Source organism: Achromobacter mucicolens, from assembly GCF_029866465.1.
GTDB lineage: Bacteria > Pseudomonadota > Gammaproteobacteria > Burkholderiales > Burkholderiaceae_B > Achromobacter > Achromobacter mucicolens.
Genome location: NZ_CP123364.1, coordinates 2,663,258 through 2,776,649, shown reverse-complemented (window position 1 = coordinate 2,776,649; position 113,392 = coordinate 2,663,258). Strand labels below are relative to the sequence as shown.

Annotated in this window: 103 protein-coding genes and 1 other annotated feature (2 of these 104 cut by a window edge); of the genes, 61 read left to right on the top strand and 42 right to left on the bottom strand. The window is 66.9% G+C overall.

The annotated features are described in order from the left end of the window. Both QEP15_RS12700 and poxB read right to left on the bottom strand, forming a co-directional pair. A protein-coding gene (locus QEP15_RS12700; protein ID WP_175155475.1) for a DNA-binding protein crosses the window boundary here: on the bottom strand, positions 1–1,030 show its 5' portion. The gene continues 14 nt to the left of window position 1, outside the view; 1,030 of the gene's 1,044 nt are visible here — the first part of the coding sequence; the start codon lies at positions 1,028–1,030; the stop codon falls past the left edge of the window. 139 nt (positions 1,031–1,169) lie between these two features. Then, positions 1,170–2,897, bottom strand: coding sequence for a ubiquinone-dependent pyruvate dehydrogenase (poxB, locus tag QEP15_RS12695; protein ID WP_280148849.1), 1,728 nt, complete (start codon positions 2,895–2,897; stop codon positions 1,170–1,172). Positions 2,898–3,102: 205 nt separating this feature from the next. Here poxB and QEP15_RS12690 point away from each other — a divergent pair, with 205 nt between their 5' ends. The 3 genes from QEP15_RS12690 to QEP15_RS12680 all read left to right on the top strand — a co-directional run bounded on the left by QEP15_RS12690 (position 3,103) and on the right by QEP15_RS12680 (position 7,877). Continuing rightward, a complete protein-coding gene (locus tag QEP15_RS12690) occupies positions 3,103–4,221 on the top strand; it encodes a site-specific integrase (protein WP_175155473.1) in 1,119 nt (372 codons plus the stop codon). A 114-nt stretch (positions 4,222–4,335) separates the two neighbouring features. Next, a complete protein-coding gene (locus tag QEP15_RS12685; RefSeq protein ID WP_217617998.1) occupies positions 4,336–5,886 on the top strand; it encodes a sensor domain-containing diguanylate cyclase in 1,551 nt (516 codons plus the stop codon). A 236-nt stretch (positions 5,887–6,122) separates the two neighbouring features. Next, positions 6,123–7,877, top strand: a complete 1,755-nt coding sequence (locus QEP15_RS12680; RefSeq protein WP_280148848.1) for a GGDEF domain-containing protein — start codon at positions 6,123–6,125, stop codon at positions 7,875–7,877. A gap of 23 nt (positions 7,878–7,900) precedes the next feature. Here QEP15_RS12680 and QEP15_RS12675 read toward each other — a convergent pair whose 3' ends face one another. Continuing rightward, positions 7,901–8,053, bottom strand: a complete 153-nt coding sequence (locus tag QEP15_RS12675; RefSeq protein ID WP_174245449.1) for a hypothetical protein — start codon at positions 8,051–8,053, stop codon at positions 7,901–7,903. 315 nt (positions 8,054–8,368) lie between these two features. Here QEP15_RS12675 and QEP15_RS12670 point away from each other — a divergent pair, with 315 nt between their 5' ends. The 4 genes from QEP15_RS12670 to QEP15_RS12655 all read left to right on the top strand — a co-directional run bounded on the left by QEP15_RS12670 (position 8,369) and on the right by QEP15_RS12655 (position 11,754). Continuing rightward, positions 8,369–8,959, top strand: a complete 591-nt coding sequence (locus tag QEP15_RS12670) for a TetR/AcrR family transcriptional regulator (protein WP_280148847.1) — start codon at positions 8,369–8,371, stop codon at positions 8,957–8,959. A gap of 55 nt (positions 8,960–9,014) precedes the next feature. Continuing rightward, the gene (locus tag QEP15_RS12665; protein ID WP_152384443.1) at positions 9,015–9,494 is read left to right on the top strand and encodes a nuclear transport factor 2 family protein; all 480 of its coding nucleotides are present in this window, start codon (positions 9,015–9,017) and stop codon (positions 9,492–9,494) included. A 259-nt stretch (positions 9,495–9,753) separates the two neighbouring features. Then, positions 9,754–10,224 carry a tripartite tricarboxylate transporter TctB family protein gene (locus QEP15_RS12660; RefSeq protein WP_056317818.1) on the top strand — a complete coding sequence of 157 codons (471 nt, stop codon included), beginning with the start codon at positions 9,754–9,756 and terminating at the stop codon, positions 10,222–10,224. Between the two features lie 3 nt (positions 10,225–10,227). Further along, the gene (locus QEP15_RS12655; RefSeq protein WP_180098787.1) at positions 10,228–11,754 is read left to right on the top strand and encodes a tripartite tricarboxylate transporter permease; all 1,527 of its coding nucleotides are present in this window, start codon (positions 10,228–10,230) and stop codon (positions 11,752–11,754) included. 102 nt (positions 11,755–11,856) lie between these two features. Here QEP15_RS12655 and QEP15_RS12650 read toward each other — a convergent pair whose 3' ends face one another. After that, on the bottom strand, positions 11,857–12,165 hold the full coding sequence (locus QEP15_RS12650; protein WP_217618001.1) for an Rdx family protein: 309 nt from the start codon (positions 12,163–12,165) through the stop codon (positions 11,857–11,859). A gap of 87 nt (positions 12,166–12,252) precedes the next feature. Between QEP15_RS12650 and QEP15_RS12645 the strand changes: the two genes are divergently transcribed. After that, positions 12,253–13,455, top strand: a complete 1,203-nt coding sequence (locus QEP15_RS12645; protein WP_217618002.1) for a multidrug effflux MFS transporter — start codon at positions 12,253–12,255, stop codon at positions 13,453–13,455. A gap of 54 nt (positions 13,456–13,509) precedes the next feature. Next, positions 13,510–14,304, top strand: coding sequence for an enoyl-CoA hydratase (locus tag QEP15_RS12640; RefSeq protein ID WP_217618003.1), 795 nt, complete (start codon positions 13,510–13,512; stop codon positions 14,302–14,304). Positions 14,305–14,331: 27 nt separating this feature from the next. On the opposite strand, the gene chrA is transcribed toward QEP15_RS12640, so the two are convergent. Further along, a complete protein-coding gene (chrA, locus tag QEP15_RS12635; RefSeq protein ID WP_280148846.1) occupies positions 14,332–15,588 on the bottom strand; it encodes a chromate efflux transporter in 1,257 nt (418 codons plus the stop codon). A gap of 242 nt (positions 15,589–15,830) precedes the next feature. Between chrA and QEP15_RS12630 the strand changes: the two genes are divergently transcribed. After that, on the top strand, positions 15,831–16,310 hold the full coding sequence (locus QEP15_RS12630) for a carboxymuconolactone decarboxylase family protein (protein WP_062839496.1): 480 nt from the start codon (positions 15,831–15,833) through the stop codon (positions 16,308–16,310). Positions 16,311–16,331: 21 nt separating this feature from the next. Here QEP15_RS12630 and pdxR read toward each other — a convergent pair whose 3' ends face one another. Next, the gene (pdxR, locus tag QEP15_RS12625) at positions 16,332–17,756 is read right to left on the bottom strand and encodes a MocR-like pyridoxine biosynthesis transcription factor PdxR (protein WP_280148845.1); all 1,425 of its coding nucleotides are present in this window, start codon (positions 17,754–17,756) and stop codon (positions 16,332–16,334) included. Positions 17,757–17,868: 112 nt separating this feature from the next. Here pdxR and QEP15_RS12620 point away from each other — a divergent pair, with 112 nt between their 5' ends. The 3 genes from QEP15_RS12620 (at position 17,869) to QEP15_RS12610 (ending at position 19,646) form a co-directional block, all read left to right on the top strand. After that, on the top strand, positions 17,869–18,324 hold the full coding sequence (locus QEP15_RS12620) for a GNAT family N-acetyltransferase (RefSeq protein WP_280148844.1): 456 nt from the start codon (positions 17,869–17,871) through the stop codon (positions 18,322–18,324). Further along, positions 18,321–19,037 (top strand): FMN-dependent NADH-azoreductase, encoded by a 717-nt coding sequence (locus QEP15_RS12615; protein ID WP_280148843.1) that lies wholly within the window; start codon positions 18,321–18,323, stop codon positions 19,035–19,037. Before QEP15_RS12620 ends, QEP15_RS12615 begins: the two co-directional genes overlap by 4 nt. Before the next feature lie 126 nt (positions 19,038–19,163). Continuing rightward, positions 19,164–19,646: a hypothetical protein gene (locus QEP15_RS12610; RefSeq protein WP_152384435.1), complete on the top strand. Its 483-nt coding sequence runs from the start codon at positions 19,164–19,166 to the stop codon at positions 19,644–19,646. A gap of 24 nt (positions 19,647–19,670) precedes the next feature. Here the strand turns inward: QEP15_RS12610 and QEP15_RS12605 are convergent, their stop codons facing one another. Next, entirely contained in the window at positions 19,671–21,248 is a 1,578-nt protein-coding gene (locus QEP15_RS12605) for a TerC family protein (RefSeq protein ID WP_280148842.1), read from the bottom strand. A 395-nt stretch (positions 21,249–21,643) separates the two neighbouring features. Beyond that, positions 21,644–22,051, bottom strand: a complete 408-nt coding sequence (locus QEP15_RS12600) for a hypothetical protein (protein WP_280148841.1) — start codon at positions 22,049–22,051, stop codon at positions 21,644–21,646. A gap of 114 nt (positions 22,052–22,165) precedes the next feature. Here QEP15_RS12600 and QEP15_RS12595 point away from each other — a divergent pair, with 114 nt between their 5' ends. The 9 genes from QEP15_RS12595 to QEP15_RS12555 all read left to right on the top strand — a co-directional run bounded on the left by QEP15_RS12595 (position 22,166) and on the right by QEP15_RS12555 (position 32,299). After that, positions 22,166–22,924 (top strand): gluconate 2-dehydrogenase subunit 3 family protein, encoded by a 759-nt coding sequence (locus QEP15_RS12595; protein WP_152384432.1) that lies wholly within the window; start codon positions 22,166–22,168, stop codon positions 22,922–22,924. Further along, positions 22,917–24,689, top strand: coding sequence for a GMC family oxidoreductase (locus tag QEP15_RS12590; protein WP_280148840.1), 1,773 nt, complete (start codon positions 22,917–22,919; stop codon positions 24,687–24,689). The genes QEP15_RS12595 and QEP15_RS12590 overlap by 8 nt, the downstream gene beginning before the upstream one ends. Next, positions 24,686–25,666, top strand: a complete 981-nt coding sequence (locus tag QEP15_RS12585) for a c-type cytochrome (RefSeq protein WP_280148839.1) — start codon at positions 24,686–24,688, stop codon at positions 25,664–25,666. Before QEP15_RS12590 ends, QEP15_RS12585 begins: the two co-directional genes overlap by 4 nt. A 74-nt stretch (positions 25,667–25,740) precedes the next feature. Then, positions 25,741–25,793 (top strand) — a sequence feature (sul1 is cis-regulatory element that is thought to sense ions involved in sulfur or methionine metabolism; They are found in Alphaproteobacteria). Positions 25,794–25,884: 91 nt separating this feature from the next. Then, the gene (locus QEP15_RS12580) at positions 25,885–27,351 is read left to right on the top strand and encodes a SulP family inorganic anion transporter (protein WP_280148838.1); all 1,467 of its coding nucleotides are present in this window, start codon (positions 25,885–25,887) and stop codon (positions 27,349–27,351) included. A gap of 111 nt (positions 27,352–27,462) precedes the next feature. Next, positions 27,463–28,230, top strand: coding sequence for an endonuclease/exonuclease/phosphatase family protein (locus QEP15_RS12575; RefSeq protein WP_056317766.1), 768 nt, complete (start codon positions 27,463–27,465; stop codon positions 28,228–28,230). Beyond that, positions 28,227–29,417, top strand: coding sequence for a cardiolipin synthase ClsB (gene clsB / locus QEP15_RS12570; protein ID WP_062839509.1), 1,191 nt, complete (start codon positions 28,227–28,229; stop codon positions 29,415–29,417). Before QEP15_RS12575 ends, clsB begins: the two co-directional genes overlap by 4 nt. After that, positions 29,414–30,415 carry a lysylphosphatidylglycerol synthase domain-containing protein gene (locus tag QEP15_RS12565; protein WP_223575538.1) on the top strand — a complete coding sequence of 334 codons (1,002 nt, stop codon included), beginning with the start codon at positions 29,414–29,416 and terminating at the stop codon, positions 30,413–30,415. The genes clsB and QEP15_RS12565 overlap by 4 nt, the downstream gene beginning before the upstream one ends. Positions 30,416–30,423: 8 nt before the next feature. Continuing rightward, positions 30,424–31,554 carry a DUF3182 family protein gene (locus tag QEP15_RS12560; protein WP_280148837.1) on the top strand — a complete coding sequence of 377 codons (1,131 nt, stop codon included), beginning with the start codon at positions 30,424–30,426 and terminating at the stop codon, positions 31,552–31,554. After that, positions 31,541–32,299: an alpha/beta hydrolase family protein gene (locus tag QEP15_RS12555; protein WP_056317755.1), complete on the top strand. Its 759-nt coding sequence runs from the start codon at positions 31,541–31,543 to the stop codon at positions 32,297–32,299. The genes QEP15_RS12560 and QEP15_RS12555 overlap by 14 nt, the downstream gene beginning before the upstream one ends. Positions 32,300–32,318: 19 nt before the next feature. Here QEP15_RS12555 and QEP15_RS12550 read toward each other — a convergent pair whose 3' ends face one another. The 6 genes from QEP15_RS12550 to QEP15_RS12525 form a co-directional block, all read right to left on the bottom strand. Further along, the gene (locus tag QEP15_RS12550) at positions 32,319–33,428 is read right to left on the bottom strand and encodes a DUF748 domain-containing protein (RefSeq protein WP_280148836.1); all 1,110 of its coding nucleotides are present in this window, start codon (positions 33,426–33,428) and stop codon (positions 32,319–32,321) included. A 168-nt stretch (positions 33,429–33,596) separates the two neighbouring features. Continuing rightward, positions 33,597–34,283: a PIG-L family deacetylase gene (locus QEP15_RS12545; RefSeq protein ID WP_280148835.1), complete on the bottom strand. Its 687-nt coding sequence runs from the start codon at positions 34,281–34,283 to the stop codon at positions 33,597–33,599. 21 nt (positions 34,284–34,304) lie between these two features. Continuing rightward, on the bottom strand, positions 34,305–34,733 hold the full coding sequence (locus QEP15_RS12540) for a PRC-barrel domain-containing protein (protein WP_152384423.1): 429 nt from the start codon (positions 34,731–34,733) through the stop codon (positions 34,305–34,307). 234 nt (positions 34,734–34,967) lie between these two features. Continuing rightward, the gene (locus QEP15_RS12535; RefSeq protein ID WP_056317742.1) at positions 34,968–35,309 is read right to left on the bottom strand and encodes an ElaB/YgaM/YqjD family protein; all 342 of its coding nucleotides are present in this window, start codon (positions 35,307–35,309) and stop codon (positions 34,968–34,970) included. Positions 35,310–35,398: 89 nt separating this feature from the next. Beyond that, complete coding sequence (locus QEP15_RS12530; protein WP_062839516.1) at positions 35,399–35,599, bottom strand: hypothetical protein; 201 nt, start codon at positions 35,597–35,599, stop codon at positions 35,399–35,401. A gap of 39 nt (positions 35,600–35,638) precedes the next feature. Beyond that, on the bottom strand, positions 35,639–37,411 hold the full coding sequence (locus QEP15_RS12525; protein ID WP_279990072.1) for a thiamine pyrophosphate-requiring protein: 1,773 nt from the start codon (positions 37,409–37,411) through the stop codon (positions 35,639–35,641). Positions 37,412–37,697: 286 nt separating this feature from the next. On the opposite strand from QEP15_RS12525, the gene glgA reads away from it, so the two are divergent. The 8 genes from glgA to treY are packed head-to-tail and all read left to right on the top strand — an operon-like array spanning position 37,698 to position 56,686. Then, positions 37,698–39,266: a glycogen synthase GlgA gene (glgA, locus tag QEP15_RS12520; protein WP_152384421.1), complete on the top strand. Its 1,569-nt coding sequence runs from the start codon at positions 37,698–37,700 to the stop codon at positions 39,264–39,266. A gap of 12 nt (positions 39,267–39,278) precedes the next feature. Continuing rightward, the gene (locus tag QEP15_RS12515; protein WP_152384420.1) at positions 39,279–42,476 is read left to right on the top strand and encodes an alpha-1,4-glucan--maltose-1-phosphate maltosyltransferase; all 3,198 of its coding nucleotides are present in this window, start codon (positions 39,279–39,281) and stop codon (positions 42,474–42,476) included. Continuing rightward, positions 42,473–45,850 (top strand): maltose alpha-D-glucosyltransferase, encoded by a 3,378-nt coding sequence (gene treS / locus QEP15_RS12510; RefSeq protein ID WP_425285983.1) that lies wholly within the window; start codon positions 42,473–42,475, stop codon positions 45,848–45,850. Before QEP15_RS12515 ends, treS begins: the two co-directional genes overlap by 4 nt. Further along, a complete protein-coding gene (gene glgB, locus QEP15_RS12505) occupies positions 45,847–48,045 on the top strand; it encodes a 1,4-alpha-glucan branching protein GlgB (RefSeq protein WP_280148834.1) in 2,199 nt (732 codons plus the stop codon). Before treS ends, glgB begins: the two co-directional genes overlap by 4 nt. Before the next feature lie 4 nt (positions 48,046–48,049). Then, positions 48,050–50,161, top strand: a complete 2,112-nt coding sequence (glgX, locus tag QEP15_RS12500) for a glycogen debranching protein GlgX (protein ID WP_280148833.1) — start codon at positions 48,050–48,052, stop codon at positions 50,159–50,161. Beyond that, complete coding sequence (gene treZ, locus QEP15_RS12495; protein ID WP_279990078.1) at positions 50,158–51,945, top strand: malto-oligosyltrehalose trehalohydrolase; 1,788 nt, start codon at positions 50,158–50,160, stop codon at positions 51,943–51,945. Before glgX ends, treZ begins: the two co-directional genes overlap by 4 nt. Beyond that, positions 51,942–54,062 carry a 4-alpha-glucanotransferase gene (gene malQ / locus QEP15_RS12490; RefSeq protein ID WP_280148832.1) on the top strand — a complete coding sequence of 707 codons (2,121 nt, stop codon included), beginning with the start codon at positions 51,942–51,944 and terminating at the stop codon, positions 54,060–54,062. Before treZ ends, malQ begins: the two co-directional genes overlap by 4 nt. Continuing rightward, a complete protein-coding gene (gene treY / locus QEP15_RS12485; protein WP_152384415.1) occupies positions 54,059–56,686 on the top strand; it encodes a malto-oligosyltrehalose synthase in 2,628 nt (875 codons plus the stop codon). The genes malQ and treY overlap by 4 nt, the downstream gene beginning before the upstream one ends. Before the next feature lie 123 nt (positions 56,687–56,809). Here treY and QEP15_RS12480 read toward each other — a convergent pair whose 3' ends face one another. Beyond that, positions 56,810–56,989 carry a hypothetical protein gene (locus QEP15_RS12480; RefSeq protein WP_056317712.1) on the bottom strand — a complete coding sequence of 60 codons (180 nt, stop codon included), beginning with the start codon at positions 56,987–56,989 and terminating at the stop codon, positions 56,810–56,812. 180 nt (positions 56,990–57,169) lie between these two features. Then, positions 57,170–58,081 (bottom strand): EAL domain-containing protein, encoded by a 912-nt coding sequence (locus tag QEP15_RS12475; protein WP_280148831.1) that lies wholly within the window; start codon positions 58,079–58,081, stop codon positions 57,170–57,172. Positions 58,082–58,339: 258 nt separating this feature from the next. On the opposite strand from QEP15_RS12475, the gene QEP15_RS12470 reads away from it, so the two are divergent. Beyond that, complete coding sequence (locus QEP15_RS12470; RefSeq protein ID WP_152384413.1) at positions 58,340–60,463, top strand: FUSC family protein; 2,124 nt, start codon at positions 58,340–58,342, stop codon at positions 60,461–60,463. Between the two features lie 115 nt (positions 60,464–60,578). Further along, the gene (locus QEP15_RS12465) at positions 60,579–61,415 is read left to right on the top strand and encodes a universal stress protein (RefSeq protein ID WP_280148830.1); all 837 of its coding nucleotides are present in this window, start codon (positions 60,579–60,581) and stop codon (positions 61,413–61,415) included. A 78-nt stretch (positions 61,416–61,493) separates the two neighbouring features. On the opposite strand, the gene QEP15_RS12460 is transcribed toward QEP15_RS12465, so the two are convergent. The 3 genes from QEP15_RS12460 to QEP15_RS12450 form a co-directional block, all read right to left on the bottom strand. After that, entirely contained in the window at positions 61,494–62,450 is a 957-nt protein-coding gene (locus QEP15_RS12460; RefSeq protein WP_280148829.1) for a 2-hydroxyacid dehydrogenase, read from the bottom strand. 149 nt (positions 62,451–62,599) lie between these two features. After that, positions 62,600–62,752 (bottom strand): DUF3309 family protein, encoded by a 153-nt coding sequence (locus QEP15_RS12455; protein ID WP_076520934.1) that lies wholly within the window; start codon positions 62,750–62,752, stop codon positions 62,600–62,602. Between the two features lie 47 nt (positions 62,753–62,799). Continuing rightward, positions 62,800–62,964: a hypothetical protein gene (locus tag QEP15_RS12450; protein WP_280148828.1), complete on the bottom strand. Its 165-nt coding sequence runs from the start codon at positions 62,962–62,964 to the stop codon at positions 62,800–62,802. A 182-nt stretch (positions 62,965–63,146) separates the two neighbouring features. Between QEP15_RS12450 and QEP15_RS12445 the strand changes: the two genes are divergently transcribed. Next, complete coding sequence (locus QEP15_RS12445; RefSeq protein WP_180099448.1) at positions 63,147–64,199, top strand: DNA topoisomerase IB; 1,053 nt, start codon at positions 63,147–63,149, stop codon at positions 64,197–64,199. On the opposite strand, the gene QEP15_RS12440 is transcribed toward QEP15_RS12445, so the two are convergent. After that, a complete protein-coding gene (locus QEP15_RS12440; protein WP_226849307.1) occupies positions 64,200–64,481 on the bottom strand; it encodes a hypothetical protein in 282 nt (93 codons plus the stop codon). A 118-nt stretch (positions 64,482–64,599) separates the two neighbouring features. Between QEP15_RS12440 and QEP15_RS12435 the strand changes: the two genes are divergently transcribed. The 3 genes from QEP15_RS12435 (at position 64,600) to QEP15_RS12425 (ending at position 66,319) form a co-directional block, all read left to right on the top strand. Continuing rightward, a complete protein-coding gene (locus tag QEP15_RS12435) occupies positions 64,600–64,929 on the top strand; it encodes a four-helix bundle copper-binding protein (RefSeq protein WP_152384409.1) in 330 nt (109 codons plus the stop codon). A 74-nt stretch (positions 64,930–65,003) separates the two neighbouring features. Then, the gene (locus QEP15_RS12430) at positions 65,004–65,345 is read left to right on the top strand and encodes an ElaB/YgaM/YqjD family protein (RefSeq protein WP_056317694.1); all 342 of its coding nucleotides are present in this window, start codon (positions 65,004–65,006) and stop codon (positions 65,343–65,345) included. 83 nt (positions 65,346–65,428) lie between these two features. Beyond that, positions 65,429–66,319, top strand: a complete 891-nt coding sequence (locus QEP15_RS12425) for an SDR family oxidoreductase (RefSeq protein ID WP_280148827.1) — start codon at positions 65,429–65,431, stop codon at positions 66,317–66,319. A 7-nt stretch (positions 66,320–66,326) separates the two neighbouring features. On the opposite strand, the gene QEP15_RS12420 is transcribed toward QEP15_RS12425, so the two are convergent. Beyond that, the gene (locus QEP15_RS12420) at positions 66,327–66,947 is read right to left on the bottom strand and encodes a DUF4142 domain-containing protein (RefSeq protein ID WP_280148826.1); all 621 of its coding nucleotides are present in this window, start codon (positions 66,945–66,947) and stop codon (positions 66,327–66,329) included. Between the two features lie 31 nt (positions 66,948–66,978). Then, on the bottom strand, positions 66,979–67,569 hold the full coding sequence (locus tag QEP15_RS12415; RefSeq protein WP_062839532.1) for a phage holin family protein: 591 nt from the start codon (positions 67,567–67,569) through the stop codon (positions 66,979–66,981). Between the two features lie 168 nt (positions 67,570–67,737). On the opposite strand from QEP15_RS12415, the gene QEP15_RS12410 reads away from it, so the two are divergent. Together QEP15_RS12410 and QEP15_RS12405 are read left to right on the top strand one after the other, a co-directional pair. Next, positions 67,738–68,004, top strand: coding sequence for a hypothetical protein (locus QEP15_RS12410; RefSeq protein ID WP_062839533.1), 267 nt, complete (start codon positions 67,738–67,740; stop codon positions 68,002–68,004). 46 nt (positions 68,005–68,050) lie between these two features. Beyond that, positions 68,051–68,359, top strand: coding sequence for a DUF378 domain-containing protein (locus tag QEP15_RS12405; protein ID WP_217618025.1), 309 nt, complete (start codon positions 68,051–68,053; stop codon positions 68,357–68,359). A 28-nt stretch (positions 68,360–68,387) separates the two neighbouring features. Here QEP15_RS12405 and QEP15_RS12400 read toward each other — a convergent pair whose 3' ends face one another. Further along, complete coding sequence (locus QEP15_RS12400) at positions 68,388–68,618, bottom strand: hypothetical protein (protein WP_175155452.1); 231 nt, start codon at positions 68,616–68,618, stop codon at positions 68,388–68,390. A 150-nt stretch (positions 68,619–68,768) separates the two neighbouring features. Between QEP15_RS12400 and QEP15_RS12395 the strand changes: the two genes are divergently transcribed. Beyond that, positions 68,769–69,143, top strand: a complete 375-nt coding sequence (locus tag QEP15_RS12395; protein ID WP_056317667.1) for a hypothetical protein — start codon at positions 68,769–68,771, stop codon at positions 69,141–69,143. A gap of 6 nt (positions 69,144–69,149) precedes the next feature. Here QEP15_RS12395 and QEP15_RS12390 read toward each other — a convergent pair whose 3' ends face one another. After that, positions 69,150–70,535 (bottom strand): sigma-54-dependent transcriptional regulator, encoded by a 1,386-nt coding sequence (locus QEP15_RS12390; protein ID WP_175155450.1) that lies wholly within the window; start codon positions 70,533–70,535, stop codon positions 69,150–69,152. 259 nt (positions 70,536–70,794) lie between these two features. On the opposite strand from QEP15_RS12390, the gene QEP15_RS12385 reads away from it, so the two are divergent. After that, on the top strand, positions 70,795–71,715 hold the full coding sequence (locus tag QEP15_RS12385) for a sigma-54 interaction domain-containing protein (protein WP_193725372.1): 921 nt from the start codon (positions 70,795–70,797) through the stop codon (positions 71,713–71,715). 158 nt (positions 71,716–71,873) lie between these two features. Continuing rightward, positions 71,874–73,319 (top strand): RNA polymerase factor sigma-54, encoded by a 1,446-nt coding sequence (locus tag QEP15_RS12380; RefSeq protein WP_280148825.1) that lies wholly within the window; start codon positions 71,874–71,876, stop codon positions 73,317–73,319. Between the two features lie 56 nt (positions 73,320–73,375). Here the strand turns inward: QEP15_RS12380 and QEP15_RS12375 are convergent, their stop codons facing one another. The 3 genes from QEP15_RS12375 to QEP15_RS12365 form a co-directional block, all read right to left on the bottom strand. Next, positions 73,376–73,741, bottom strand: coding sequence for a hypothetical protein (locus tag QEP15_RS12375; RefSeq protein WP_056317659.1), 366 nt, complete (start codon positions 73,739–73,741; stop codon positions 73,376–73,378). A 132-nt stretch (positions 73,742–73,873) separates the two neighbouring features. After that, the gene (locus QEP15_RS12370) at positions 73,874–76,870 is read right to left on the bottom strand and encodes a GAF domain-containing protein (RefSeq protein ID WP_280148824.1); all 2,997 of its coding nucleotides are present in this window, start codon (positions 76,868–76,870) and stop codon (positions 73,874–73,876) included. 96 nt (positions 76,871–76,966) lie between these two features. After that, positions 76,967–78,247: an MFS transporter gene (locus QEP15_RS12365; protein WP_280148823.1), complete on the bottom strand. Its 1,281-nt coding sequence runs from the start codon at positions 78,245–78,247 to the stop codon at positions 76,967–76,969. A 106-nt stretch (positions 78,248–78,353) separates the two neighbouring features. Between QEP15_RS12365 and QEP15_RS12360 the strand changes: the two genes are divergently transcribed. Together QEP15_RS12360 and QEP15_RS12355 are read left to right on the top strand one after the other, a co-directional pair. Next, a complete protein-coding gene (locus QEP15_RS12360) occupies positions 78,354–79,253 on the top strand; it encodes a LysR family transcriptional regulator (RefSeq protein WP_056317651.1) in 900 nt (299 codons plus the stop codon). 155 nt (positions 79,254–79,408) lie between these two features. Continuing rightward, positions 79,409–81,061 carry a mucoidy inhibitor MuiA family protein gene (locus QEP15_RS12355; protein WP_280148822.1) on the top strand — a complete coding sequence of 551 codons (1,653 nt, stop codon included), beginning with the start codon at positions 79,409–79,411 and terminating at the stop codon, positions 81,059–81,061. A 4-nt stretch (positions 81,062–81,065) separates the two neighbouring features. Here the strand turns inward: QEP15_RS12355 and QEP15_RS12350 are convergent, their stop codons facing one another. Further along, entirely contained in the window at positions 81,066–82,376 is a 1,311-nt protein-coding gene (locus QEP15_RS12350) for a ferredoxin reductase family protein (RefSeq protein WP_280148821.1), read from the bottom strand. A 153-nt stretch (positions 82,377–82,529) separates the two neighbouring features. Continuing rightward, a complete protein-coding gene (locus QEP15_RS12345; protein ID WP_217618030.1) occupies positions 82,530–83,756 on the bottom strand; it encodes an EAL domain-containing response regulator in 1,227 nt (408 codons plus the stop codon). 313 nt (positions 83,757–84,069) lie between these two features. Here QEP15_RS12345 and QEP15_RS12340 point away from each other — a divergent pair, with 313 nt between their 5' ends. Together QEP15_RS12340 and QEP15_RS12335 are read left to right on the top strand one after the other, a co-directional pair. Beyond that, a complete protein-coding gene (locus QEP15_RS12340; RefSeq protein ID WP_280148820.1) occupies positions 84,070–85,203 on the top strand; it encodes a 3-deoxy-7-phosphoheptulonate synthase in 1,134 nt (377 codons plus the stop codon). A gap of 113 nt (positions 85,204–85,316) precedes the next feature. Beyond that, positions 85,317–85,808, top strand: a complete 492-nt coding sequence (locus QEP15_RS12335; RefSeq protein ID WP_056317637.1) for a hypothetical protein — start codon at positions 85,317–85,319, stop codon at positions 85,806–85,808. Here the strand turns inward: QEP15_RS12335 and QEP15_RS12330 are convergent. Then, positions 85,805–85,969: a hypothetical protein gene (locus QEP15_RS12330; RefSeq protein WP_175155444.1), complete on the bottom strand. Its 165-nt coding sequence runs from the start codon at positions 85,967–85,969 to the stop codon at positions 85,805–85,807. The two genes, QEP15_RS12335 and QEP15_RS12330, sit on opposite strands and share 4 nt — an antisense overlap. Before the next feature lie 160 nt (positions 85,970–86,129). On the opposite strand from QEP15_RS12330, the gene QEP15_RS12325 reads away from it, so the two are divergent. From QEP15_RS12325 to QEP15_RS12300, 6 genes are all read left to right on the top strand, one after another. Further along, on the top strand, positions 86,130–86,852 hold the full coding sequence (locus QEP15_RS12325; protein ID WP_056317634.1) for a response regulator transcription factor: 723 nt from the start codon (positions 86,130–86,132) through the stop codon (positions 86,850–86,852). A 7-nt stretch (positions 86,853–86,859) separates the two neighbouring features. Continuing rightward, positions 86,860–87,729: an HpcH/HpaI aldolase/citrate lyase family protein gene (locus QEP15_RS12320; RefSeq protein WP_217618031.1), complete on the top strand. Its 870-nt coding sequence runs from the start codon at positions 86,860–86,862 to the stop codon at positions 87,727–87,729. A gap of 265 nt (positions 87,730–87,994) precedes the next feature. Further along, positions 87,995–89,626 (top strand): ATP-binding cassette domain-containing protein, encoded by a 1,632-nt coding sequence (locus QEP15_RS12315; RefSeq protein WP_056318739.1) that lies wholly within the window; start codon positions 87,995–87,997, stop codon positions 89,624–89,626. A 133-nt stretch (positions 89,627–89,759) separates the two neighbouring features. Then, on the top strand, positions 89,760–90,629 hold the full coding sequence (gene asd, locus QEP15_RS12310) for an archaetidylserine decarboxylase (RefSeq protein ID WP_142055348.1): 870 nt from the start codon (positions 89,760–89,762) through the stop codon (positions 90,627–90,629). Between the two features lie 107 nt (positions 90,630–90,736). Beyond that, entirely contained in the window at positions 90,737–91,957 is a 1,221-nt protein-coding gene (locus tag QEP15_RS12305; protein ID WP_056317628.1) for an alpha-hydroxy acid oxidase, read from the top strand. A gap of 101 nt (positions 91,958–92,058) precedes the next feature. Then, positions 92,059–93,228 (top strand): metallophosphoesterase, encoded by a 1,170-nt coding sequence (locus tag QEP15_RS12300; RefSeq protein ID WP_280148819.1) that lies wholly within the window; start codon positions 92,059–92,061, stop codon positions 93,226–93,228. A 15-nt stretch (positions 93,229–93,243) separates the two neighbouring features. Here the strand turns inward: QEP15_RS12300 and QEP15_RS12295 are convergent, their stop codons facing one another. Continuing rightward, on the bottom strand, positions 93,244–93,699 hold the full coding sequence (locus QEP15_RS12295) for an Lrp/AsnC family transcriptional regulator (protein ID WP_056317626.1): 456 nt from the start codon (positions 93,697–93,699) through the stop codon (positions 93,244–93,246). Between the two features lie 11 nt (positions 93,700–93,710). Continuing rightward, positions 93,711–94,532, bottom strand: a complete 822-nt coding sequence (locus QEP15_RS12290; RefSeq protein ID WP_280148905.1) for a MetQ/NlpA family ABC transporter substrate-binding protein — start codon at positions 94,530–94,532, stop codon at positions 93,711–93,713. A gap of 163 nt (positions 94,533–94,695) precedes the next feature. Between QEP15_RS12290 and rocD the strand changes: the two genes are divergently transcribed. Beyond that, positions 94,696–95,931 (top strand): ornithine--oxo-acid transaminase, encoded by a 1,236-nt coding sequence (rocD, locus tag QEP15_RS12285; RefSeq protein ID WP_217472106.1) that lies wholly within the window; start codon positions 94,696–94,698, stop codon positions 95,929–95,931. A 51-nt stretch (positions 95,932–95,982) separates the two neighbouring features. After that, positions 95,983–96,921, top strand: a complete 939-nt coding sequence (gene rocF / locus QEP15_RS12280) for an arginase (protein ID WP_142055354.1) — start codon at positions 95,983–95,985, stop codon at positions 96,919–96,921. A 28-nt stretch (positions 96,922–96,949) separates the two neighbouring features. On the opposite strand, the gene QEP15_RS12275 is transcribed toward rocF, so the two are convergent. Continuing rightward, the gene (locus QEP15_RS12275; protein WP_175155439.1) at positions 96,950–97,690 is read right to left on the bottom strand and encodes an IclR family transcriptional regulator; all 741 of its coding nucleotides are present in this window, start codon (positions 97,688–97,690) and stop codon (positions 96,950–96,952) included. A 222-nt stretch (positions 97,691–97,912) separates the two neighbouring features. Here QEP15_RS12275 and QEP15_RS12270 point away from each other — a divergent pair, with 222 nt between their 5' ends. Continuing rightward, positions 97,913–99,121, top strand: coding sequence for an ABC transporter substrate-binding protein (locus QEP15_RS12270; RefSeq protein ID WP_062841115.1), 1,209 nt, complete (start codon positions 97,913–97,915; stop codon positions 99,119–99,121). 13 nt (positions 99,122–99,134) lie between these two features. Beyond that, positions 99,135–100,196, top strand: a complete 1,062-nt coding sequence (locus tag QEP15_RS12265) for an alcohol dehydrogenase (RefSeq protein WP_280148818.1) — start codon at positions 99,135–99,137, stop codon at positions 100,194–100,196. Positions 100,197–100,253: 57 nt separating this feature from the next. Here QEP15_RS12265 and QEP15_RS12260 read toward each other — a convergent pair whose 3' ends face one another. Then, complete coding sequence (locus tag QEP15_RS12260) at positions 100,254–100,766, bottom strand: RES family NAD+ phosphorylase (RefSeq protein WP_180099421.1); 513 nt, start codon at positions 100,764–100,766, stop codon at positions 100,254–100,256. Continuing rightward, positions 100,763–101,233, bottom strand: coding sequence for a type II RES/Xre toxin-antitoxin system antitoxin (gene parS / locus QEP15_RS12255; RefSeq protein WP_056318733.1), 471 nt, complete (start codon positions 101,231–101,233; stop codon positions 100,763–100,765). Before parS ends, QEP15_RS12260 begins: the two co-directional genes overlap by 4 nt. A 267-nt stretch (positions 101,234–101,500) precedes the next feature. On the opposite strand from parS, the gene QEP15_RS12250 reads away from it, so the two are divergent. Continuing rightward, complete coding sequence (locus tag QEP15_RS12250; RefSeq protein ID WP_062841117.1) at positions 101,501–101,878, top strand: DUF423 domain-containing protein; 378 nt, start codon at positions 101,501–101,503, stop codon at positions 101,876–101,878. A 59-nt stretch (positions 101,879–101,937) separates the two neighbouring features. Continuing rightward, positions 101,938–102,846 (top strand): DMT family transporter, encoded by a 909-nt coding sequence (locus tag QEP15_RS12245; protein WP_152384387.1) that lies wholly within the window; start codon positions 101,938–101,940, stop codon positions 102,844–102,846. A gap of 21 nt (positions 102,847–102,867) precedes the next feature. Here the strand turns inward: QEP15_RS12245 and QEP15_RS12240 are convergent, their stop codons facing one another. After that, positions 102,868–103,506 (bottom strand): glutathione S-transferase family protein, encoded by a 639-nt coding sequence (locus QEP15_RS12240; protein ID WP_280148817.1) that lies wholly within the window; start codon positions 103,504–103,506, stop codon positions 102,868–102,870. A 5-nt stretch (positions 103,507–103,511) separates the two neighbouring features. Beyond that, on the bottom strand, positions 103,512–104,675 hold the full coding sequence (locus QEP15_RS12235) for a PQQ-dependent sugar dehydrogenase (protein WP_280148816.1): 1,164 nt from the start codon (positions 104,673–104,675) through the stop codon (positions 103,512–103,514). Positions 104,676–104,826: 151 nt separating this feature from the next. Between QEP15_RS12235 and QEP15_RS12230 the strand changes: the two genes are divergently transcribed. Continuing rightward, positions 104,827–105,438 carry a glutathione binding-like protein gene (locus QEP15_RS12230; protein ID WP_152384384.1) on the top strand — a complete coding sequence of 204 codons (612 nt, stop codon included), beginning with the start codon at positions 104,827–104,829 and terminating at the stop codon, positions 105,436–105,438. A gap of 22 nt (positions 105,439–105,460) precedes the next feature. Here QEP15_RS12230 and QEP15_RS12225 read toward each other — a convergent pair whose 3' ends face one another. Further along, positions 105,461–106,417 carry a LysR family transcriptional regulator gene (locus QEP15_RS12225; RefSeq protein ID WP_280148815.1) on the bottom strand — a complete coding sequence of 319 codons (957 nt, stop codon included), beginning with the start codon at positions 106,415–106,417 and terminating at the stop codon, positions 105,461–105,463. A gap of 119 nt (positions 106,418–106,536) precedes the next feature. On the opposite strand from QEP15_RS12225, the gene QEP15_RS12220 reads away from it, so the two are divergent. The 3 genes from QEP15_RS12220 to cuyB all read left to right on the top strand — a co-directional run bounded on the left by QEP15_RS12220 (position 106,537) and on the right by cuyB (position 109,735). After that, positions 106,537–107,514: a Bug family tripartite tricarboxylate transporter substrate binding protein gene (locus QEP15_RS12220; RefSeq protein WP_056317597.1), complete on the top strand. Its 978-nt coding sequence runs from the start codon at positions 106,537–106,539 to the stop codon at positions 107,512–107,514. A gap of 9 nt (positions 107,515–107,523) precedes the next feature. Continuing rightward, the gene (locus QEP15_RS12215) at positions 107,524–108,975 is read left to right on the top strand and encodes an N-acyl-D-amino-acid deacylase family protein (protein WP_152384382.1); all 1,452 of its coding nucleotides are present in this window, start codon (positions 107,524–107,526) and stop codon (positions 108,973–108,975) included. Positions 108,976–109,045: 70 nt separating this feature from the next. Further along, the gene (gene cuyB, locus QEP15_RS12210) at positions 109,046–109,735 is read left to right on the top strand and encodes a cysteate racemase (protein ID WP_425285987.1); all 690 of its coding nucleotides are present in this window, start codon (positions 109,046–109,048) and stop codon (positions 109,733–109,735) included. 57 nt (positions 109,736–109,792) lie between these two features. Here the strand turns inward: cuyB and QEP15_RS12205 are convergent, their stop codons facing one another. The 4 genes in view from QEP15_RS12205 to livH are tightly spaced (each overlapping or abutting the next) and all read right to left on the bottom strand, a layout consistent with a single transcriptional unit that may run on beyond the window. After that, complete coding sequence (locus tag QEP15_RS12205; protein ID WP_056317588.1) at positions 109,793–110,494, bottom strand: ABC transporter ATP-binding protein; 702 nt, start codon at positions 110,492–110,494, stop codon at positions 109,793–109,795. After that, entirely contained in the window at positions 110,494–111,261 is a 768-nt protein-coding gene (gene livG, locus QEP15_RS12200) for a high-affinity branched-chain amino acid ABC transporter ATP-binding protein LivG (protein WP_152384380.1), read from the bottom strand. Before livG ends, QEP15_RS12205 begins: the two co-directional genes overlap by 1 nt. Next, entirely contained in the window at positions 111,258–112,493 is a 1,236-nt protein-coding gene (locus tag QEP15_RS12195) for a high-affinity branched-chain amino acid ABC transporter permease LivM (RefSeq protein ID WP_174245450.1), read from the bottom strand. Before QEP15_RS12195 ends, livG begins: the two co-directional genes overlap by 4 nt. After that, positions 112,493–113,392, bottom strand: the 3' portion of a protein-coding gene (gene livH / locus QEP15_RS12190) for a high-affinity branched-chain amino acid ABC transporter permease LivH (RefSeq protein WP_056317577.1). Its footprint extends 27 nt past the window's final position; the window shows 900 of its 927 coding nt (coding positions 28–927); the start codon falls outside the window, past its right edge; the stop codon is at positions 112,493–112,495. The genes QEP15_RS12195 and livH overlap by 1 nt, the downstream gene beginning before the upstream one ends.

The following is a 113,392-nucleotide window of genomic DNA, read 5'->3' as shown; positions in this document are numbered from 1 at the left end:
CCGGCTCAGGTGTGTGCGCCGGCTGCGTGGGGTGTGACGACGCTTGCATCGCCAGCAACCGCGTTGTCAGTTCGTCGAACTGGACATCCCGCGATTTCAACTGGGCCATCAGACTATCCACCTGCGCGGATGCGCCCGCCAGACGTTGCGCCAGATCCGATTCCCGCGCCTGGCTGGCTTGAAGCGCTTGAGCCGCCGCCACGGTCTCGGCATGCCGTTCGCGCTGGTCGGCCAGCGCCTGCGCCTGAAGGGAGGCAGCTCGCTGCTCGGCCGCACGTTGTTGCTCCTGGACGGCGGCAAGCGCGTCGCGTAGCTGGTCTGCCTGCTGTTGGGCGGCAACCAGGGATGCGTCCAGACGAGTCTGCAAGCGCTTAACCGCGCCCCGCTCCACATCCAGCTCGTTCAGCCAGCGGCGCTCGTGGGCAGCGTGGCGCGCATCCAGGGCGGCAATCGCCTGCGCGTGCCGGTCGCGGTCCTGCTCGGCGTCGGCCAGCAAGGCCTTGTTGGCGGCGCGGGCGTCCTCCAGACGGGTTTGCGTTGCGGCCAGCGCCGCGTCCCGTTGGCGCAATTGCGCTTCGGCGGCTTGCAGACGATTTTCGGTGGTGGCCAATTGCGCCCTGGCGACCTCCAGCGCTTCCTGCAGGTGCTTTTCGCGCTCGATCAGCTGCGCCTCGCGTAGTTCAAGCTGTTCGGCCTGCGCGGCAAACCGCTCCCCTTCCCTGGCCAATTCCTCCCATCGTTCCTCATATGCCCGAGCCTGTTCAGCCCTGGCTGCTGCCAGCGCGGCTTCCCAGAAATGCGTGGCGGCCTGGGCGATGGGGTCCGGTACTGCGGTGGGTGCAGCAAACGCACGCGGATCCTGGATGCGTGCGCCCAGCGCGCGGAACCAGGATTCCAGGTGCGGACTGACGGTATTGGGCGAGCCCCGGCCGATTTTCTGGCGAACTCGCTCGATGGTGGGCCGGGCGCCCTCCAACAACAGCGCATCCGCAGCGCTCCAGACGTCCGATTCCGTAATGCCAGTGGCCATGATGATTTGCGTTGCCGAGGTGAGTTGAATTAGTCACGATAATGGAACCTTATCGTGATTTAACTTGCATATACGTTATATATCTTACAGCATACGTAATATTTTATACATAACGCGATTTGCGGCCTCCGCCCTTCCCTCAACGTCCAAGATTCGTCCGGGCAAGCTCAACGACCTCATCGCCGCGGCCGTTCATGATGGCTTTGAGCATGTACAGGCCAAATCCCTTGGCTTGCTCGAGCTTGATCTTGGGTGGCACGATCAGCTCTTGCGCCGAAACCACGACGTCGACCAGCGCGGGACCGGGGTGCGCCAGCGCTTCCGTCAGCGCGGCGTCCAGCATTTCCGACGACTCGACCCGGATGCCCCGGACGCCGACGGCTTCTGCCATCGCCGCGAAATTGGGGTTCTTGAGGTCTGTGCCGGTATCCAGGAAGCCCTCCGCTTTCATTTCCATGGAAACAAAGCCGAGCGCGCCGTTGTTGAAGACGACGATCTTCACAGGCAGCTGCAACTGGGACAGGGACAGGAAATCTCCCATCATCATGGTGAATCCGCCGTCGCCCGATAGCGAGATGACCTGCCTGCCTGGCGCGGCCGCCTGGGCGCCGATGGCCTGCAGCATGGCGTTGGCCATCGAGCCGTGGTTGAACGAGCCCAGCAACCGGCGCTTGCCGTTCATGGAGAGATATCGCGCAGCCCACACGGTGGGCGTGCCGACATCCACCGCGAAGATCGCGTCCTCGTTTGCGAGCGCGTTGACGCGGTGCGCCAGGTATTGCGGATGGAGCGGCCTGCCAGCCGGCGCGGGCACGGCGAGGCTATCGAGGTCTTTGCGTGCATTCCGGTAATGATCGAGGGCAGCGTCAAGGAATGTCTGGTCCTGACGCTCGTCAAGCTGATCGAGCAGCGCGGCAATGGTTTCGCCGACGTCGGCGGCAATGCCCAACGACAGCGGTGCGCGCCGGCCGAGGGCAGCGGGGTCGCGATCGATCTGGACGATCTTTGCGTGTTTGGGATAGAAAGGCCGGTACGGAAAGTCCGAGCCCAGCATCAGCAGAAGCTCGGCGTTTTCCATGGCTTGGTAACCGGACGAAAAGCCGATGAATCCGGTCATGCCGACATCGAACGGGTTGTCCCACTCGACGTGCTCCTTGCCGCGCAATGCGTGAATGATGGGCGCTTTGAGGCGCTGTGCCAGCGCGATCACGGCGTCGCGGCTGCCGGCGCAGCCGCTGCCCGCCAGAATCGACACCTTTCGCGCCCCGTTGAGCAGACCGGCCAGTTGCTGCACGGCCGCCGCGTCTGGACGCAAGTGCGCACGCGCGGGCGGCGCGGGCCAGAACGCGGGCGCATCCGCGGGCGCCGCAGCAAGCGCCACATCGCCCGGTATTACAAGGACCGCCACGCCCTGCCTGCCGACCGCCGTGTTGATGGCGCGTGCCAGCACCCCTGGCAATTGCGCAGGGTTCGATACCAGCTCGACGAAGTCGGCGCATTCCTTGAAGAGTTCCTGGGGATGCGTCTCCTGGAAATACCCCAACCCGATTTCAGAGGACGGAATGTGGGCTGCAATGGCCAGGACCGGAAGGCGGCTGCGTTGGCAGTCAAACAATCCGTTGATCAGATGCAGATTGCCCGGTCCGCAACTGCCTGCGCATACGGCCAGCGATCCGGTGACGGCTGCTTCCGCGCCAGCGGCGAATGCGGCGGTCTCTTCGTGCCGGGTGTGCATCCATTCAATTCCGCCAAGCCGCCGAAGACTGTCATTCAGTCCATTGAGACTGTCGCCGGTCACGCCCCAAATGCGGCGTACCCCGACATCGGTAAGCACTTTGACAAGAAAATCTGCGACGGTTGCGGCCATGGAAGGCTCCTTGAAGAACCGCCGCCGGGAACGCTACCGCTACTGACTGCCCTCAGCGCCGGAAGTTGACTTGCGTGCGGGAAATCGTAGCACCGCGCGCCACGCCTGGCCGATGGCGGCCGCAGGCGCCTCCACCGGCTAACATGACGGGCTTGTTCAACTGATTCATCACTCAGGAGACGGCATCTGCCGTGCGCGCGGAAACATGAATGACTTGCCAGGCGCGGCGCCGGCGCTGACACGCGCCCTGGCGCGGTTGGATCCGGACAGCCTTGACCGCCACGCGGACGCCGCGGTGCGCGACCTGTTGCGCGAAGGCAGTTCCCCCAACACGGCTGCCAGCTATCGCACGGCGATCCGTTACTGGTCGGCCTGGTTCGGGCTGCGTTATGGCCGGTCGTTCGCCTTGCCTGTGTCAGAGGCCGCGGTCATTCAATTTGTGGTGGACCACGCGCAGCGGTCTTCCGGGGACGGTCTTGAATGGGAACTGCCGCTGGAGCTGGACCAGGAACTGGTGCGCCTGAAGGCAAAGGGACGGTTGGGCGCGCCCAGCCTGAACACGCTGCTGCAACGCCTGTCGGTGTTGTCCAAGGCGCATGAATTGCTGGGCCACCCGAACCCCTGCCGCGCCGCCGCCGTGCGCGAGCTGGTGTCCAAGACGCGCCGCGCGTACGCCCGCCGCGGCGTCGCGCCCGCGCGCAAGGAAGCCCTGACGCGCGAGCCGCTTCAAGCCATGCTGGACACCTGCGACGACTCGTTGCGCGGCAAACGCGACCGCGCCCTGCTCCTTTTTGCCTGGGCAAGCGGCGGCCGGCGCCGGTCTGAAGTGGTGCAGGCCACCGTGGAGAACACGCGCCGCGCGGGCGATGGCTATCTGTATACGATGGCGCATTCCAAGACGAACCAGACGGGCGCCCTTCGGGCGCAGGACCAGAAACCGATATTGGGCAAGGCCGCGCAGGCGCTGGCGGACTGGCTGGCCGCAAGCGGCATCCGCCAAGGGCCGATCTTCCGGCGCGTGCGGCGCGGCGATGTGGTTGGCGAGCCGCTGGCCGCCGCGGCGGTGCGCGACATCGTTCTGGAACGCAGCCGGCTGGCCGGACTGGACGGCGCCTATTCGGCACACAGCCTGCGGTCCGGGTTTGTCACGGAGGCCGGGCGGCGCAACGTGCCGCTGGGCGACACGATGGCGATGACCGGCCACGCCAGCGTAGCGACGGTGATGGGATATTTCCGGGCCGGCGCCGCGGCGCAATCTCCGGCCGCTCGCCTGCTGGACGACCCGCAGGGGCCAGACCTACAGGATCCCCCCGGCCTGCCGTAATGGTGGGAGTGACCGTACAATCACCGCGCCCCGGCCTTTACGCCGATCGATGCCCATCGGATCGGATGCAACCGCCCAAGGCGCCGGCTTGTCCCCTGCCCGTCCCCGACCCCCATGCAAATCAATCTTCGCGGGCTTGTGCTTGCGCTTACCGTCTTCAGCGCCATCGCGGCCACGGCCAATGCCCTGTATGCAAGCTATCTGGTGCAGCGTGAGCAGTTGATCGAGAACACCCTCGAATCGAACCGCGTCTACGCCACGAAGCTGGCGGAAAGCGCGGCAAGCTTCCTGCGGTCCGCACAGCAGCAATTGGGATACAGCGCCCGGCACATGCCCGAGCTGATGGGATCGCCGGATCGCCTTGCCGCCGAAGTGATGCGCGTGCAGCAACAGACCGATAGCTTCAACTCGGTAGGTGTCGTGGGGGTGGACGGCACAGTCCTCGCGACCACGCAGACCTTCCGGAGCTTTCTGGGCGTGCAGATCGACAGTCCGGGCAGCCGGGCCGCCCTGCGGGCCCGCCAGCCCATGATCAGCAAGCCCTACGTGTCCGTTGCGGGCAATCTGCTCGTCAATGTGTCGCATCCCATCTTCTCGAACGACGGCCAGTACCTGGGGTATGTGGGGGGCGCGATTTACCTGCGCAATGAAAGCGCCTTGCATGAGCTGCTGGGCAATCACCATTACCACGATGGATCGTATCTGTACGTGGTCGATGGCGATGGGCAGCTTATCTATCACACGGATGCCTCTCGCGTGGGCGAGACGGTGCTGTCCAATCCGGTGGTGGCATCGGTGGTCAAAGGCAACGCCGGGGCGATGCGCGTCATCAATACCAAGGGCGTGGACATGCTGGCCGGGTATGCGCCGGTGCCCATCAGCGGCTGGGGCGTGGTGGCGCAGCGCCCTGCGCAGGTCACATTGGAGCCGATCCACGACCTTATCTGGGCGCTGTTGGGCTATGCTGCGCCGCTGGCGGTGGCGTTTCTGCTGGCCATCTGGTGGTGCGCCCGCATGATTTCGCTACCGCTGTCGCAACTGGCGACGAACGTCGAGCATCAGGACGTCAGCGAGGCGATGCAGCGAGTGCATTCCGTCAAGGCGTGGTACTTCGAGGCCGAGCGCCTCAAGCGCGCCGTGATCGCCAGCTTCACCAGTCTGCAGGACAAGATTGGCAAGCTGAATCTGGCCAGCATCACCGATCCGTTGACCGGCCTGCGCAACCGCCGCGGCACCCAGGATGCGGTGGACCAGATGCAGGCCGGCGGCACGCCGTTTTCGGTGGTGGCGCTGGATATCGACCATTTCAAGCGGATCAACGATACCTACGGCCACAATGTGGGCGACGAGGTGATTCGCGACATGGCGCAGATCATGCGCGAGTGCTCGCGTCCGTCCGACGTGCTGTGCCGCAACGGCGGCGAGGAGTTCCTGATCCTGTTGCCCGGCGTGGCCGCGCGGGAAGCTGTCCATGTCGCCGAACGGCTGCGCACGCATATCGCCGAGCGCCCCTTGCACGGCGACAATCGCGTCACCGTGTCGGCCGGCGTGGCGCAATGGCCATCGAGCGGGCCGGATGTGGACGAAGCGTTCCGTGCCGCCGATGCCGCGCTGTATGTGGCCAAACAGCAGGGCCGCAACCGGGTGGTGATGCACGAGGCTTGATGCCCAGGATTGCGAGGCGGCAGGTCGCTGGCCGGCGTGTCCTGTCTGCGAGCGGCACGGCGCGACGAAAGTCGATGGCGCAAGTTTTCGCAGATAAACGCAATTAACTGCGTTGGAAAGAAATAATCTTGCCGCCATAAACTGAAATAAGCCATCTTCTGCCAAAAGCCAGGTCTTCAAAGGGGCAATTACAGTATCCTGCGCAGCTTCCACTTTGCCTGGACCTGCACGCCGAGATGTTGCGCCCTGCCGTCGCGCCAAAATCCCTGGAATGTCATTTCATCGCGCTGGCCGTCGGCGTGCTGTTGCTGGTGTCGGTGCTTGCCGGCATCCTGCTCTATCAGAATTGGCGATCCTACGGAGCGGCGTCGGACGCGCGGCAGGCATTCTCGTCGGTGCGCGCGACGATCCGCGTCATGGAGCATGCCTCCGCGGAGCGCGGCCCCATGAACGCAGCGCTGGGGTCCGCCCTGCCCGTGCCGCAGCACGTCATGGATTCCCTGTCAGCGGCCCGCGCCCGCACGGACGCCCTGATTGACGCGCTGCTGGCGCTGCATGCCGGCGCCGACGGCGCCGCAAAGCGCGGCGAGATTCAGCAGATTCGTCAGGCGCTGGCCAGCGCGCGGCAGGACATCGACCAGCTCATCGCCACGCCGCGCGATCAGTTGTCGGGACAAATGTTGTGGGACGCGGTCAGCGGCATGGTTCGCATCATTCCGCAGTGGCAGGCCAGCCTGGCTGCCAACGCGGGATGGGTCATGCGCAGTGAAGCCAATGCGCCCAGTTTGCTGACGCTGGCACTGCTGGCCAGCGAGCTGCGCGAACAGGCAGGACTGCTGGGATCCACCTATACGCCCGCGCTGAGCCGCCACCGGAAGCTGACGGCCGAGGAACAGTTCCGCATTGAACGCGTCCTGGGCCGGATCGACGAGTTGCGCGCGCTCATTGAAGCCCGCATGGCGACGCAGCCCGATGTGCGCGCCTCCGAGGTCTATGCCCGCATGCAACAGCGCTACTTCGGCGACGGTCTGGCCTATCTGGCGCGCGTGCGCGGGCAGGCATCGCGGCAGTCCGACGAGCCCGCCGTGTCGACCGCCGCGCTGGCAGCGGCCTATGTGCCGCTGATGGGCGCCATCACGGAATTTCGCGACGTGCTGCTGGACGAGATGGGACGGCATATCGAGGCGCATCGCATGGCCGCTGCGCGGCTGCTTGCCGTGACCCTGGCGGCCACCGCGCTGCTGGTGGCCGCCCTTGCCGTGGCGCTGGTGCAATTTCGCAAGCGCGTGATCCAGCCTTTTGCGCAGGCCACGCGCATCATCGGATCCATTGCCAGCGGCGCGGCGCCAGCCAACATTGCGCACGGCAATCATCATGGCGAAGTGCAAGACATGTTCAATGCGCTGCGCGTGCTCAAGGAGAAGTCCGCCGCGCAGAAGCAGCTTGAAGCCGAGCGCGACCGGTTGATTGCGGATCTGGCGCACTCCGCCGAGACGGACTATCTGACCGGGCTGCTGAATCGGCGGGCCTTTGAGAAGCGCTTTGAGGCGGCGCGCGCGCATTGGGACGAGAGGCAGCCGATGCTGGCGTTCATCCTGTTCGATATCGACCACTTCAAGACCATCAACGACACGCACGGGCATGCCAGCGGCGACCTGGCGCTCAAGGCCGTGGCGCAGCTGTGCCACACGACGTGGCGTCAGTCGGATGTCGTTGCGCGGGTGGGCGGGGAGGAATTCGCGGTGCTCTGCCGCACGCGCAGCGCGCAGCAGGCGATGGAGATGGCGCAGCGGATGCGAGACCGCATCCGGGCCTGCTCAGTCACGTCGGCAACCGGCGTCCCGTTCGGGCTGACGGCCAGTTTCGGCGTGGCGTGTATTTCGTGGAGCCATGCAGAAAGCGTCAGCGGCCTTTTCCGGGCCGCTGACGAACTGCTTTATCTGGCGAAATTGAACGGGCGCGATCAAGTCCAGCAACGCACCCTGGGGTGAAAGCAGGGTCCGGGCTTACAGGCTTAGTTCTTCACGCGCGAGACGTCGGCCTTTTTGGGCGTGTCGGCGTGGGACGGCGTGTCGTGCCGGTCGGACTGCTTGTTGGCCTCGGGGGCCTTCCAATTCAACGGGGGGATCTCGAAGCTTCCCTTCTTGGCAGTCAATTGATGAGACATAAGCATGCTCCTGGACAGGCGCATGGCTTCCCCCGCCGAGCATTGCGCACAGATTCAGGCGGGCCATGAATGCCGCGGGTGCGGGGGAGCATTCAGGAGCAGGCGTCGCCGGGATTCGAAACTACTGGCTTGTTCTTATAATTTTGCCGATAGATGAAAGATTTTAGCAGAATTTTGGCAGAAATAGCAAGCTAAATTGCGGGGCGTCGCCCTGGGAGCGCGTTTGGCTTTCGGAAGCGGGACCGAAAAATCGCGTTGACGACGGAGAATGACCGTTCTACTATCTGCCCATTGCAGATAGAACGATCATTCTCCATGACTGAAGCTCATACCGTTTCCCATACCGAATCCCGCGCCGACGTGCAGGAAAAATTGTTGCGCGCCACCGAGTCCCTGATCTATGCCGGGGGCATCAACGCCACCGGCATGGACCTCATCGTCAAGACGTCCGGCGTTGCACGCAAGAGCATCTACAAGCACTACGGCACCAAGGAAGTCCTGGTGGCCGCGGCGCTGTCGGCCCGCGATGAGCGCTGGATGCAGTGGGTCATCGATGCGACGACGCGCGCGCCCTCGCCGCACGATCGCGTGCTGTCGATCTTCGATGCGTTACGCGAGTGGTTCGCCTCGGAAGGATTTCACGGCTGCGCCTTCATCAATGCCGCCGGCGAAATCGGCGACCCCGACAGCCCCATCCGCGCGGTGGCGCGGCGCCACAAGGAGCGCCTGCTTGCGCACGTGCAATCGCTGGTGCAAGCGGCTGGCGTGGCCCAGCCCGAGGAGTGCGCGCGCCAATTGCTGGTGCTGATCGACGGCGCGATTGCCGTGGCCATGGTCACGGGCGACGCATCGATTACGGACAGCGCCGAGCGCGCGGCCGCAGCGCTTCTTCAGGCCAACGCCTGACCTTATCCACGTTTCCTTCCTGATTCCCTCCCCCCCCAACCATGAGGCTCACGCCATGACATCGTCCCCTGAAGTCCGCCCGCCCCTTCCTCCCTTTACGCTCGAAAGCGCCATCCTGAAAGTGCGCCTGGCCGAAGACGGCTGGAACACCCGCGACGCGGACAAAGTTGCCCAGGCCTACAGCCTGGACACCCGCTGGCGCAACCGCGCCGAGTTCGTGCATGGCCGCGACGAAGCGCGCGAATTTCTTTCGCGCAAATGGGCGCGCGAACTTGAGTACCGGTTGATCAAGGAACTGTGGGCCTACACCGGCAATCGCATCGCGGTGCGCTATGCATACGAGTGGCGCGACGACTCGCGAAACTGGTTCCGCTCGTACGGCAACGAGAACTGGGAATTCGGCGAGGACGGCTTGATGATCCACCGCCATTCCAGCATCAACGACCTTCCCATCAAGGAAGCCGACCGCAAATTTCACTGGCCGCTCGGACGCCGTCCGGACGATCATCCCAGCCTGTCCGACCTGGGTATGTAAACGCCCTGCACGGCTCTCGCGTGGGCCTGCAACGCCTGCGCGGCCCGCGTGCCGCACAGGCGCTTGACGCGCGCATTCCCCTTCAAAAAAGCCTAGGGATTTCCCCCGTTTTCGTGGCTATCGCGACACCCGCGCGCAACTTTCGCACGCCTTGAAAGGTGAACGGAAGTTTGGATTTTTAGACTCCCGCATTCATTGCAGTGTCAGCTTTTGTTCAGACCTCAGTCAGGCAAAAGCACAACAACGGGAGGAAAAGACCATGCAATCAAAACGCAGCGCCGTGCGGCGCGAGGCGTGGGCTGCGGGCACGATGATCGTGCTGGGCCTGGGCGCCATCGCGCAGGCGTCAACCTACACATTGGGAACCCTGGACCGCATGGGCCCGGGCATGTTCCCGGCCATTCTGGGCGTGTTGCTGGTGCTTCTTGGCTTGGCCATCGCCAAGATGGCGGCTTCGCCCGTGGCCGCCGAGGAAGATGCCGAAGAAGTGGCGCCGCCCGAATGGCGCGGCTGGGGCTGCATCATCGGGGGCCTGCTTTCCTTCATCCTCATCGGCAAGTTCGGCGGCCTGGTGCCGGCGACGTTCGTGCTGGTCTTCATCTCTGCCATGGGCGACCGCCAGCATACCTGGCGCTCCGCAGCCATCCTTGCCGCCGGCGTCACGGTGCTTGGCGTGGCCGTGTTCTCCTGGGCGCTGCAACTGCAGTTTCCGTTGTTCCGCTGGGGTTGATCCATGGAAATCTTCAATAATCTGATGCACGGGTTTTCGGTCGCTTTCGCGCTGGACAACCTGATGTGGGCCATCTTTGGCGTGTTCATGGGCAACCTGATCGGCGTGCTGCCGGGCATGGGCGTGCTGGCCGCCATTTCGATCCTGCTGCCCCTGACCTACACGATGACGCCCACCGCGGCGCTGGTGATGCTGTCCGGCATCTATTACGGCTCGCAGTACGGCGGCGGCATCACGTCGATCATGTTGAACCTGCCCGGCACCGCCTCGCACGCAGTGGCCTGCCTGGACGGCAATCCGCTCGCGCGCAACGGCAAGGCGGGCTCGGCCCTCTTCATGCTGATGTTCTCGTCGTTCTGTGGCGCGTCCGTCGGCATCCTGGCAATGATCCTGTTCTCGCCGCTACTGGTCGACGTCGCGTTCAAGTTCGGTCCCGCCGAGTACTTCTCGATGATGATGCTGGGCCTGCTGGCCGGCGCAACGCTGGCCAAGGGTTCGGCGATCAAGGGCGTGGCGATGGTGGTGGTCGGCCTGCTGCTGGGCGTGGTGGGCACGGACGTGAACACCGGCACAATGCGCTTTCACTTCGGCATTCTGGAACTGTCCGACGGGCTGCAGATCGTGGCGCTGGCCATGGGGCTGTTCGGCGTGGCGGATTTCCTGAAGAACATCAATCGCATCGGCGGCGACAGCAAGGTCACCTCGACGAAGGTGAGCATGAAGTCCATGCGTCCGGAAGCCGGCGACATCAAGCAGTCGCGCGGCGCGCTGGTGCGCGGCACGGCGATCGGTGCGGCGTTCGGCATCCTGCCGGGCACGGGTCCGACCATCGCGTCGTTCATCTCTTACGCCACGGAAAAGAAGGTTGCCCGTGAACCGCGCCGCTTTGGCCGCGGAGCCATCGAAGGCATCGCCGGTCCGGAAGCCGCAACCAGCGCATCGACGCAGACCAGCTTCATCCCGACGATGAGCCTGGGCATCCCTGGCGATCCCGTCATGGCGCTGATGCTGGGCGCGCTGATCATTCACGGCATCCAGCCGGGTCCGCAGATGATGGTCGAGCACGCCGACATGTTCTGGGGGCTGATCGCCAGCTTCTGGGTCGGCAACGTGCTGCTGCTGCTCCTGAACCTGCCGCTCATCGGCATGTGGGTGCGCCTGTTGACGGTTCCCTTCCGCTATCTGTTCCCTGCCGCGCTGTTCTTCGTCTGCGTGGGGGTATACAGCACGAACAACAACCTCTTCGACGTGGGAATGGTGACCTTGTTCGGCGCCGCGGGCTACGCGTTGATCCGGCTGCGTTTCGAACCGGCGCCGCTGCTGCTGGGATTTGTGCTCGGGCCCATGGTGGAAGAGAACTTCCGCCGCGCCCTGCTGCTGTCGCGCGGTGAGCTGTCGATCTTCGTGACGCGGCCCATCAGCCTGGGCTTCATCCTGGCATGCGTGGGGCTGATCGCGTTGCTCGGCGTGTCGGCGCTGCGCCAGCGCAAGGCGCGCGAAGCGCTTAAGCACGCGGAGTCTGCCGCGTAAACGCAAATCAAGAATCGGGGTAGTGCTGCTTTGGCCGGTCTTAAAAGGACCGGCCTTTTTTTGCCTGGCTGCCCGGTCAGCGATGCGGGTCGGCGATGCGGGTCAGCTTTCCGGCGTGGCGGTGTGGCCGTCGATGTGGCCAAGCGGGCGGCCCGGATCCAGGCGGTCGCGCACGCGCTGCTTGAGCACCTTGGCGTCGGGGAAGCCGCCGTCGCGCTTGCGGTCCCAGATCAGATCGCCGTCGTAGGTGATCTGGAAAATTCCGCCGGTGCCGGGCTGCAGCGCCACTTCGCCAAGATCCGTCGAAAACGTGGAAAGCAATTCTTGCGCCATCCAGCCCGCACGCAGCAGCCATTGGCACTGCGTGCAATACAGGATGACGATGCGAGGGCGCAAAGCAGACGGGTTCATGGGAACGGCATTCTACGCCTGCGCGGGCGGAGGCGATCATGGATAATGTCGGGTTTTCCCGGGTCTGCAATGGGCCCAGAGCCTCGTATGAAGTCTGCCTTGACGCCCCGAGGCCAACGCTGGCTGATCGGTCTTTTGATGGGACTGGTCACGCTCACGCCGATGGCCATCGACATCTACCTGCCTTCCCTGCCCGCCATGGCATTGGCGTTTGGCGAGCCCATCGGCGCCTTGCAATCCAGCATCACCCTTTTCATTTTTGCGGTGGGCGTGGGCCAGGTGCTGATCGGCCCGCTGGCCGACCGCTATGGCCGCCGGCCCGTGGCCCTGTGCGGCGCTGCGGCATATCTGGCAGGCTCGGCGCTGGGCGCGTCGGCAACGTCCCTCGAGGTGTTTTACGCAGCACGCGTCATCCAGGGATTAGGCGCGTGTTCGGCATCGCTGGTCGCGTTTGCCGCCGTGCGGGATTGCTTTACCCCGGCCGTCGGCGCGCGCGTCTACAGCTACCTGAACGGCGCGCTATGTTCCGTGCCCGCGCTGGCGCCGATGGTGGGCGGCGTGCTGGCCCTGCATGCTGGCTGGCGCAGCACGTTCGTCTTCATGACGGTGTTCGCGTTGGCATTGGCGGCGCTGCTGGCCGTGCGCTTCGAGGAAACCCGCGCCAAGCTGACGCACCGGCCAGGCGCGCTGAACAGCCTGCCCCGTTATGCGTCCATCGTCACCAGCGGACGGTTTCTCTACTTTGCGTGTTTCGGCATGGCGGGCATGGCCATGATCCTGGTGTTCGTGTCGGCCGCGCCCGTCGTGCTGGTCGAACAGCTTGGGTACAGCGAGCTGGGCTTTTCGGCATGGTTTGGGGCGAATGCAACCATCAACATCGCGGCGTTTTTCCTGGCGCCCGCGTTCATCGCGCGCCATGGCCGCTACACCATGGTGCGCGTCGGCATGGCCGCCCTCCTGCTGGCGTCGGTCCTGCAGGTCGGCGCGTGGCTGTGGATGCCTTTGTCGGCCTGGGTCTTCATGCTGCCGGTCACGGTGTTTACCGTCGGATTCTCGCTGGCGCTGGGATCGGGGCTGAGCCTGGCGCTCGAGCCTTTTGCCGACCGGGCGGGCACTGCCGCCGCCGTGTACGGCCTCTTCCAGATGAGCGGGTCGGCGGTGATCGCCACCCTGCTGCTGGACAGCGGCATGGCGCCTCAGGCGGCCATGGCGCTGGTCGGCGCGGTCATCGTGGCGCCGCTGCTGCTGCTCTCGCCGGCGTTGGGCCGGCGCCTTGCCGCCGGTTCCTGAGCCAGTGGGCGCGGGGCGTGCGCTAGTATCCAGGAACAACCACCTGGAGGCGACATGTCCATCGAAAAACCCGCGGACGAACCGGTGCTGCTGCGCAGCGCCGAAGGCGGCGTCGTCACGCTGCGCCTGAACCGCCCTTCCCAGTTCAACGCCTTGTCCGAGGCGATGCTGGCCGCGTTGCAACAGGAAATCGACACACTGGCATGCGATGCCGACGTCCGCTGCGTGGTGCTGGAGTCGGCCGGCCGCGCGTTCTGCGCGGGCCATGACTTGCGCGAGATGCGCAGCCAGCCGGACCTTGATTACTACCGGGCGCTCTTTCGCCGATGCGGCAGCGTCATGCAAGGCTTGCAGGCGCTGCCGGTGCCCGTGATCGCCAAGGTGCACGGCATTGCCACCGCGGCGGGATGCCAACTGGTCGCCAGCTGCGATCTGGCAGTCGCCGCAGACACCGCGAAGTTCGCCGTGTCCGGCATCAACGTCGGCCTGTTCTGCGCCACGCCCGCCGTGGCCCTGACCCGCAACCTGTCTGCCAAGCGCGCCTTCGAGATGCTGATGACCGCGCGCTTCATCGATGCCGCCCAGGCTGTGGACTGGGGGCTGATCAACGCGGCGGCGCCCGAGAGCGAATTGGATGCGCGTGTGCGCACGCTGGTGGACGACATCCTGGCCAAGAGCCCGGCGGCCGTGCGTTACGGCAAGCGGATGTTCTACAAGCAGCGGCAGATGTCCCTGGCCGATGCCTACGATTACGCGGGCGACGTGATGGCCCGCAACATGATGGAGGCGGACGCGTGCGAAGGCATCGACGCCTTCCTGCAGAAACGCCCGCCGCGCTGGACGTCGTGACGACGCGCCGGCGGCTGGGGCCGGGCGTTAGACCAGCCAGCCCAGCGACCAGCCGCTGACAGCCGCCAGCAGCACCACCCATAACGGCGACCAGCGGGCATAGACCAGCAACGCGAACAGCAACAGCGCGAGGCCAAAGTCGGCCTTGCCCAGGATTGCGCTGGTCCAGACGGGGTCATACAGCGCGCCGAGCAGGATGCCGACGACGCTGGCATTGACGCCGGCCACCATGTTGCGCACGCCTGGCCGGCGCCGCAGCGTGTCCCAGAACGGCAGCGCCGCGGTAAGCAGCAAGGCACCCGGCACGAAGATGACACAGAGAAGCAGCAAGCCGCCCGCCCATCCGGACAAGGGGCCGGACGACATCGCGCCCAGGAAGGCCGCGAAGGTGAACAAGGGCCCGGGCATGGCCTGGGCCGCACCGTAACCGGCCAGGAAATCCGCGCTGGACACCATGCCGGTGGAGACCGACGCCGTCTCCAGCAGCGGCAGCACCACGTGCCCGCCGCCAAAGACCAGCGCGCCCGCGCGATAGAAGCCGTCGATCTGGCCCGCCAGCGCGCCGCTGGAGATCAGCGCCCAGAGCGGCAGCCCCGCCATCAGCACGGCAAAGAGCACCAGCGACGCCACGCCCGCCGCGCGCGACACGCCGGAAGGCGCGTGGGACAGGACGGGCCGGGCCGGCAATTGCAGGAAGGCCGCTCCGATCACCGCGCCCAGCACCACGGCGCCGATCTGCGCCAGCGCGGCCGGCAGCACCACCGTGAGTAATGCGGCGGCGACCGCCAACGCGGCGCGGGATCGGTCCGGGCACAGCGAACGGCCCATTCCCCATACCGCTTGCGCAACGATGGCCACGGCGGCCACCTTCAGCCCATGAATGGCCGCCGACCCGGAAAGCCAGCCGTAATGGGCAAGCCCCATCGCAAATCCGATCAAGACGAGCGCCGAAGGCAGCGTGAAGGCGACCCACGCGGCCAGCATGCCAGCCCACCCGGCGCGGCGCAGGCCGATCGCCATGCCGACCTGACTGCTGGCCGGACCCGGCAGAAACTGGCACAGCGCGACCAGGTCCGAAAAGGTGTAATCGTCGAGCCAACGGCGCCGGTCGACAAATTCGGTGCGGAAGTAACCAAGATGCGCGACCGGTCCGCCAAAGGACGTCAAGCCCAGGCGCAGGAACACCAGAAACACTTCAAGACAGGACCCTCGGTCCGCCTGGGCGCGCGCGCCGGTGGCCGGCTTGCTGTCGACATGTTCGTCATGGGGGGATGGGTGCGGCATCGGCTCGGGCTTCGTGGGAAATCGGGGCGGCGATTTTATAAAAGGCCCCAGCACCAAGCTTATAGCCGGGCCACGGCCGGGATTCAATCGGATAAATGTCAGGAATTGGCGCGTGGCGGACGCACCGCCCGGCGCATCATGGCCCATATCAAAAATGGGTTCTTGGCACTTCAGCGGTAGGCCAATCGGCGCCATCATTTGCCGGTCATTCCCCCATCCCATTGCAATAGAAAGGTCTGAACATGAGCCAACGGTTGAATTATTTCCAGGTGTCCGAAGTCCTGTCGAAGAAGTATCTGGACTTCAGCATGGCGCTGAAGAAGACGCCTGTGGTCCAGGAGCTTGGCTCGCTGGTCGATATCCGTGCCTCGCAGATCAACGGCTGCGGATTCTGCCTGGACATGCACGTCAAGGAAGCCACGATCAAGGGCGAGCGCGCGCTGCGCCTGCATCACGTCGCCATCTGGCGCGAATCCCCCCTCTTCTCGCCGCGTGAACGCGCCGCGCTGGAATGGACCGAGGCGCTTACGACGCTGCCGCCGCACGGCGTGCCGGACGAGATCTACGACGCTGTGCGAGCGCAGTTCACGGAATCCGAGCTGTCGGACCTGACCTTCCTGGTGGTCGGGATCAATGGCTGGAACCGGCTGAACGTCGCGTTTCGCACCGAGCCCGGGTCCGCGGACAAGGCCTATGGCCTGGACAAGGCCGGCTTGAACTGACCGGCGCTCTCCTGCCGCGACTCACATGAGCTGCAGGATGCGGCGCGCCAGCTGCTCCGCCTGCTCGGCCGAGACGATATTGGTGAAGCTCATGAGCAGGCCGGCGCGCGCGTCCGGCGCCGCCGACCAGTGCGACAAGGCATGGGCGTACAGGCCCTGCCGCAGCATGCGCGCCGCAAGTTCGCGATCGGTCTGATGGCCGTCCAGCCGCGCCACCAGGTGCATGCCGCCCGGCTGCGGATCAATGCGCAACCGGTTGCCCAGCACGCTGGACAGCGCTGCGGCCGTGGCCTCGCGCCGTTCGCTGTACAGACGGCGCATGCGCTGGATATGGCGCGCGAAGTGTCCTTCGTTGATGAACGAGGCCAGCACGGCCTGCGTCAACGCCGGCGCGCCGCCCGCCAGCAATAGGCACAGACGCTCGAAGCGCGGCGCCTGCTCCTCGGGCACCACCAGGTAGGCGAGCCGCATGCCCGGAAACAGCACCTTGCTGAAGGTGCCCGAATACAGCACGCGACCCTGGCGGTCCAGGCTCTTCAGGGCCGGTAGCGGACGGCCGACGTAACGGTATTCGCCGTCGTAATCGTCCTCCACGATCCACGCGCTGCTGCGTTCTGCCCAGTCCAGCAGCGCCTGGCGCCGGGGCAGCGACAGCGACAGGCATAGCGGACTTTGGTGCGCGGGCGTCACGACCGCCGCCCGGGCCCGCGGCTCCCGCGCAATGCCCGCCTCCACGACCAGCCCTTGCGCGTCCACCGGCACCGGCACGGCCTGCATCCCTGCCTGCGCCAGCAGCGCCCGCGTTGGCGGATAGCCGGGGTCCTCCACCCAGACCGAATCGCCGGGCTTGAACAGCGCCTGCATGATGAGCTGCAGGGTGTTGTTGTAGCCCGACGTGATGAACACCTGGCTGGGCGCGCACTGGATGCCGCGCGCCACCTGCAGGTAGGCGGCCGTCGCGGTCCTGAGCGCGAGCAAGCCCGAGGGATCGGGGTACGCAAGGTCCGGCGGCTGCATGCCGCGCAGGTGGCGCGCGCCCAGACGCGCCCAGATCTTGCGCGGAAAGGCGTCGAGCGCGGGCAGTCCCATCTGGAATGGCAACGGTGCGGCCGGACGTTGCCAGCCGTCTTCCGTCGCCTCTGCGGGCCGGGCCTTTGCGGCGGGCGCGGGGCGCGCAATCGGTTGCAGGTTGGGAGCGACCACGGTGCCGGCCTGGCCGCGCGCCTGGATGTAGCCCTCGGACGCCAGCAGCGAATAGGCGACCTCGATGGTGCCGCGCGCCACGCCGATTTCCTTGGCTAGCGCGCGTGCCGACGGGATGCGGTCGCCGGGCTTGAGGGTGCCCTCGGCGATGGCGCTCCGGAATCGCTCATAGATCTGGCGGTAGAGCGGATGGCCGGCGGCGTCAGAGACGGTTTGCAGACCGTCGGGGGTTGCAGGAATCATGGCATAGTCCGTAATCGCATTTATGGCCCTTCAAATTATGGCATGTGGTTTTTAAGATTCGTACTCACGCCGGGCGTGCACTTCGCGCCCTGAACTTCGAGCGACTGATCCCATGCACACATCCACGGAACCGTCCTTGCGCCATCTGGAGACCCCGGAAGAATGGCAGGCCTGCCTGCCGCTGATGCGCGAGCTGCGACCCCATCTTGCCCACGACGAGGCGTTTGTCGAACGCCTAGCCCGCATGCACCAGCAGAACTATCGCCTGCTCGCCGTCATGCGCGACGGCGAAGCGCTGGCGCTGGCGGGATACCGGTATCAGGAAAACCTGATCTACGGGCGGTTCCTGTACGTGGACGACCTAGTGGTGGCGCCGTCGGCGCGCGGCAGCCGCTGGGGCGCCCGGCTGATCGCCGAGCTGGATCACCTGGCGCGCGGCGCGGACTGCGACAAGCTGGTGCTGGACACCGGGCTGGGCAACGCGCTGGCGCAACGCTTCTACTTCCGGCAGGGCCTGTTGACCAGCGCCATCCGGTTCAGCAAATCCTTGAAAGGAAACACCCAATGAGCATTCTTCGTATCCGCTGCAGCCCGCGCGGGCTCGATTCCGAGAGCTATCGCCTGTCCCAGCGCATCGTCGACCGCCTCGTGCGGTCGACGCCGGCCGGCGGCCTGGAGGTCGTCGAGTTTGACGCCACCACCCTCACCCATGCGGACAGCGACTATGCGGCGGCGCTGGCTGCGCCGGCGGATCCTGCCGCCGACGTGCTCGGGCGCGGTTCGCTGCACGCGTCGGGCGCGCTGATCCGGATGCTGGAAAACGCCAGCCACGTCGTGCTGGCCACGCCCATGCACAACTTCACCGTCCCCTCCGCGTTGAAGGCATGGCTGGATCTTGTCGTCCGGGTGCGCAATACGTTTCACATCACGCCGCAGGGCAAGGTCGGATTGCTGGCGGACCGCCCCGTGTTTGTCGCGATCTCGTCGGGCGGGACCTTCAGCGGCGAAGAGGCCCGTCAGCCGGACTTCCTGACGCCATACCTGCGGCACGTGCTGGCGACCATCGGGCTGAAACAGGTGACGTTCGTATCGGTGGAGGGAACGGCCCGTGGGCCGGCTTATCTTGCGGCTGCTCGCAAGCAGGCCGAACGCGCGGTCGATGCCATTTCTTTCGCAGCCTTCCCATGCGGCGTCAGCCGGATACCAGCCGGATGGCGCCCGTCCGACCCGCTGGCGGCCGGTGACGCAATCCCTTCGGGCCATCCGATCGGGCCGCATTGACACGCTTGATTTAGCCGCTCTACGCTAGCCCGCACTTGTGGTCCAACTTGGGCGTGGTCCTGCCCCGGCGCACCAAGGTGCGGGAGGCGCAACATGACGCTATGCAGGCCTGGAGCAATCGCATGCGTGCTGCTGTGGCTGAGTGTCCTGGCGCCAGCCGGCGCGCAGGCGGCATGCAGCGACAAGACATTGCGCGAGATGTCGGACGCGGGACGCACCGTGGCGACGATTGCCAAACGCTGCGGGATGAGCGCGGCAGCGGTGAAGGAACGCCTGGGCGCAGGCGTAACGAAATCGAACCGCGCGCCGCCCGAGGCCGCTGCGTCCGCCGCCGCGGGGGGAGCCGAAGCCGCGTCCACAGCATCCCCGGCCGCGCCAGCCGCGGCATCCGCCGCCAACACCACAAAGACCGCCAAGCCGGCAAAGGCGCCCGCCGATCCGCCAAAACACCCGCCGGGCACCATCCTGGAACTGTGCGGATGCTACGGCAGCATGGAATACGGCTTCACCGAGCCGAACGCGCAATGCGTGAGCGGCAAGGCCGTGGCGACGCGGTGTCCGGGCTATTGCCCGGTGAACCGGTCGCCATGGCGCCGCATCTGCAGTTGAGGCGGCGGCGAGCCGCCCTGCCGGTCAGTCGGCCGCGCTGACTTCGGGCTGGTGCGGACGCGCATGCACCTGGTCGATTCGCAGGCCGTCCCGCCGCGTCACTTCGAACCCCCAGTCACGCAGCATCACGGTGTCGCCCGTTTCGGGGATCCGGCCGCCCGCGCGCAGCAGGCATCCAGCCAGCGTCGCATCGGGATAGTCGTCGGCAAGCGCCGGCGCATCCAGAAGGCGGGCGGCTTCGTCGACGGACAAGCGGCCGCCCAGCAGCCACGAGCCATCGGACAGCTGCAGGGCGTCCGGGTGGTCTTCCTGGTGTTCAGGCAAGTCGCCCGCCACCGCTTCCAGCACGTCCAGCGGCGTGACCAGGCCTTCGCACACGCCGTGCTCGTCGACGACGATCAGCATGTGATCGCGCGAGGCGCGCAGTTCATCCAGCACCTTCAGCACCGGCGTGGTTTCCATCACGTAGCGCGGTTCGCGCGCCAGTTCCACCAGGTCGATCGGACCGGGGTTCTGCAGCAGCGGCAGGACCTCCTTGAAGTGCAGGACGCCCAGCACGTTGGCCGGATCCCCCGCGCACAGCGGCAGGCGCGAGTGACCGGTGGCGAACTTGCGAATGATCACATCGGGCGTGTCGGACACATCCAGCCACGTCATGTCGCCGCGCGGGACCATGATGGAGCGGATGTCGCGCGTGCCGATGGACAGCACGCGCTCGATCATCGAGCTTTCCTCGGGCGCGAAGGCCGGCTCGTCCCCGGCGCCGTCCACCAGCGCGACCACTTCATCGGCTTGCGATACCGGCTGGCCGGCGCGGCCGCCCCGCAAGAGGCGCAGCACGGCCTGGGCCGTGCGCTGCCGGCGGCCCAGCGCATGCGTGCCTCGGGCGCGGTTGCGGCGGGCCAGCTGGTTGCACAGCTCGATCAGGATCGAGAAGCCGATGGCCGCATACAGATAACCCTTGGGAACGTGGAAGCCCAGGCCTTCGGCGACCAGGCTGAAACCGATCATCAGCAACAGGCCCAGACACAGGATCACCACTGTCGGATGACGGCCAACGAACGCCATCAGCGGGCGGCTGGCGATCATCATGACGGCCATTGCAAGCACGACGGCGATCATCATGATGCTCAGTTCCTGCACCATGCCCACGGCGGTGATGACGGAGTCCAGCGAGAACACGGCGTCCAGCACCACGATCTGCAGAATGACTTGCCAGAAGACGGCGTGCTGCGGCTTTTGCCCCTGGTCGTGGCTGACGCTGCCTTCCACGCGTTCGTGCAACTCCATCGTGCCTTTGAACAGCAGGAACAGGCCGCCCAGGATCAATATCAGATCGCGTCCGGAGATTTCGGCGCCCAGCACGGTGAAAAGCGGCGCGGTCAGCGTGACCACCCAGGCAATACTGGCCAGCAGGCCCAAACGCATCACCAGCGCGAGCGTCAGGCCAATGAGGCGTGCGCGGTTGCGCTGCTCGGGCGGCAACTTGTCCGCCAGGATGGCAATGAACACCAGGTTGTCGATGCCCAGCACAATTTCAAGAATGACCAGCGTCGCCAGGCCAAGCCAGGCGGTGGGGTCGGACATCCAGTCGAAAATCATCAGGTTTCCACGGAAAGCGTAAGCGAGCGCGCGTTCGGGGCGCGTCGGCGGGAAGGGAGTGCATCAGGAGCGCACCGCAATCATTGCAGAGGTGCGCGAATGGACGTGACCCGGCGAGGCGGCGCGCGGCCGCCCAGACGCGGCGTGGCCGCAGTGGCAATCAGGGAGGCGGCGCGCGGGCAGACAAGCCTTGCCGCGGCAGTGTGAGGAGAAGATGTCGGGCGCCGGCAGAAATGCGGCGCCCTGCTAGGGGGAGGGTCTTCGTTCATAGAAGGCGGATGGCTTCAGGCTGCCGGGGCAGCAATGCATCGGAATATCCGCCGGGCTCTCTTTCTTACAGGATCCTGAATCTTACCTGAAACATGGCATTGCGCGAATTGGGGCCGCTACTACGCTCAGTGGCCGCGCAGGTCAGCCGTGCCGCCAGAGCCCGACGACGCGCCGGAGCCCGGCATACCGCCGTGCCCTGTCGAGCCGGTGTTGCTGCCCGGCGTGCCCTTGGCGCCTCGCGTGTCCGCGCCGGCGTCGTCTTGCCGCGGACTCGATCCTGCCCGCACGGGCTCGTCCCGGCCGGGGTCTCGCTGTTTCTGTTTTGCGCCCTTGTCCTGCGCGCCCTGCGTTTGCGCGGGCGGCTGTTGCGCGCCGGAGGGTTGGTCCCGCTTGGACTGGCCGGCGGCGCTCATGCCGGGCGTCGTCTTCTGCGCTTGCGCAACCAACGTTTTCTCAACGCGCTGCGCCGACGCGCCGGTGGCAAGCAAGCCGCTCATGACGGTAGCGCACAGATACAGAATCGGATGTTTCATGATTGCTCCTTGGTCGACAGCGGTGACACACTGAGCCCCAGGCCAACAAGCTGACGCGGGATCTCTGTTCAACCAGGGGCAAGTGGCGTGCCTGCCCCGCCAAGGGAGCGATACATGCGTGATCAACCTGTACCCGGCCGGCGGGGGCTGCTCAAGGCCCTGGCCGTCGGCGTCCCCGGCGCCGCCTGGGCGCCCCGCGCAATCAGCGCACCGGACCATCCCCCTTCTGCCCCCCAGCCGGACGCTGCCGCGACCGGCGCCGCGCCCAACCGGACGCTCAAATTTTTCAATGCGCAGGAAGCCTTGACGATGGACGCCATCGCCGCGCGACTGATTCCGGCCGACGATCTGGGTCCGGGCGCCAAGGAAGCCGGGGTGACGCTGTTTCTTGACGGCCAGCTTGCCGGCGCCTGGGGCGCGGGCAGCCAGCTCTACCGCCAGGGTCCTTTCGAACCGGGCACGCCGGAACAGGGCTACCAGCTTTCGTTCACACCGGCCGAAATGTTCCGGCGCGGTCTGGCCGCGCTAGACGCGGCGGCGCGCAAAGCGGACGGCAAGCCGTTCGCGGATTTGGATGCGTCGCGCCAGGACGCCTGGCTGCGCGACATGCAGGAGGGCAAGCCCGACTTCTCGCCGCTGCCTTCTGGTGTGTTTTTCCAGGCACTGCTCGAAGGCACGATCGAAGGATTCTTTTCGGACCCGCTCTACGGCGGCAATGCGGACATGGTGGGGTGGAAGCTCGTGGGGTTTCCCGGCGCGTTTGCCTCGTTTTCCAACGACATCGAGCGCCACGGCGTGATCTGGGCCGGCCAGCCGGTGTCCATTGCCAACGCCACGAGCCACAAGATGACGCCCGGAGGCAAGCATGGCTAAAACGCTACCGGCGGTCGACGTCGCAATCATTGGAGGCGGATGGACCGGTTCCATCATCGGCAAGGAGCTTGCCGCCGCCAAGCAACGGGTCGTGGTGCTGGAACGCGGCGAGGCACGGTGGCCGTCGCCTGACTTTCAGGGGCCCAATGTCCACGACGAACTCAAGTACACGCGCCGCCACGAACTGCATCAGGACGCCGCGACCGAAACCTACACGTTCCGCAACAACACGGACCAGAAGGCGCTGCCGATGCGCCGGTGGCAATTTGCCTACCCTGGCACGCATCTGGGCGGCGCGGGCAATCACTGGTCGGGCGCCTACTACCGCTTCGATCCCACCGACTTCGTCATGCGCAGCCATTACAACGAGCGCTATGGCAAGGACATCTTCGACAAGGAACTGACCTGTCAGGACTGGGGCATCACCTATGACGAGCTGGAGCCGTACTTCGACCGCTTCGATTACCTGATCGGCGCTTCCGGCCAGGCGGGCAACATCAAGGGCGAAAAACAGGAAGGCGGCAACCCGTTCGAGCCGTGGCGCTCGCGCCCCTACCCCAACCCGCCCATGAAGGTGCCTTACGCGCCGGCGCTCTTTGGCGAAGCCGCGCGCAAGCTGGGCTACCACCCTTACGTGCAGCCGTCCGCGCTCTGTACGCGGCCCTATGTGAACACCGAAGGCCTGCACATGAGCGCGTGCGTGTACTGCGGATTCTGTTCCAACTTTGGTTGCGAGCACTTCGCCAAGGCCTCGCCGCAGGTGTGCATCCTGCCGGTGGCCATGAAGATGGAGAATTTCGAGATCCGCACCGGCGCGCATGTGCTGCGCGTGGAGCTGACGCCGGACAAGAAGCGCGCCCGGGGCGTGACGTACGTGGATGCGGGCGGCGAAGAAGTCTTCCAGCCGGCCGAGATCGTCGTGCTGTGCGCGTTCGGCATCAACAACGTGCGGCTGCTGTTGCTCTCGGGGATCGGCAAGCCCTTCGATCCGGCAACCCACACCGGTGTCGTGGGCCGCAACTACACGCACCAGACCACCTCGGGCGTAAACCTGTTTTTTGATGAGTCGGTCAACATCAATCCGTTCATGGGCGCCGGCGCGGTGGCGGTGACGATGGACGACTTCAGCGCCGACAACTTCGACCATGGGCCCGTGGGCTTCGTCGGCGGCGGCTATCTGCAGATTCAGGTGGTCAGCGGCGCGCCGATCGGCTTTCATCCCACGCCCAAGGGCACGCCGTCGTGGGGCTCTGAATGGAAGAAGGCGGTCGCGCGCTACTACAACCATGCGGCCAACATCACCATCACCGGCTCGGCGCAGCCCTGGCGCGGCGGCTACCTGAGCCTGGATCCCACCTACAAGGATGCGTGGGGCCTGCCGCTGTTGCGGGTGACTTACGATTTTCCCGACAACGACATCCGCATGTCGGCCTTTCTGACGGAAAAAGGCGACGAGATCGCTCGCGCCATGAAGGGCATCGTCCGCACCGAACCGGGCCCGCGCAAGCGGCCGTTTTCGGCGACCGCGTATCAATCCACCCACCTGACGGGCGGCGCGGCGATGGGCGACGACCCCAACACCAGCGTCGTCAACCGCTACGGTCAGTCGTGGGACGTGCCCAACGTGTTCGTCACGGGCGCCGCGCTCTTTCCGCAGAACTCGGGCTACAACCCGACAGGCACCGTGGGCGCCACCGCCTACTGGATCGTAGAGAAAATCAAGGCGGACTATCTGCGTTCGCCGGGCCCGCTGGTGTCATCATGATCGAACATCGCAAAGGCATCATCTTCACTGTCGGGTTGATGGTCGCGGTGCCGGCCATCACGCTCATCGCGACCGTGCACCAGATGATGGGCGCGGGCGGCGACGAGGCGATCCGGGCCTCGGCCGTGCCGCAACCGCCACCGCCCGCCGCGAGTCCGGCGCCGCAGGCGGCCGCGCCGGCGGGGCAAGGGGCGGCCCCGGCGGCTTCGGGTGCCACGCCGGCCGCGACGGGTCCCGCCGCTGGATCGGGCGCGGCGGCACCTGCCGCCGTATCGGGCGCGACGGCGCCTGCCGCCACATCGGGCGCCCAGACGCCTGCCCCGCTGAAACCCGTGCCGGGACGCAGCGCCAACGATTTCACCGCGTCGCGCCCGGATTGGGAAAAGTGGCTGCGTGAGGCCGATCCCGAAGCAGGCAAACAGCTGGCCGCGAACGGCAAGCCCGGCGCGGGGGTGCAGGCCTGCGTGGCCTGCCATGGCCCGGCCGGCATCACGCCCACGGGCGGCATTTTCCCCAACCTGGCGGGGCTGCGCAGCGAATATCTCGCCAAGCAGTTGGCCGACTTCCGGTCCGGCACGCGGGTGCAACCCCTGATGAACACCATCGCGCGCGCGCTGACAGAGGAAGAAATCGGACAGGTGGCGGCCTATTACGGCACGTTGGCCGGCCCGCCGCTGCACGTGGGCGAGTTCGGCGGCGAGGCGGCGCGCAAGCTGGATGTTGAAGGCGACGGCGCGCGCGCCCTGCCCGCCTGCGCCAATTGCCATGGTCTGCGCGGCATGGGCGAAGGCCCGCTGTTGCCGCGGCTGGCCGGACAGTCTCGGGAATATTTCACCGACCAGATGAATGCGTTTCGCAATGGCTCACGCCAGAACGACGATGTCGGCGTGATGCGGGCGTTTTCGCGGCGCCTGACCGACGCGGAGATCCAGGCGCTGGCGCAATACTACGCCGGCCCGGCGCCAGCGCCGCGGTAGGCGCCGTTTAGGCAGTACAATCGCGTCCGCCGCACCCGCAACGGGTGCGCGGCCGCGACGCTGTCGCGATCCCAGATGGACCCGGCTTGCCGGGTGGCTCGGCCGGGCGCCTATCCCTCGGACAACCTGCAAGCCCAACGGGCGTTCGCCCTTGACCTGCCGCACACGCTGCGGCGCGACCCACGCCCGGCGCTTGCTCAAATCTGCTTAGCCAATCAATGTCAGTTCTTTCCAAGCTTCGCCGCGACTGGATGGCCAATCCGCGCGCGGACGTTCTGTCGGGGGTGCTCGTCGCCCTTGCCCTGATTCCCGAAGCCATCGGCTTTTCCATCATCGCCGGGGTCGACCCCAGCGTTGGCCTGTATGCCTCGTTTTCCATCGCGTTCATCATTGCGTTCATGGGCGGGCGGCCGGGCATGATCTCCGCCGCGACCGCCGCGGTCGCGGTCCTGGTCGCGCCGCTGGTGCGCGAGCACGGCGTCAGCTACCTGTTCGCCGCGACCGTGTTGATGGGCCTGCTGCAGATCGCGGCCGGATTCCTGCGGCTGGACCTGCTGATGCAGTATGTGTCGCGTTCGGTCGTGACTGGCTTCGTCAATGCGCTGGCCATCCTGATCTTCATGGCGCAGCTGCCGCAATTGATCGGGGTGACATGGGTCACGTATGCCATGGTGGCCGCCGCGCTTGCCATCATCTATCTGCTGCCCCGGCTCACCACGGTCATCCCATCGCCGCTGATCGCCATCATCGTCATGACGGCCGTCTCCATCCAGGCGGGGCTGGACGTCAACACGGTGGGCGACATGGGCGCGCTGCCCTCTGCCCTGCCGTCGTTCATGGTTCCCGATGTGCCCTTCACGCTGGAGACCCTGCGCATCATCCTGCCGTACTCGCTGACGATGGCCGCGGTGGGACTGCTGGAATCTATGATGACGGCGCAGATCGTGGACGACATGACCGACACCGCCAGCGACAAGCGCCGCGAATGCAAGGGCCAGGGCATTGCCAACCTGGTCACGGGCTTTCTGGGCGGCATGGGCGGCTGCGCCATGATCGGCCAGTCCGTCATCAACGTGCGCGCCGGCGGCCGCACGCGTCTGTCCACCTGCGTGGCGGGCGTCTTCCTCCTGTTCCTGATCGTGGCGCTGGGCCCCCTGGTGGCGCAGATCCCGATGCCGGCCCTGGTGGCCGTGATGATCATGGTGTCGATTGGCACCTTCAACTGGCGCTCCTTGCGCAACCTCGGCTCGCATCCCTGGCAGTCGTCGGTCGTCATGCTGGCGACGGTCGCCGTGGTGGTCTGGACGCACGACCTGGCACGCGGCGTGCTGGTGGGCGTGGTGCTGAGCGGTCTGTTCTTTGCCGGCAAGGTCAAAGGGCTGCTGCACGTGGCCACGTCGCTGTCCGAGGATGGGCGCACGCGTACCTACCGCTATTCGGGGCAGATCTTTTTCGCCTCGGCGTCGCGGTTTTCGGCGGCGGTCGACTTTCATGAAGCCGTGGAGCGCGTGGTGATCGATCTGACGGCCGCGCACTTCTGGGACATTTCGGCCGTTGGCGAACTGGACAAGGTGACGCTCAAGCTGCGCCGCGCGGGCATTCAGGTCAAGGTCGTGGGACTGAACGAGGCCAGCGCCACGCTGGTCGGGCGTTACGCCCAACCCGGGGCTCAGTCGGGCCACTAGCACGCAGTCGCAGCCGATGCCTTCATGGCCTCGGCTGCGGTTCAACACGTTTGGTTACTTCCCGGGCACGGCGCTTGCTCACTCCGCCAGATCGCATCTGCCGGAGTTTTCATGCCCGCTTCGCATTCCCTCGACGCCACGACGCTGACGGTGTTGACGGTCAACACCCATAAGGGCTTTACCAGTTTCAACCGCCGCTTCATGCTGCACGACCTGCGAGAGGCGCTGCGCACCGCCTCCCCGGACGTGGTCTTTCTGCAGGAAGTCCTGGGCGAACACCAGACGCACGCCGGGCGCCACGATTCCTGGCCGGCGCAGTCGCAGTATGAATTTCTTGCCGACACGTTGTGGACGGACTTCGCGTATGGCCGCAACGCGGTCTACCCCGAAGGACATCACGGCAACGCGATCCTGTCGCGCTACCCGATCGAAAGCCACGAGAACCACGACGTGAGCGTCGATGGCCACGAGGGCCGGGGCCTGTTGCACTGCGTCTTGAGGCCCCCTTCCCTTGCCTCGCCCGTGCACGCCATCTGCGTGCACCTGGGGCTGCTCGAGCGCCACCGGGGCGAGCAATTGCGCCGGCTGTGCGAGCTGGTGTCGCACGGCGTGCCCGCGGACGAGCCGCTGCTGATTGCGGGCGACTTCAACGACTGGCGGCTGCGTGCGGACACCCTGATGCGCGATTGCGGCACGCAGGAGGTGTTCACGTCGCGTCTGGGCCGGCCCGCGCGGACCTTCCCGGCGCGCTGGCCGCTGCTGCGGCTGGACCGCATCTATGTACGCAGTGTGCGCGACTGGAAACCGGTGCCACTGGCATCGCGCGTCTGGTCGCGGCTTTCCGATCATGTGCCGATTTGTGCGGAGATTGCGCTATGAACCTGGGCTGGCGCGAAAACAACCGATATACCCTGCTGGAAAACGGCACGGAGTACTTTCCCGCCGTCGTCGAGGCCATCGACGCGGCCAAGAGCGAAGTGCTGGTGGAAACCTTCATCCTGTTCGACGACAGCGTCGGCCGGGATATCCAGCAGGTCCTGATCCGCGCCGCGAAGCGCGGCGTCAGCGTGGACCTGCTGGTCGACGGCTACGGGTCCGACGAGCTGAGCGAGGAATTCATCGGCGCGATGACCGAGGCCGGCGTGCGCTTTCACGTGTTCGATCCGCGCCCGCGCTTTCTGGGCGTGCGCACGAACGTGTTCCGGCGCATGCACCGCAAGATCGTGGGCATCGACCGCGAGCGCGCGTTCATCGGCGGCATCAATTTTTCCGCGGACCATTTGCCCGACTATGGCCCCGAGGCGAAGCAGGACTATGCCGTTCTGGTCGAAGGGCCGCTGGCGGCCGACATCGCCGACTACGCGCGCGCGCAGCTGGGCAACGGCAAGCGGCGGCTGCGGCGGCGCCCCGCCCGGATGGACCCCCTGCCCGCCGGCGACGGCGGCGGGCGGCTGGTGGTGCGCGACAACATCAGCCATCGCAGCGACATCGAACGCTACTACCGGGCAGGCGTGCGCTCGGCGCGCTCGGACGTGCTGATCGCCAATGCCTACTTCTTTCCGGGCTACCACCTGCTGCGCGATCTGGTGAAGGCCGCCCGCCGCGGCGTGCGCGTGCGGCTGCTGCTGCAGGGCGAGCCGGACGTTCTGGTCGCCCGCCTGGCCGCGTCGATGCTGTACGACTACCTGATCGATTCGGGCGTGGAGATCCATGAGTACTGCAAGCAGCCGCTGCACGGCAAGGTCGCGTGCGTGGACGATGACTGGTCGACGATTGGTTCGAGCAACCTGGATCCGCTGAGTCTGGCGCTGAACCTGGAGGCCAACGTCGTGGTGCGGGACGCGTCGCTGAACGCAGCCCTGCGCAAGAGCCTGGACCGGCTGATTGCCGAAGACTGCCGGCCGGTCGAGATGGCCAAGAACTCGCGGCGCCGGTTGCGCCGCCTGTGGCTGGGCGTGGTGGTGTTTCACTTTCTGCGGCGGTTCCCCGCGTGGGCGGGCAGCTTGCCGGCCCATAAGCCGCGCCTGCAATCCATGACGGCGGATACCGGAAGGGAGACCGCATGAAGATCCTGCATTCGTCACCCATGCGGGCGTTGAGGCGCCGCTGGCCCCGTATCAAGCGCGTGCTGCCCGTACTGGTGCTGATCGTGGTCGCAGGGCTGCTGTATTACTTCGGCCGCTCCGTGGACTGGCCGCAGGTGTGGGTCGCCATGCGCAAGATTCCGGGCCAGACCATCGCCATCGCGGCCGGACTGGTGGTTGCGGGCTACCTTGCGTACGGCAGCCTGGACCTCCTGGGCAAGAAATACACGCGCCACCACCTGCCCGCGCCCAAGGCGCTGGGCGTGGCGATGCTGAGCTACGCGCTGAACCTGAACCTGGGCGTGCTGGTGGGCGGCCTGGGGGCACGGCTGCGGCTGTACACGCGGCTGGGCTGCCGCAAGTCTGTCGCGACCCGCGTCGCCTTGTTTGCGGCGGCATCGAATTGGATCGGCTATGCGTGGCTGGCGGGCATCGTGTTCGCATTGGGCGTGGTGCCGGTGCCGGCGGGCTGGGAGATCGGCTCCGGCATGCTGCGCATCCTGGGACTCGCGCTGCTGTCGTTGGGCATTGCCTACGTCGTGACGTGCGCACGGGCCCGGCGCCGCAGCGTCACCTGGATGGGCCACCACATCGCGCTGCCGCGCGCCCGCATGGCCGTGGCGCAATGCGCCCTGGCGGCGCTGTCCTGGTCCCTGATGGGCGCCATTTGCTATGTGCTGCTGCAGGGCAAGGCAAGCTACCCGGCGGTGCTGGGCATCCTGCTTTGCACGAGCTTCGCGTCGGTCATCACCCGCGTGCCCGGCGGATTGGGCACCACCGAGGCCATCTTCGTGGCCGCGCTGGGATCCCAGATTCCGCCCACCGAAGTGCTGGGCGCGGCCCTGGCCTACCGCGCCGTCTACGCGTTGGCGCCGCTGTGCCTGGCGCTGATCGCGTATCCCTTGATCGAGCTGAAATTGGGCATGCGTCGGCGCAAGGCGGACGCCGCTCCCCCAGGCCAAGCAAGCCGCGTGCAATGAGGACCGCCATGAGTAGACCCCGACCCGACTCCGCAGGAACCGTCGCCGCCTATCCGCGGCGCGCCGCTGCGTCCGAACACGATATCGCCTCGCAGGAGGCGCTGGCGTTGCGCGTTGCCGCCTTGCTGGGACGGCGGTTCGCCCCGGACTTCCGGCCGACCCGCAATCGTGGCGAACCGCCGCCCTACTACGTGCCGGATCGCAGCATCACCAGCCTGGCCCGCGCGGCAAAGCTGGGCATCACGCGCGCGGCCGACCTGTTCGGCGGCGTGACGCCGCATGCCTTTGTCGCAACCAAATCCATCACCCATGGCGTCGTCGACGCTCAGGCGCGGGTGCCGCAGGGGTGGGCGCGATCCTTGGCCGGCGCGCTCGAGGAGGTCGTGCTTCGCGGCTTCACCGCCTTCACGCTGGAGGACGCCTACCGGGCCGGGGAGCGGCTGCTGCAGGAAGGCGCATTCCGCGTCAAGCCAGCCGACGCCACTGCGGGCCGCGGGCAGATCGTCGTGCGCAACGCGCAGGAATTGCGAGCCGCGCTGAGCGAACAGGACGCTGCATCCGTGCGCCGCCTGGGCCTTGTGCTGGAGGAAGACCTGGCGCAGATCGAGACCTACAGCGTGGGCTGGGTGCGCGTGGGCAAGCTGGAAGCGTCGTATGTGGGCACGCAGTGCCTGACGCCCGACAACAACGGCGTCTCGGTGTACGGCGGCTCCAATCTCACCGTTGCCCGCGGGGGCTTCGACGAGTTGCGGGCGCTTAACCTGACCGACGAAGAACGGCAGGCGGTGGACTTGAGCTGCCGCTATGACACGGCGGTCTCCACGGCCTATCCTGATTTCTTCGCGTCCCGGCGCAACTACGACGTGGGCGTGGGCCGCAACGCCCAAGGCGAACCCCGCGCCGGCGTGCTGGAGCAATCGTGGCGGGCGGGCGGCGCCAGCATTGCGGAACTGTCCGCGCTGCAGGCGTTCATGCTGTCGCCATCGCTTAAATCCGTGTCCGCCTTCACGCGCGAACGCTATGGCGCGGACGAACCGCCGCCCACGTCGGAGCAGTACGTGTACCGGGGCGAAGACTCCGCCGTGGGTATGATCACCAAATCCGGGGGAATTCTGGAGGACGACGATGGCCGCCTTTAGCGACCCAATCGAAATCGACGTGGCGGACCAGCAGCTGGCCGGCACGTTTCTGACGCCCGAGAGCAAGGTGCCGGGCGTGCTGTTCATTCACGGCTGGGGCGGCGACCAGAAGTTCGACCTGGCCCGCGCCAAGGGCATCGCCGCGCTGGGATGCGTGTGCCTGACGTTCGACCTGCGCGGCCATGCCGCCACGCAGGCGCAGCAGATGCAGGTGTCGCGCGACGACAACCTGCGCGACGTCATGGCGGCCTACGACCGGCTTGCGGCCCATCCGTCATTGGACAGCGGCTCGGTCGCGGTAGTGGGCAGCAGCTACGGCGGCTACCTGGCCGCCATTCTGAGCGGACTGCGCCGCGTGCGCTGGCTGGCCCTGCACGTGCCCGCACTGTACCGCGACGACGAATGGATGCTGCCCAAGAACCAGCTCAACCGCGAAACCCTGCGGGCTTATCGCAACACCCATATCGAGCCCGAAAGCAACCGCGCGCTGGCCTCTTGCGCCACCTTCACCGGCGACGTGCTGATCGTGGAAGCCGAGCACGACGTGTACATTCCGCACTCGACGATCATGAACTACCGTTCGGCCTTCCGGCGGTCCCATTCGATGACGCACCGCATCCTGGATGGCGCGGACCACGCCCTCAGCGACAAGGCCTCGCAGCAGGCCTATACGTCGATCCTGGTGAACTGGGTGACCGAAATGGTCATGGGCGCGCGGGTCGGCCGGCCGCGCCCGCTGCCTTAGGCGGCTACCCGGCGACGGCTCAGGGCTTGGCGGGGCTGAGCAGGTCCGACAACGCGTTGCCCAATTCCTTGACGGCGCCCGCGACCCCTTCCGCGGCGCCTTCGGCGCCCACCCCGATGGCATGTCCGAAGCCTTGCGCCACCTGCGCCGCAAAGCCGCGCGTGACCGAGAACTTCGGATTGTCCAGGCTGCCCGCCAGCGCAAAGTCGAACCGGATCGTTCCGCTCTTGTCCTTCATCGCCGCCAGCACCGCCTTGCGCGGCAACGAGAACAAGCTGCCGTCGCCACTGAACTTCAGGTTGTGCAAGGCCACGGCGCCCGAGGCCTTCAGCTCATGGCGGGCAATCGATGTCTTCATGTCCAGGTCCATCGAACCGCCCGACAGCGAGCCGGCGCCGTTCTCGGCCAGATAAGGCGCGGCATGGCGCACGTCCATGTTGCGCGCCGCGACCGTGATGTCCGCATCCGTGCCGCCGATCACCACCTTGCCCCGCGCGCGCACCGTCGACTCGCCATTGCGGTTGTCCTCGACCTTGCCGGTAAATTCCATGTCGCTGGACGTGCCATCGCCAGGAATGACCACCGGCTGCAGCCGCGCCTGCACGTCCTTGAAGGGAATGCGATGCGGCGGCTTGGAGACGGCGCCGTCCAGGTATTCCAGCCGGCCATCGCGCAGGATCAGCTCGGCGACGCGGATCGGCCCATTGCGCCGCGTCTTGCCATCCCCCACACCCGCCCGCAGCGCCGCCTGCAGCGCGGGGGATATCTGCATGTCGCCGTCGGGACTGCGCACCACGGCGAAATCAAACCCGTCGATGATGATGCGCTTGAACACGGCCTCGCGGCGCAGAAAGGCGGTCCACTCCGGCTCAAGTTCAACGCGCTGGGCGCGCGCGCCGGGCTGGCCGGATGCGCCGGGTACGGTGACGTCGGTCAGCACCACCTGCCGAAGGCCGACCTGCACATTGCCGACCTGGCTGCGGGGGCCCAGAATGCTGGCGATGCGCTGTTCGACCACGCGGGTGGCGGCCAGCGCCAGCACCGCAAGGACGGCTCCGATCAGAAGCAGTATCGCCAGGGCGGTGCCCCAGCCTGACCGGCCACGCGCGTCGGCTGCGTTCGAACTCATCTTGGTTTCCGAAGTTGTACAAATCACCGGCGCCGCCGGCGCCACACCCCTTGCACCATAGCGAGGCGCGGCGGCCTGCGCAACCTGGAGCATCGTCCGGGATGCGCAATCATTCATCAATGCTCGAAAAGGATGAGACGGCGCCTGGCCTCGCCGTCTCGATGCTGGTCAAGCGAGCTCACGCCGCCAGGACAGGCGCCAGTAGCGTTCGGGACGGGATGGCAAAGCGCCAACCTGCCCCGCCTGTACCTCTGCCGCCAGGCTGTTGCGCGCGGCCAGGGCGCGCAGATGGGCACGCGTGACGTCGCCCTCGGCGCCGGCGTCGAACGGTGAAGCCAGGATCCGATGGCGCAGCAGACTGGCCAGCCGCTCCTGGACCGCGCCCGGCTCGGCGTCCGCGACCTCTTCATAGGCGATCCACTCCACACGCAGAAACAGCGCCCGCGCGGTCAGGCATGCGTCCGACACTTGCAGCTGCGCCGGCCCGCACAGCCCAAGCGGGATCAGGATCACCCGTGGCCGCAGTGCGGACAGCGCCGATGCCAGGGCGCCCGTCAAGCGCCCGGCCCTGCCGCTGTCCGGGCGCGGATCTTCCGCCAGATCCATCTGCACGCCGCGCACGCCCAGCAGGGACAGCGCCCGCGCGCTGCTGGCCTGGCGGGAAAGGACGGCATCGCGGACGCTTGCAAGACGGTCGGCGCTGTCCTTGTCGCTGGCGCAACCGGACGGTAGCGGCAAGCCCGAATACACCGTGAGCACGGTGCTGTCCGGACGCGCCGCCAGCAGGCCTGCACAGCCGCCGACGGCGTCGTTGAAGCAGGGAGAAACCGCAATCAGTCTGCCTTCCCGGAGCATGGCGTCCTCGTCGGTAGCGGCTTACCAATACGGGGGCTGGTTGTAATACTGATGAATGCCTCTGGCCCAGGTTTCGTCCGCCATGCTGGGCCAATTGTCCTTGTCGAACCCGTCGGCGTTCTTGAGCACCTCCTTGTCCACGTTCAGCACGAAGCACTTGCGGTCGGTATCCAGCGTCAGCGCACTCCACGGAATGGCGTACAGCTTGTCGCCAATGCCCAGGATGCCGCCGCGCGACAGGACGGCATACGCGATGCGCCCGTGCGGCACGTCCAGCATGATTTCCTGGATGCTGCCCAGCGATTCGCCAGCCGGGTTGTAGACGTCGTTCCCTTCAAGGGTGCTGGCCGCCATGATCTGCGGACCGGGACCGCTGGGATCGTTTTTCGGGCCGCCCACGATCTTGGTTTCGCTTTGCGCCTGGCCGGCGCCTGTCAACGGATGGTTCATGGTGAATCTCCTTCAGTAAAGCGTCTTGCATGGCGAACGGTTCGGCATGCAGGTCATCCTCCAAGCAAGCCCTGTGCCACACCGCTGTGCGGCTTGGAGCCCCGGCCTTGCGCAGGTCCGGCCCGCACAAGATGGCAGTTCTTACATGCGGCCCCACAAAAATGCCGGGGCCGGCCCTGCGTGTGCAGGATCGGCCCCGGCCGGAGCGCGGGTCGGGCCGCGCGGGGGTTGGCGTCAGCGCCGGTTACCGCGGTCCGACATCATGCAGATGCCGGCCAGCACGCCCAGCAGCACGGCGCCTGCGATGCTCTTCCAGGCGTTTTCATGCACGTATTCATCTGTGGCGTGCGACACCACGCGCGCCCGGTCCCAGGCCGCACGCTCCCATCCGCGGGCCTGATCGCGTGCGGCGTCCAGCTGATGCTTGAGCTTGTCGCGGGCGGATTCGATCTCCGACCCGCTGTAGCTGGCGGTGCTTCGCAGCAAATCCTCGGTGCCTGATATCAGGTCGCGCATCGTCCGCGAAGACGAGTCCGAGGTGTGGAACATGTCGCGCAGCCTATCTCGTTTGTTCATGGGTACTCCTTTGAAAAGTGCGGATCGCTCCCCCCGCGGCACGGCGCACGCGAGGCGCGGCCCGCAAGCCGCAAGCCGTGCGGGGCCGGTCACAGCCGGTCGATGCCCGGCGTCTGCTGGGGGTCGACCCCCGGCATGGGATTGGGAATGCTGTCCGGAGGCCAGTGCCCCTTCTCATCCTTGCCCGCGCCGGGCGCGTCGGGCTGGGGTTGTTCGGCGGGCGCCTGGTCCGGGGTCTTCTGTCCGCCCTGTCCGGGCGGTGGGGAACGCGTCCCCTCAGTGTTTGCCATGATGTGCTCCTGAAATGAAAAGACTGATGCAATCGGCTGTCAACTTGCCCACCATTGCTTGATCGTCGCGCGCAGGGCCGCGCCGCCCGTCGCGGCATCTTCCTGGCGCAACGCCTTGAAATACGCACCGATCTGCTTGGCCGGGATGTGGGGCGGCAACGGCGGCATCTCGGGATCGGTCACCATCTCCAGCACGACAGGACGTCCCGCCGCCAAGGCGCGGTCCCACGCCGGCCCGACGTCGTCGGGACTGTCCACCCGGATGCCCTCCAGGCCCAGCATCCGGCCATATTCCGCATAAGAAAACTTGGGCAACCACTGCGAGTCCGGAAAGCGCGGGTCCCCGCCCATCACGCGCTGTTCCCATGTCACCAGGTTCAAATCGCCGTTGTTCAGCACCATGACAATCAGGGTGGGATTGCTCCAGTCCTGCCACCGATGGGCAATGGTGATGAGCTCGTTGATGCCCAGCATCTGCATCGCGCCGTCGCCCACCAGGGCGATGACAGGCCGATCCGGATAGGCAAGCTTTGCCGCCACCGCATAGGGCACGCCGCAACCCATCGTGGCCAGCCCGCCCGACACCGAACCCATCATGCCGGCCTGAATGTCGACGTTGCGCGCATACCAGTTGGCGGCCGAGCCCGAGTCGCAGGTCAGAATGGCCTGCGCAGGCAAGCGCTTGGACAACTCCAGGAACGGGCGCTGAGGATTGATCGGCTTGGCATCGACCATCGCACGGGCATGCACCGTCTCGCGCCAGGCGGAAACCTGCTTCTCGATACGCTCGCGCCAGCGCCGCGTTTTCTTGGGTTCCAGCAGCGGTATCAACGCTTCCAGCGTCAGGCGGCTGTCGCCCACCAGCCCGATTTCCACGGGATAGCGCAGGCTGAGCTTGCGGCCGTCGCGGTCGATCTGCACGGCGCGCGCCTGGCCTTCCTGCGGCAGGAATTCCGCATACGGGAAGGAGGTGCCCACCATCAGCAGCGTGTCGCACTCGTTCATCATGTCCCAGCTCGGCTGCGTGCCGAGCAGTCCGATGGCGCCCGTCACGTACGGCAGGCTGTCCGGCAGCACGGCCTTGCCCAGCAACGCCTTGGCCACGCCGGCGCCCAGCAGCTCGGCGACCTCGCTGACCTGTTCGCCCGCCTGCAGCGCGCCCGCGCCCACCAGGATTGCCACCTTCTCGCCGCGATTCAGGATGTCGGCGGCGTTGCGCAGCGCGTCCGGGCCGGGCACCGCGGCGTGGGAGGTTACGCCGATGCCAGTGTGCACCGTGCCGTGCTCACGGGGCGGCGCCGGCACGGCCGGCAAGTCCTGCACGTCGTTGGGGAAGATGACGCAGGTCACGCTGCGCCGCTCCAGCGCAATGCGCATGGCGCGGTCCACCATGTGGCGCGCCTGCTCCGCCGTCGTCGCCATCTGCACGTAATCGTGCGCGACGTCCTTGAACAGGCTGATCAAGTCCACTTCCTGCTGGTAGTCGCCGCCCAGCGCGCTGCGGGCCTGCTGGCCCACCAGCGCCACGACCGGCTGATGATCCAGCTTGGCGTCATACAGACCATTGAGCAAATGGATGGCGCCGGGCCCCGAGGTCGCCAGGCATACCCCGACCTGCCCAGTGAATTTGGCATGGGCGCACGCCATGAAAGCGGCGCTTTCTTCGTGGCGGGCCTGTATGAATTCCAGCGGCTCCTGCGTGCGGCCAAAGGCGCCGATAAGCCCGTTGATGCCGTCGCCGGGATACCCGTACACCGTGCGCACGCCCCACTGCGACAGCCGCTTCAACACGAAGTCCGACACTGTTTCCATACGTTTCTCCATGCGGTCGTCGTTGAAAGCGTCTCCTTGCAGCAACCGCCGTTCCTGCCCCTGATTGGAATTTGGGCGCAGGGGCGCAGATAAAAATTACAAACCGGCCGTGGCGGGCGCCAGGCCTGCGTCGTTGCTCCATCGTTTGGATGACCCGCATTTGTGCTGCATCGCGCAATTTTTCTGGTGCCAGCGGTTTTGGGCACACGGCTTGCGTAAGGGAAGGCCTCGGCGTAATCGCGATCGAGCCGCAACCATCTCGATCGGCCTATCAACTGGAGCAAGCATGGCGAAGACAAGAACCCTGATTGTGGCGGGAGAAGCTTTTCCGCTGGCCAAAACGGGCGGACTGGGAGATGCCATTACCGGCATGGCCCGCGCGTTGATGGAGGCGCGAATGCCTCTGAGCGTGCTGCTGCCTGCCTATCGGGGCGTGCGCGCCAAGTTGAACCGCGTGCGCGAAGTGGCCACGCTGGAGGATCTGCCCGGCGGCCCGGCCGTCCTCCTGGAAGGCAAATGCCCGCAATCCGGCATCGACTATCTGGTGCTGGAGAACGATGCCCTGTACGACCGTGGCGGCCTCTACGCCGACGAGAACGGGCGCGAGCATCCCGACAACGGCTTGCGCTATGCAGCGCTTGCGCACGCCGCCGTGCGCGTGGCGGCGGGATTGCCGGGCGTTGCGCGCCCCACGCTGGTGCACGCGCACGACTGGCATGCCGGCCTGGTGCCGCTGCTGCTGCGCGCGGCCGGCCTGCCCGACGTGAAAAGCGTGATGACCATCCACAACCTGGCGTTCCAGGGGCTGTTCCCGATTGCATGCGCCGACGAATTTGGCGTACCCGAATGGGCCCGCACCGACGACGGCGCCCAGGCTTGGGGGCAGCTCAATTTCCTGAAGGCCGGCATCCGCTACGCGGACCGCGTCACCACGGTCAGCCACACCTACGCCCGCGAAATCATGACGCCGGAATTCGGTTGCGGCCTGGACGCGCTGCTGCGCAGCCGTGCAGACGACCTGCTGCCGATCCCGAACGGCATCGACGACGTGCTGTGGAACCCTGCCCACGATCCGTACCTGCGCAGCCACCGCTATTCGGTCCGAGACCTGACCAACAAGATTCATTGCAAGGCGGCATTGCAACGCGAGTTCGGCTTGCGCCCGGATCTGGGCGCGACGGTGATGGGGATGGGCAACCGCCTGACCGAACAGAAGATGGCGGACGTTGCGGTGCACGCGCTTCCCGAAGCGCTGGACCGTCACCCCAATCTGCAGATCGCCATTCTGGGTCAAGGCGATCACCGGCTGGAAGAAGCCTTGCAGGACATCGCGCGCCGCTATCCGGGACGCTGCGCCACCCATATCGGCTACGACGAGGGCATCGCCCACCGTCTGCACGCCGGCTCCGACATCCTGCTGCATGCCAGCCGCTTCGAGCCCTTTGGCCTGACGCCGCTATATGCGATGCGCTACGGCACCCTGCCGATCGGCTCGCGGGTGGGCGGCATGGCCGATACGATCCAGGATCCCGGTCCGCGCGCCCCGCTGTCAGCCATGGCATCGGCCACCGGCGTGCTCTTTGAAGGCGACACGCCGCAGGCCATGAGCGCCGCGATCGATCGCGCCCTCGACCTGCGCGGCCACGGCATTCTCTGGCGGCTGATGCAGCGCAACGCGATGAGCAGCGATTTCGGCTGGCGCGCCGCGGTCAGCCTGTACGCCAGCCTGTACCGCTCGCTTGTGGAACCCGAGTATCGCGATGCGGCGCCCGCCTCGGCCCTGCAACCCGAAGACGTCGCCGCCGTCAGCCGCCGTCAGCCGCGAGCGGGTGGCGCACTGCCAGCCGCCATCTAAGGAGCCAGCCCGGTGCCCCGTTCCACCGTCCCCGCGCCGTCCCGCGCCCCGCTACGTCTTTATCACGCCCGCTCTGGCCTGCCGGAGGGCCACTCGGACCTCCAGGCCCTGTGCCAACGCCTCGCGCAACGCGGGTTCAATGCCGTGCTGGCGCCGGCGCCGTGGCTGACCGGGCCGGAACCGGGCTCGAATGCCGCGCGCGATGCGGACACCGCGCGCGTCGACGGCAAGGACACGCCGATCACTCAGTGGTACACCGAGATTGCGGCGCAGTTGTCGACCCACGGGTTGTCGCTGTTCGTCGACGTGATCCTGGACCGCAGTGCGCGCCATGCCGTGGCGACCACCGCCGAACCCGGGTGGTACCGGTCGCTGCACGAAGAACCCGCGCGCGATCCGCGACTGACGCCGCAGGAGCGCGGGGTGCTGCACCTGCCTGAAGGCCCCCTGCCGGCCGGCTTTCTGCCGGCGTGGACGGCACGTCTGCTCGGCTGGACGCGCAGCGGGGTCAAGGGCCTGGTGTTCCAGGCGCCTCACCGGCTGCCGGCAGAGGCGTGGCGGGAACTGGGGGCCGCGTTGCGCGCGCAGAATCCGGATGTGCGCCTGTTGGCCTGGACACCCGGCCTGTCGCCCGCCGACCTGGCGGGCCTGCGGGACGCGGCGTTCGACGCCGCATTTTCTTCCCTGCCCTGGTGGGACTTCAAGTCGTCGTGGCTGGCGGAAGAGGACGCGCGCCTGCGCGCCATTGGCGAAGTCATTGCTGCCCCGCCGCAATCCGGCGCGCAGTCGCCGTCTGAATACGGCCGAAGCGCGCTCTGGAGCGCGGCGGTGTCGGGCGATGGACTCATGCTGACGGACGAGGACGAACATCGCCTGCCGGACGTACAAGCCGTGAACGCCTGGTTCGACGGCTCCCGGCTGAAGGGTCCGTTGTGTTTGCTGGGCGGCCGGGACGGCAGCTGCACCGTGATGCTGCGCGATGCGGGCGATGGCGCGACATTGGCGCTTGCGGTCAATCCGTCGCCCACGCAGCATGCGGGCGTGGATTGGGATGCCCTGGCGCCAATGTTGCCGCCGGCCGATCTCGTCCCGTTCACGCCGCCCGCGGGTTTGCAGAGGCAGGCCGACTCCCTGGCCGCGGGCGACTGCGCGTTGCTGATGTTCCAACCCACCCAGCCGGTCCGCGACGCCGTGCGTCACCACCGGACGCGCGCCGACGACCTGGCCAACCAGCGCGTCGCGCTGGAGAACATCAGCCCTGCCGTGGATGGCGGCCTCTATCCGGTCAAGACCATCCCGCACGCGCGCATCGCCGTGCAGGCCGACATCTTCATGGACGGCCACGACCAACTCGCCGCCGAGGTGCGCTGGCGCGCCAAGGACGAGGCGCGCTGGCACACGGTGCCGATGACGCGCGGCCTGAACGACCGCTGGGAAGGCGCATTCCGCCCTCGCCGCGTCGGGGCCCATGAATTCGTCGTGGCCGCCTGGTTCGACGCCTGGCATACGTTTACCCATGACATCGAGGTCAAGCACCAGGCGGGCCGCGATATCAGCCTGGAGATCCACGAAGGCCTCGCACTGCTGCGCGACGCCCTGGCGCGCGCCGACGCCGGCTCGCCCGCCGGCGCGGATGCCGAGCCCGTGCGCCGTGCGCTGGCGGCCTTCGCGGACGCCGACCTGACCCATCCGGTCCCGCCGACGCAGGCGCAGGTCGACGTGCTGCTGGACCCGGCGTTGGCGCACGCCATGCACGCGCTTGACGACCACCCGTTCGAAGCGGTCACCGCCACGGCCTACCCGGTCTGGGTGGACCGCAGCCAGGCCGTCCATTCCAGCTGGTACGAACTGTTCCCCCGGTCGCAGGCGGCCGAGCCCGGGCGCCACGGCACCTTCGACGACGTGGTCGCGCGGCTGCCGGACATCCGCGAGATGGGCTTTGACGTGCTGTACATGCCGCCCATCCACCCGATCGGCCAGCGCAACCGCAAAGGCCGCAACAACAGCCTGCGCGCCGAGCCGGGCGACGTGGGCAGTCCCTACGCCATCGGGGCGCAAAGCGGCGGCCACGACGCCATCGAGCCCGCGCTGGGCACCCTGTCCGACTTCCTGAACCTGGTGGATGCGGCCGCTCAGCATGGGATGGAGATTGCGCTGGACTTCGCCATCCAGTGTTCGCCGGATCATCCGTGGCTGACGCAGCATCCGGACTGGTTCTCGTGGCGGCCGGACGGGTCGATGCGCTACGCCGAGAATCCGCCGAAAAAGTACGAGGACATTGTCAACGTGTCCTTCTACGGCGGCCAGAACCGCCGCGGCCGCAAGCTGGGCTTGTGGCGCGCGCTGCGCGACGTGGTGCTGTTCTGGGTGAATCACGGCGTGCGCATCTTTCGCGTGGACAACCCCCACACCAAGCCCCTGCCGTTCTGGCAGTGGCTGATCTGCGAAGTCCACGCGCAGCATCCGGACGTGATCTTCCTGTCCGAGGCCTTCACCCGCCCCAAGATGATGTACCGGCTGGCCAAGATCGGCTTCACGCAGTCGTACACGTACTTCACGTGGCGCAACGAGCGGGCCGAGCTGGAAGCCTACCTGCAGGAGATTTCGTCGCCGCCGGCGGCCGACTTCTTCCGCCCGCACTTCTTTGTGAACACCCCGGACATCAACCCGTTCTTCCTGCAGACCTCGGGACGCCCGGGCTTTCTGATCCGCTCGGCGCTGGCCGCGCTGGGCTCGGGACTGTGGGGCGTGTACAGCGGGTTTGAACTCTGCGAAGGCGCGCCGCTGCCGGGCAAGGAAGAGTACCTGGACTCCGAGAAGTACGAACTGCGCCAGCGCGACTGGCACGCCCCGGGCAACATCCGGGCCGAGATCACACGCCTGAACCAGATCCGGCGCGCCAACCCGGCATTGCAGACGCATCGCGGCCTGACGCTGGCCGCCAGCAGCAACAACCGGGTGCTGGCTTTCTACAAGTCCACGCCAGGCCACGGCAACGTGGTGCTGGCCGTCATCAGCCTGGATCCGTTCCAGGCGCAGGAGACGCGCGTCGAGGCGCCGTTCTGGCTGTTCGGCGAATCGGACGCCGGTCAGCTGTCCGCCGAAGACCTGCTGACCGAAACCCGCGAGACCTGGCATCAGAAGCACCGCAGCCTGACGCTGACCCCCGACCAACCCTATCGCGTGTGGCGGCTTTCGCTGCATGGATGAAGCCCGCGCCCAACGCCATGATGAGTAAAGCCCAACCCATTCAGGATGATCCCCTCTGGTACAAGGACGCCGTCATTTACCAGCTTCACGTCAAGTCGTTCTTCGACTCGAACGGCGACGGCGTTGGCGACCTGCCCGGCCTGATTTCCAAGCTGGACTACATCGCCAGCCTGGGCGTGAACACCATCTGGCTGCTGCCCTTCTACCCGTCTCCCCGCCGCGACGACGGCTACGACATCGCGGACTACCGCGGCGTGCACTCGGACTACGGCACCATCGCCGACGTGCGCAAGCTGATCCGGGCCGCGCATGCCCGGGGCCTGCGCATCATCACCGAACTGGTGGTCAACCACACGTCGGACCAGCACCCGTGGTTCCAGCGCGCCCGTGCGGCCAAGCCCGGGTCGGCGGCGCGCAACTTCTATGTCTGGTCCGACAACGACAAGGCGTACGCCGGCACGCGCATCATCTTCTGCGATACCGAGAAGTCGAACTGGACCTGGGACCCGGTGGCCAACGCGTACTTCTGGCACCGCTTCTATTCGCACCAGCCCGATCTGAACTACGACAACCCGCAGGTGCTCAAGGAAGTGCTGTCCGTCATGCGCTATTGGCTGGACATGGGCGTGGACGGGCTGCGCCTGGACGCGGTGCCTTACCTGGTCGAGCGCGAAGGCACCAACAACGAAAATCTGCCCGAGACGCATGACGTGCTCAAGCAGATCCGGGCGGTGATCGAGGCCGAGTACCCCGGCCGCCTGCTGCTGGCCGAAGCCAACCAATGGCCCGAGGACGCGCAGGAGTATTTTGGCGCGGGCGACGAATGCCACATGTCCTTTCACTTCCCGCTGATGCCGCGGATGTACATGGCCATCGCGCAGGAAGACCGCTTTCCGATCACCGACATCATCCGCCAGACGCCCGATATTCCGCCCACCTGCCAGTGGGCCATCTTCCTGCGCAATCACGACGAGCTGACGTTGGAGATGGTGACGAGCCGCGAGCGCGACTACCTGTGGAACGTCTACGCGGCCGAGCCGCGCGCCCGCATCAACCTGGGCATCCGCCGCCGGCTGGCGCCGCTGCTCGAACGCGACCGGCGCCGTGTCGAGCTGATGAACAGCCTGCTGCTCTCGATGCCCGGCACGCCGGTGCTGTACTACGGCGACGAACTGGGCATGGGCGACAACGTCCACCTGGGCGACCGCGACGGGGTGCGCACGCCGATGCAATGGTCGCCCGACCGCAATGGCGGCTTTTCGCGCGCCGATCCCGAACGGCTGCCATTGCCCGTGCTGATGGGCCCGCTGTACGGCTACGAGGCCGTCAACGTCGAGGCGCAGCAGCGCGACCCGCATTCGCTGCTGAACTGGACGCGGCGGCTCCTGGCGCAGCGCGGGCAGAGCCACGCCTTCGGCCGCGGCACGTTGCGCTTCATCTATGCCGGCAACCGCAAGATCCTGGCCTACCTGCGTCAGTGGGAAGACACGACCATCCTGTGCGTGGCGAACCTGTCGAATGCGGCCCAACCGGTCGAGCTGCACATGCAGGAGTTCTCGGGCCGGGTACCCGTGGAAATGCTGGGTGGCACGCCCTTCCCCGCGATCGGCGAACCGCCCTATCTACTGACGCTGCCGCCCTACGGCTTTTACTGGATGGACCTGAGCCAGGACGCCGCGCCGCCCGGATGGCACGCGACGGCGCCCGCCCAGATGCCCGAACTGATTACCCTGGTGCTCAAGAATCGGGGCGGCGCGGCGCTGACCGACGCGTCCCGCGCCACGCTGGAGCGCGAGATCCTGCCGCAATATCTGGCGCGCCAGCGCTGGTATCCGGGGTCGGAGGCGCCGGCCCGCGCACGTCTGGCCTACGCCACGCCGTTCGCCTCGGCCGACGGGGAATTCTATTGGGCCGAGATCGAGCCGGAGGACGGTACGACGGGCATGCGCGCGCAAGCGCCCTTTGTCCTGGTCTGGGACGAGACCGCCGTCATCCAGTACGCCATTGCCCGCGTGCGCCGCGGCGCCGAAGTGGGCGTCCTGGCCGACGCCTTCCTGCAGCCGGGCTTCGTGCGCAGCACGCTCCGCGCTATGCAGGCGAGCGCGGAACTCGACGGACGCAGCGGCGGCAAGCCGGGCGACAAGCCGGGCGTGATCCGCTTTCTGCCCGAGGCGGGGCTGGCCGGCATGGATTTCGACGGCGACCTCGACATGCACTGGCTGTCGGGCGAACAGTCCAACAGCTCGGTCATCGTCGGCAATGCCGTCATCCTGAAGCTGATCCGCAGCGTGCAGCCGGGCCTGTCGCCCGAAGCCGAGATGACCCGCTACCTGACGCGGGCCGGCTACGGGAACATTCCACCGCTGCTGGGCGAGGTGCAGCGCGTCGACGCGGAGGGCGTCGTGCACACGCTGGCGGTCGCGCACGGCTACGTCTCCAATGAGGGCGATGCCTGGAGCTGGACGCTGGACTACCTGAAGCGCACGCTGGCCAATGCCCTGTTGGTTGGCAGCTCGCCCGAGGAGTTCGAGGAAACCCTGGAAGGCTACGCCGTCATGGCCGGCACCATCGGAGAACGGCTGGGCCAGATGCACACGCTGCTGGCCGCGCCAACCGATGATGCAGACTTCCAGTCGCGAGCCGCCAGCCAGACGGATGCGGACAAGCGGGCCGAGCAGGTGCTTGCGCTGCTGGACCGCGCCGAAAAGAATCTGCGCGCAACGCTGGACAAGCTTGAAGAGCCGTCGCATGCCTGCGCGGAGTGGTTCTTCGAGCATCACGAGCGCCTGGCCAAGCGCGTCGCCGAGATGGCGCAGGCCGAGGTGGGCGCGCCGTGGCTGCGGATACACGGCGACTTCCACCTGGGCCAGGTGCTGGTCGCGCAGACCGACGCCTACCTGATCGACTTCGAAGGTGAGCCGATCAGCAGCCTGGAAGTGCGGCGATCGCTCGCTTCTCCGTACAAGGACGTGGCCGGCATGTTGCGCTCGTTTGACTATGCGGCGGCGTCGATTGCGCGGACGGACCTGATCGGTGGCGCGCATCTGGACGCCAATGCGGGTGCGGACGACGTGCCCGCGCCGCCCGTTGCACCGGCCGAACAGCGCGACGCCCTGCTGGCGCGTTTCCGCCAGCGGGCCTCGGACGCGTTCCTGCAGGGTTACACCAGTGTGCGCGGCGGAGACCTTGCCGCCTCGGGGGATCGCGAGGATACGCTGCTGATCCTGGCGCAACTGGAGAAAGCCGCCTACGAGGTCAGCTACGAAGCGGCCCACCGGCCCGACTGGATTTCGATTCCCCTGTGCGCCCTGACCGAACTGGCGCGCGGCGTCCTGCTGTCGGCCGCCATCGATGCCGAAGGAAAAACGTCATGACCGCAGGCTTTGCCTCTCCCGCCGCTGCCACCGACGGCCACATCGACGCGCAGGAGCTGACCGCGCTGGCCCATGGGCTGCATGACAACCCTTTCGGGGTGCTGGGACCGCACGACGGCTGGGTACGCGTCTTCGTTCCCGGGGCCTCGGCCGTGGCGGTCCTGGATCAGGATGGCGATCGCACGCCCCTGGAGGAACAGGCGCAGGGTCTCTACGTCGGCCGCGTGACGTACGCGCAGGCCGGCGACGGGGCGTCCTACCGCCTGGCGATCCGCTGGCCCGCGGCCGAACAGGTCACCGCCGATCCCTATGCCTTCGGCGCTCTGCTGGATGACGCCACGCTGCAGCGCCTGGCCCAAGGCGCGTGGCGCGAGGCCGGCGAGGCCCTCGGTGCGCACCTGGTCGAGGTGGACGGCGTCAGCGGCCTGCGCTGCGCAGTCTGGGCGCCCAATGCCCGGCGGGTTGCGGTGGCCGGCGATTTCAATGGCTGGGACCCGCGCCGCCACGGCATGCGTCTGCGCCACGCAGCGGGGGTGTGGGAGATTTTCATTCCCGGCGTACGCGCTGGCGACCGCTACAAGTTCGCCATCACCGACCGCAACGGCAATCAATTCTTGAAGGCCGATCCGATGGCGCGCCGCAGCGAGTTGGCGCCCGCCACGGCCTCGATCGTGGACGATCCCGCGCCCTACGCCTGGTCCGACGACGACTGGATGCAGGCGCGCGGGGCGCGCCAGTCTCCCAGCGCGCCCGTGTCGATCTACGAGGTCCACGCCGGCTCGTGGGCCAGTGTCGAAGCTGGCTCCTGCGCCTGGGACCAGATGGCCGACAAGCTGCCGGGCTACGCCCGCGCCATGGGCTTCACGCATCTGGAACTGATGCCCATCATGGAGCATCCGTTCGGCGGCTCGTGGGGCTACCAGCCGCTTGGCATGTTCGCGCCCACGGCGCGCTATGGGCCGCCCGAGGCCTTCGCCCGGTTCGTCGACCGCTGCCACGCCGCCGGCATCGGCGTCATCCTGGATTGGGTGCCCGCGCACTTTCCCGACGACGCGCATGGCCTGGCCACCTTCGACGGGACCTCGCTGTACGAATACGAAGATCCGCGCGAGGGCTATCACCCCGACTGGCACACCATGGTCTACAACCTGGGGCGCAACGAGGTGAAGGCGTTCATGATCGCCAGCGCCATGCACTGGCTGCGGCGCTTTCACATCGACGGGTTGCGTGTGGATGCGGTGGCGTCGATGCTTTACCGCGACTACAGCCGCCGGCCCGGCGAATGGATTCCCAACCGCTATGGCGGCCGCGAGAATCTGGAGGCGGTCCAGTTTCTGCAAGAGCTGAACGACACTGTGCGCCACGAGGTGCCGGACGCCATCATGGTTGCCGAAGAGTCCACCGCGTGGCCGGGCGTGACCGCGCCCGTGTCCGAAGGCGGTCTAGGATTCCACTACAAATGGAACATGGGCTGGATGCACGACACCCTGCGCTATCTGGCGCAGGATCCGATCCATCGCCGCTACCACCACCACGACATCACGTTCGGCATGGTGTACGCGTACAGCGAGCGCTTCATCCTGCCGCTGTCGCACGACGAGGTGGTGCACGGCAAGGGGTCGCTGCTGGGCAAGATGCCCGGCGACAAGCAGGCGCGGCTGGCCAACCTGCGCGCGTACTTCGGCTTCATGTGGGCGCATCCCGGCAAAAAGCTGCTGTTCATGGGCGGCGAGCTGGCCCAGCCCACCGAATGGAACCACGACGCCACGCTGGACTGGAACCTGCTGGACGACGCGGGCCATCTGGGCATGCAGCGTCTGGTGGCCGACCTGAACCGCCTGTATCGCGACCTCCCGGCCCTCCATGCGCGAGACGCGGACCCCTCGGGGTTCGCGTGGACGATCATGGACGACCAGGACAACAGCGTCGTCGCCTTCATCCGCACCGACGGCCAGCAGCACGTGCTGGCCGTGTCGAATTTCACGCCGGTCACCCGGCACGATTACCGCATCGGGGTTCCTCGGGCCGGCCGCTGGGCTGAACTGCTGAACACCGACGCGTCCCAGTACGGCGGGTCCGGCCAGGGCAACCAGGGCGGGGCCAACACCGGCGACATGGCTGCCCACGGGCAGCCGCAGGCCTTGTCGCTCACCCTGCCGCCCCTCTCGACTCTCTTCCTGATGCACGAAGGCTGAATCCATGGATCCGTCCCAACTGACCCGAATCACCGGCGGCCAGCCCCAACCGCTGGGCGCCACCAGCGATGGCCTGGGCGTGAACTTCGCGGTGTTCTCCGCGCACGCCACCCGTATCGAGCTGTGCATCTTCGATCCCAAGGGGCGCAAGGAATTGCGCCGCTTCGACCTGCCGGAGTGCACGGACGAAATCTGGCACGGCTACCTGCCGGATGCGCAGCCCGGCCTGCTCTACGGCTACCGCGCCCACGGCCCGTACGATCCGCAAAATGGGCACCGCTTCAACCCCAACAAGCTTCTGCTGGATCCCTATGCGCGCCAGCTGAGCGGCCCGCTGCACTGGAGCAATGCGCTCTTTGGCTACCGCATGAATCATTCGCGGCAGGATCTGAGCTTTGACCGCCGCGACAGCGCCCCCGCCATGCCCAAGGCCATCGTGGCCGATGAGGTGCCGTTCAACTGGGGCAACAGCAAGGCCCCGGACACGCCCTGGAACGACACGACGATCTACGAGGTCCACTTGCGCGGCGTGTCGATGCAGCGCGAGGACCTGCGCCAGCCGCTGCGCGGCACCTGCGCGGCCCTGGCCGATCCGCATTTCATCGAGCATCTGCAGCGTTTGGGCGTGACGGCGGTGGAACTCTTGCCGGTGTATGCCTTCCTGCAGGACCACTTCCTGACCGAGCGCGGGCTGCGCAACTACTGGGGCTACAGCACCCTGTCCTACTTCGCCCCGGAACCGGCGTACCTCATGCAGCATCCCAACGAATTGCGGCTGGCGATCCGCCGTCTGCACGCGGCGGGCATCGAGGTGATCCTGGACGTGGTCTACAACCACACCTGCGAAGGCAACGAAATGGGGCCGACGCTCTCCTGGCGCGGCCTGGACAACGCCAGCTACTACCGCCTGATGCCGGGGCAAGAGCGCTACTACATCAACGACACGGGCTGCGGCAACACGGTCAACATGTCGCACCCGCGGGTGCTGCAGATGGTGGCCGACTCGCTGCGGTACTGGGCCACCTCTTACGGGGTGGACGGCTTTCGCTTCGACCTGGGCGTGACGCTGGGCCGCGAGGGCAACGGCTACGACCCCGGCTCGGGATTCTTCGACGTGATCCTGCAGGATCCGGTGCTGTCCAAGCTCAAGCTCATCTCCGAACCGTGGGACATCGGCCCGGACGGCTACCAGCTGGGCAATCACCCGCCCGGGTTCGCGGAATGGAACGACAAGTTCCGCGACACCACGCGCCGCTTCTGGCGCGGGGATGAAGGCATGCGCGGCGAGATGGCGGCGCGGCTGTGCGGGTCGCGCGACATCTTCGACCGCCGCCATCGCCGCCCCTGGTCCAGCGTCAACTACGTGGCCTCGCACGACGGCTTCACGCTGGCCGACATCGTCAGTTACGACGGCCGCCACAACGAGGCCAATGGCGAGGACGGCAATGACGGCCATTCCGAGAACTTCAGCCACAACTGGGGCGCCGAAGGGCCGACAGACGATCCGCAGATTCTGGAGACGCGCGGCCGCGTTCAACGCGCGCTGCTGGGATCGGCCATGCTGTCCGACGGCACGCCGATGCTGCTGGCGGGCGATGAATTCGGCAACAGCCAGGAAGGCAACAACAACGCCTACTGCCAGGACAACGCCATTTCCTGGCTGGACTGGACACAGGCCCAAAGCGATGCCGGCCGGGCGCTCAGCCGCTTTGTGGGCCGCCTGACGGCCCTGCGCCGCGCGCATCCCAGCGTACGCAGCGCCCGCTATGGCGATGCGGGCCAGGAAATTCTGCCGGGCGTCCCGGCCATTTCCTGGTTCGACGCATCGGGCGCGCCGCTGGAGGGCCCGGCGTGGGACGCCGAACAGGAGCGCGTCATGGGCTTGCGCCGCGCCGCGCTGCGCCCCGAGGGCGGCGCCGACGTGACGCTGTTGCTGATGAACCCCACGCACGAAGCCGTGACCTTCACTCTGCCCGAAGCCGGCTTCGCCTGGTCGTTGGAACTGGACTCGGACAAGCCGGCCGAGCCCGCGCCATGGGACGAGCCGACGGTGACGGTTGCGCCTCATAGTCTTGTCTTGATGGGACAGCGGGCGGAACCGGGAGAGGCGACATGACGCATCCGTACTCATTCGGCGCCTTGCCGCTGGAAAGCGGCGTCACCCGCTTTCGGCTGTGGGCGCCGAGCGCCCCGCCCGGTCTCGTGCTGGAGGTCGAGGGCCATCCCCCGATTCCGATGCGGCCCGGCCCGGACGGCTTTGCGCAAGCCGATGTGGACTGCCCGGCGGGCGCCCGCTACCACTATCGGCTGGACGACGGCACCGTCATACCCGATCCTGCATCACGTCTGCAGGACGGCGACGTGCATGGCGACAGCGTTGTCGTCGCGCCCGGCGCGTACCGCTGGCGCCACCCGGAATGGACCGGCCGCCCGTGGGAAGACACCGTCATCTACGAAGTCCACGCGGGACTGGCGGGCGGCTACGCGGGCCTGATCGCGCGGTTGCCCGAATTGGCCGACATGGGCATCACCATGCTGGAGCTCATGCCCATCGCCGATTTTCCGGGGGAGCGGAACTGGGGCTATGACGGCGTGCTGGCGTATGCGCCCGACACCGCGTACGGTTCGCCCGACGATCTGAAGAACCTGATCGACACCGCGCATGGATTGGGCATGGGCGTGATGCTGGACGTGGTCTACAACCACTTCGGCCCGGACGGCAATTACCTGTCGGCCTATGCCGCGCCCTTCTTTCGCACCGATATCGACACGCCGTGGGGGGCTGCCATCGACTTCCGGCAGGCGGCCGTCAGCGCCTTCTTCAAGGAAAATGCGCTGTACTGGCTGACCGAGTACCGCTTTGACGGCCTGCGCCTGGACGCCGTCCATGCCATCGCCGGACACGAGTGGCTGCACGAGCTGGCCGGCTTCGTGCGCGACAACGTCTCGGCCGAGCGCCACGTGCATCTCGTCGTCGAAAACGACGACAACCGGGCCAGCCTGCTGCGCGGCGATTTCGAGGCGCAATGGAACGACGATGCGCACCATGTGCTGCACCATCTGCTGACCGGCGAATCGCGCGGCTACTATTCCGACTACGCCGAAGCGCCCGCGCAGGCGTTGGCGCGCTGCCTGGCCGAAGGCTGGGTGTATCAGGGCCAACCCTCCGCCTATCGGGGCAACCAGCCGCGTGGCGAGCGCAGCGCCGACCTGCCGCCCACCGCCTTCGTGCTGTTCTTGCAGAACCATGACCAGACCGGCAACCGCGCGCGCGGCGAACGCCTGACCGAGCTGGTGGACACCCCCCAGCGTCTGCGTGCGGCTGTCGCGCTGCAATTGCTGGCGCCGCAGATCCCGCTGATCTTCATGGGCGAGGAACGCGGATCGCGCGCGCCGTTCCTGTATTTCACGAGCCACACCGATCCCGAACTGGCGCAGGCGGTGCGCGACGGCCGGCAACGCGAATTTTCGGCCTTTCCCGAGTTCGCCGGCGATACTCCCACCCCGCAGTTGCCCGATCCGAACGACGCGTCCACCTACCACGCCAGCTATCCCTGGCAGGACGAGCCAGATGCGGCCCAGTGGATGCGCGATTACACGGCGCTCTTGCAATTGCGCGCGCGCATGATCGCGCCGCGGCTGGCGGGCGCGGTCAGCCTGGGCGCCGCGGCGGTGGGCGACCGCAGTGTGTTCGCACGCTGGGAATTGGCCGATGGCGCCCGCCTGACGGTCTACGCGAACCTGGGGCCCAATCCTCAGACCGTGCCCGATTCGCTCATGCCCGGTCCGGACGTGTTCGCGACCCTGCTGTTCGAATCGCCCGCGGGCGGACGGGACCGGCTCGCACAAGGCGAACTGTGCCCGGACAGCACCGTCTGGCTGCTGGAGGACGCGGCATGAAGCGCACCAGTGCCGAGCCGGATGGCCTGTCCGCGCTGGCCGCCGTGGCTGGCATCGCGGAGCATTGGACCGATGCGCGCCAGCGCCCGCAGCGCGTCGCGGCGGAAACCTTGCGCGCGCTGCTGGCTGCGATGGACCTGCCGGCAGAGACGTCCCGGGACATCGCCGACAGCCGCCAGCGCCTGGCGGAACAGGCGGCGGACGCGCTGCCGCCCATGCTGGTGACGCGGTGCAACGCCCGCACGCCGCTGCCCAAGACTGCCCGCGGCCCCTATCGCATCCTGTGCGAATCCGGCCACATCCTGAACGGCCATATTCAGGCGGGCGCGGACGGCATCCCGTTCCTGGTGGCGCCCGACGAGCCCGGCTACCACCGGCTGCTGTTGACGTCGGCGCAGGCCACGCTGGCAGTGGCGCCGCGCGAGGCCCCGAGCCTCGCCGACCTGACCGGCGCGGCCAGCCCGCGCTGTTGGGGTCTGGCCGCACAGGTCTACAGCCTGCGCCAGGACGCGCGCGCCGACATGCCGCGCACGCACGGTTTCGGCGATTTTGGCGCGCTGCGCGAACTAGCGGTGGCCGCTGCCGAGCAAGGCGCCGACATGCTTGCCATCAGCCCGGTTCACGCGATGTACGCCGCGCAACCCGAGCGATCCAGCCCGTATTCGCCGTCCAACCGCCTGTTCCTGAACGTGCTGTACGCCGATCCCGCCCCCGTGCTGGGCCAGGATGCGCTGCAGCGCGCGCTGGCCGGCGTCGCCCCCGCGGCGTTGACCGCGCTGGACGGATTAGCGCGCATCGACTGGCCGGCGGCCGCGGCGATCCGCTTGCAAGCGCTGCGGTCCTTGCATGCCGAATTCGCCACCCATGGCGGTGTCAGTGAGCGGGCGCGCTATGCGAAATTTTGCACTGAGCGCGGCCAGGCCCTGCGCGACCACGCGATCTTTGAAGCGCTGCATGCGGCGCAACGCGCGCCCGGCGGGTCGATCCCTGCGTGGCAGCGCTGGCCTGCCGCCCTGCGCGATCCCGCCTCGTCGCAGGTCCAACGCTTTGCTGAGGACCATGCGCTGGACGTAGACTTTCACCAATTCGCGCAGTGGCTGGCGGCAGAGAGCCTGGCTGCGGCGCATGCCGCGGGCCGCGAGGCCGGCATGCGGCTGGGCCTGCTCGCCGATCTGGCCGTGGGCGCCAGTCCGGATGGCAGCCACGCCTGGAGCCGCCAGGCCGACCTCATGCGCGGCATGTCCGTGGGCGCGCCGCCCGACATCTACAACCCCCTCGGACAGTACTGGGGCCTGACCGCCTTCTCGCCGCGCGCGCTGCACACCCAGGGCTACGCTGCCTTCATCGACATGCTGCGCGCCGTGCTGGCGCATACCGGCGGCGTGCGCATCGACCACATCCTTGGAATGGCGCGTCTGTGGCTTGTGCCCGAGGGCGCGTCGCCCGCCGATGGCGCCTACCTGCGCTATCCGCTGGACGACATGCTTGCGCTGATCTCGTTGGAGGCCTGGCGCCATCGCGCCTGCGCCATTGGCGAAAACCTGGGCACCGTGCCCGAGGGCTTTGATGACCGGCTCAAGGACAATGGCGTGCTCGGCATGAACGTGCTCTGGTTCATGCGTCAGGCGCCGGACGCCCAGCCGGGTCCCGACGCCCCGGCCGGTTTCACGACGCCCGCCGAGTGGCCGCGCAACGCGGTCGCCATGACGACGACGCATGACTTGCCCACCCTGCGCGGCTGGTGGGACGAGCGCGACATCGACTGGCGCGTCAAACTGGGTCTGCTGGGCGCCGACGACAGCGAGGAAAGTCTTCGCGCCGAACGGGCGCTGGACCGCGAGCTGCTTTCGCGGGCGCTGGATCCAAGCCTGGCAACGCCGCCCGCCGAGGCGCCGGTGCCCGCGCTTCTGCAGTTCGTGTCCTCCAGCCCGTGCCCGCTGATGTTGATTCCGATGGAAGACGTTGCCGGCGTACTGGACCAGCCGAACCTGCCCGGCACCATCGACACCCACCCCAATTGGTGCCAACGGTTGCCGCTGAGCATCCGCGCGACCTTTGCCGATCCCGCCACGCAGGCCCGCCTGGATGCCGCGCGCGCCGGAAGGAGACAATCTTGAGCACACCGCAAGCCACCGCCCGGCTGCAATTGCACGCAGGCTTCACACTCGACGACGCGTGCGCCCAGGTGGATTACTACGCGGACCTGGGGGTCAGCCATCTGTATCTGTCGCCCATCACCCGCGCGCGAGCGGGCTCCACGCACGGCTACGATGTCATCGACCACGCCGTGGTCAGCCCGGAACTGGGTGGCGAACCCGCCCTGCTCCGGCTGGCCAGCGCTGCGCGGGCACGCGGCCTGGGCCTCATCGCGGATATCGTGCCCAACCACATGGCGGCCCATCCCACCAACGCGTGGTGGCGCGACGTGCTAGCCAACGGCGCGGCAAGCGCGTGGTCGGCCTACTTCGATATCGACTGGAATCGTCCCGCGCCGGCGCTGCGCAACAAGGTCCTGCTGCCCGTGCTGGGCGACCCGTACGGCGCGTCCCTGGAGCGCGGCGCGATCACGCCGCAATGGGACCCGGATGCCGCCGCCCCCGAGCTGGACGTGCATGGCCAGCGCTATCCGCTGACGCCGTCGTCCGTGCCGCGCGGCGCCGCACGCGAGGCGTGGCTGCGCGAACACGACCCCGCCGAGGCGCCCGGCCGCCAGCGTCTGCATGAACTCCTGGAACGCCAGCACTACCGCCTTGCGTGGTGGCGCACCGCGCCCGACCAGATCAACTGGCGGCGCTTCTTCGAAATCAGCGAACTGGTCGGCGTGCGTGTCGAGGACGAGGCGGTCTTTGACGCCGTCCATGCGCTTGTCCTGCGCCTGTACGCCCAAGGCGTGCTGGACGGCCTGCGCATCGACCACATCGACGGGCTGGCGTCGCCCGGCGGGTACTTGCGGCGGCTGTCGGCGCGTCTGGCGCAAGCCAACGCCAGCCGGCCCGCGGCGCTGCGCCAGGACCAACCGTATCTGGTCGTGGAGAAGATCCTGGCGCATGACGAGGCGCTGGATCCTCGCTGGCAGACCGACGGCACCACGGGCTACGACTTCATGGACCAGGTGAGCGCCGTGCTGCATGACCCGCAGGGCGAGGCGCCGCTGCGCACATTCTGGCAAGAATTGACCGGCGACGACCGCGACGCTGCCGAGCAGCTACGCGCGGCGCGTGTGCGCATGCTGGTGCGGCACTTCCCCGCCGAACGGCAGGCGCTGGTCGGCTGCCTTGAACAGATCGCCAGCCAGGACGTGCGCACGCGCGACTGGACCGCAACCGCGATCGACCGCGCGCTGAGCGCCCTGCTGGCGGCCTTTCCCGTCTACCGCACTTACGCCGAGGACGAGGGCAGCAACCCGGCGGACGCGCATCGGCGCAACACCGCCGTTCAGGGCGCGGCGTTGGCGCTGGCGGCCCGCGAGGGTTCGGCAGACGCCACGCTGCTGGCGCAGATCGCCGAATGGTTCAATGGCCAGCCGGAACACGCCACTGCACTGCGGCGCTTTCAGCAATTGACGCCGCCCCTGGCCGCGAAGGCGCTGGAGGACACGCTTTTCTACCGCTACGGGCCGCTGCTGTCGCGCAACGAGGTCGGCGCGTCGCCCGCGCGCTTCTGCCTGTCCGGCGACGAGTTCTTTCAGGCCTGTGCCGCCCGAGCCCGAACGCATCCCCGCGCCATGCTGGCCACCGCCACGCACGATCACAAGCGCGGCGAAGACACGCGGGCCCGCCTTGCCGTCTTGACGGAGATGCCGCAGCGCTGGCTGGAAGCGGCGCGCGGCTGGATCGACGCCATGCCTGCCGGCTTGACGCGTGCCGACCGCTACATGCTCATCCAGACCCTGGTCGGCGCCTGGCCCTGCGATTGGCGCGCCGACCCGTCCGATTGGCCGGCCGACCGCCTGCAACCCTGGCTGGACCGTGTCGCCCAATGGCAGGAAAAGGCGCTGCGGGAAGCCAAGCTGCACACCAGCTGGACCGACCAGGACCCGGCGTACGAAGCGGCCGCAAAGGCGTGCCTCGCCTGGCTGGGCCACGACGCCGACGGCCGCGCCGTGCTGGCCAGCATGGCGGCCTTTGCGCTGGAAATCGCACCCGCCGGCATGGTGAACAGCTTTACCCAGACGCTGCTGCGCTGCACGTTGCCGGGCGTGCCGGACCTCTATCAGGGTACGGAGCTTTGGGATTTCAGCCTCGTCGACCCGGACAACCGCAGGCCGGTCGACTACGGCCTGCGCGCCCGGCTGCTGGCCGACGGGTCGCGCGAGGTGGCCATGGACCTGTCGGAATCAGCTTGGCGAACGGGCGCGGTCAAACAGGCCCTGATTCACCGCCTACTCCTTGCCCGCCAGCGAATCCCCGCGCCGTTTGCGGCAGGCACCTTGCACGCCCTGCAAGCCGAAGGCAGCCAGGCGGACCATGTGCTGGCCTATGTGCGCCAACATGAGGGTCAGTCGGCCCTTATCGTCGGGGCGCGCACCTGCGCGTTGCGGTTGACCGGCTATGTAAACGGCCAGCCGGGCGAGGCGCGAGCGTTCTGGGGCGATACGGCGCTGCGGTTGCCGGCGGCAAGCCCGATTCTGTCCTGGCACGACGCGCTAACCGGGCGCCGGGTGCGCGCGGGCGCCGATGGCCTGCTGCCGGTATCGGAAGTGTTGCGCGACGGCCCCGCGGCGTTGTGCCTGTCTTCGTGAGCGCGGGACTGCCTTTCAAACGCAATTCGGCCCCGGATACGCCACGGAGGAGGCGCGGCCGGGGCCGTCAGGCACTACGCAGACAACCGCGCGCTGGTGACGCGGCTGGCGTAGCCAACGCGTTTAGCGCTGGGTCCTGTTCTGCTGGCCTGAAGTCTGACCTTGTTGATTCCGGTCTTTCTCCATTTGCTGACCCGATTGTCCGGGCTGTTGACCCGGCGACTGGTTGCGGTCCCGCGGATTTTCCTGGGACTGTTGCTTTTGCGGTTGCTTCTGCTGGTCGGGTTGGTTCTGGTTGGCCATTACAAGTCTCCTAGTAAGCGGAGATATTCCGCCCAGATACCAGAGCAACCGGCGTGCCCAGCCGAGGCGCGGCGGGCGGGTCCAGGGCAAGCATTTTCAGGGGACGGGGCCGGGGCTGGGCAATCCCCGCGGCGGTCGGTAAAAACTACGCTCGCGCAGGACGAGGTGAGGCGGCGGCGACTACGCCACCGTGCGCAAGATGACGGGGCGCGTGGGCTCAGTTTCCTGGCTGGGCCCGTCGAAGGCATCCAGCCACGACGACGCATAAGCGGCAGGCGCGCCCAGCGGCTCGCCACCGTCGCGTTGCGTCCGAAGGCGCAAGATCAGTTCGTCCAGCGGCATGGGCCGGCCCAGCGAAAAGCCCTGCCCGTACCGGCATCCCGCCGCACGCAGCGCGGGAATGTCAGCGACGTTTTCCACCCCTTCGGCCACCACGCGCCAGCCCAGCCGGGTAGCCAGCTCCGCGGCGGTGCGCAGCACTTCAAACGCCACGGTGCTGCGGCGCATCCGCGTCACGAAATACTGGTCGATCTTCACCTCCGACAGCGGAAGCGCCGACAGCAGCTTGAGCGACGCGTGGCCGGTGCCGAAATCGTCCAGGCTGACTTCGCAACCCGCCTCTTCCAGCCGAAGCAGCGACGCGCGCAGCACGTCCAGATCATGGATGGGTTGGTCTTCGGTCAATTCCACGCGCACCAGCGAGGGGGGCAATTCCGCGGACCGCACGCGATCCAGCAGGAAATCGATGCAGCGCGCCTCGGAAAGCGTGGTGGCCGGCGCATTGATCGCCAGCGGCACCGCCAACCCCAAACGGCGCAGTGCCTGGAGCGCATCGATGACCCGCACGCAGACGCGCTCGAACAGCATGCAGTCCAGCCCTAGCCGGTTCACGGCCGGGATGAAGTCCGACGGCATCACGACGCCCAGTTGCGGATGCTGCCATCGGACCAATGCTTCGGCCGATACGATCCGGCCCGTCAGCAGGTCCACTTGCGGCTGAAGGAGCACGCGCAGCCCGTCCCGGCTGGTGATCATGGCGGTAATTTCCGCATCGCTGACCACGGAATTTTGGCAAGGCTCAGTGTTGATCATGGCTTGCTCCAGATGCGCTCCGACGTGATGCCTGCGCTGTCCGGGCGCAGATCGGGACACGATATTCGGGCATTCTGCGCTCACTCCGCCATAAAGTCACACACATGTAACCAGAGGTGTTAAGGTGCGGAAATTCATGTTTCACGAGGTATCGCGGGCACGCTGCAACTCGGGCCTGACGGTGTCTTGTCGACATGGTAGGGTTGCCGTCTTCGGGCCCGGCCCGCGTTCCATTTCCGCTGTATTTCCCCTCTTCGCGTGACTAGTCTGCTTACCCGTTGGCGCGCTTCCCTGCGCAATGTGCTGTGGCTCGACGCCCTGCAAGCCGCCGCCATCAGCGCGGCCCCCGTCATCCTTGCCGTGCTGGTGCACGAACCGCGGTTGGGCTGGACCGCCATCGCGGCGTTCTGGGCCTGCTTCGGCGACCCCGGCGGCCCCTTGCGCAAGCGCGCGGGATCGATGCTGGCGCTGGGCTTGATCGGCGCCCTGTTCTGCCTGCTGGCCAGCGCCAGCGCGGCGCACCTCTGGCTGCTGTTGCCGCTTACGTTTGTCTGCTGCACGTTCGGCGGGCTGCTCCGCGTGCTGGGACCGGCCGCCGCCATCGTGGGCACCCTGCTGTCGGCCGGCTTCGTCGTGGCCGCCGAGCTGCCCGCGCCGACGCTGATGGAAAGCCTCTGGTACACGCTGTTCTTCCTGGCGGGCGCGGTCTGGGCCATCCTGATGACGGCGCTCGTCTGGCGCCGCCGTCCCTGGAAGGACGCAACCCATGCGGTCGCGCACTGCTACCGGGGGCTGGCCGATTTTTCCGACGCGCTGGCTCGCATGTATTCGGGCCTGGCGCCCGCCGCGGGGCAACAAGCCTGGACCGCCGTCGTCAAGCCCCAGCGCAGCGCCCAGCGCGCCGCACTTGAAGCTGCTCGCGTCCGCATCCGCGAAGTGCTCGATGCCCGGCCGTCGCGCCGGGCCCGCGCGCATCAATTGATGTACCTGCTGGACAGCGCCGAGGACAGTTTCATCGCACTGGTCGCGGCGGCCGACCTGCTGGAATCGAACGCGCCGCGCTGGCTGGGCCGCAGCGCCGGCGCCCACCTGTCGCACGCCCTGCACCGGTACGCCAGCGTCTGCAACGCCATCGCCAGCACCTCCGACGTCAGCGATGCCAAGCAGGCCGATTGCCTGCGCGAGCGCTTGGCCCACTACAACGCCGGGCTGCGCGATCTGCGCGGCGGCGCCATGGCCTACGCGCCCGACCTGGCCACCGTGGTGCCGGTGCTGGACCGCCTGCTGCACACAGCTCAGGCGGTCTCCCACACCCTTTTCGACCAGGGCGCCGCGCCCGCCGCGCCCGCCCAACGCGCCCGCGACGCAAGCGGCGCGCGCCAGGCCTGGCAAACGTTGCGCCAGAACCTGCGGTTCGAATCCGATGCCTTCCGCCATGCGTTTCGCGTCGGCGTGGGCGCCACCATTGCCGTCGCGCTATCCAAGACCTTTGCCGTCAACCACGGCTACTGGATGTCGCTGACGCTGGTCTTCATCCTGCAGCCCTACTTTGCGACGACCTGGCAACGCACCGTCGAGCGCGTGATCGGCAGCGTGGCGGGCGCCATCGGCGCATCGTTGCTGGGACTTCTGCTCAGCACGCCGCTGTCGGTGGCGCTGGCGGTGCTGCCGATCGCGCTGGGCACGTTTGCCGCGCGCACCATCCATTACGCGCTCTTCACCTTTTTCCTCACCTCGCAGTTCGTGCTGGTCAGCCACATCCAGCAGCCCGAGATCTACGAGCCCATGCTGGCCGCGCTACGCGCGTTCAACAGCGTGCTGGGCGGCATCCTGGCGCTGCTGGTGGGCTTTCTGGTCTGGCCCGAGAAGGAACCGCGGCAGCTTGCCGGCGCCCTGGCGCGCGCGCTGCAGCGGCACGCGGACTACGCGCTGGCCCTGACGCAGGAAAAGAGCGGCGACGCGTCTTCGCAGGACATCGTCGGCCTGCGCAGGCTTGCCTGCCTGTCGGCCGACAATGCCGAGGCTTCTCTCCAGCGGCTTCAGCAGAATCCGGTGCATCGCGAGCGCAACGTGGACACCGCGGTGAACCTGCTCAACGCCATGCGCCGCATCACGGCGGCGGGCACGGTGCTGGAAATCCAGCCAGCGCTACCCTCGGCGTCAGCGGCCGCCGTCGCGCTGCGCGACTACGGCGCCATGCTTGCGCACGTGCTGCACCCCGAAGGCCCCACCCCACCCGGAGACGCACGACGCATCGGCGTCCCGCCGGTCATCGCCGACGCCGAACCGGCGCTCGCCGCCCCGCTGGACCGCATCGCCCAGCAGGCGCGCCAGATCCGGCAACTGCGCGAACGCGTACAGCGCGACGAAATGGCGCAATAACGGCCTCTCATTGCGCCGGCGAGACCAAACTCAGACAGGTTTGACGCACATCAATGGAGCCCGCGGGCGAAACGGCAACCATACGGTGGCACGCTTTTAACCAAGGAGGCCCACCATGTACCGCCGCATTACCGTCCACCTGGACCACGGGTTTGACTGCACCCGCCGCACCGCGCTGGCGCTGGGACTGGCCAAGCGCCACAAGGCCGAACTGGTGGGGGTCTACGCCAGCTCCGCGCCGCCGCAGTACTACTACGGCGAATCCGTCATGATGTCGCGCACGCTGAACATCATGAAGAACCTGCAGGCACAGAATCGGGGTGCGGTTCAGAACGCCTTTCTGGAAGCGGCAGCGGCCGCCGACGTGCCGGCCGTCGTCCGGGCCGGCGAATCCTCGCCCAGCGCCACCGTTGCCCTGCACGGCCGGGCCAGCGACCTCATCATCGTCAGCCAGCAAAACCGCGACGACGTCGAAGCCGCGCACGAAAACGAATTCGTTGAACAAACCTTGCTGACCGCCGGCCGCCCCGTCATGGTGCTGCCGTCCAGCGGTGATTTTGCGGTGGTCGGCGAGCGGGTCCTCTTGTGCTGGGACGGCAGCCGCGAAGCCGCCCGCGCGCTGGCCGATGCGGCACCGCTCCTACAGGGCGCCTCGCATGTGGTCGTGCTGACCATGGACGAAGGGGCCGCCACGCGCAATGTCGAATCCATCCCCTTCGAAGACCTGGCCAGCTATTGCGTTGCGCATGGCATCCCCGCGCCCGATCACGTGCGCCGCGACATCAAGGGCGTCGGCGTGGGCAGCACCATCCTGAATGCCGCCGCGGACTACAGCGCGGACCTGATCGTCATGGGCGCGTACGGCCACAGCAAGTTCCGGGAATGGGCCATGGGCGGCGCCACCGCTTCCATCCTTAAAAGCATGACCGTGCCCATCATGTTCTCGCACTAACGCGCATCCCCTGCCCGCCCACACGAAGCCGCGCCCCTCACCGGGCGCGGCTTCGGTGCATTTCGGCCGGGAGCAGTATCAGGCCGCCTCGGGCTGCGCGTCGCGAACCGGCGTCAGCACCGGCTTGCCCGCAAAATGCGCCGTGGCGTTTTCCAAGAACAGCGCAACCGTGGCGGCCACGGCTTCAGGCGAGCGGCCCGCGCTGTGCGGCGTCAGCACCACGTTGTCCAGTTGCTTGAGCGCATCGGGTATGAACGGCTCGCCGTCCACCACGTCCAGGCCCGCGCCCGCGATGCGCCGCTCGGCCAGCGCCGCGATCAGCGCGTTGGTATCGACCACGCTGCCCCGCGCGATATTGATCAGATACCCATCCGGACCCAGCGCCTCCAGCACACAGGCGTCAACCAGATGATGCGTGCCGGCGCCGCCCGGGGTGGCCACCACCAGAAAGTCCGATCCCGCGGCCAGCGCGCGGGGGTTGTCGAAATAGGTGTAGCCCGACCCCGGCCGGGCGCGGCGGTTGTAATACCCGACGCTCATGCCGAACCCATTCGCGCCCCGGCGGGCGATTTCCAGGCCGATGGTGCCCAGGCCCAAAATGCCCAGACGCTTGCCGCTGACCTGCGGCCCCATGAAGCCGCTCCAGTGGCCCTGCCGGACCCACGCGTCCGCCTGCGGCAGCCGGCGCGCCGCGCCCAGCAGCAGCGCCATTGCGTGATCGGCGACAGAAACCGCATTGGCGCCCGGCCCGTTCGTCACGACAATGCCGCGCGCATGCGCCGCCAAGAGATCGATGTTTTCATAGCCGACGCCCAGCGAACAGACGATGCTCAGGTTCGGCAGCGCGGCCATTTCGTCGGCTCGCAGGCCAGTGGCGCCACGCGTCAGGACGGCGCGGATCTGCCCGCCATGCGCCTGGATGGCCTGCGCGCGGGTCTGGTCGGTGGTGGCGAGAATTGGGCGAAAGCCCTGGGATTCGATGACGGGAAGATAGTCCTGAACGCTGTCGATCAGGATGAGTAAGGGGATGCTCATGGGGCTGCGGGATCTAGGTGGGTTGCTGCTGAAACCCGCAGATCTTACGCCCGACGCGGCGCGCGCGCCAGAACGGCACGGCCACCCCGGGCCCTGCTGGCGGCCCGCCAGACGCGCTGGCGTCCGGCGGCCATCAGCGTGTCATGGCGCTATATGCGTCCCATCAACAGCAGCACGATGAGCACGATCACAACGATGCCCAACAGGCCGCTCGGGTAGTAGCCCCAGCTACGGCTGTGAGGCCAGGCGGGGACGGCGCCGATGAGCAACAGGATCAGGATGATCAGCAGGATGGTCGACATAATGACTCCTTGGATTTATTGATTTGAGTTGTGGAAGGGGCGAAGGATCAGGCGTCTTTCGGCGGCACCATTTCCTTGACGGGCGGGGACAGCGGCGGCAGGTCCACGTCCGGCTCATCGGTATCCGGGTCGACCGGCAAGTCCCCCGGCGGCGAGCCGGGCGGGATCGGATCCGGCTTCGGCGGCACATGTAGTTGCAGGACGGTTTGCATTGCACTCTCCTCTGAAGATTCTCTCGCGGGCAGCGCGGCCGGTCGGCGGGCGTTTCCGGCGGCGCGATTGCCGACAAGGCATTCAGCAAGCGGCGTGCCCAAAGCCGTCCACGCCCGCGATCGCCGCCGCCGGGAACGCGGCATGCTGTAGCCCAGCGCTACCGCGCGCACCCGGAGATTGAATGAGCACCCGCACGCAAAAGGACCCGGACCCGTTGCCCGTCGAAGAGGCATCGCTGACCTATGTGGACGACACGCAGCCCGGCTACACCCGCGTGCGCGTCAACGCCCATACGTTTCACTATCTGGACGAGAAAGGCGCGCGCATCACCGACGAGGCGCAGATCCAGCGCATCAATGCCCTGGCCATCCCGCCCGCGTACGAAAACGTATGGATCTGCCCGCTGGCGGACGGGCATCTTCAGGCCACGGCGCGCGATGCGCGCGGCCGCAAGCAATATCGCTATCACCCCGGCTGGACGGCGGTGCGCGACGCCACCAAATACAAGAATCTGCTGTCCTTCGGCCACGCATTGCCCAGGATCCGGCGTCAGGTCGAGCGCGACATGAAGATACCGGGCCTCACGCAGGACAAGGTGGTCGCGACCCTGGTCCGCCTGCTGGAGATCACCCTGATCCGCGTTGGCGGGCGCGAATATGCGCGTGCCAACAAGTCCTACGGCCTGACAACGCTCAAGCGCCGTCACACGACCGTGGCCGGCAGCCGTTTCCGGTTCAGATTCCAGGGCAAGAGCGGCGTGGCCCACGACGTCACGGTCACGGACCGTCGCGTGGCGCGCATCATCAAGCAATGCCTGGACATTCCGGGCCAGCAGCTGTTTCAGTATCTGGATGCCGACGGCGACAAGCGCCCGGTTGATTCCGGCGCGGTCAATGCCTACCTGCGTCACGCCGGCGGCGGCGAATACACCGCCAAGCACTATCGCACCTGGGCGGGCTCCGTGATGGCCTTTGCCGCGCTGCAGGCGCGCCCGTTCGAAGACGAGCGCCGCGCCAAGCAGGAGGCGGTGGACGTCATCAAGGCCGTGTCAAAACGGCTGGCGAACACGCCCGCCGTGTGCCGCGCGTGCTACGTGCACCCAGCCATCATGGAGGCCTACCTGACTGGTACGCTGCCCGCGCGCACGGCCGCGCCAGCAGGCCCTCGCGGGCTCAGCGCCGACGAGCGGCGCCTGCTCGCCTTTCTTCATGAGCAGGACGCCGGCGATGCGTGATCAGAGAATCGAGGAGCGCGCATTCTTGGCGCGGGGCTGCGGTGCGGAGCCGTCGGCCCAATTCGATTCGGTCTTGTTGTCGACCACCTCGCGCTTGTCGCGCGCGGCCTCGTCGGGCGTATCGGCATCGGGTTTATCCGGTAGATTTGGCACGTCGACGGGACCGCTCGGCGGCAGTATCTTAGCGTTGTCCTGCGCGGATTTGCCGGCGCGCGCCGGCGAGGTGGTTTTGGATGTGGACGAAGGTTTCACGGTGTTCTCCCGCCAGTTGCGAACCTTCATCCTACGGCCCCTCGCCCGCAGGAAAAACTGTCAAGACCTTCAAATTGCAAGCGGATGTGCCGCCGCGCCAGCCGCGCCTGTGTGGCCGGGCGGCCGCGGCCGCTCACAAGGAGATGCAATGCGAGACCCAAACTTCGAACAATGTGTGCAAGCCTGCTATGAATGCGCGGTAGCGTGCGATCAATGCGCGGCCGCGTGTCTGCGACAGAATCCGGCGCAGATGCGCGCGAACATCGCCTTGTGCACCGATTGCGCCGAGGTCTGCCGCTTGTGCGCGGCCATGCTGGCCCGCGGCGGCGAATTCGCTCAGGCGCTTTGCACGTTGTGCGCGCTGGTCTGCGATGCCTGTGCGCGGCAATGTTCCACGCACGACGCCGAGCACTGCCAGATTTGCGCAGGCGCCTGCATCGCCTGCACGCTGGCATGCCGAGACATGGTCGAGGCGTAAGCCTCGCCCCGCCGCGCGGCCGCCCGGGCCGGCCGCAACGGCGCATTTTTCCGCCCGACAGTCAGGAGCTTTCGATGGCCACCACGAATACCCCCATGCCTTCCGACTTCCCCGAGAACGGCCCCGACAATCGTGGCGCCTACAGGCGCTCGCGGCATCCGGAAAGCTGGATCGACGAGCTGGAAGCCACGCTCAGCGACACTTCGGCAACGGACCTTGAAGCCCTGAAGGCGCGCCTGAATGACCAGCTGCAAGCCACGCGCCAGAGCCTGCGCGAGGCGTCCGACAACGCCCATGACCTCATGCGCGAGACCCTGGACTGCACCGAAGACTACATCCACGCGCGTCCCTGGCAGGCAGTCGGGCTGGTGGCGGGCGCGGCCTTTCTGCTGGGCGTCATCGTCGGCCGCCAGTAGGCCGTTCCCGTGCGGTCGCCGGGCACGGCGTTTGCTCGACTTCCATTGCAAGGCGCATCCCGCGCCGCCCAATGGGAGAACACATGAGCACCCCCAAAAGCGCCCAGACCGGCGACCGCCCTCACCCCACCCCGCCCATGCCGGCGCAGCACCTGGACGAACAGCCAGGCGTTGAAGCCGACATGGTGCTCAAGCCCCAGTATCAGGCGCCCGGCTACAAAGGCAGCGGCAAGCTGCAAGACAAGGTTGCGATCATCACCGGCGCTGACTCCGGCATCGGCCGGGCCGTCGCCGTCCTGTTTGCCCGCGAAGGCGCGGACGTTGCAGTGATGTACCTCGATGAACACGAGGATGCCAGGGAGACCAGCCGCGCCGTTCAAGCCGAAGGCCGCCAGTGCCTGCTGATCCCGGGAGACGTCCAGGATTCCGCCTTCTGCAACGAGGCCGTCGCGCAGGTGGTCAAGCACTTCGGCAAGCTCGACATCCTGGTCAACAACGCGGCCTACCAGCAACACACCGAGACGCTGCCGGAAATCAGCGACGAAAAATGGGACAAGACGCTGCGCACCAACATCAGCGCCTATTTCTACATGGCGCGCGCCGCGCTGGAACATTTGAAGCCCGGCAGCGCCGTCATCAATACGGGATCAGTCACGGGTCTGAATGGCAGCGGCCAGTTGCTGGACTACTCATCGACCAAAGGCGCCATCCACGCGTTCACCCGTTCGTTGGCCTCGAACCTGGCCGAAAAGGGTATTCGCGTGAACGCGGTCGCACCCGGTCCCGTCTGGACGCCGCTCAATCCGGCCGACCGAAGCGCCGAAGACATCAAGTCATTTGGTGAAAAGACCGATCTTGGACGCCCCGCTCAGCCGGAGGAAATCTCGCCCGCCTACGTCTTTCTGGCATCGCCCGAATGCTCGAGCTATATCACCGGCATCGTGCTGCCCATCACGGGCAGCGCGGGCGACTGAGCGATCCTCACTTCTCCGGCACCACCGAGGCCGGCGCGGCGCGCGACGCCGGGGACACCGGCGGCGCTTCGCCCTTGGGCGCAGGATGGATCTTGTCGCCATTGACGGCGGGCTCGCGACCCAACGCGCGGCTCATCGCGTAGTGATCGCTCAACATCGGCAAGGTGCGCGTCGCAAAGTCGCGCACCTGCGCATCTTCCGACTCCTTGGCGGCTGTTTCAAAAAGGCGATTGGCGGTCGCGTGCGCGTCCACGGCAGCCTTCTTGATATACACCTGGTCGAACTCGGCACCAGTCTTTTCCCCCAATTCATGCAGCGTGGCGCGATCGGGCTCGGCCGGCTGATCGGGCAGCGAGATGTTCTTGGCCGCTGCCAACGCGTGGATCTCCTTGTTCACCGCCGTGTGCTGTTCAAGCATCTTGGCCGCAAACGCGCGCACCTGTGCGTCCTTGGCGCGCTTGCCTGCCAGCTCGGCGGCCTGCACTTCGAAAATTCCCGAACCCGAGGCAGCCTGCAGGAAGCGCGCGTCCGAGGCGTCCAGTTCTGCGGCGTGCGATAGCGGGCCCGCGCCCGCAAGCACAACCGCTGCGGCAAGCGCGGCGAATGACGTTTTAGTGAATGGCTTCATGGTGCTGTCTCCGTGCGTGACTGGGCGGAACTCAATTGGCGGTGGTCGGCGCTTCCACCCGGCGCGGCGGATCCAGCGGATCAAAATCCTGCCACTTGCCGTCCTGCCATCGGCCATTGGCCCGTTCGATGTCGGTGCCGCCCGCGGCGCGCAAGATCTGGCGGGCTTGCTGCTCGCGCCCAAGGTCCACGTGCAGCGCCAGCATGACACCGGCCTGGCGCACGGGCGGGTGCGATTTCTCGGGCTCGCCCGGCGCGGTGCGCACCCGCTTTTTGCGGCCGACCACCCACATGGCGCCCGCCAACGCCCCGATGTAGGCGCCCACCCCGGCGGCGGCAATCGTGATGAAGATCGAGGCGGCCAGTTGCGCAGCAATCAGCCCTGCCACCAGCGCGAACACCAGCCCCAGCAACGAAGCGCCGGCCACCGCGCCAAAATGCCCGCCTTTGGCGTCGGGGTCCGCGATCCGGTCGCCCCCCAGCGGAAAGCGCCCATGCTCGCCGGCAATGCTGACGTAAAAAGTGTGGATGTCATCCTCGGTATAGCCCTCGGCGAACAACTTCTGGGCGGCCAGCGTGGCTTCGTCGAAGGTCTGGAACCGTGCAGCGACAATCAAGGACATGACAATCTCCCGGGGAAAAATTTTCAATCAAGGAGCAACTTCCATACCTGCGCTGCCGGAACCGCCCTGCCCATCGCGACGTCGGCATGGCGCTTGCTGCCTGCCACGCACCCGCTGCTGCGCGCACCGCCTGTTCCGATCCCGCGCGCGCTTATCCGGAGAATGCTCATGCCCCGTATACCCGACACCGATATCAACCTTGACGAAAGCGGCCGTCCCGATCTGGGTCCCAGCGACTCTTCAGATTCGGCCAGCGACCTGCCGCGCGACCTCAGGCACACCGATAGCGACTCCCAGGCCACGGGCGAACGCGAGAGCGTCGAACCGGACTTCCAGGACGACGACGGCGCGGACGTGGCGACCGACCGCGTCACCGACGCGGACGAAGCCGGCCTCTCGCACGACGCGCCCGATCCGGTCCGCAACGGTGGCTGAGGCCATCTCGAACCGGACCCGGCGCCGCACTCCCTGAGGAACGACGATGGAAATATCCCGTACTGAGGAATTGCTGCCCGGGTCCGAGCCCGACGAGGGCCTGCCGGCGCCCGAGCCTGCCCGCAGCGAAGCGCGGCGCTGCCTGTCCGCGCTGGATTGGATGGCGCTGATCGCCGTCGTGGCCGGTGGGTTGAACAGCGGTTTGATCGCTGCCGTCAATCTGGATGTGATCGAGAAAATTTTTCCGCACATGGCGGCGGCGCGCACCGTCTACGGCGTGATCGGCCTCGCGGCGTTGTATTGCGTCGTGATGCTCTTTCGTCTGGCTGACGAATTGGGCGAATCGGCCCGCTGACAACAAGCCGTTTCGCCCGCCTTTCGCATTAATTGCCGTCAGGCCGCTTGCCCGGATACTGCCCGCCCTCTTCAAACTCCGGCCCCTTGCGGTTCGGCGTTTTATCCGAATGCCGCTTGTAAGGCTGATCGTTCTCGGTCGGCTTATCCGCGCCAAACTGACCGCTCTGGTTCGCCGCCTCCGTATCGTCCTTGGGGGTATTGGCCTTGGGGGTATTGGCCTTGGACTTGGCGGACTGCTGATCGTCTGGGGTCGTCATGAATCATCTCCTTGAAACGCGCCATCCATGAATCGCGAATGGCATCGCACCTCCTGCGCAAGTGGCATGCCTGGAAATCCTGGGCACGTTACTTGCTCTAGGGGTAGTCGGGTCCGCCAACTACCGGATCACTTACCCAAGGAGTCAGTCATGAATCTGTCCAAAACGATTTGCCCCGCTTTTGCCCTGTGCTTTTCCGTCCTGGCTTTCCAGGCCTCCGCGCAAACGGGCACGACCGGCGTTCGCACGAACGATCAGATCGACAACCAATACAAAATGGACAAAAAGCAATGCGACGGCATGAAGGGCAATGCCAAGGACGTCTGCCAGAAGCAGGCCGAAGCCACGCGCGACAAGGCCAAGGCCGACGCCAAGGCCGCGAAGGAGAAGGCCGAAGCCTCCCACGACGCGGCCAAGACGCGCAACGATGCCGACTACAAGGTCGGCAAGGAAAAGTGCGATGCCATGTCCGGCAACGCCAAGGACGCCTGCATGGCTGACCTGAAGACCCGCTTCAACAAGTAAGCGGCGTCAGGCGGATTCCCGGGACGGTCCACCCGTCCGGGAATTCTCGCCGGGCAGCACGTAGCCTGCTGCCGCGTATTCCTCAAGACGGTTGTAGAGCGTCTTGGGACTGATGCCCAACACTGCGGCCGCCTGTTTCTTGACCCCATTGCATCGCTCGAGGGTGGCCAGGATCAGACGACGATCGGCTTCGGCCAGGGTCTCGCCAACCGGCACGCTGACTTGCCCGCCGGCCGACTCGCCAGCTGGCGATACCTGCGGCACAAGCATGTCCAGATCCAGCACATCCCCATCGGCCATGATGAACGCGCGCCGCACGAAGTTCTTCAGCTCGCGGACGTTGCCTGGCCATTCGTACTGCGCGAGCGCGGCCGCCGCCTCGGGCGAAAAATCCTTGTTCTTGCCGGATTCTTCGTTGAGCGCCTGCAGAAAGCGCTGCGCCAGAAAGAGAATGTCGCTGCCGCGGTCGCGTAGCGCCGGCAGCTCGATGGGAAAAACGCTCAGCCGGTAGTACAGGTCTTCACGCAGCTTGCCCTCTTGCACGGCCTGCTCCGGATTCCGGTTGGTCGCAGCCACCACGCGAATGTCGCACGCAATTTCCCGGTTGGTGCCCACGCGCATGAATTGGCCGGTTTCCAGCACGCGAAGCAGCTTGACCTGCAGATCGAGCGGCATTTCGGTGACTTCGTCCAGGAACAACGTGCCGCCGTCGGCGCGCTCGAAGTACCCCTTGTGCTGACGGTCTGCGCCGGTGAAACTGCCGCGCTCGTGCCCGAACATTTCACTTTCGATCAGGTTGGGCGAGATCGCGCCGCAATTGACCGCGATGAACGGCCGCTGCCGGCGCGGGCTGAGTTCGTGGATGGCGTGAGCGGCCAGCTCCTTGCCGGTGCCGCTTTCGCCGATCAGCAAGGTGGTGACCGTGGTGGGTGCCACGCGCCCGATCTGACGATACAGCGTCTGCATGCGTTCGGACTTGCCATACAGCTTGCCGAACCGGCCCGGTTCTTCAAACGGGGTGCCGGGCATTTCGCCGCCCGAATTGGTCATGATCCGCTTCAGGATCTCTTCGAGGCGCTCCATGCAGATGGGCTTGACCAGATAGTCGGTCGCACCCAGGCGCAGGGCCTGCACGGCGTTGTCGACAGTACCGTGGCCGGTCATCACCACCACTTCTGCGCTGTGCACGGCAACGTTCTTGAAAATGTCCATGCCGCTGCCGCCCGGCAGCCGGACGTCCGTCAACACCAGGTCGGGCGCTTGCCGTTCGAGCTGGATGAGGGCGTCCTTGACGCTGGCCGCCAGGGCCACCGAAAACCCGCTTTCTCGGCCGATTTCGGCCAATGTTTCCCGTATTGCATCGTCGTCGTCGACGATAAGCAGGTGAGGCATGCTATCTCCGTATCCCTTCCATAACCATCAGAATAGTCACTATGAGGTCGGCCGGCGCAAATATCTGCCAGTTTCCAACAACGTTTTCCAATACTTGCAACTCGTCGCAATCAGACAGCAGACCGCCCTCTACGATGCGATTATTGCAGGCCCGCTTTCGGGACTAGGAATCAGCATGGCCAGTCGAAATACCGCTCCGCGCACCACCGCGCCTTCCCCCACTTCCGTTTTTGCGGACACCAGCGGCATGTCGCCGCAAATGCGAAAGCTGGGAAACCAGATCGCACTTGCCGCAGCTACCGATGCAAGCGTGTTCATTATCGGCGAAAGTGGGGCTGGCAAGGAAATCGTTGCGCGCGCCATCCACGAGGCGAGCGATCGCCGCGATCAGCCCTTCGTCGCCGTCAATTGCGGCGCGATCAGCGGATCGCTGGCGCACGCCGAGTTGTTCGGCCATGAGAAAGGCAGCTTCACGGGCGCTGTGTCGCAAAACGCCGGGTACTTCGAGTACGCAAGCGGCGGCACGCTGTTCCTGGATGAAGTGACGGAAATGCCGCCGGACATGCAGGTGCATTTCCTGCGCGTGCTTGAAGTGGGCACGTATCAGCGCGTGGGCGGCACGGACCTGCTGCGCGCCAATGTGCGCGTCATCTGCGCCAGCAACCGCGACCCGGCCGCCTCGGTGGCGGATGGCCGCCTGCGCCAGGACTTCCTGCACCGTCTGCTGGTGATCCCGCTGCGCGTGCCGCCGCTGCGCGAGCGCGGCGACGACGCCCTGCTGCTGGCGCATCAATTCCTGGATACGCTCAATGCGCAGCACGGCACGCAAAAGACGTTTTCGCCGGCCATGCTCGAGGCGATCAAGGCCCACGACTGGCCGGGCAACGTGCGCGAACTGCGCAACGTGGTGCAGCGCGCGTACATCATGGCCGATATTCAGTTGGACGCCGACTTGGCGACGCGCAACCGCGGGCCCAACCAGGCACAGGTTCGCGACGGTTCGCTGAACTTTCCGGTGGGCATGCCGCTGGGCCGCGCCCAACGCGAATTCATCCTCGCCACGCTGGCCCACCATGCGGGCGACAAACGCCTGGCCGCCGAGACGCTCGGGGTCAGTCTGAAAACCCTGTACAACCGGCTGGATGTCTATGAAAAGGACGAGCCAGAAAAAGCTGCCTGAGCAGTTCTTACCACCGGGTTTGTAATACTGGCTCAGCATGCCGCGTTCCCGGGGCGCCTTCGCCCCCTTGAACGGGGTTGGCACGATCTTTGCATATAGAAGGGGAATGAGCCGCCTTCCGGCGGCCGCCCCTTCAGGAGACTCGATTGGGCCACCCCATGCAAGAACTTCGCCTGCGCCAGCAAATGACGCTCGCGCCGCGTCTGCAACAGTCCGTCAAGCTGCTTCAGATGTCGGCGCTTGAATTCACCACGGCCGTGCAGCACGCGCTGGCCTCAAACCCTTTTCTCGAAGATCCGGACGATTCGGAGCCCGAGTCGGCGGCCCCGGCTGCGCCTGGCATCCGCGGCGAGACGGCGGACATGGAAGGACAGCCCACCCCGGAGCCCGTTGCGGCCTCAGACAGCCCGGACGGTGACGAGCCCCCGCCCGACGCGCCCGCCTATTCCGGCGACTACCCCACCCACACGTCCTCCGGCGGCGACAGCGATCTGGGCCAGTGGGCCTGCGCCAACGTGTCGATGCGCGATCGCCTGTCCTTCGAACTGGGCAACTATCACCTGCAGCCGCGTGATCGCCTGCTGGCGGAGTTCATCATCGACGCGCTGGACGACGATGGCTATCTGCGCACGCCGCTGTCCGCGCTTTGCACGGCTGCGGATGCGGACATCAGCCCGATTCCGGAGGAATCCGAATGGATGGCGGCGCTTCGCCTGGTGCAGCAGCTGGACGCCCCCGGCATTGCCGCGCGCGACTTGCGCGAGTGCCTGACCCTGCAACTTGCCGCGCTGCCGGATGAAGACGACGACACGCGCGCACTGGCTCAGAAAATCGTCCAGGAACATCTGGAGCGGCTGGGCAAGAACGATTACGTCGGCCTGCGCCGCGCGCTGGGATGTGGCGATGACGCCCTGCGCGACGCCTGCGCGCTGATCCGCCGGCTGGACCCCAAGCCCGGCGGCCGCTACAGCGGAGACACGCCGGTGTACGTGGTGCCGGATGTGTTCGTGGACAAATGGCAGGGACGCTGGCGCGTGCTGCCCAATCGCAGCGCCATGCCGCGCGCGCGGTTGCACAGCGCCTACGCGGATCTCTTTCGCCGCGCCCGCCTGGACGACCGCAGCCCCATGGCGCAGGAACTCCAGGAAGCGCGTTGGCTGGTGCGCAATGTCGAACAGCGCTACACCACGATCCAACGCGTGGCCGAGGCCATCGTGAAGCGCCAGCAGATGTTCTTCGAATATGGCGAAGTGGCGCTGCGCCCGCTCATGCTGCGCGAAGTGGCGGACGACCTGAACATGCACGAGTCCACCGTCTCGCGCGCGACCGTAAGCAAGTACATGACCACGCCGCGCGGCGTTTTCGAGTTCCGCCACTTCTTCTCGCGTGAACTGGCCACGGAGTCGGGCGGATCGTGCTCTGCAGCCGCAGTGCGTGCCCTCATCAAGGAAATGGTGGACGCCGAAGACCCTGCAATGCCCCTGTCCGACGTGGCGCTGACGCAGCAACTGGCCTCCAACGGCATCTTGCTGGCCCGCCGCACCGTGTCGAAGTACCGCGGCCAATTGCGCGTGCCGCCCGCCGAGCTGCGCCGCCAGCACTGATCAGCCCGGCGCCCATAAAAAAAGGCTTCCTTGCGGAAGCCTTTTTGTTGGGCTGCTTACTTGCTGCCGCCCGTGTTCGGATATCCCGGAGGAGGCGTAGCGCCAGCGGCCGGGGTCTTCGGCACGTTGTCATTGGCCTCGCGCTTGCGGTTGGGCATTTCCGACCCATGCTTGTCCGACTTCATGTGACCGCTCTTGTCCAGGTTCGGCGGCGTCGTGCCCGTATTGGGCGCGGCGTTCGGGGCGGGGGGAATCTGGCCCGGGGGCACCTTGGTATTGGGCGGCACGGCAGCCCCGTCGTTCGGCGTCGTGGACGGCGAAGTCGGGGGGGTGCTGCGGCCCGTGGACTGGGCATAGGCGCCGCCAGCGGTGGCAACGCCGGCAATCAAAGCAAACGCGCAGGTCATGGCACGGTATTTCATAGCGTAGCTCCTTCCTTGGTTGAAATGCACCGACCTAGTCGCAAGCCCCGTGCCTGACCCCCTGCCCGCCTTCTCCCCTACTGGTAGTCCTCCATGCGGGGCATTTTTTACCTGCGTTTGAACACTTGACCCTCAGCGTGCCCGTTGCGGCCCCGCGCTCTCTTCCAGCATCCGCTGCACGCGCTCGCCCAGCGCATCCAGCGAGAACGGCTTGACGATGAGTTCCATGCCTTCTTCCAGGAACCCGCCCGCACTGGCCGCGCTTTCGGCGTATCCCGTCATGAGCAGAACCCGCAGGCCGGGATGCGCGACGCGCGCGGCGTCGGCCAATTGGCGGCCGTTCAAATTGGGCAGGCCCACGTCGGTCACCAGCAGGCTCAGGTTGCGCGTGGCGGTCACCAGCTCAAGGCCGGCCTCGCCATCGCCGGCCGTCAGCACATGCAGCCCCATGTCCACGAGCGACTCCCGCACCATTTCCCGCACGTTCATATCGTCTTCCACGACGATAACGAAGGCCTGGCCCGCCGACGCCGCCTTCGCGCCCGTCGCCCGCGGCGTTTCGGCCGCCATCTCCGGCACGCCCTGATGACGCGGCAGATAGAGGCGAACCGACGTGCCGACGCCTTCGGCGCTTTCCAGCACGGCACTGCCGCCCGCCTGCTTGGCAAAACCGTAAGTCATCGACAGACCCAGACCCGTGCCCTCGCCGAGCGGCTTGGTCGTGAAGAACGGATCGAAGGCGTGCGCCAGCACGTCGGGCGACATGCCGCATCCCACGTCCGACACCGTGACCTCGACGAACGCGCCGGGATTTACACCCGGGTTCTGGCGCAGCGACGCGGCGTCCAGGTGTGTGTTCGCCGCGGCAATGGTCAAGACGCCGCCGTTCGGCATCGAGTCGCAAGCGTTGATCACCAGGTTGAGCATTGCGTTCTCGAACTGGTTCCGGTCGCAGTTGACTGGCCACAAGCCCGGCTCCAGATCGAACACCAGATTCACACGCTCGCCGGTGTAGCGATGAAACAGGTCCGTCATGGAATGCAGCGTGGCCTCCACGCTGAACGGCTTGGGGTCGATCGGCTGCCGCCGCGAGAAAGTCAGCAGCCGCTGCGTCAGATGCGCGGCCCGGTTCGCCGAATCCATGGCCACGGTGATGAAACGCTGCGCCTGTTCCGGCACGCCGGCCGTCAGCTTGCGCTGCACCAGATACAGCGCGCCCGTGATCCCTTGGAGCATGTTGTTGAAATCGTGCGCGATACCGCCCGTCAAGCGCCCCACCGCTTCCATCTTCTGCGCCTGGCGCAGCGCATTCTCGGTGTCGGCCAGGGCTTCGGCCTGCGCCTTCAGGTCCGAATCGTCGCGCCCGGCCACATACAGGCTGTCCTCGGACCACGACATGCTCCATGTGATCCAGCTGTAGCCCCCTTCGCGCCGCAATACCCGGTTTTCCACGTGCCGGGCGGGTTGCGCGCCGTTCGCCTTGGCCTGCGGCGACCAGGCGGCGCGGGTCGCCTCCAGGTCATCGGGGTGGATCAGCTCTGACAGTCCCATCGACAGGAACTGGTCGGGGTTCCAGCCCAGGATGGTTTGCACCGCCGGATTCACGCTGGCAAATCTGCCGCGGCCATCGATGACCGCAAGCAGTTCGGGCGACATCCGCCAGATGCGGTCCCGCTCGGCGATGGCGTGCTCGACCCGCTGCTCCAGCATGCGCGCATACTGCGACCGCTCGACGGCATCGCACATCCGTTCGGCCACTTCTTCGATGAAGGCCAGATCCGCGGGCTTGAGCCGGCTGCTGGACAAGGGGCGGACCACCATCGCCCCGCCCTGCCGCGCCCATCGGCGCATCGGCACCACGATGGCCGACGGCCGGACGTCGCCGCCCTCTTGCGCCACCAGCGGCTGCAGGTAGGTTGTGCGCCCATTGCGCACCGCCTCGAAAAAGTCGTCGCCCAATTGCTCTGTCGCCAGCGGCTCCTGGCGCGCCACGTACACGTCGGACTGCCAGGACGTGGACACGACGGGCGCCGCGCCGTCGCCGGCCCAATCCAGAACTGCCACCAGGCCCAGCGACAGGTGCTGCCCCAGCCCCGCGCAGGCGGTCTCCTCGATCGCGGCCTGCAGGTGCAGTTCTCGCATGCGGTCGCCCAGCGCCAACAGGAAATTCTTGCGATGCTGGCCTTCCCACAGCTCGGTCTCGGCGGCCTTGCGCGCGGAGACGTCCAGGAAAAGCGCCATGATCCGGTCGGGCCCTTCCTTGCGCGCCCGCGCTTCGTACCACGCATCGTTGGGCGCGGGAACGGCAAATTCAAACTGGGTCGGCTCGCCTGTTTCCACGACCTGGGCGAACGTATCCAGGATCTGGCTGGGTACGCCCGGAATCATTTCACGCAGCGTATGACCCAGCGTGTCGCCTTCCCGCATGCCGCTCTGGCGTTCGAAGGCCGGGTTCACTTCAAGAAAGCGGAAGTCGGCAATGCGGCCATCCTCGCCGCGCAAGGCCTCGGCCAGGAAGAATGCCTCCTGCATGCCCTCGAACATGGCGCGCCAGCGGTCGCCGCTGCGGCGCAAGGCCACGTCGAGCAGATGCCGTTCGATGGCCAGGGCGGCGCTACGCGTGACGAGCGCAATGGCGTCGATGTCGTGTGCGGACGGCAGGCGGCTTTCGTCGTAATAGTTGGAGAACACGCCCAGCAGCCGCCCGTCCGGCGCCTTGATCGGGGTCGACCAACAGGCACGCAGGCCGTGCGCCGCCGCCACGTCGCGCCATGCGGCCCAGCGAGGATCCCGGGAAATGTCTTCCACGTAGACCGGGCAGCCCGAATGCGCCGCAGCGCCCCAGGGGCCGGCCTCGGGCTCGATCATCATCCCGCTTACCGCAGCGTTGAATTCATCCGGCAGGCTGGGCGCGGCGCCATGCTCCAGCCTGCCCCCCTTGTCGTCCACCAGCGCGATGGACGCGCGAAGTTTCACGCTCGATTGGGCCTCGATGGCGTGAAGCACATGTTCTAGCACCTGCTGGAGCGGCACGCCGGCAGCGATTCGCTCCAGCATGATGCGTTCGTCTTCAAGACGAGCTAGCGTGTCGGTCCATGGCAGGGACACGCGGTCTTGCTTGGTCAGCATGTTTCCCCCTATCGCAATACGGAATGTACGCGATAGGGACACGCCTGGGGCAACCCTGCGTAACGCGAGGCTACCCTTCCTGGAAAAAAGAGGCGGTCAGGCGGGCCCCGCCACCCCTGCCGCCGGGTCACGGCGCCCCGTGCGCCAGGCAAGGCCCGCGCTGATCGTCAGTGCGGCCGCCAGCAGGCCGCCGGCCATCGCCGCCACGCCGTGCCAGCCGCCAACCGTCCAGAATTGGCCGCCCAGCGCGCCCAGGACGCTGGACCCCACGTAATAGACCAGCAGGTACAACGAGGCGGCCAGCGCCTTGTAGCCTCGTGCCATCTGACCCACCCAGCCGCTTGCGACGGCATGGGCGGCAAAAAAGCCGAACGTGAAGACCACGATGCCCGCGACCAGCACAGGCAGCGAATCCGAGAGCGTCAGCACCAGACCGGCCAGCGCAAGCCCCGACGCGGCGGAGAGCATCGCCCCGCGCCCATGACGGTCGGCCAGGCGGCCGAACCACGTGGATGCGAAGATGCCCACCAGGTAGACGACGAAGATGAAGCCGATGAAGGTCTGGCTAAGCGAGAACGGCGGGAGCAACAGCCGGAAACCGACATAGTTGTAGACGGCCACGAAAGCGCCCATCAGTAGCCCGCCCATGGCGAACAGTGCGCACAGCGGCCCATTCTTCAAGTGCGCGCCGGCGCCGGCCCGCACGTCCGACCAGACGCCTGCCCACCCTTGGCCGCGCCGCGGCGTGAAGCGGCGCGAGGCCGGCAGGAGCCACAGGAACAGCATGGCCGCGACGATGCCCAGCAGCCCCAGCGTTCCCATCGCCGCGCGCCACCCGAAGTGATCGGACACCAGGCCGGTGATCACCCGTCCCGACAGCCCGCCAAACGCGCTGCCGCTGATGTACAGCCCCATCGCAAAGCCCAGCGTGCCCGGTTCGACCTCCTCGGCCAGATAGGCCATGGCCACGGCCGGCACCCCGCCCATCGCCACCCCTTGCAAGGCGCGCAGGGCCAGCAGGCTCTGCCAGTCCGGCGCGACCGCCGCAATGGTGCCAAGAATGGCGGACGCGAACAGCGACCACGCCATGACGCGCTTGCGCGGCAGCGCGGCCGAAAACAGGCCGACAAAGAAAATGGCGATGGCCAGCAAGCCCGTGCACAGCGACAGCACCAGGCTGCTCTGCGCGGGCGAAACATCGAAAGCCTGGGTGAACAGCGGCATCAGCGGCTGCACGCAATACAACAGCGAAAACGTGGAAAAGCCGGCGGCGAAGAGCGCCCATTGGGCGCGGCGCAGACCCGGCGTGCCGCGCGCCAGATACGCCGGCGCCGATACGCCGGGGTCTGTTGCGTGACTTGCAGAAGGGGTAGACATCAGGATTCTCGAAAAACACCCGGGCAGGAGCCCGTGGAGAACAAGGTAGACATTTCCCCTGCATATGTCCAATATATGAAACCGCTCCTGTCTATATTTAAAACCGATGGAACTGCGTCACTTGCGGTATTTCACCGCCGTCGCCGAGGAACTGCACTTCACGCGCGCGGCCGCCCGCCTGGGCATCGGCCAGCCCCCGCTCAGCCAGCAGATCCAGCAATTGGAGCGCGAGATCGGCACGCCGCTCTTTCTGCGCCTGCCGCGCGGCATCGCGCTGACCGAAGCCGGCGTGCAATTTCTGGACGACGCCCGCGCCATCCTGGCCAGCGCCGACCGCGCCGTCGATATGGCCAGGCGGCTGGGGCGCGGCGAACGCGGCGCCATCACGGTCGGCTTTACCGCGTCGGCCGTCTTTCATCCCTACCTGCCCCGGGCCATCCGCGCTTTTCGCGACCGCTATCCGGACGTGCGCATCACGCTCACCGAAAGCAATACCGTCACGCTGCTGCGAGGCCTGCGCGCGGGCGACGTGGACGTGGCCTTTGTCCGCCCGCCCTATGTGCTGGACGCCGAATTCGAATCGGAGCGGGTGCTCGATGAGCCCATGCTGATCGCCCTGCCGCCGGACCATCCGCTCAGCCGGAAGCGCGCGGTCCCGATCGCCGCGCTGGCCGAGGAGGACTTCGTGCTTTATCCGCGGCCCATCGGCGCGGGCCTGTACGACGCCATCCAGTCCGCCTGCCAGCGCGCCGGCTTTGCCCCGCGCGTCATCCAGGAAGCGCCGCAGATGGCGTCGATCGTGAGCCTGGTGGCGGCTGGCGTGGGTATCTCCATCGTGCCCGCCGCGATGCGGCACATGGGCGCCCAGGGCATCGAATACCGTCCCATCAAGGGCGATGCGCCCCATGCGCTGCTGGACATGGCTTACCGCCGCCATGACCGCTCGGTAGCCGCCGAAAACGCCGTCGGCATGCTGCGCCGGCTGGCGCATCCCGAGCGGGAATGAAACCCGGCCCCGGGGGATTGCCGTATCGGCCTGTCGCGTTTGTCATTTTCTGTAAACCTGCGGCGCGGGGCTGGGACTAGACTTTCGCGCTTGCTGGCGATGCGTCCCCTGGAATCCGCGATGCCGGCCGCGCCCAACTTTTCAAAGGTGACCCCGTGAGACGTACCCTTCTGGCCCTGGCCTTTGCAACGATTCCCGGCTTCGCCGCTGCCGCCGCGCTGCCCTCCGCCATCGGCGCGGTCACCGTCTATCAGGACCGTGCGGTCGTCACCCGCGCCGCCAGCAGCGACCTGGCCGCCGGCGAACACGAACTGATCCTGGACAACCTGCCGGCCTCGCTGCAGGAAAACTCGCTGCAGGTGTCCGCCAAGAGCACCGGCCAGGCGACCCTGCTGGACGTCAAGGTCAGCGACGTCTACCAGACCGACACCGCCAACGAACGCGTGCGGTCGATCGAAGCGCAGCTCGACAAGCTAACTGCCCGGCAAGCCGCGCTCGACGACGAAGCCGCCGTGCTGGACAACCAGCGCGAGCTAATCCTGATGATGCAGCGCGGCGCCACGGAACCCGCCAAGGACGGGGCCCGAATCACCGTGGATGAACTCAAGGCGATCCAGACGCTAAGCGCCGAGTCGCTGGCCACAACGCTGGCGGGCCTGCGCCGCGTCGCCGAACAGAAGACCGCGCTGGAGCGCGAAATGACGGCGCTGCAAACCCAGCTTGGCCAGGTCCGTGGCGAGGCGGGCCGGCGCACCAAGAAGGTCGCCTTGCGCGTTGGCATGGCGCGCGCCGGCAAGCTGGACCTCGCGCTGTCGTATGCCGTGGCGGGCGCGCGCTGGACGCCCGCCTATGATGCGCGGCTGCGTCCGGCCGATCGTCAGGTGGACCTTGGTTACTTCGGTGTCATCCGCCAGAACACGGGCGAAGACTGGAACAACGTGAAGCTGACGCTGTCCACGGCCCGGCCGTCGCTGGGCGGCGGCGCGCCCACGCTGCGCCCGTGGATCATCGACGTGGCCGCCCCTCCCCCGCCCCCGCCGCCCCGTCCCGCCGCCGCGCCGGCCCCTGCTGCCGTCCAGGCCGAGATGCACGCCAAGCGCGCGCCGCGCGGCCGCGAGATGGAAGACAGCGCCATGTTGCCCGAGCCGCAAGCCGAGGCCATCGAGCTGTCCACGGCCCAGCTCCAGAATGCGGCAACCAGCGCGTCGTTCCAGATCCAGAACCCGGCAACGCTGCTGTCGGACAACACCACGCAGCGCGTTGCCATCGCCACGGCCAAGCTGCCGGCCACCTTGCAATACCAATCCACGCCCGCACTGCGCGAAACCGTCTACCTGACCGCGCAAGCCAGCAACAACACCGACTTTCCGTTCCTGGCGGGTCCGCTCAATACGTTCCTGGACGATGCCTTTGTCGCCACGGGTGCCATGAAAGCGGTCATGCCCGGCGAAAAGCTGGAGCTGGCGCTGGGCGCGGACGAGGGCATCTCCATCAAGCGCCAGCTGGTCAACCGCTACACCGAGAGCACCGGCTTTTCGGGCAGCGGCAAGCGTGTCACCTACGAGTACAAGATCACCGTCAAGAACAACAAGTCGACCAAGGAACAGGTGACCTTCACGGATCACCTGCCCATCTCGCGCAACGAGAAAATCGTGGTCAAGCTGCTGTCGCCCGCCGACCGCGACATCAAGCGCGAAGAGGACGGCAAGCTGGTGTGGGACTGGGAGCTCGAGCCGGGCAAGTCGCGCGAGACGGTGTTGAAGTTCTCGGTGGATTACCCGGGTGATATCGACGTGTCCGGCCTCTGACGCGCTAGCGCATCTGGAAGGCTTCCTGGTGGAACAGTTGCCGCACCGGCATGCCCCGCCGGTGCAAGCCGTCTTTCAGCGCGTCGGCAAAGCCCGTGGGACCGCAGAACCAGACACTTGGCCAGGGCGTCCCTTCCTGTCTGGCCTGCGCCAGCTCGGCGGCCGTCAAGGGCCGGTGCTCGTCGCTGTAGCGCACGTCCAATTTCACGCTTGGAACGCGCGCGCACAACTGGCGCAACCGGTCGGCGAAAGGCGCATCGGCCGCATTGCGGGCGCAGTAATACAAGGTGGCGTCGGGCGCGTCCGCCGGCCGGGTCTGCAAGGCCTCGAGCCATGAAATGAAGGGCGTCACGCCGATGCCCGCGCCCACCCAGATCTGACGGCGGCCCTCGTCCCGGCGAAAGTCGAAACAGCCGTATGGCCCTTCAATGGTCACCGCCTGCCCGGCCGCCAGGCTTTTCTGCAGGCGCCGCGTGTAATCGCCAAGCGCCTTGATCGAAAACTGCACCCTGCCCGAGCCATCGTCGGCGCCCGACACCGTGAAGGGGTGCGCGCCTTCCTTGCGATCCGCGGTCAGGAAGGCGAACTGGCCGGCGCGGTGATGCCAATCGCCCTGGACACGACAGGTCACGCGCAGGATGTCATCCGACAGATGCTGCACCTCCAGCACGGTGCCCTTGTAGCGCCGCGCCCGCCCGATGCGGCCCGTCAGCGCCATGACCGCGCAGACCGATCCCACCGCGGTCGCAAGGCCAACCAGCCACCCCGCCGGCTGCGACCACCACGCGGCGGGCGTGAGCACGACGCCATGAAACGCCGCCACAAGGAAGATCACGGCGGCAATGCGATGGACCTGGCGCCACACGTGGTACGGGAACCGCCGCCACAGCGTCAACAGCACCATCGCCACCAGAATCCAGACGGCGTACTCGCCCAGATCCTTGGCCGATCCCCGGAACATGTCCAGCATGGCCGCGGCACGGGGCGTCTTGGGAACCGGATCGAAGATGGCCAGCAGCAGCGGCTTGGCGAGTTTGATGAGGTAGTGCGCCGCCGCCAGCGCGGTGGCCAGGATGCCGCACCACTTGTGCAGCCGGTACATCCTGTCCAGGCCATCCAGCCGCTTCTCCAGCCAGACCGGCCTGACCGACAGCAGCATGATGAGCGCCATCAGCACATAAGCCGCCAAACCGGTCAGCAAAATCAGTTGGTCGCGCCACGTCCATACGTTGAAGGCGGCGGGCGGCTGCAGCCGCAAGGCGAGCGCCCAGGCCAGGACGCTGACGGCGAGGATCGTGAAAAGGATTCGGCGCATTGGCATCGCTCCCAGTAAATCGGCGGCCGTGCCGAACCGAGACAGGCCGCAGACATAATGGTAGTTTCGCCCAGAGCCGCTATTTCGGGTATCGGGGCCGTCCTTTGACGCGAATCAAGCCCATCCCGGCAAAAAATGCCACGCCGCCCGCGCTCAATGCGCCCGGCAATACGCGATGAATTCGTCCGGGGACAACGGCATCGAAATCCCATAGCCCTGCGCCAGGTCGCATCCCAGTTCGCGAAGCAGCTGCACGTCGCGCTCCTGCTCCACCCCTTCGGCAACCACGCGCCGGCCCAGCACCCGCCCCATTTCGATCGCCGCCGCCACGACGGCACGCGAGGCAGGCTCGCGGTGCATGTGGACGATGAAGTCCCGGTCGATCTTCAGTTCGTTGAAGGGCATTGCCGAGAACAGGCGCATGGAGGCGATGCCCGCGCCAAAGTCGTCCATGGCCAGCTCGAAGCCGCGCACGCGCAACAGGTTCAACGTGGACGACAGCGCCAGCCAGTCGGTCACGGGCTCGTCTTCGGTAAGTTCGACCTTGATCAGACGGGCCGGCAGCCCCGCCTGCCCCACCTTCTGCTCCAGCAGGCCGGGCAGGTCGCGCGAGCACAGCGTGGAGGCCGACGCGTTGATCGCGATCGGCACCGCGACATCCGCGTCCTGCAGCCGGCGCAACACCTCCAGCACGCGGTCGGTGACGCGGCTGAACAACATGCGGTCCATGCCCAGCCGATGCGCCGCAGGCACGAAGTCCGCCGCCGAGATCGCGCCCAGCTTCGGATCCACCCAGCGCGACAACGCTTCGGCCGCCACCACATGCCCGGTCGACAGGCTGATCTGGGGTTGCAGCACCACGCTCATGTTGGTGCCCGAGAGCAGCGCCTGGCTCAGCGCCGCCTCCATCACCTCGCGCCGCACGGACTTGGGTTTGTCCGGCGAGGCCGACTCGTCGTCGATGCTGCGCAGCGCGTTCTTGATGGCCTGCTGCATCGCCACGCGCGACACGGGCTTTGAAAGCGCCTGCGCGGAGGGGCAACCGGCCTGCAGGGCCAACCGCACATGCGACTGGAGCAATTCGTCGCTCAGGCTGCTGATCCAGATGATCGGCGGCATGCTCTTCAAGCGCCCGGCATCCACCAGCCGCCGCAGGTCGTTGGGAAGGCGTGTGCCGTCGCCCTCGCCCATCACGATGTCGCTGATGAGCACGTCATGGTTTTGGCGCGTGATCGCGCCTACCGCCTCGATGCTGCTTCCCAAGCCCGCCACGCGGCGGTAGCCCAATGCCAGCAACATATTCTGCAGATAGGCGCGTTCGACGGGATGGTCTTCTACAAGAAGAATCCGTCGGGACGATCCGGCATCGGGTTTTGGCATTGCTGACCGTCCTGAACGGTGCCTACGGAAAGAAGCCGTGCGCGGCCCCCGCCTGCGCCTGCTGCTGGCCGGCAGCGCCGGCCTGCTGAGAGCGTGCATCAATGCTAAGGCATCCGCGCGAAAAGTGTCCTTATCGATAACGGGTTAATTCAGTTCGCCGCCGATAGACGTAGCTGCCGGATTATCTGCCGTCCGGCTCCATACATTGGGGCCTGTCCCCGCAAGCGGGCGTGGCGATGCCACCCATCCGCCTCCACCGTCCGCGGGTGCGATAATGGCGGACTTTCCCGCATCTACGGCACGGAGCTTTCCCTTGACCCGCATTGACGACCCCATGCACGACCGCGAGGTCGGCGCCGCCGACGCCACCCAGGACAACACCCGCACCGACGACACCCGCATCAGCGCGGTGCGTCCGCTAATTTCCCCTGCGTTGCTGCAGGATGAGCTGCCGGTGTCGCCCGGCATCCAGAACCTCGTCGAGCAAAGCCGCGCCGAGATCGCGGACGTGCTGCACGGCCGGGACGACCGGCTGGTGCTGGTGGTGGGCCCGTGTTCCATCCACGATCACGCGCAGGCCATGGAGTACGCGCGCAAGCTGCGCGCCGCCGCCGATGAGCACAAGAAGGATCTGCTGATCGTCATGCGGGTGTATTTCGAAAAGCCCCGCACCACCGTCGGCTGGAAGGGCTACATCAACGACCCGCGCCTGGACGGCAGCTTCCGCATCAATGAAGGCCTGCGCCGCGCCCGCGAGCTGCTGCTGGACATCGGCGGCCTGGGTCTGCCGATTGCCACCGAATTCCTCGACCTGCTCAGCCCGCAGTACATCGCCGACCTGATCGCGTGGGGCGCCATCGGCGCGCGCACGACCGAAAGCCCCAGCCATCGCCAGCTCAGCTCCGGCCTGAGCTGCCCGCTGGGCTTCAAGAACGGCACCGACGGCGGCGTGCAGATCGCAGCCGACGCCATGGTCGCCGCCAGCGCCAAGCATGCGTTCATGGGCATGACCAAGATGGGCATGGCCGCCATCTTCGAAACCCGCGGCAATCAGGACACCCACGTGATCCTGCGCGGCGGCAAGCAAGGCCCCAACTACGATGCCGCCAGCGTGGACGCGTGTTGCGCCGCCCTGCGCAAGGCCGGCCAGCGCGAACAGGTCATGATCGACTGTTCGCACGCCAACTCCAACAAGTCGCACGTGCGCCAGATCGACGTGGCCAACGACATCGCCGCCCAGGTCGCCCAGGGCGACAGCCGCATCACCGGCGTCATGATCGAAAGCCACCTCGAGGAAGGCCGCCAGGACCTCAAGCCCGGCGAACCGCTGCGTCACGGGGTCTCCATTACCGACGCATGCCTGGGCTGGACGCAGACCGAGCCCGTGCTGGCAGCGCTGGCGCTGGCCGTGCGCCAACGCCGCGAAAAGCTGGCCGCCCGCGGCTGATCCTGTGGCCGGGCAGCGGCCGGCCGCTGCTGTTACAGCACATTCCTGAAACAATTGGTATCATGCGGGCCTTCGGGGTCTCTCGACCCCTCCCCGCTTCCCTTCGCTCAGGTATGGATCGTTCTCGCCTTGTCGCGGCCGCGCCGGCCGCATCGCCCCCCGTGCGCCACAGCATTTTCATCTACACCGAAGAACAACGCGGCAACCAGATGGTTGAGTCGCGCATCCTCGGCATGATGTCCGACGTTTCCGGATCGGAAAAACTCATCGTCGTGCAGGATCCGTTTCACGGCTTCAAGTACGTGTACCGGATCGACCACGAAAGCAACAATCTCGATGCGGCCGCCATCACCGAAATCGACGAATCGCTGTTCAACGGCAAATCCTCCATCGAGATCAACGCCATGTCCTACCGCCTGGGCACGGCCGAGAACGCGGTGAAGCTGTTGCGGGGCAAGACGCGATGGATCCAGGACAAGGGTTCGGTGCTGTCGGTGCTGCTGCAAAATGCTGCTGCGCGCAAGACGCGCTTTGCACCGGGCCGGATCGAACGCGATCGGATGCGCAAAGTGCCCGATGGCGTGCCGGTCGAATTACTCCCTTAGTCGGCCAGGACGGTATCCGCGCTGTTTTTCTTATCCACAGAATTTGTGGATAAGAAAAACGCAAACGCACGGCTGATGGCCTTTCGGGCGATGCGCACCGGGCTGCGCAATTTTTGACCAGCCCCTTTTTGCCCACGGTCTGGATCGCCTCCTTGATCCATGACGCGCCGCCGCAACGGCGGGGATGATATTCTGCGCGCAAGCACGCGGGATACGCACACCGTCATCCCCTGATTTCCGCGCGCACGCGGCCCCCTATCGAATTCATAGCATGACGAGAACATCCCTGTTCGCCAGAGGAGCGCGCAAGCGCGCCGCGCCGTGACGATCATCGTCGTGGACGACCACGGAGATTGGCGCGATTCCATCGCCGAGTACATCCAGGACCTGGGCCTGGACAAAGCCATCCTCACTGCGGGCTCGCTGGCCGAGCTGGACAGCCTGTTGCTTACCGTCACCCCCGCCATCCTCGTGCTGGACGCCATGCTGCCGGACGGCGACGGGCTGGCGCGCGTATCGCACCTGCGCACCACGTATCCGTCCATGGGCATCATCATGCTCACCGGGCGGCTCTTGAGCGAAGACAAGGTATCGGGCCTGAGCCTGGGCGCCGACCACTACCTGACCAAGCCCGTGAACCTGGCCGAGCTGGGGGCCACCCTGGTGGCGCTGTCCCGGCGCCTGCGCGTCGTGCCGGCCGCCGACACCGAGGACGCGCAGTCGGACGCCTGGCGTTTTGACCCGGCGCGCCGCACGTTGACCACGCCCAGCCAGATCAGCGTCGACATCACCGACACCGAAAGCCGGCTGATCGGCGCGCTGATCCAGGCCGCGCCGCTGCCGCTGACGCGCGCGCGCCTCGTCGAAGCGCTGGGCGCAAGCGTCGAGGCCTACGACACGCATCGGCTGGATGCCCACATGCACCGGCTGCGGCGCAAGCTGCGCGCGCTGGCCGGCGGCGACTTGGGCATACGCACGGTCTATGGCGTGGGCTATGTCTGCACCACGCCCGTCACCATCGTGGGCAGCCTGCCCAAATCCTGAGACCGCCATGACCGCCCCGCTCCGCCCCCGCCGTTCCGTTCTCTACATGCCTGGCGCCAACGCGCGCGCGCTCGACAAGGCGCGCACGCTCGACGCGGACGCGCTGATCCTGGACCTGGAAGACGCGGTGGCGCCCGATGCCAAGGCGCAGGCCCGGACACAGGTTGCCGCCGCGCTCCGGGAAGGCGGCTACGGGCGGCGCGAATGCATCGTGCGCGTCAACGCACTGGATACGCCCTGGGGCCTGGACGACGTGCGCGCCATTGCGCAGGCCGGCGCCGATGCCGTGCTGCTGCCCAAGGTCGAGAGTCCGGCCCAGTTGGCGGCGCTGGCGCAGGCGCTGGACGCGGCAGGCGCGCCCGCCGACCTGCCGCTGTGGGCCATGGCCGAAACGCCGCTTGGCTTTCTGCGTATGGACGCCATTGCAGGCGGTCACGCGCGGCTGGCCGCCATCGTCGTCGGCACATCGGATCTGGTCAAGGACCTGCACGCGCGTCACACGCCTTCTCGCGACGAGACGCTGCTGGCGCGCTCGCTTGCCGTCATGGCGGCCCGCGCACACGGCCTGGCCGTGCTGGACGGCGTGCACCTGGACCTGAACGACGACGCCGGGCTGCAAGGCGCATGCCGGCAAGGCCGCGATCAAGGCTTTGACGGCAAGACGCTGATCCATCCGCGGCAAATCGCCGCCGCGAATGCGGCCTTCGCGCCGACGCCCGAGGAACTGGACACCGCACGCCGGCGCCTCGAGGCATGGACCGCGGCGCAGGCCGAGGGCAAGGGCGTCGCGGTCGTGGACGGCGCATTGGTCGAGAACCTGCACGCGCAAGAGGCCGAGCGCGTGCTGGCGCTGGCGCAGGCGATCGGCGCGGCTTAAGGGCAAGACGCGGCGGGAGGCGCCCGTCTGAGGCTGCCCGCCCGGAGCTTCCCGCCCGGAGCTTCCCGCCCGGAGCTGCCCGCCCAGAGCTGCCCGCCCGGGTACAATCCCCCCTCGCGTTCGGAGTTGGGTTGCTTCCATTCCGTTCATGCTTCGCGCCGGCGCGCATGTTGCGCGCGCCCTCCCGCCCCGCTTTCCGCCCTTTGCACCGCGCCGCTGGCCGGCGCCTTGCCGCGCGCCCGTCGCGCCATCCCGTTTCGTAGTCATGATCCGCTTCCAACAAGTTTCACTCATGCGCGGCGTCAAGCCGTTGCTCGACAAGGTCGACCTGCTTCTGAACCCCGGCGACAAGATCGGCCTCATCGGCGCCAATGGCGCGGGCAAGTCGAGCCTGTTCGGCCTGTTGCGCGGCACGCTGCACGCCGACCAGGGCGACCTGGACTATCCCGCGTCGTGGCGCGTGGCGCACGTCGCGCAGGAGACGCCCGCGCTGGATCGCCCCGCCATCGAGTACGCCATCGACGGCGACACCACGCTGCGCAAGCTGGAAGCGGAACTGGCCGCGCTGGAAGCCGAGCCGGAAAGCGCGGAGAACGGTCTGCGCATGGGCGAGATCTACGCCGCGCTGGCCGACGCCGATGCCTACACGGTGCATTCGCGCGCCGAGCAGTTGCTGACCGGCCTGGGCTTCACGCAGGCGCAAATGCACCTGCCGCTCACGAGTTTTTCCGGCGGCTGGCGCATGCGCCTGAACCTCGCGCAGGCGCTGATGTGTCCGTCCGACCTGCTGCTGCTCGACGAGCCCACCAACCACCTGGACCTGGACGCCATCATCTGGCTGGAAGACTGGCTCAAGCGCTATCCGGGCACGCTCATCGTCATCTCGCACGACCGGGATTTCCTGGACGGCGTGGTGAACGTGATCGTCCACATCGACGAACGCAAGCTCAAGCGCTACTCCGGCCATTACTCGTCGTTCGAGCGCCAGCGCGCCGCGCAGCTTGAACTGGCGCAAGGCATGATGGAAAAGCAGATGCGCCAGCGCGCGCACCTGCAATCGTTCATCGACCGCTTCAAGGCGCAGGCCAGCAAGGCGCGGCAGGCGCAGAGCCGGATCAAGGCCCTGGCGCGCATGGAAGAAGTGGCGCCGCTGCGCGCCGCCGCCGAATTCTCGTTCGAGTTCCGCGAGCCGCTGCGCGCCCCCAATCCGCTGCTGACGATGGACAAGGTCAGCGCGGGCTATCGCATCGAGGACGAAGCCACCGAAGCCGTGTCCGACAAGATCATCGTGTCGGGCATCAACTTTTCGCTGCAGGCGGGCCAGCGCATCGGTCTCTTGGGCATCAACGGCGCGGGCAAGTCGACCTTCATCAAGACCATTGCCGGCGAGATCGAATCGCTTGCCGGCGAGACGCAGTTCAACAAGGGGCTGTCCATCGGCTACTTCGCCCAGCATCAGGTCGAGATGCTGCGCCACGATGAATCGCCGCTATGGCACATGACCAAGATCGCACCCACCGTGCGCGAACAGGAACTGCGCAACTTCCTGGGCAGCTTCAACTTCAACGGCACGATGGCCACCAGTTCCATCGCCCCCTTCTCCGGCGGCGAAAAAGCGCGCCTGGCGCTCGCGCTCATCGTGTGGCAACGCCCCAACCTGCTGCTGCTGGACGAACCCACCAACCACCTGGACCTGGAAACCCGCGAGGCCCTGACCGACGCGCTGGCGCAGTTCGAAGGCACGCTGGTGCTCGTCTCGCACGACCGCCACCTGCTGCGCGCCACCACCGACCAGTTCATCATCGTGGCCGACGGCAAGGTCAACCCGTTCGATGGCGACCTGGACGACTACAAGGACTGGCTCTACAAGACCAAGCTGGCCGCCAAGGCCGCCTAAGCGTTTTTGCGCGCCGCGTCCGGCCAACCGCGTTACAATCGCGCCGAATTGCCGGACTGCAGCTTCAACCTGGCCCGCGCGGCACCTTCAACCACGTCCCGCTGCATGCGGGACGCGTTTTTTAGCGCCCTAGATGCCTATCAAAGACCAACTTTTTCTTGCCAGCCAGTATCTCGCGCCGCACCACCTGGTGTCGCGCTTCTTCGGATACGCATCGGACTGCCGCGAACCCGCGGTGAAGAACTGGATGATCTCGCGTTTCGTCCGCAAGTACGGCGTGAACATGAGCGAGGCGCTGCAAGAAGACCCGTTGGCCTACGACTGCTTCAATGACTTCTTCACGCGTGCGCTGAAAGACGGCGCGCGGCCGCTGGACGAAGAGCCGGGCGCGGTGGTGTGCCCGGCCGACGGCGCCATCAGCCAGATGGGCGCCATCGAACAGGGCCGCATTTTCCAGGCCAAGGGTCACAGCTACGGGCTTGCCGACCTGCTGGGCGGCGACACCGAGCGCGCCGCGCCCTTCCAGGGCGGACAGTTCGCCACCATCTACCTGTCGCCCAAGGACTATCACCGCGTGCACATGCCCGTCGCCGGCACGCTGCGCGAAATGATCCATGTGCCGGGCCGTCTGTTTTCCGTCAATCCCCTGACCGCCCGCAACGTGCCGCGCCTGTTCGCGCGAAACGAGCGCGTGGTCTGCATCTTCGATACCGAACACGGTCCCATGGCGGTCGTGCTGGTGGGCGCGATGATCGTGGCGTCCATCGAAACCGTGTGGGCGGGTCTGGTCACCCCGCACAAGCGCCGCATCAAGTCCGTGCGCTACGACGCGGCCGCCCGCGCGCCCATCCATCTTGAGAAAGGCGCCGAAATGGGCCGCTTCAAGCTGGGCTCCACGGCCATCGTGCTGTTCGGGCCGGACAAGATCCGCTGGGCCGACACGCCGTCCGTGCTGGGTCCGGTACGCATGGGCGAACTGCTGGCGCTGCCCGTCCAGGTGTAAATCACCCCGACGCCGCTTTTTCGCCTAAAGCGAACAAGCGGCTTTTGTTTTATTCGCTTTCAGTCGCAAACGGGCGTTGTTAGATTACGGGCTTTTACCGGCCCGCCATGACCACGACCGCCCTGCCCGCTGCCGCGCCTCGCGCCACTGCCCGTCCGCTGTCCCGCGCACTGGGGCGCATGCTTTCCCTGGACGATTTCGAGACTGCCGCGCGCCGCCGGCTCCCGCGCCCCATCTTCGGCTACATCGCCGGCGCGGCCGAAGACAACCAATCGCTCAAGGGCAACCGCGACGCGTTCGCCCAGTACGCGTTCACCCCGCGCGTCCTGGTCGATGTCTCGCGGCGCACGCAACAGACCGAACTGTTCGGCCGCACCTACGCGTCGCCGTTTGGCATCGCGCCCATGGGCATCAGCGCGCTGTCGGCCTACCGGGGCGACATCGTGCTGGCCCGCGCGGCGCGCGAGCAGAACGTGCCTGCGATCCTGAGCGGCACGTCGCTGATCCCGCTTGAAGCCGTCATTGAAGAAGCGCCCGGCACCTGGTTCCAGGCCTATCTGCCCGGCGATCCCGCCAAGATCGATGCGCTGATCGAACGCGCGCGGCGCGCGGGCTTCGAGACGCTGGTGCTGACCGTCGACATCCCCGTGTCCGCCAACCGCGAGAACAACGTGCGCACGGGGTTTTCCACGCCGCTCAAGCCCAGCCTGCGCCTCGCGCTGGACGGCCTGGCGCGCCCGCGCTGGCTGGCCGGCACGTTCCTGCGCACGCTGCTGGCGCACGGCATGCCGCACTTTGAAAATTCCTTTGCCACGCGCGGCGCGCCCATCGTCTCCGCGTCGGTGCTGCGCGACTTCACGGCGCGCGACCACCTTAGCTGGGAGCACGTCGCGCGCATCCGCAGGCAATGGCCGGGCACGCTCATCATCAAGGGCATCCTGCATCCGCGCGACGCGGCGCTGGCTCGCCAGCATGGCGCGGACGGCATCATCGTGTCCAACCACGGCGCGCGCCAGCTTGATGGCGCGATCTCGCCGCTGCGCGCGCTGCCGGGCGTGGTGGCGCAAGCAGGCGCGATGACGGTGATGATGGACAGCGGCGTGCGGCGCGGCACGGATGTGCTCAAGGCGCTTGCGCTGGGCGCGCGCTGCGTGTTCGTCGGCCGCCCGTTCAACTACGCCGCGGCGGTGGGCGGACAGGCGGGCGTCGCGCACGCCATCGGATTGCTGCGCGCCGAGGTCGACCGCAACATGGCGATGCTGGGCATCAACCGGCTTGATGAAATGGACGCCAGCCTCATCTGCCGGGAAGGCGAGCTGCCGGCCTGACCAGACCGGCGCGCGATGCAACGCGTCAGGTGCCGGCGGGGCATAGAATGGCGGTTCCCTCGTTTCCTGCGCGTCCTTCCGCGGCGTGCCTGCCCGCTGCCGTGTCCCTACGCCAATCCTCATTCTTCCTGCGGTTCCTGACCCTGGGCGCCCTCGCCCATGTGTACGTCGGCGCCCGCCTGATTCCCGATCTGCTGCTTGGCCGCGAAGGCGACGCCGCCGCCATTCTTTTCCTGGTGCTGTCGTGCGTGCTGATCCCGATGGGCATGCTGGCGCGTTCGTCCGTCAACCCGCCATGGGGCGACCGCATCGCCTGGGTCGGCCTTTTGGCAATGGGGCTGTTCTCGTCGCTGTTCGTGCTGACGGTGCTGCGCGACGCACTTCTACTGATCCTGTGGCTGGGCAACCTGGCGGCGGGCGCCAACCTGCCCTGGACCGAACTGCGGCGCGCCAGCGCATGGACAGTCATCGTGCTTGCGCTGGCCGGCACGCTGGCGGGCTTTTACAACGCGCGGCGGCGCGCACGCGTGGTCGATGTGGACGTGCCCATTGCCGGCCTGCCGCAGGATCTTGACGGCTTCACCATCGTGCAGATCAGCGACATCCACGTCGGTCCGACCATCAAGCGCCGCTATGTCCAGGCCATCGTCGACGCGGTCAACGAACAGCTGCCCGACATGATCGCCATCACGGGCGACGTGGTCGACGGCAGCGTCGAGCAGCTTGCCGCCCAGTCCCGGCCCCTGGGCGATCTGCGCGCGCCTTTCGGCGTGTACCTGGTCACCGGCAACCATGAATACTATTCGGGCGCGGCCCCGTGGATTGCGGAGTTCCGCCGCCTCGGCCTGCGCGTCCTGCTGAACGAACACGCCGTGATCCATCCGTCGGGCCTGCCCGTAGTGGTGGCGGGCGTCACGGATTACAGCGCCGGGGCCTGCGATCCGCATCAGCGCAGCAATCCCACGGCGGCGCTGGCCGGCGCGCCCGCCGACGCCGCGGTCCGGATTCTGCTTGCGCACCAGCCGCGCAGCGCGGTCGCGGCCGAGCCGGCGGGCTACACGCTGCAGCTCTCCGGCCATACCCATGGCGGGCAATTCTTTCCGTGGGGATTCTTCGTGCGGTTCCAGCAGCCCTTCACCGCCGGGCTGCACCGGCTGGGAAAGATGTGGGTCTACACGAGCCGCGGCACCGGTTACTGGGGGCCGCCAAAGCGCCTGTGGGCGCCGTCTGAGATAACGCGGCTGCGGCTGCGCGCCGCTTCGTCGCGCTGACCGCAAGGCGGCCGCTCAGGCCGCCTCGGGCAGCGGTCCGCGCTCCAGATAACTGGTCAGCGCGATGTCGCTGGTGGTGTTGCTGATGCCTTCGATCTGATGGATACGGGCCAGCAGCAGTTCCAGCGCCTGGGTGTCGCGCACCCTTACCTTCAGCAGCATGGCGCTCTTGCCCGTGATGGTGTGGATCTCTTCGACTTCGTTCAGTTCGGCCAGACCCAGCACCTGTTGGGTGATGGTCCAGTTGATCGTGTCCACATGCACGAAGGCCAGCAGCGGCCGGCCCATCTTCGCGCCATCGAGCTTGGCGGCAATGCCCTTGATGAGGCCGTCGCGCTTGAGCCGCTTGACCCGTTCGTGCACGGCGGGCGCCGACAGGTTGAGCAGTTTGCCCAGCTCCGCATAGCTGGGCGTGGCGTCGTCGGCCAACAGCGTCAAGAGTTTCCGGTCGCGGTCATCGAGGTCAGACATGGAATGCCCCCTTACCAGGGGAAGGAAATGAGGTCGCCGTAAAGACGCTTGAGCGTGGCCTTCACTTCAGGCGAGTTCTGATAAATGGCAATGAACGTCAAAAGGCGCGGATCCTGCGCTTTTTCGGGCTTGGCCACCCAGCGGATGGCGTAGCGCCGGATGCTGTCGGGGTCCGTATTGTCGAAGGCCAGCCCGTCCTTCTCGTTCAGGCCCGCCTGCTTGGCGAAGGTCGTGTACGTGACCGACGCGGTCACATCGTCGAACGTGCGGGCCGACTGCGAGCCTTCGATCTGCACGAACTTGAGCTTCTTCGGATTGGCCACCACGTCCTCCAGGCTGGCCTGATGCGCCACACCCGGCTTGAGCGTGATGAGCCCCATCGACTGCAGCAGCAGCAAGGCGCGGCCGGTGTTGACCGGGTCGTTGGGCACTGCGATCGTGGCGCCCTCGGGCACCGGATCGCCCTTTTTCAGCTTCTTGGAAAAGAGCCCGATGGTCGTGGAATAGCCGTATGCAATGGGTTGCAGGTTGGCGCCGCGCCGCTGGTTGAAGAGTTCAAGAAACGGCGCGTGCTGAAAGAAGTTGGCGTCCACCGAACCATCGGCCACCGCGATATTGGGCAGCACCCAGTCGTTGAATTCCACCAGCTTGACGTCCAGACCCTGCTGCTTAGCCTCGGCAATGGCCAATTCGGTGGCTTCGTTGGCCACGCTGGCGATGACGCCGATGCGCAGGGGCTGTTCCTGCGCGGCTGCGGGCGCAATCACAGCCAATCCCAGCGCCGCCACCGCGGCCCCCCGCGTCAGTTTCTTAAGCAATTGGTGCACAAGCATGTCAGCCATCCACAGAATCGGAACGCCGGACGACGGTCCGGCACAGGCGCTATTGTGCAGCACCTGGCGCCGCAGGCCCCAGAAAGGCCTTTGTCACGCAATGGCAATGCCAAGCCGCCCCGGCGGCGCTAAGATGGCCTGAGTACGCCCTTGGGAGACGTTCATGAGTGCCGTGATGACCCCCCAGCCCAGCGCGCAGTCAGCGGCCAGCCGCCGCGACCGCATCGAAGACCAGTTGGGCGCGCACAACTACCATCCGCTGGATGTCGTGCTGGCGCGCGGCAGCGGCGTCTGGGTCCATGACGTCGACGGCCGCCGTTATATGGACTGCCTGGCCGCGTACTCCGCCGTCAACCAGGGCCACTGCCACCCGCGCATCCTGGCCGCCATGACCGAGCAGGCGCAAAAGCTCACACTGACCTCGCGCGCGTTCCGCCATGACCAGATGGCGGGCTTCTACGAAGACCTGGCGCGCCTGACGGGCGCCCACAAGATCCTGCCGATGAACAGCGGCGCCGAGGCCGTCGAAACCGCCATCAAGGCGGTGCGCAAGTGGGGCTACGAGGTACGAGGCGTGCCGGAGGGTCAGGCCGAGATCATCGTGTGCGCCAACAATTTCCATGGGCGCACGCTGGGCATCGTGGGGTTTTCGACCGATCCCGACGCCTATGGCCATTACGGGCCGTTCGCGCCCGGCTTCAAGGTCGTGCCGTTCGGCGATTTTGAGGCCTTTGACGCCGCCATCAGCGACCGCACCGTCGCTTTCCTGGTCGAGCCGATCCAGGGCGAAGCCGGCGTCGTGCTGCCGCCGCCGGGTTATTTCAGCCGCGTGCGCCAGCGCTGCACGGAGCGCGGCATCACGTTGATCCTGGACGAGATCCAGACCGGTCTGGGGCGCACGGGCAAATTGCTGGCCGAGGAACACGAAGGCATCGAGGCCGACGTCACCCTCATCGGCAAGGCGCTGTCGGGCGGCTTCTATCCCGTATCCGCCGTGCTGTCCAACGCGGACGTGCTTGGCGTGTTCCAGCCCGGCCAGCACGGCAGCACCTTCGGCGGCAATCCGCTGGCGTGCGCCATCGCGCGCGCCGCGTTGCGGGTGCTGACCGAGGAAGGCATGATCGAGAACGCGGCCGTGGTTGGCGCCCACTTCCTGGAGCGCCTGCGCGCCCTGCCCGGTCCGGTGCGCGAGGTCCGCGGACGCGGCCTGATGCTGGCCGTCGAACTGGAGCCGGACGCGGGCGGCGCACGCCTGTGGTGCGAACGCTTGCAGGCGAGGGGCTTGCTGGTCAAGGACACCCACGGCCATACCCTGCGCCTGTCGCCGCCGCTCATCGTCACGCGTGACGAGGTGGACTGGGCGTGCGATCAACTGGCGGCGGTGCTGTCGGCGGCCTGACGTTCACGCCCGCGCACGGCAAGTTTTGAACCGCAACACGGAGCACGCGAATTGACGAACACCCCAACCCTGCCCACCGACGTCACCTTGATCGGCGCGCCGACCGACATCGGCGCCGGCGCCCGCGGCGCCTCGATGGGCCCGGAAGCGCTGCGTGTCGCGGACCTGGGCCCGGTCATCGAAGCGCTGGGTTTTCAGGTCCGCGACCGCGGCAACCTGTACGGACCCGCCAACCCCTGGCTGCCGCCCGTGGATGGCTACCGGCATCTGGAGGAAGTGACCGCGTGGAACCGCGCCGTGCACGATGCGGTCCACGAGGAACTGGCGGCGGGCCGCCTGCCGGTGCTGCTGGGTGGTGATCACAGCCTGGGAATCGGTTCGGTCAGCGCCGTCGCGCGCCATTGCCGCGCCGCGGGCAAAAAACTGCGCGTGCTGTGGCTGGACGCCCACGCCGACTTCAACACCCATGCGCTGACGCCCACCGGCAACCTGCATGGCATGCCCGTGGCCTGCCTGTGCGGCAACGGGCCGGCGCCGCTGATCGGCATGTCCGGCGAATGCCCGGACATCGAGCCGTCCTGCGTGCGCCAGATCGGCATCCGCAGCGTCGACCCGGGCGAAAAACGCCTGCTGCACGAGGCTGGCCTCGAGGTCTTCGACATGCGCTACCTGGACGAGATGGGCATGCGCGCCACCATGCAGGCCGCATTGGCCGGCCTGGACGCCGACACGCACCTGCACGTGAGCTTCGACGTCGACTTTCTGGACCCCGAGATCGCGCCGGGAGTCGGCACCACGGTAATGGGCGGCCCCACCTATCGCGAAGCGCAGCTTTGCATGGAGATGATTGCCGACACCGGTCTAATGCGTTCGCTGGACGTGGTGGAACTGAATCCCGCGCTCGACGTGCGCAACCGGACGGCCGAGCTGGCGGTGGACCTCATCGAAAGCTTGTTCGGCAAATCCACGCTGGTGCGCCGGGGGCCCTGAAGGGCCCAGTGCGCACTGGACCGGCGCGCTACCCCTCGCGGTCGCGCCGGATGGCCTCTGCCGCCTCGCGCAGATGCAGCAGGTTGTCCTCGCGCTGCGCCCACACGCGCGGCGTGGGGCCGGCCACGCATAGCGCATACCATTCGCCCCCCAGATCCAGCGCCACCGCCAGGCCGGTCAGGTCGACGACGCTCTCGCCCACGTTCGACGCCCAGCCTTGCGCGGCCGCGCGCTCGACGTCGGCCAGCAGGGTTTCGCGCGTGGTCAGCGTGTGGTCCGTGTAGCGGGTGTATTGCGCCGCAGCCAGCACCTGCTCGCGCTCGGCGGCGGGCAAGCGCGCCAGAATGGCCTTGGCGACCGAGCTGGTGTGCAGCGGCCGCCGCTCGCCCGCACGCGCGGCATAGTGCACCGGCTGGGTGGATTCCACGACGTCCAGGAACACGACGGCGCCATCCTGGATCTTGCCCAGCATCACGGTCTCGTTCGCGGCGTCGCGCAGCGCGGCAAGACGCGGACGCACCAGGTCCAGCCACGGATCGCCCGTGAGGATCTGCGCGGCCAGGCCGTGCAGCTTGGCCGTCGGGTAATACCCGGCGCGGCGCCGGACCTCGTACAGATAGCCACGGGCCACCAGCGTGCGCACAAGGGCCAGACAGCTGGACATCGGCGCGCCCAGGCCCTGCGCCAGTTCGGTGAGCGGCATGGGACGCCGGGTCTGCGCAAACAGCTCCAGCAGCTCCAGCGTGCGGGCAACCAGCTTGACTTCCACGGCGTCTCCCTCCTTCGCGGCATCGGATTCTGTCCACGCGGACTAGGGTGTTCCACCGTGTTGACTTTTCATGGACAGGTACCTAAATTCTTGCATAGGAATTTACATTCACCAATATGAAATAAATTTCAGCCGGCTGGAGCACCGGCGCCGCCTTCCCGAGTTACCGCGTCATCCGACAGATCAATAAAACGGCCCATTCCAGGGTTGGGAGACAGACAGATGCGTATCAAACCCGTGTTGGCGGCCTTGGCCGCCACTTTGGCCGCCTGCGCGGCGCAAGCTCAGTCCGACGTCGTGCGGCTGGGCGTATCCAACGATCGTTCCGGCATCTATTCCGACCTGGGCGGGCTCGGGTCCGAGATGGCCGTACGCATGGCCGTGGAGGATTTCGGCGGCAAGGTCGCAGGCAAGACCGTCGAGGTGGTCGGCGCGGACAACCAGAACAAGGCCGACGTGGCCTCCGCCCTGGTGCGCCGCTGGTTCGACACCCAGAACCTGGTCGCGGTGGTTGACGGCGGCGCCAGCTCGGCCGGGCTCGCGGCCCAGGGCGTCGCCCGGGAAAAAGGCGGCACCGCGCTCATCAGCGGCGGCTTCGCCGGCGATTTCAGCGGCAAGCAATGCAGCAACCTCAGCACGCAATGGGCGCCGGACACCTACGCGCTGGCCAACGCAGTGGTCAAGAGCGTGGTCGAGGGCGGCGGCAAGAGCTGGTATTTCATCACCACCGACTACGTGTTCGGCAAATCGCTGGAAAGCAATGCCTCGCGCTTTGTCGAGCGCGCCGGCGGCAAGGTCGTGGGCAGCACGCGCCACCCGCTGGGCGCCATGGACTTTGCCTCGTTCCTGGTCCAGGCCCAGTCTTCCAAGGCCGACGTCGTTGGCTTGGCCAGCGCCGGCGGCGACCTGGTCAACCTCATCAAGCAGGCGCAGGAGTTTGGGCTGGCGGGCGGCAAGCAGCGCATGCTGACGTTCCTGACGTTCATCAACGACGTCCACGCGATGGGCCTGCCCGTCGCGCAGGGCCTCACCTTTCCCACCGGCTTCTACTGGGACGCGGACGAGGACACCCGCGCGTGGACGCAGCGCTGGCAGAAGAAGATGGGCGTCACCCGCGCGCCGTCCATCGTCCAGGCCCTGAGCTACGTGGCCACCACCCACTACCTGCAGGCCGCGCAGGCTGCGGGCAGCTTCGACGGCGCGGCGGTCAACCAGAAGATGCGGGAATTGCCCATCACGACCAAATTGATAAAGAATGCCCGGGTGCGCCCCGAAGACGGTCGCGTCATCATGGACCTGTATCTGGTCGAGGTGAAAAAGCCCGCCGAGTCCAAGTACCCGAACGACTACTACCGCATCCTGTCCACGGTGCCCGGCGAAAAGGTCTTCGTGTCGCTCGCCGACAGCGAATGCCCCCTGGTCAAGAAATAGAACGGAGACAACCATGAAGTGCTATTGCGTCGTCAATTTCCGCGAGCCCCTGCAGGAAATGGATCAGCCCACGCCCACCCCGCAGGGGACGCAGGTGCTGTTGAAGGTGCGCGCGGCCGGCGTATGCCACAGCGATATCCACCTGTGGGAAGGCGGCTACGACCTCGGCCAGGGACGCACCCTGTCGCTCAAGGACCGCGGCGTGTCGCTGCCGCTGACGATGGGCCACGAAACGGTCGGCGCCGTCGTGGCGGCCGGGCCCGACGCGCAAGGGCTTGCCACCGACCGCAACTACCTCGTCTATCCGTGGATCGGTTGCGGCAAATGCGCCTCGTGCGCGGCCGGCATGGAAAACCACTGCACCGCGCCGGCCTGCCTGGGTGTGCATCGCGCCGGCGGATACGCCGACCACATCCTGGTGCCGCATCCCCGCTACCTCATCGACATCGGCGACCTCGATCCCGCGCAGATCGCGCCCTACGCGTGCTCAGGCCTGACGACGTATTCCGCATTGAAGAAGATCGGCGCAGACGTCTGCCGCGAACATCCCGTGGTGATTTTCGGCGCGGGCGGACTGGGCCTGATGAGCCTGACCCTCATCAAGGCACTGGGCGGCGCGGGCGCCATCGTCGTCGACATCGACCCGGCCAAGCGGCAGGCGGCGCTGGACGCGGGTGCGCTGGCGGCAATCGACGGCGCCGCGCCCGACGCCGCGCAGCAGATCATGAAGGCCGCAGGCGGCAAGCCGGTACAGGCTGCGATCGACCTGGTCGGCGCACCCGCCACCACCTCGCTCGCGTTCGACTTCCTGACCAAGGGCGGCAAGCTCATCATCGTGGGCCTGTTCGGCGGCGGCTCGACCTGGCCGATCGCGCTGATTCCGATGAAGGCGCTGTCGATCATCGGCAGCTACGTGGGCAACCTGACCGAACTGAAGGAACTGATGGAACTGGTGCGGGCGGGCAAGGTGCCGCCCATGCCGGTCCACCGCCATGCGCTGGCCGAGGCGGACAGCGTGCTGGCCTCACTGCGCGAAGGCAAGGTCGTGGGACGCGCCGTGCTGACGGTCGATTGACCCATCCGCGGTCATTCCCGCGCGGCGCGCCCGGCATCGGGCGCGTCGCCTTGAAAGCTATGCGGGCCGCAGGCGCGGATCGTAGATGAAGCGTTCGCGCCGCACCACCACGATGTGCTCGGCATCCGGATGCGCCGGGTTGACGAGAAAGTTGCAGTCCGGCACGCCGCGATACGGGACGATGGCGCTGGGCAGTTCCAGCAGCGCCGATACGCCAGACGCCACCCAGTTATCGCCCACGGCCTGCGAGGCCTCCGCGAAGGGCACCGCATCCCAGAACGGATAGTCGTCCTGAAGCTGCGCCAGCGACAGCGACTGGCGCGCTTCGAAGACGGCAGTGGGCACGGCCAGTTCGATCAGGTAGCGGTTCGCCTGCTGGGACGCGCGAGCGGCAAAGTGCACCACCGTTTCCAGCACCGAAAGTGCCACGCTGGCCGAGGCATACACGACGGGCGTGCCGGGGCTGTTGTAGCGGCCGCCCACGGCGGCTGCGCCCGCGCCGCTCAGGTCGTCCGCCCGGTATTTGCCCGCCGTGGTGCCGATGCGCCAGAGCGAAATGTAGTCCGTCATGCGTAGACGCCCGCTGCGGCACGGGCAAGCGTGTCTTCGACGATGCGGCTGCTGGCGTCCGAGGTCAGAAGCGACAGCGGCTTGACGTTGCCCAGCGCGGGCACAGGCGTGTTCAGCCACAGCACCGCTTCCTCGTCGCTGCCCAGCACCTGGCGCGCAACGCGCACCACGCGGGCGACGCGGGCAAGCCGGTCCGATTCGCCCAGCGGCAGCGCCTGCCCTTCACGCGTCCACCGCGACAGCGACGCCGCCTTGACCTCCGTGATGGCCATGATCTCGGACTTGGGCACCTGCAGATAATCAGCCGCATCGTCGACCATCTGCGCAGGCAGGCCGCGATGCACGTCGCGCGCGATGTCGGTCAGGGGGCTGTCGACCAGGCCGCGGAACAGCTGGCGGGCGCGCGGCGGACGCTTGGCGGTGGCGCCGCGCTTGGTCGGTGATTTATCGGCAAGGGCGATGGTCATGGTCTGCTCCGGGCGCCGCGCACGGGCGGCAAACCGGGGGACCGGCCACGCCATGAGCGGCTGAATTACCAAATTGAATTTATAATATCCCATTTGGAAATACCCACGCAAGGCGCTGCCGGCCGCCTCCACAGGACATACCCGGCATCGCAGTGCCAGGCGGCGGCGCTCCCGTTGGAAGCGGCGCGCCGCCCGTCACGCCCCCTGTTTCGGCCTATCATAGGCGGCGGCAAATTTACCCCCTCGCATTTCTCTCAAGGACAGGCAATGACGGACCGGCAGCTCACGATACTCGCGGCGCTCAATCTCATGGTGGCGGTGGGCGCCGGTGCCTTCGGCGCGCATGGCCTCAAACGCATCCTGACGCCAGAAATGCTGGCTGTCTGGCAGACCGGGGTGATGTACCACCTGGTCCACGCCCTCGGTCTTTTCGTCATCGCGCTGCTCGGCGCGCGTTTCGGCTCGCCCCTGCTGTCGGCGGCAGGCGTCGTGATGTTTGTCGGCATCGTGCTGTTTTCGGGCAGCCTGTATGTGCTGACGCTGACCGGCAAAGGCTGGCTGGGCGCCGTCACGCCGTTTGGCGGAACGGCATTCCTGGCCGCGTGGGCCATGGTCGCCTGGGCTGCCTACCGCGCGCAGCCCTGAACCCGTACTTCCCGTCATTCATTCCCGGCGGCAGGAACCGACGCCCTTGCAGGTCTCTGATGTCCCCAACCACCGCATTACCCGCCGTCCGTGAACACTCCGCCGCCGCAGGCATTGCCTGCGTGGCGGGCGGCATCTTCTTTCTGACCCTCAGCGACGCCAGCGCCAAATGGCTGGGCGCAACGTACAACCCGCTGCAGATCCTCTTCATGCGCGCGCTGATCGCGCTGCCTTTCGTGACCGCGCTGGCGTTATGGCTGGGCGGCCGCCGCGTGCTGCGTACGATGCATCCCGGACTGCACCTGACGCGCGGCGCCATCAACGTTATCTCGGCCAGTTGCTTCTACCTGGGATTGCAGGCGCTGCCGCTGGCCGAGACCACCGCCATCGCGTTCGCCGCGCCGCTATTCGTCACGGCGCTTTCCGTGCTGATCCTGAAGGAACGCGTGGACGGCAAGCGCTGGCTAGCCGTGCTGGCGGGTTTTGCGGGCGTGCTGATCGTGGTGCGTCCCGGCACGCAGGCCTTTCAGGCGGCCACATTGCTGCCGCTGACCACCGCCCTGCTCTACGCGGTCATGATGATCACGGCGCGCGGCATCAACCGCGCCGAAGGCATGCTGACCATCACCTTTTACATCGTGCTGGGCCAACTGGTGTGGAGCTCGCTGGGGCTGGCGTGGGTCTGGCGCGCGCCGGCCGCCGAAGACCTGCCGTACTTCGGCGCGGTGGCCTTGTTCAGCACGCTGGGACTGACGCTGATCACGCAGGGATTCCGTATCGGACCGGCGTCCGTCGTCGCCCCCTTTGACTACACGGGCCTCGTCTGGGCCACGATCCTGGGATGGATCTTCTGGCGCGAGGCGCCCGACGCCTACGCGTACCTGGGCGCCGTCTTCATTGCAGGCAGCGGCGTGTACATCGCCGTTCGCGAGGCGCGGGGCAAGTCGCGGCGCCGCGCCGCGCGCTGACGACCGCCCTGCCCGCCAGCACTATTCGGTGGGCGGCGGAAAGTGCCGCTGCAACACCTTTGCGACGTTCGGCTCTTGTTCGGCCTCGCGCGCCACCGCCGTCAGCGCCGGGCACATGGCGCCGAACCACGACGGTCCCGGACGCCAGTGCGTCATGACCGTCACGTACAGGTCCAGCGCCGAAAAGCGCCGCCCCAGCATGTGCGGCGCGCCGGCCTGGCGTTCAAGCTCCTGCCACAGCTCGGCGCGGCGCGTGTGCACGCGCTCACGCAGCAGGTCGGCCCCCGCGCCCGGCGTCGTCCATTGCGCGGGCTCATCGCCGTAGGTAAAGGTGGGATATACCGCCGACACCAGCCGCATCAACAGGTTAAGAAAATGCGCCCGCTCCGGCTTGTCCGGCGCGGGCGCCAGCCCGGCCTGCGGCGCCACATCGTTCAGGTGCAGGATCATCGCCGCGCTTTCGGTCATCACCTCGCCGTCGGGCAGGATGAGCGTGGGCACCTGCCCCAGCGGATTCAGATGCAAAAGCCGGTTCCGCTCGGGCCCCGGCTTCAGATATGGCACATCCGTCAGCGTGTGCGGCACATTGGCCAGCACCAGCGCCATCTCGACAATGGCCGAGCCGCAACCCGCGGACCCGATGAGCTCGTAGGATTTCATGGCCGTCACCCTCCCGTTTCGGCCGGCGCCACCCGCAGCAATTCGCCAGGCGAGGCGTCCGTCAGCACATACACATAACCGTCCGGCCCCTGCCGCACGTCCCGAATCCGCCGCTTGCGGTCGACCAGCAGCCGTTCCTTCTCGACCACGCGATTGCCGTCGACAGTCAGGCGGATGAGGTTCTGATTGCCCAGCGCGCCGATGAAGAGCGAATTGCGCCAGGCCGGAAACCGGTCCGCGTCGTAGAACGCCATGCCGCTGATGGCGGGCGATTTCGGCCACCAATGGATCGGCGGCTCCATGCCCGGCAGGGTTTCGCCCTTGGCTTCCGGAATGGCGAAGCCCGAATAGTTGATGCCGTAGGTGGCCAGCGGCCAGCCGTAATTCTTGCCCGGCTTCACGACATTGATCTCGTCGCCGCCACGCGGCCCGTGTTCGTTTTCCCAGAGTTCGCCGGTCCAGGGATTGAGCGCCATGCCCTGCGGATTGCGATGACCGTACGACCAGATCTCGGGGCGCGCGCCCTGCTTACCCACAAAGGGGTTGTCCGCCGGCACGGAGCCATCCGTCTTGAGCCGCACGACCTTGCCTTGCAGCTTGTCCAGGTCTTGTGCCGTCGGGCGCTGATTGTTCTCGCCCAGCGCGATATACAGGTAGCCCTTGCCGTCGAACACCAGGCGCGATCCGAAGTGCTGGCCGGACGACAGCTTGGGCTCCTGGCGGAACAGCACCTTGAATCCCTCAAGGCCGCTGGCGTCATCGGCCAGCCGCCCGCGACCCACGGCCGTGCCGCTCTTGTCGCCATCCGACTCCGCATACGCCAGGTACACGTAGCGGTCGGTCGCAAAGTCAGGCGACAGCGCCACGTCCAGCAGTCCCCCTTGCCCGCGCGCAGCAACCTGCGGCACGCCAGAGAGCGGCTTGGACAGCCCGCCGGGCGTACGCAGCAGCCGCAGGTTCCCGGGCCGTTCGGTGATCAGGATGCCGCCATCGGGCAGGAACGCCATGGACCAGGGGTGGTCCAGGCCGCCGACGACGGGTGCCACCCGGGCGGGCGCCGACGGCGGTTCCTGCGAGGCTTGTGCAACGGCGGGCGCGGCCGCAAAGGCCACGGCCAAGGACAGGATCAGGGGAATTGCGCGCGTGCTCGCGGCGGTGCGTGACTGCATGGACATCTCCGGCGGCGACAGATTGAAAAGCAGGCGCGCAAGGCATGACAGTGAGACGCGGGGGCCGCTCGCAATTGGCACACCCGGTTGGCGTACCATAGCGCCCACGGACGGGAGCTCTCCCGTTCTTGCTCTCAGGAGACTCGACCAGATGAAACTGTACTACATGCCCGGCGCGTGCTCGCTCGCTTCCCACATCGTCCTCGAGTGGATCGGCAAGCCGTACGAGACGCACAAACTCAGCCGTGAAGCGCTGAAGGAGCCGGAGTTTCTGCGGATCAATCCGCTGGGCGCCGTGCCCGCGCTGACCGATGGCGACTGGACCCTCACGCAGAATGTCGCCATCCTGGAATACCTGGCCGAACAGGCCCCGGAAATCCCCCTGCTGGGCGACGGCACCGCGCGTTCGCGCGCCGAAGTGCGCCGCTGGGTCGGCTTCATCAATTCCGACGTCCACAAGACCTTCTCGCTGCTGTTCGGCGCGCAGCGCTACCTGAAGGACGAAGGCGCGCAAAAGGAATTGGCGGGCTCCGCGTCGGCGCTTCTGACCAAGCTGTTCGGGCAGCTGGATGCGCAACTGGCGGGCAAGTCCTATCTGGCCGGCGCCGCGCCGTCTGTGGCGGACGCGTATCTGTTTGTCGTGCTGCGCTGGGCCCACGCGAAGGAAATCGACCTGTCCGGCCTGAACCATCTGCAAGCGTTCTTCGAACGCATGCAGGCCGACGCGGGCGTGCAGGCCGCGCTGAAGGCCGAAGGCCTGTAACGGCTGCCGCTGCCCGGCTCGCCTACGCAGGCGCCGCGCCGGGCAGCGTCTCGCTTTCCAGGATCTTTTTCACGGCGGCCAGAAAGCGCCGCGCCAGCAAGGGCGGCGCACTCAGGTTGGAATGCGTCGCCCAGATTTCCACGCTTGCCTCGGGCTCGATCGGGCGAAGCGCCATGTGGGCGGCCTGGTCCGGCGTGACGCACCATGCGTCGACCAGCGCCGGTCCCAGCCCCTGCTGCACGAACGAACAGGCCGTCACGGGCGAATGCACCTCGACCGCTGCCGCGCATCGCGGGCCCTCTCCAAAGAATGGCTGCAGCGCGCGTCCTAGCGGCGTGTCGCGCGGATAGCCGATCCACGCCGCCGACGAAAAGTCTTCCGGCTGCACCACCTCATGAGTGGCCAGCGGATGCCCGGGCGGCAGCACACAGACCACCGGCACGCGCGCCAGCCGCACGGACGTCAGGTTGGGGTGATCCGGCGGCTGCATGGAAATGCCGATGTCGGCCTGACCCGACAGGAAATACGCCGCCAGTTCGTCGAAAGTCACGCTGCGGTAATCCACGCGCGCGCCTGCATTGCGGCCGCGAAACCGCTCCAGCGCCATCGGGATCAGACGCTGCCCGAAACTGGCGCTGGCCACGATCTTGAGCATCCCCGCGCCCGACCGGCCAAGGCTTGCGGCCAGGTCGTTCACCCGCTGAATGCCGCCATACACCTGCTCGACCTCGGCATACAGGCGCCGGGCCTCGGCGGTGGGCGACAGCCGGCTCTTGACCCGCTCGAACAGCCGGTAGCCCAGGCGGCTTTCCGTCAGCGCCAGCACCCGGCTCACCGCCGGCTGCGACACATGCAGCATGCGCCCCGCCCCGCTGATCGAACCGGCCATCATGATCGCGCGGAACACCTCGATCTGACGCAAGTTCAGTGGCCTTCCGGCGCTGGGGCCGACCTCGTCGGCATACGCATCCGCATCCATTTTTTTCCCCTATTCCGATAACGGGGGATTATAGGTTTGAGACATTTTTCGATGACGCAGTGCCGCATGCCCAGGTGTAATCTGCCCGCTCCACAAAACAAAACCAGGGGAATTCCATCATGCGCAGCACGCTCCTTCGCAGTCTTTCCATGGCGGCGCTCAGCGTCGCCTTCATCGGCGCCGCCTCGGCCGCCGGCTATCCCGACAAGCCCATCACCTTCGTGGTCCCGTCCGCCGCCGGCGGCTCGCCCGACGTGCTGTCACGCCTGATCACGACCCAGATGGCCCGCGACACCGGCGCCACGATGGTCGTCGAGAACCGCCCCGGCGCGGCCGGCAACATCGGCATCGCGCTCATCAAGCGCGCCGCCCCGGACGGCTATACCGTCGGCTACGGCAATATCAACACGCTGGCGGTCAACCGCTCGCTCTTCAAGCGCCTGCCGTACGACGTGGACAAGGACCTGACGCCGGTCGCGCACATGTTCGACCTCTACAACGCGCTGATCGTGCCGGCCGAATCGCCCATCAAGAGCGTGCAGGACCTGATCGACCGCGCCCGCAACGAGCCGGGCCGCCTGTCGTACGGCGCCTCGGGCGTGGGCACCACCGGCCACATGGGCGGCGAGCTGTTCAAGAGCATGGCCAAGCTGGACGTGATGTTCATCCCCTATAACGGCGGCCCCGCCGCCATCCAGGATCTGCTTGGCGGCCGCCTGGACTACCTGTTCGTCAACACCTCGGAAGCCGCACCGCTCGTCAAGAGCGGCAAGGTCCGCGCCATCGGTGTCAGCAGCCTGAAGCGCCTGTCGCTGATGCCCGACGTGCCGACACTGGACGAATCCGGCCTGAAGGGTTACGAGACGGTCGCCTGGGGTGGCGTCGTGGCGCCCAAGGGCACGCCCGATGACGTGGTCGCCACGCTGAACGCCGCCATCCAGAAGGCGCTGCAGGCGCCGGAAGTGCGCCAGGGCCTGGCCACGCTGGGCGCCGAACCGGCATCCGGTTCGCCCGCCGAGTTCAAGCAACTGATCGATCGCGAAACCGCCAAGTGGCAGCAGATCATCGACAACGCCGGCATCGAAAAACTCGACTGAGCATTCTCCATGACGGCAGACACCTTGCAGGCTGACTTCATCGTCGCGGGCGCCACGCTCATCGACGGATCGGGTGGGCCCGCCATCGGCGGCGACCTGGCTGTGCGCGGCGGGCGCATCGCGGCAGTGGGCAGCTTTGCCCACCCCGCCGGCGTGCCGGTCATCGATGGCCGGGGCCTGGTCCTGGCGCCGGGCTTCATCGACTCGCACACCCACGACGACGGGTATCTGCTGGCGCATCCCGACATGCTGCCCAAGGTGTCGCAAGGCATCACGACGGTCGTCACCGGCAACTGCGGGATCAGCCTGGCGCCCCTGGCGCGCACGCAGATCCCGCAGCCGCTGGACCTGCTGGGTCCGTCGGCGCTCTTTCGCTTCGGCACCTTCCGGTCCTGGATGGACGCCCTGCGCGACACGCCCGCCGCGGTCAACGTGATTCCGCTGGTGGGTCACACCACCTTGCGCGTCGCCGTCATGGACGACACGTCGCGCGCGGCCAATGGCGCCGAGCGGGCCGCCATGCGCGAACTCATGCAGGAAGCGCTGGACGCCGGCGCATTCGGCGTGTCCACCGGCACCTTCTATCCGCCGGCCAGCGCCGCGCCCACGGACGAGATCGTCGACGTGTGCCAGCCGCTGCGCGGCCGCGCGGGCATCTATGCCACCCACCTGCGCGACGAGGCTGACCACATCGTGCCGGCCATCGAAGAGGCGCTGCATATCGGACGCGAAATCGATTGCCGCGTCGTCTTCTCGCACCACAAGCTGGCGGGCGAACGCAATCACGGACGCAGCCGCGAAACGCTGGATATCATCAGCCGCGCCGCAGCCTCGCAGCCCGTCTGCCTGGACTGCCACCCCTATCCCGCCACCTCCACCATGCTCCGGCTCGATCGCGCGCGGCTTGCCAGCCGGACGATGATCACCTGGTCCAAGGGCTACCCCAAAGCGACGGGCCGCGACTTCAGCGAAGTGATGGCCGAACTGGGCCTGGACGACGAGGCTGCCGTGGCCCGTCTGGCCCCGGCCGGCGCCATCTACTTCCTGATGGATCCCGCCGACGTCAACCGCATCTTTGCCCATCCGCTGACCATGGTCGGCTCGGACGGGCTGCCCTTCGATCCCCATCCGCACCCCCGCCAGTGGGGCACCTTCACCAACGTCCTGCGCACGATGGTGCGCGAGCAGAACCTGTTGTCCCTGGAATCGGCCATCCACAAGATGACGGGGTTGGCCGCAGACCAGTACGGCGTGGCCGAACGCGGCCTGCTCCGGGAGGGGTATCATGCTGACCTGGTGCTGTTCGATCCCGCCACCGTCACCGACGTGGCCACTTTTTCAGCGCCCATTCAGGCAAGCCGGGGCATCCACGCCGTGTGGGTCAACGGCAGGCAGGTCTGGGACGGGGAACGGACCGGCGCCGAACGCCCGGGTCAGGTCCTGTCGCCCGGTCAAGCATGAGCACGGAGTACTTAAAGTGAAGACGTTTTCCCAGGGCTGCTACCTGGGTGTATTGGGCGGAATGGGGCCCATGGCCGGCGCGGCCTTTGCCCTCCGCCTGGCGGCGCTGACGCCCGCCACGGTTGACCAGCAACACATTCCCACCCTGCTGCGCAACGATCCCCGCATTCCCGACCGATCCAGCGCCTACATGGCCGGCGGCGAAAATCCGCTGCCCCACATGGTCGACGGCGTGCGCTTCCTGGAACAGGCCGGCGCCCGGCTCATCGCCATCCCGTGCAACACCGCCCACCTGTGGTTCGACGAGATCGCCGCGTCCACCGGCGTGCCGGTGCTGCACATCATCGAGGCGGTCATCGAAGACCTGCGCCGTCTGGGCCTGCCCCGCGGCCGCATCGGCCTGATGGGCACCGCCGCCACGCTAAAGCTTGGCCTGTACCAGCGGCACCTCGAAGCCCAGGGCTACGAGTGCATCGTGCCTGACGACGACGAAGTCGAACGCTTCTGCATGGGCTCGATCCGCGCGGTCAAGGGCAACCAGCTCGAAGACGCCTTCGCCCCCGCCGCCGAATGCATCGCCCGCCTGAAGGCGCGCGGCGCCGACGCCGTCGTCCTGGGCTGCACGGAACTGCCCCTGGCCGTGCCGCACGCCCTGCGCCCCAGCCTGGGCGTGACCCTCACGGACTCCATCGACGCCCTGGCCCGCGCCGCCATCGCGCACTACCAGGCTGACCAGCCCGCGGAACGGATCGCGGCGTAAGGGCAGCAAAAAAAAGGCGCATCTTTCGATGCGCCCACTTCCTTCGCGGGGAAGAGGTCAACCGCCCAGGTAAGCCTTGCGGACCTGGTCGTTGACCAGCAGATTGGCGCCGGTGTCCTGCAGGACCACGCGGCCGTTTTCCAGCACGTAGCCGCGGTCCGCCACGCCCAGGGCCTTGTTCGCGTTCTGCTCGACCAGGAACACGGTCACGCCCTGCTCCCGGATTTCGCGAATGATGTCGAAGATCTGGGCGATCACCAGCGGGGCCAGGCCCAGCGTCGGTTCGTCCAGCAACAGCAGGCGCGGCCGGGTCATCAGCGCGCGGCCGATGGCCAGCATCTGCTGCTCGCCGCCCGACATCAGGCCGGCGCGCTGGCTGGCGCGCTCTTTCAAGCGCGGGAACAAGCCGTAGACGTGGTCGATGCCCGCCTCGATCTCGTCGCGCTTGGAAAAGAAGCCGCCCATCATCAGGTTCTCGGCGACGGTCAGGTCCTTGAACACGCGACGGCCTTCAGGCGAAATGGCGATGCCACTGCGCATGATGTGGTGCGTGTCCTTGTTCGTGATGTCTTCGCCTTCGAACGTGATCTTGCCTTCGCGCGCACGCGGATTGCCGCAGACCGTCATCAGCAGCGTGGTCTTGCCCGCGCCGTTGGCGCCGATCAGCGTGACGATCTCACCCTTGTTCACATCGACCGACACGCCGTTCAATGCCTGAATGGCGCCGTAGAAGGTGTGTATGTTTTCCAGCTTGAGCATCATTCCTCCCCCAGATACGCCTTGATGACGCGCTCGTCGTTGCGCACCTGATCCGGGGTGCCGGTCGTGATGGGCTTGCCATGTTCCATGACCAGAATCCGGTCCGAAATGCCCATGATGAGGCTCATGTCGTGCTCGATCAGCAGCACCGCGACGCCGAATTCGCGCCGCAACTGGTCGATGAGCGATTGCAGATCGCGCTTTTCCTGCGGATTCAGACCCGCCGCGGGTTCGTCCAGCATCAAGAGGCGCGGCTTGGTGATCATGCAGCGCGCGATCTCCAGGCGCCGCTGGTGGCCGTAGGCCAGATTGCCGGCTTCGCGGTTGGCGAATTCTCGCAGGCCCATGAAGTCCAGCCATTGCGCCGCGCGCGACAGCGCCTCGGATTCGGACTGGCGATAGCCCCTGGTCTTGAGCAGGCCCGGCAACAGGCGCGACTCGACCTGCGTGTGCTGCGCAACCAGCAGGTTTTCCAGCACCGTAAGCTGCTTGAACAGGCGCACGTTCTGGAACGTGCGCACCAGGCCGTGGCGCGCCACCTTGTGGCTGGCAAGACCCGTGATGGGCTTGCCGTCCATGATGATCTCGCCGGCAGTGGGCGCATAGAACCCGCCCACGCAGTTGAAGACGGTGGTCTTGCCGGCGCCGTTCGGGCCGATGATGGCAAAGACCTCGTCGGTCATGACCTCGAAACCCACGCTATCGACGGCCAGGAGGCCGCCGAACCGCATGGTCAGGCCGGATACTTTCAGCAATGCCTCGCTCATTTAGCCAGCTCCACGTGGGGACGCTTCATGGGCAACAACCCCTGCGGACGCCACATCATCATCAACACCATCACCAGACCGAACATCAGCATCCGGTATTCGGCGAACTCGCGCGCCAGTTCGGGCAGCACGGTCAGCAGGATGGCAGCGAGGATCACGCCTACCTGAGAACCCATGCCCCCCAGCACCACGATCGCCAGGATCAGCGCGGATTCGATGAACGTGAAGGACTCCGGATTCACCATGCCCTGCCGCGCCGCGAAGAACGCGCCGCCAAAGCCGGCAAACATGGCACCCAGCGTGAACGCGGACAGCTTGATGCGCGTGGGGTTCAGGCCCAGCGAACGGCAGGCGATCTCGTCCTCGCGCAGCGCCTCCCAGGCGCGGCCGACCGGCATGCGGATCAGGCGCGTGGACACAAACAGCGTCACCAGCGCCAGCAGCAGCGCCATCATGTACAGATAGATGACCATGTCCTGGTTCTGGAACGTCAGCCCGAAGAAATCGTGGAATGTCGTCCCACCCTCGGTGCTGGGGCGGCGCGTCATTTCCAGGCCAAAGAACGTGGGCTTCGGGATACCGGAAATCCCGTCCGGACCACCGGTCATCTTGTTCAGGTTGATCAGCAGCAGGCGGATGATTTCACCGAAACCCAGCGTCACGATGGCCAGGTAGTCGCCGCGCAGCCGCAACACGGGAAAGCCCAGCACAAAGCCGAACAGCGCGGACATGGCGCCGGCAAACGGCAGCGCTTCCCAGAAGCTCCAGCCGCCCCAGTGGTAGAGCAGCGCGTAGGTGTAGGCGCCCACCGCGTAAAAGCCCACGAAGCCCAGGTCCAGCAGCCCCGCAAAACCCACCACGATGTTCAGGCCCAGGCCCAGCATCACGTAGATCAGCACCAGCGTGGCGATGTCCACGGAGCTGCGCCCCGCGAAGAACGGCCAGATCACCGCGATGGCCAGCAGCAAGATCATCAGCGGCTTGTGGTTCCTGGCCGGGGCCGAGGACAGCGTCGGCAGGCTGGTCTTGAGCTTTTTGAACGGAATGGCCAGCCAGGGCCGCAGCAGCTGGAAGACGAACACCACGGCGGCGGCCAGCGCCACCAGCGACCAGTTCGACTCCATCGACGTGCGCGCACCCTGGCGGATGAGCTGCAGGCCAAAGACCGGGGTGACGATGACCGCCGTCAGCACGGCCGCCATCGTGGCGTTTTTGAGATTGTTGGTCGACATCAGACTTTTTCCACCTCAGGTTTGCCCAGCAGCCCGGTGGGACGGAACAGCAGAATCAGGACCAGCAGCGAAAACGCCACGATGTCCTTGTACTGCGACGAGATGTATGCGGCCGCGAAGGTCTCGGCCAGGCCCAGCAGCACGCCGCCCAGCATGGCGCCGGGAATGCTGCCGATACCGCCCAGCACCGCCGCCGTGAAGGCCTTGATGCCGGCCAGAAAGCCGATGAAGGGATTGAGCTTGCCGATGGTGATGGCGATCAGCACGCCGCCCACCGCCGCCAGGATCGCGCCCATCACGAACGTGAACGAGATCACGCGGTTGGTGTCGATGCCCAGCAGATTGGCCATGTGCATGTCCTGCGAGCAGGCGCGCGAGGCACGGCCCATGCGGGAGTACTTGATGAACAGCGTCAGCCCGATCATCAGCACCACGGTGACCACGATGATCATGATGCGCGAATACGGCACCGTCACGTCGAAGTCCGATCCCATGTGGAACTGCACGGCGCCGGACACCAGCGAAGGCACGGCCATGTCGCGCGCACCCTGACCGAGGGCCACCCAGTTCTGCAGGAAGATCGACATCCCGATGGCGGAGATCAGCGCCACCAGCCGGGGGCTGCCGCGCACCGGACGATACGCCACGCGCTCGACCGAAAAGCCGTAGATGCCGGTGACCGTGATGGCCACGAGCAGCATGGCCGCGATGATGAAGGGGGTCGGCAATCCGCTATTGGTGCCGATGGCCGTCAAGGTGACCAGGCCCACATAGGCGCCGATCATATAGATTTCGCCATGGGCGAAGTTGATCATACCGATGATGCCGTAGACCATTGTGTAGCCGATGGCGATCAACGCATAGATCGCTCCCAGGGACAATCCGTTGAAGAATTGCTG

Coding starts and splice junctions, on each gene's coding strand:
- QEP15_RS12235 (WP_280148816.1), bottom strand. CDS start 104,675: ATGCAGTCACGCACCGCCGCGAGCACGCGCGCAATTCCCCTGATCCTG.
- QEP15_RS12445 (WP_180099448.1), top strand. CDS start 63,147: ATGAGCACCCGCACGCAAAAGGACCCGGACCCGTTGCCCGTCGAAGAG.
- QEP15_RS12195 (WP_174245450.1), bottom strand. CDS start 112,493: ATGTCGACCAACAATCTCAAAAACGCCACGATGGCGGCCGTGCTGACG.
- QEP15_RS12650 (WP_217618001.1), bottom strand. CDS start 12,165: ATGAACCCGTCTGCTTTGCGCCCTCGCATCGTCATCCTGTATTGCACG.
- QEP15_RS12550 (WP_280148836.1), bottom strand. CDS start 33,428: ATGAGTTCGAACGCAGCCGACGCGCGTGGCCGGTCAGGCTGGGGCACC.
- QEP15_RS12330 (WP_175155444.1), bottom strand. CDS start 85,969: ATGGATCAAGGAGGCGATCCAGACCGTGGGCAAAAAGGGGCTGGTCAA.
- pdxR (WP_280148845.1), bottom strand. CDS start 17,756: ATGATTCCTGCAACCCCCGACGGTCTGCAAACCGTCTCTGACGCCGCC.
- QEP15_RS12640 (WP_217618003.1), top strand. CDS start 13,510: ATGTCCATCGAAAAACCCGCGGACGAACCGGTGCTGCTGCGCAGCGCC.
- QEP15_RS12435 (WP_152384409.1), top strand. CDS start 64,600: ATGCGAGACCCAAACTTCGAACAATGTGTGCAAGCCTGCTATGAATGC.
- QEP15_RS12420 (WP_280148826.1), bottom strand. CDS start 66,947: ATGAAGCCATTCACTAAAACGTCATTCGCCGCGCTTGCCGCAGCGGTT.
- QEP15_RS12660 (WP_056317818.1), top strand. CDS start 9,754: ATGCAATCAAAACGCAGCGCCGTGCGGCGCGAGGCGTGGGCTGCGGGC.
- QEP15_RS12335 (WP_056317637.1), top strand. CDS start 85,317: ATGGATCGTTCTCGCCTTGTCGCGGCCGCGCCGGCCGCATCGCCCCCC.
- QEP15_RS12580 (WP_280148838.1), top strand. CDS start 25,885: ATGTCAGTTCTTTCCAAGCTTCGCCGCGACTGGATGGCCAATCCGCGC.
- QEP15_RS12375 (WP_056317659.1), bottom strand. CDS start 73,741: ATGAAATACCGTGCCATGACCTGCGCGTTTGCTTTGATTGCCGGCGTT.
- QEP15_RS12605 (WP_280148842.1), bottom strand. CDS start 21,248: ATGATTTTCGACTGGATGTCCGACCCCACCGCCTGGCTTGGCCTGGCG.
- QEP15_RS12615 (WP_280148843.1), top strand. CDS start 18,321: ATGAGCATTCTTCGTATCCGCTGCAGCCCGCGCGGGCTCGATTCCGAG.
- QEP15_RS12305 (WP_056317628.1), top strand. CDS start 90,737: ATGACCACGACCGCCCTGCCCGCTGCCGCGCCTCGCGCCACTGCCCGT.
- QEP15_RS12315 (WP_056318739.1), top strand. CDS start 87,995: ATGATCCGCTTCCAACAAGTTTCACTCATGCGCGGCGTCAAGCCGTTG.
- QEP15_RS12360 (WP_056317651.1), top strand. CDS start 78,354: ATGGAACTGCGTCACTTGCGGTATTTCACCGCCGTCGCCGAGGAACTG.
- QEP15_RS12345 (WP_217618030.1), bottom strand. CDS start 83,756: ATGCCAAAACCCGATGCCGGATCGTCCCGACGGATTCTTCTTGTAGAA.
- QEP15_RS12630 (WP_062839496.1), top strand. CDS start 15,831: ATGAGCCAACGGTTGAATTATTTCCAGGTGTCCGAAGTCCTGTCGAAG.
- QEP15_RS12655 (WP_180098787.1), top strand. CDS start 10,228: ATGGAAATCTTCAATAATCTGATGCACGGGTTTTCGGTCGCTTTCGCG.
- QEP15_RS12645 (WP_217618002.1), top strand. CDS start 12,253: ATGAAGTCTGCCTTGACGCCCCGAGGCCAACGCTGGCTGATCGGTCTT.
- QEP15_RS12415 (WP_062839532.1), bottom strand. CDS start 67,569: ATGTCCTTGATTGTCGCTGCACGGTTCCAGACCTTCGACGAAGCCACG.
- QEP15_RS12555 (WP_056317755.1), top strand. CDS start 31,541: ATGGCCGCCTTTAGCGACCCAATCGAAATCGACGTGGCGGACCAGCAG.
- QEP15_RS12385 (WP_193725372.1), top strand. CDS start 70,795: ATGCGAAAGCTGGGAAACCAGATCGCACTTGCCGCAGCTACCGATGCA.
- QEP15_RS12370 (WP_280148824.1), bottom strand. CDS start 76,870: ATGCTGACCAAGCAAGACCGCGTGTCCCTGCCATGGACCGACACGCTA.
- QEP15_RS12480 (WP_056317712.1), bottom strand. CDS start 56,989: ATGGCCAACCAGAACCAACCCGACCAGCAGAAGCAACCGCAAAAGCAA.
- QEP15_RS12460 (WP_280148829.1), bottom strand. CDS start 62,450: ATGAGCATCCCCTTACTCATCCTGATCGACAGCGTTCAGGACTATCTT.
- QEP15_RS12395 (WP_056317667.1), top strand. CDS start 68,769: ATGAATCTGTCCAAAACGATTTGCCCCGCTTTTGCCCTGTGCTTTTCC.
- QEP15_RS12590 (WP_280148840.1), top strand. CDS start 22,917: ATGGCTAAAACGCTACCGGCGGTCGACGTCGCAATCATTGGAGGCGGA.
- QEP15_RS12250 (WP_062841117.1), top strand. CDS start 101,501: ATGACGGACCGGCAGCTCACGATACTCGCGGCGCTCAATCTCATGGTG.
- QEP15_RS12455 (WP_076520934.1), bottom strand. CDS start 62,752: ATGTCGACCATCCTGCTGATCATCCTGATCCTGTTGCTCATCGGCGCC.
- treS (WP_425285983.1), top strand. CDS start 42,473: ATGAAGCCCGCGCCCAACGCCATGATGAGTAAAGCCCAACCCATTCAG.
- QEP15_RS12530 (WP_062839516.1), bottom strand. CDS start 35,599: ATGGCAAACACTGAGGGGACGCGTTCCCCACCGCCCGGACAGGGCGGA.
- QEP15_RS12525 (WP_279990072.1), bottom strand. CDS start 37,411: ATGGAAACAGTGTCGGACTTCGTGTTGAAGCGGCTGTCGCAGTGGGGC.
- QEP15_RS12670 (WP_280148847.1), top strand. CDS start 8,369: ATGACTGAAGCTCATACCGTTTCCCATACCGAATCCCGCGCCGACGTG.
- QEP15_RS12620 (WP_280148844.1), top strand. CDS start 17,869: ATGCACACATCCACGGAACCGTCCTTGCGCCATCTGGAGACCCCGGAA.
- rocD (WP_217472106.1), top strand. CDS start 94,696: ATGAGTGCCGTGATGACCCCCCAGCCCAGCGCGCAGTCAGCGGCCAGC.
- QEP15_RS12350 (WP_280148821.1), bottom strand. CDS start 82,376: ATGCGCCGAATCCTTTTCACGATCCTCGCCGTCAGCGTCCTGGCCTGG.
- QEP15_RS12295 (WP_056317626.1), bottom strand. CDS start 93,699: ATGTCTGACCTCGATGACCGCGACCGGAAACTCTTGACGCTGTTGGCC.
- QEP15_RS12240 (WP_280148817.1), bottom strand. CDS start 103,506: ATGAAATCCTACGAGCTCATCGGGTCCGCGGGTTGCGGCTCGGCCATT.
- clsB (WP_062839509.1), top strand. CDS start 28,227: ATGAACCTGGGCTGGCGCGAAAACAACCGATATACCCTGCTGGAAAAC.
- QEP15_RS12450 (WP_280148828.1), bottom strand. CDS start 62,964: ATGCAAACCGTCCTGCAACTACATGTGCCGCCGAAGCCGGATCCGATC.
- QEP15_RS12380 (WP_280148825.1), top strand. CDS start 71,874: ATGCAAGAACTTCGCCTGCGCCAGCAAATGACGCTCGCGCCGCGTCTG.
- QEP15_RS12675 (WP_174245449.1), bottom strand. CDS start 8,053: ATGTCTCATCAATTGACTGCCAAGAAGGGAAGCTTCGAGATCCCCCCG.
- QEP15_RS12265 (WP_280148818.1), top strand. CDS start 99,135: ATGAAGTGCTATTGCGTCGTCAATTTCCGCGAGCCCCTGCAGGAAATG.
- QEP15_RS12405 (WP_217618025.1), top strand. CDS start 68,051: ATGGAAATATCCCGTACTGAGGAATTGCTGCCCGGGTCCGAGCCCGAC.
- glgX (WP_280148833.1), top strand. CDS start 48,050: ATGGATCCGTCCCAACTGACCCGAATCACCGGCGGCCAGCCCCAACCG.
- QEP15_RS12680 (WP_280148848.1), top strand. CDS start 6,123: ATGTTGCGCCCTGCCGTCGCGCCAAAATCCCTGGAATGTCATTTCATC.
- QEP15_RS12425 (WP_280148827.1), top strand. CDS start 65,429: ATGAGCACCCCCAAAAGCGCCCAGACCGGCGACCGCCCTCACCCCACC.
- QEP15_RS12205 (WP_056317588.1), bottom strand. CDS start 110,494: ATGCTCAAGCTGGAAAACATACACACCTTCTACGGCGCCATTCAGGCA.
- glgB (WP_280148834.1), top strand. CDS start 45,847: ATGACCGCAGGCTTTGCCTCTCCCGCCGCTGCCACCGACGGCCACATC.
- QEP15_RS12320 (WP_217618031.1), top strand. CDS start 86,860: ATGACCGCCCCGCTCCGCCCCCGCCGTTCCGTTCTCTACATGCCTGGC.
- QEP15_RS12245 (WP_152384387.1), top strand. CDS start 101,938: ATGTCCCCAACCACCGCATTACCCGCCGTCCGTGAACACTCCGCCGCC.
- treZ (WP_279990078.1), top strand. CDS start 50,158: ATGACGCATCCGTACTCATTCGGCGCCTTGCCGCTGGAAAGCGGCGTC.
- QEP15_RS12230 (WP_152384384.1), top strand. CDS start 104,827: ATGAAACTGTACTACATGCCCGGCGCGTGCTCGCTCGCTTCCCACATC.
- QEP15_RS12290 (WP_280148905.1), bottom strand. CDS start 94,532: ATGCTTGTGCACCAATTGCTTAAGAAACTGACGCGGGGGGCCGCGGTG.
- QEP15_RS12575 (WP_056317766.1), top strand. CDS start 27,463: ATGCCCGCTTCGCATTCCCTCGACGCCACGACGCTGACGGTGTTGACG.
- QEP15_RS12270 (WP_062841115.1), top strand. CDS start 97,913: ATGCGTATCAAACCCGTGTTGGCGGCCTTGGCCGCCACTTTGGCCGCC.
- QEP15_RS12220 (WP_056317597.1), top strand. CDS start 106,537: ATGCGCAGCACGCTCCTTCGCAGTCTTTCCATGGCGGCGCTCAGCGTC.
- QEP15_RS12595 (WP_152384432.1), top strand. CDS start 22,166: ATGCGTGATCAACCTGTACCCGGCCGGCGGGGGCTGCTCAAGGCCCTG.
- livG (WP_152384380.1), bottom strand. CDS start 111,261: ATGAGCGAGGCATTGCTGAAAGTATCCGGCCTGACCATGCGGTTCGGC.
- QEP15_RS12565 (WP_223575538.1), top strand. CDS start 29,414: ATGAAGATCCTGCATTCGTCACCCATGCGGGCGTTGAGGCGCCGCTGG.
- QEP15_RS12585 (WP_280148839.1), top strand. CDS start 24,686: ATGATCGAACATCGCAAAGGCATCATCTTCACTGTCGGGTTGATGGTC.
- QEP15_RS12260 (WP_180099421.1), bottom strand. CDS start 100,766: ATGACGGACTACATTTCGCTCTGGCGCATCGGCACCACGGCGGGCAAA.
- QEP15_RS12540 (WP_152384423.1), bottom strand. CDS start 34,733: ATGAACCATCCGTTGACAGGCGCCGGCCAGGCGCAAAGCGAAACCAAG.
- malQ (WP_280148832.1), top strand. CDS start 51,942: ATGAAGCGCACCAGTGCCGAGCCGGATGGCCTGTCCGCGCTGGCCGCC.
- QEP15_RS12365 (WP_280148823.1), bottom strand. CDS start 78,247: ATGTCTACCCCTTCTGCAAGTCACGCAACAGACCCCGGCGTATCGGCG.
- QEP15_RS12475 (WP_280148831.1), bottom strand. CDS start 58,081: ATGATCAACACTGAGCCTTGCCAAAATTCCGTGGTCAGCGATGCGGAA.
- QEP15_RS12545 (WP_280148835.1), bottom strand. CDS start 34,283: ATGCTCCGGGAAGGCAGACTGATTGCGGTTTCTCCCTGCTTCAACGAC.
- poxB (WP_280148849.1), bottom strand. CDS start 2,897: ATGGCCGCAACCGTCGCAGATTTTCTTGTCAAAGTGCTTACCGATGTC.
- QEP15_RS12560 (WP_280148837.1), top strand. CDS start 30,424: ATGAGTAGACCCCGACCCGACTCCGCAGGAACCGTCGCCGCCTATCCG.
- QEP15_RS12465 (WP_280148830.1), top strand. CDS start 60,579: ATGTACCGCCGCATTACCGTCCACCTGGACCACGGGTTTGACTGCACC.
- QEP15_RS12600 (WP_280148841.1), bottom strand. CDS start 22,051: ATGAAACATCCGATTCTGTATCTGTGCGCTACCGTCATGAGCGGCTTG.
- parS (WP_056318733.1), bottom strand. CDS start 101,233: ATGACCATCGCCCTTGCCGATAAATCACCGACCAAGCGCGGCGCCACC.
- glgA (WP_152384421.1), top strand. CDS start 37,698: ATGGCGAAGACAAGAACCCTGATTGTGGCGGGAGAAGCTTTTCCGCTG.
- QEP15_RS12410 (WP_062839533.1), top strand. CDS start 67,738: ATGCCCCGTATACCCGACACCGATATCAACCTTGACGAAAGCGGCCGT.
- QEP15_RS12390 (WP_175155450.1), bottom strand. CDS start 70,535: ATGCCTCACCTGCTTATCGTCGACGACGACGATGCAATACGGGAAACA.
- QEP15_RS12215 (WP_152384382.1), top strand. CDS start 107,524: ATGACGGCAGACACCTTGCAGGCTGACTTCATCGTCGCGGGCGCCACG.
- QEP15_RS12690 (WP_175155473.1), top strand. CDS start 3,103: ATGAATGACTTGCCAGGCGCGGCGCCGGCGCTGACACGCGCCCTGGCG.
- QEP15_RS12440 (WP_226849307.1), bottom strand. CDS start 64,481: ATGAAGGTTCGCAACTGGCGGGAGAACACCGTGAAACCTTCGTCCACA.
- cuyB (WP_425285987.1), top strand. CDS start 109,046: ATGGCCGGCGCGGCCTTTGCCCTCCGCCTGGCGGCGCTGACGCCCGCC.
- QEP15_RS12535 (WP_056317742.1), bottom strand. CDS start 35,309: ATGAACAAACGAGATAGGCTGCGCGACATGTTCCACACCTCGGACTCG.
- chrA (WP_280148846.1), bottom strand. CDS start 15,588: ATGCCGCACCCATCCCCCCATGACGAACATGTCGACAGCAAGCCGGCC.
- QEP15_RS12400 (WP_175155452.1), bottom strand. CDS start 68,618: ATGACGACCCCAGACGATCAGCAGTCCGCCAAGTCCAAGGCCAATACC.
- QEP15_RS12430 (WP_056317694.1), top strand. CDS start 65,004: ATGGCCACCACGAATACCCCCATGCCTTCCGACTTCCCCGAGAACGGC.
- asd (WP_142055348.1), top strand. CDS start 89,760: ATGCCTATCAAAGACCAACTTTTTCTTGCCAGCCAGTATCTCGCGCCG.
- QEP15_RS12225 (WP_280148815.1), bottom strand. CDS start 106,417: ATGGATGCGGATGCGTATGCCGACGAGGTCGGCCCCAGCGCCGGAAGG.
- QEP15_RS12665 (WP_152384443.1), top strand. CDS start 9,015: ATGACATCGTCCCCTGAAGTCCGCCCGCCCCTTCCTCCCTTTACGCTC.
- QEP15_RS12685 (WP_217617998.1), top strand. CDS start 4,336: ATGCAAATCAATCTTCGCGGGCTTGTGCTTGCGCTTACCGTCTTCAGC.